85 protein-coding genes, 3 rRNA genes and 3 pseudogenes (2 of these 91 running past the window's edge) are annotated in these 115,343 nt (G+C 60.9%); 55 read left to right on the forward strand and 36 right to left on the reverse strand.

Annotated features, from left to right (window positions below; all coding sequences use genetic code 11):
* On the forward strand, positions 1–484 hold the end of the coding sequence (pheT, locus tag GUY37_RS07010; protein WP_166823831.1) for a phenylalanine--tRNA ligase subunit beta. It extends 2,102 nt beyond the left edge of the window; the window shows 484 of its 2,586 coding nt (coding positions 2,103–2,586); its start codon lies beyond the left edge, outside the window; it ends in the stop codon at positions 482–484.
* 145 nt (positions 485–629) lie between these two features.
* Positions 630–1,511: an SDR family NAD(P)-dependent oxidoreductase gene (locus tag GUY37_RS07015; RefSeq protein ID WP_166823834.1), complete on the forward strand. Its 882-nt coding sequence runs from the start codon at positions 630–632 to the stop codon at positions 1,509–1,511.
* Between the two features lie 57 nt (positions 1,512–1,568).
* Here the strand turns inward: GUY37_RS07015 and GUY37_RS07020 are convergent, their stop codons facing one another.
* Positions 1,569–2,381 carry a DUF6804 family protein gene (locus tag GUY37_RS07020; protein ID WP_166823837.1) on the reverse strand — a complete coding sequence of 271 codons (813 nt, stop codon included), beginning with the start codon at positions 2,379–2,381 and terminating at the stop codon, positions 1,569–1,571.
* A gap of 139 nt (positions 2,382–2,520) precedes the next feature.
* Here GUY37_RS07020 and GUY37_RS07025 point away from each other — a divergent pair, with 139 nt between their 5' ends.
* Complete coding sequence (locus GUY37_RS07025; protein ID WP_166823840.1) at positions 2,521–3,264, forward strand: DUF6308 family protein; 744 nt, start codon at positions 2,521–2,523, stop codon at positions 3,262–3,264.
* 341 nt (positions 3,265–3,605) lie between these two features.
* On the opposite strand, the gene GUY37_RS07030 is transcribed toward GUY37_RS07025, so the two are convergent.
* Positions 3,606–4,547, reverse strand: a complete 942-nt coding sequence (locus GUY37_RS07030) for a GlxA family transcriptional regulator (protein ID WP_062244175.1) — start codon at positions 4,545–4,547, stop codon at positions 3,606–3,608.
* 107 nt (positions 4,548–4,654) lie between these two features.
* Between GUY37_RS07030 and GUY37_RS07035 the strand changes: the two genes are divergently transcribed.
* Entirely contained in the window at positions 4,655–4,966 is a 312-nt protein-coding gene (locus tag GUY37_RS07035) for a putative quinol monooxygenase (RefSeq protein WP_062861908.1), read from the forward strand.
* Between the two features lie 630 nt (positions 4,967–5,596).
* Positions 5,597–6,923: pseudogene (locus tag GUY37_RS07040) on the forward strand (ISL3 family transposase).
* Between the two features lie 103 nt (positions 6,924–7,026).
* Here the strand turns inward: GUY37_RS07040 and GUY37_RS07045 are convergent.
* Positions 7,027–9,366, reverse strand: coding sequence for a DUF262 domain-containing protein (locus GUY37_RS07045; protein ID WP_166823843.1), 2,340 nt, complete (start codon positions 9,364–9,366; stop codon positions 7,027–7,029).
* Between the two features lie 238 nt (positions 9,367–9,604).
* Entirely contained in the window at positions 9,605–10,300 is a 696-nt protein-coding gene (locus GUY37_RS07050; RefSeq protein WP_166823846.1) for an aspartate/glutamate racemase family protein, read from the reverse strand.
* Positions 10,301–10,410: 110 nt separating this feature from the next.
* On the opposite strand from GUY37_RS07050, the gene GUY37_RS07055 reads away from it, so the two are divergent.
* The 5 genes and pseudogenes from GUY37_RS07055 (at position 10,411) to GUY37_RS07075 (ending at position 16,634) form a co-directional block, all read left to right on the forward strand.
* Positions 10,411–11,442 carry a LysR family transcriptional regulator gene (locus GUY37_RS07055; protein ID WP_166823849.1) on the forward strand — a complete coding sequence of 344 codons (1,032 nt, stop codon included), beginning with the start codon at positions 10,411–10,413 and terminating at the stop codon, positions 11,440–11,442.
* Positions 11,439–11,945 (forward strand): TRAP transporter small permease, encoded by a 507-nt coding sequence (locus GUY37_RS07060; RefSeq protein ID WP_166823852.1) that lies wholly within the window; start codon positions 11,439–11,441, stop codon positions 11,943–11,945. The genes GUY37_RS07055 and GUY37_RS07060 overlap by 4 nt, the downstream gene beginning before the upstream one ends.
* A complete protein-coding gene (locus GUY37_RS07065; protein WP_166823854.1) occupies positions 11,942–13,546 on the forward strand; it encodes a TRAP transporter large permease in 1,605 nt (534 codons plus the stop codon). Before GUY37_RS07060 ends, GUY37_RS07065 begins: the two co-directional genes overlap by 4 nt.
* 141 nt (positions 13,547–13,687) lie before the next feature.
* Positions 13,688–14,965 carry a TRAP transporter substrate-binding protein DctP gene (dctP, locus tag GUY37_RS07070; RefSeq protein ID WP_166823857.1) on the forward strand — a complete coding sequence of 426 codons (1,278 nt, stop codon included), beginning with the start codon at positions 13,688–13,690 and terminating at the stop codon, positions 14,963–14,965.
* A gap of 444 nt (positions 14,966–15,409) precedes the next feature.
* Positions 15,410–16,634 (forward strand): annotated as a pseudogene (locus tag GUY37_RS07075) (IS3 family transposase).
* 417 nt (positions 16,635–17,051) lie between these two features.
* Here GUY37_RS07075 and GUY37_RS07080 read toward each other — a convergent pair.
* Together GUY37_RS07080 and GUY37_RS07085 are read right to left on the reverse strand one after the other, a co-directional pair.
* Positions 17,052–17,918, reverse strand: a complete 867-nt coding sequence (locus tag GUY37_RS07080; protein WP_166823859.1) for an alpha/beta fold hydrolase — start codon at positions 17,916–17,918, stop codon at positions 17,052–17,054.
* A gap of 36 nt (positions 17,919–17,954) precedes the next feature.
* Positions 17,955–18,374 carry a hypothetical protein gene (locus GUY37_RS07085; RefSeq protein WP_166823862.1) on the reverse strand — a complete coding sequence of 140 codons (420 nt, stop codon included), beginning with the start codon at positions 18,372–18,374 and terminating at the stop codon, positions 17,955–17,957.
* A 152-nt stretch (positions 18,375–18,526) separates the two neighbouring features.
* Here GUY37_RS07085 and GUY37_RS07090 point away from each other — a divergent pair, with 152 nt between their 5' ends.
* Positions 18,527–19,495 carry a LysR family transcriptional regulator gene (locus GUY37_RS07090; protein WP_166823865.1) on the forward strand — a complete coding sequence of 323 codons (969 nt, stop codon included), beginning with the start codon at positions 18,527–18,529 and terminating at the stop codon, positions 19,493–19,495.
* Between the two features lie 278 nt (positions 19,496–19,773).
* On the opposite strand, the gene GUY37_RS07095 is transcribed toward GUY37_RS07090, so the two are convergent.
* Complete coding sequence (locus GUY37_RS07095; RefSeq protein WP_208094786.1) at positions 19,774–20,046, reverse strand: transposase; 273 nt, start codon at positions 20,044–20,046, stop codon at positions 19,774–19,776.
* A 364-nt stretch (positions 20,047–20,410) separates the two neighbouring features.
* On the opposite strand from GUY37_RS07095, the gene GUY37_RS07100 reads away from it, so the two are divergent.
* Positions 20,411–22,426 (forward strand): ABC1 kinase family protein, encoded by a 2,016-nt coding sequence (locus tag GUY37_RS07100; RefSeq protein ID WP_166823868.1) that lies wholly within the window; start codon positions 20,411–20,413, stop codon positions 22,424–22,426.
* 55 nt (positions 22,427–22,481) lie between these two features.
* Here GUY37_RS07100 and GUY37_RS19135 read toward each other — a convergent pair whose 3' ends face one another.
* The 8 genes from GUY37_RS19135 to xsc form a co-directional block, all read right to left on the reverse strand.
* The gene (locus GUY37_RS19135) at positions 22,482–23,378 is read right to left on the reverse strand and encodes an ABC transporter ATP-binding protein (RefSeq protein WP_228278411.1); all 897 of its coding nucleotides are present in this window, start codon (positions 23,376–23,378) and stop codon (positions 22,482–22,484) included.
* A 2-nt stretch (positions 23,379–23,380) separates the two neighbouring features.
* Positions 23,381–24,298, reverse strand: coding sequence for an ATP-binding cassette domain-containing protein (locus GUY37_RS19140; protein WP_228278412.1), 918 nt, complete (start codon positions 24,296–24,298; stop codon positions 23,381–23,383).
* Positions 24,295–25,203 (reverse strand): ABC transporter permease, encoded by a 909-nt coding sequence (locus tag GUY37_RS07110; protein WP_208094787.1) that lies wholly within the window; start codon positions 25,201–25,203, stop codon positions 24,295–24,297. Before GUY37_RS07110 ends, GUY37_RS19140 begins: the two co-directional genes overlap by 4 nt.
* Positions 25,200–26,240, reverse strand: coding sequence for an ABC transporter permease (locus GUY37_RS07115; RefSeq protein ID WP_208094788.1), 1,041 nt, complete (start codon positions 26,238–26,240; stop codon positions 25,200–25,202). Before GUY37_RS07115 ends, GUY37_RS07110 begins: the two co-directional genes overlap by 4 nt.
* A 2-nt stretch (positions 26,241–26,242) precedes the next feature.
* Complete coding sequence (locus tag GUY37_RS07120; RefSeq protein WP_166823871.1) at positions 26,243–27,892, reverse strand: ABC transporter substrate-binding protein; 1,650 nt, start codon at positions 27,890–27,892, stop codon at positions 26,243–26,245.
* 27 nt (positions 27,893–27,919) lie between these two features.
* A complete protein-coding gene (locus GUY37_RS07125) occupies positions 27,920–28,936 on the reverse strand; it encodes a CobW family GTP-binding protein (RefSeq protein ID WP_166823874.1) in 1,017 nt (338 codons plus the stop codon).
* 3 nt (positions 28,937–28,939) lie between these two features.
* Positions 28,940–30,589, reverse strand: a complete 1,650-nt coding sequence (locus tag GUY37_RS07130; RefSeq protein WP_166823877.1) for an amidohydrolase — start codon at positions 30,587–30,589, stop codon at positions 28,940–28,942.
* A 155-nt stretch (positions 30,590–30,744) separates the two neighbouring features.
* Positions 30,745–32,565, reverse strand: coding sequence for a sulfoacetaldehyde acetyltransferase (gene xsc, locus GUY37_RS07135; RefSeq protein ID WP_166823880.1), 1,821 nt, complete (start codon positions 32,563–32,565; stop codon positions 30,745–30,747).
* A gap of 207 nt (positions 32,566–32,772) precedes the next feature.
* Between xsc and GUY37_RS07140 the strand changes: the two genes are divergently transcribed.
* The 3 genes from GUY37_RS07140 (at position 32,773) to GUY37_RS07150 (ending at position 36,323) form a co-directional block, all read left to right on the forward strand.
* Positions 32,773–33,591 carry an IclR family transcriptional regulator gene (locus tag GUY37_RS07140; protein WP_166823883.1) on the forward strand — a complete coding sequence of 273 codons (819 nt, stop codon included), beginning with the start codon at positions 32,773–32,775 and terminating at the stop codon, positions 33,589–33,591.
* Positions 33,592–33,654: 63 nt separating this feature from the next.
* The gene (locus GUY37_RS07145; RefSeq protein WP_166823886.1) at positions 33,655–34,605 is read left to right on the forward strand and encodes an AAA family ATPase; all 951 of its coding nucleotides are present in this window, start codon (positions 33,655–33,657) and stop codon (positions 34,603–34,605) included.
* On the forward strand, positions 34,605–36,323 hold the full coding sequence (locus tag GUY37_RS07150) for a cobaltochelatase CobT-related protein (protein ID WP_166823889.1): 1,719 nt from the start codon (positions 34,605–34,607) through the stop codon (positions 36,321–36,323). The genes GUY37_RS07145 and GUY37_RS07150 overlap by 1 nt, the downstream gene beginning before the upstream one ends.
* A gap of 144 nt (positions 36,324–36,467) precedes the next feature.
* Here the strand turns inward: GUY37_RS07150 and GUY37_RS07155 are convergent, their stop codons facing one another.
* From GUY37_RS07155 to GUY37_RS07180, 6 genes are all read right to left on the reverse strand, one after another.
* Entirely contained in the window at positions 36,468–38,039 is a 1,572-nt protein-coding gene (locus GUY37_RS07155) for an APC family permease (protein ID WP_166823892.1), read from the reverse strand.
* 15 nt (positions 38,040–38,054) lie between these two features.
* A complete protein-coding gene (locus tag GUY37_RS07160) occupies positions 38,055–39,134 on the reverse strand; it encodes a phosphotransacetylase (RefSeq protein ID WP_228278413.1) in 1,080 nt (359 codons plus the stop codon).
* Positions 39,135–39,144: 10 nt separating this feature from the next.
* Positions 39,145–40,536 (reverse strand): aspartate aminotransferase family protein, encoded by a 1,392-nt coding sequence (locus GUY37_RS07165; RefSeq protein WP_228278414.1) that lies wholly within the window; start codon positions 40,534–40,536, stop codon positions 39,145–39,147.
* A 157-nt stretch (positions 40,537–40,693) separates the two neighbouring features.
* Positions 40,694–42,202, reverse strand: coding sequence for a MocR-like pyridoxine biosynthesis transcription factor PdxR (gene pdxR / locus GUY37_RS07170; protein WP_166823895.1), 1,509 nt, complete (start codon positions 42,200–42,202; stop codon positions 40,694–40,696).
* A 12-nt stretch (positions 42,203–42,214) separates the two neighbouring features.
* Positions 42,215–43,108, reverse strand: coding sequence for a universal stress protein (locus GUY37_RS07175; RefSeq protein WP_166823898.1), 894 nt, complete (start codon positions 43,106–43,108; stop codon positions 42,215–42,217).
* A gap of 184 nt (positions 43,109–43,292) precedes the next feature.
* Complete coding sequence (locus GUY37_RS07180) at positions 43,293–44,285, reverse strand: LysR family transcriptional regulator (protein WP_166823901.1); 993 nt, start codon at positions 44,283–44,285, stop codon at positions 43,293–43,295.
* 11 nt (positions 44,286–44,296) lie between these two features.
* Between GUY37_RS07180 and GUY37_RS07185 the strand changes: the two genes are divergently transcribed.
* The 6 genes from GUY37_RS07185 (at position 44,297) to GUY37_RS07205 (ending at position 49,632) form a co-directional block, all read left to right on the forward strand.
* Entirely contained in the window at positions 44,297–45,811 is a 1,515-nt protein-coding gene (locus tag GUY37_RS07185; RefSeq protein WP_166823904.1) for a sodium:solute symporter family protein, read from the forward strand.
* Complete coding sequence (locus tag GUY37_RS07190) at positions 45,808–45,972, forward strand: hypothetical protein (RefSeq protein WP_166823907.1); 165 nt, start codon at positions 45,808–45,810, stop codon at positions 45,970–45,972. Before GUY37_RS07185 ends, GUY37_RS07190 begins: the two co-directional genes overlap by 4 nt.
* A 7-nt stretch (positions 45,973–45,979) precedes the next feature.
* On the forward strand, positions 45,980–47,224 hold the full coding sequence (locus GUY37_RS07195) for an NAD(P)/FAD-dependent oxidoreductase (RefSeq protein WP_166823909.1): 1,245 nt from the start codon (positions 45,980–45,982) through the stop codon (positions 47,222–47,224).
* 548 nt (positions 47,225–47,772) lie between these two features.
* Entirely contained in the window at positions 47,773–47,988 is a 216-nt protein-coding gene (locus GUY37_RS19405) for a DUF6363 domain-containing protein (protein ID WP_323127529.1), read from the forward strand.
* A 159-nt stretch (positions 47,989–48,147) separates the two neighbouring features.
* Positions 48,148–48,669 carry a M20/M25/M40 family metallo-hydrolase gene (locus GUY37_RS07200; RefSeq protein WP_228278415.1) on the forward strand — a complete coding sequence of 174 codons (522 nt, stop codon included), beginning with the start codon at positions 48,148–48,150 and terminating at the stop codon, positions 48,667–48,669.
* A gap of 51 nt (positions 48,670–48,720) precedes the next feature.
* On the forward strand, positions 48,721–49,632 hold the full coding sequence (locus GUY37_RS07205) for a patatin-like phospholipase family protein (protein ID WP_166823912.1): 912 nt from the start codon (positions 48,721–48,723) through the stop codon (positions 49,630–49,632).
* A 475-nt stretch (positions 49,633–50,107) separates the two neighbouring features.
* On the opposite strand, the gene GUY37_RS07210 is transcribed toward GUY37_RS07205, so the two are convergent.
* A complete protein-coding gene (locus GUY37_RS07210) occupies positions 50,108–50,923 on the reverse strand; it encodes a MurR/RpiR family transcriptional regulator (RefSeq protein WP_228278463.1) in 816 nt (271 codons plus the stop codon).
* 257 nt (positions 50,924–51,180) lie between these two features.
* Between GUY37_RS07210 and GUY37_RS19150 the strand changes: the two genes are divergently transcribed.
* The 7 genes from GUY37_RS19150 (at position 51,181) to GUY37_RS07240 (ending at position 59,922) form a co-directional block, all read left to right on the forward strand.
* Positions 51,181–52,926: an ABC transporter substrate-binding protein gene (locus GUY37_RS19150; RefSeq protein WP_228278416.1), complete on the forward strand. Its 1,746-nt coding sequence runs from the start codon at positions 51,181–51,183 to the stop codon at positions 52,924–52,926.
* Positions 52,927–52,933: 7 nt separating this feature from the next.
* Entirely contained in the window at positions 52,934–53,878 is a 945-nt protein-coding gene (locus tag GUY37_RS07215; RefSeq protein WP_052239704.1) for an ABC transporter permease, read from the forward strand.
* Positions 53,878–54,873: an ABC transporter permease gene (locus GUY37_RS07220; protein WP_166823921.1), complete on the forward strand. Its 996-nt coding sequence runs from the start codon at positions 53,878–53,880 to the stop codon at positions 54,871–54,873. Before GUY37_RS07215 ends, GUY37_RS07220 begins: the two co-directional genes overlap by 1 nt.
* Positions 54,870–55,706 carry an ABC transporter ATP-binding protein gene (locus GUY37_RS07225; protein ID WP_166823924.1) on the forward strand — a complete coding sequence of 279 codons (837 nt, stop codon included), beginning with the start codon at positions 54,870–54,872 and terminating at the stop codon, positions 55,704–55,706. Before GUY37_RS07220 ends, GUY37_RS07225 begins: the two co-directional genes overlap by 4 nt.
* 2 nt (positions 55,707–55,708) lie before the next feature.
* Positions 55,709–56,518 (forward strand): ATP-binding cassette domain-containing protein, encoded by an 810-nt coding sequence (locus GUY37_RS07230; protein ID WP_166823927.1) that lies wholly within the window; start codon positions 55,709–55,711, stop codon positions 56,516–56,518.
* A 93-nt stretch (positions 56,519–56,611) separates the two neighbouring features.
* Positions 56,612–58,123 carry a S10 family peptidase gene (locus GUY37_RS07235; RefSeq protein WP_166823930.1) on the forward strand — a complete coding sequence of 504 codons (1,512 nt, stop codon included), beginning with the start codon at positions 56,612–56,614 and terminating at the stop codon, positions 58,121–58,123.
* 71 nt (positions 58,124–58,194) lie between these two features.
* Positions 58,195–59,922: a DUF885 domain-containing protein gene (locus GUY37_RS07240; RefSeq protein WP_208094790.1), complete on the forward strand. Its 1,728-nt coding sequence runs from the start codon at positions 58,195–58,197 to the stop codon at positions 59,920–59,922.
* A gap of 66 nt (positions 59,923–59,988) precedes the next feature.
* Here the strand turns inward: GUY37_RS07240 and GUY37_RS07245 are convergent, their stop codons facing one another.
* Positions 59,989–61,494 carry an amidohydrolase family protein gene (locus GUY37_RS07245; protein WP_166823933.1) on the reverse strand — a complete coding sequence of 502 codons (1,506 nt, stop codon included), beginning with the start codon at positions 61,492–61,494 and terminating at the stop codon, positions 59,989–59,991.
* A 280-nt stretch (positions 61,495–61,774) separates the two neighbouring features.
* On the opposite strand from GUY37_RS07245, the gene GUY37_RS07250 reads away from it, so the two are divergent.
* The 3 genes from GUY37_RS07250 to GUY37_RS07260 are packed head-to-tail and all read left to right on the forward strand — an operon-like array spanning position 61,775 to position 65,313.
* Positions 61,775–62,479, forward strand: a complete 705-nt coding sequence (locus tag GUY37_RS07250; protein WP_166823936.1) for a GntR family transcriptional regulator — start codon at positions 61,775–61,777, stop codon at positions 62,477–62,479.
* Positions 62,480–62,505: 26 nt separating this feature from the next.
* On the forward strand, positions 62,506–63,666 hold the full coding sequence (locus GUY37_RS07255; protein ID WP_166823939.1) for an NAD(P)/FAD-dependent oxidoreductase: 1,161 nt from the start codon (positions 62,506–62,508) through the stop codon (positions 63,664–63,666).
* A gap of 30 nt (positions 63,667–63,696) precedes the next feature.
* A complete protein-coding gene (locus GUY37_RS07260; RefSeq protein ID WP_166823942.1) occupies positions 63,697–65,313 on the forward strand; it encodes an AbgT family transporter in 1,617 nt (538 codons plus the stop codon).
* A 186-nt stretch (positions 65,314–65,499) separates the two neighbouring features.
* On the opposite strand, the gene GUY37_RS07265 is transcribed toward GUY37_RS07260, so the two are convergent.
* Complete coding sequence (locus GUY37_RS07265; protein WP_228278417.1) at positions 65,500–66,300, reverse strand: IclR family transcriptional regulator; 801 nt, start codon at positions 66,298–66,300, stop codon at positions 65,500–65,502.
* A 76-nt stretch (positions 66,301–66,376) separates the two neighbouring features.
* Between GUY37_RS07265 and GUY37_RS07270 the strand changes: the two genes are divergently transcribed.
* From GUY37_RS07270 to GUY37_RS07285, 4 genes are read left to right on the forward strand one after another with little or no spacing between them, the layout of a single operon-like run.
* The gene (locus GUY37_RS07270; RefSeq protein WP_166823948.1) at positions 66,377–67,558 is read left to right on the forward strand and encodes a 2-dehydro-3-deoxygalactonokinase; all 1,182 of its coding nucleotides are present in this window, start codon (positions 66,377–66,379) and stop codon (positions 67,556–67,558) included.
* Positions 67,551–68,165 (forward strand): 2-dehydro-3-deoxy-6-phosphogalactonate aldolase, encoded by a 615-nt coding sequence (locus GUY37_RS07275; RefSeq protein WP_166823951.1) that lies wholly within the window; start codon positions 67,551–67,553, stop codon positions 68,163–68,165. The genes GUY37_RS07270 and GUY37_RS07275 overlap by 8 nt, the downstream gene beginning before the upstream one ends.
* 35 nt (positions 68,166–68,200) lie before the next feature.
* Positions 68,201–69,349 carry a galactonate dehydratase gene (gene dgoD / locus GUY37_RS07280; protein ID WP_166823954.1) on the forward strand — a complete coding sequence of 383 codons (1,149 nt, stop codon included), beginning with the start codon at positions 68,201–68,203 and terminating at the stop codon, positions 69,347–69,349.
* A gap of 10 nt (positions 69,350–69,359) precedes the next feature.
* Positions 69,360–70,664: an MFS transporter gene (locus GUY37_RS07285; protein WP_166823957.1), complete on the forward strand. Its 1,305-nt coding sequence runs from the start codon at positions 69,360–69,362 to the stop codon at positions 70,662–70,664.
* 3 nt (positions 70,665–70,667) lie between these two features.
* Here GUY37_RS07285 and GUY37_RS07290 read toward each other — a convergent pair whose 3' ends face one another.
* A complete protein-coding gene (locus tag GUY37_RS07290; RefSeq protein ID WP_166823959.1) occupies positions 70,668–71,360 on the reverse strand; it encodes a DUF6994 family protein in 693 nt (230 codons plus the stop codon).
* A gap of 216 nt (positions 71,361–71,576) precedes the next feature.
* On the opposite strand from GUY37_RS07290, the gene GUY37_RS07295 reads away from it, so the two are divergent.
* Positions 71,577–72,077 carry a HepT-like ribonuclease domain-containing protein gene (locus GUY37_RS07295; protein ID WP_228278418.1) on the forward strand — a complete coding sequence of 167 codons (501 nt, stop codon included), beginning with the start codon at positions 71,577–71,579 and terminating at the stop codon, positions 72,075–72,077.
* Between the two features lie 98 nt (positions 72,078–72,175).
* On the opposite strand, the gene GUY37_RS07305 is transcribed toward GUY37_RS07295, so the two are convergent.
* The 3 genes from GUY37_RS07305 to GUY37_RS07315 are packed head-to-tail and all read right to left on the reverse strand — an operon-like array spanning position 72,176 to position 78,467.
* Positions 72,176–75,388, reverse strand: coding sequence for a helicase-related protein (locus tag GUY37_RS07305; RefSeq protein WP_166823962.1), 3,213 nt, complete (start codon positions 75,386–75,388; stop codon positions 72,176–72,178).
* Positions 75,385–77,223 carry a phospholipase D family protein gene (locus tag GUY37_RS07310; protein ID WP_166823965.1) on the reverse strand — a complete coding sequence of 613 codons (1,839 nt, stop codon included), beginning with the start codon at positions 77,221–77,223 and terminating at the stop codon, positions 75,385–75,387. Before GUY37_RS07310 ends, GUY37_RS07305 begins: the two co-directional genes overlap by 4 nt.
* Positions 77,223–78,467, reverse strand: coding sequence for a DUF6361 family protein (locus GUY37_RS07315; RefSeq protein ID WP_166823968.1), 1,245 nt, complete (start codon positions 78,465–78,467; stop codon positions 77,223–77,225). The genes GUY37_RS07310 and GUY37_RS07315 overlap by 1 nt, the downstream gene beginning before the upstream one ends.
* Positions 78,468–78,628: 161 nt before the next feature.
* Here GUY37_RS07315 and GUY37_RS07320 point away from each other — a divergent pair, with 161 nt between their 5' ends.
* From GUY37_RS07320 to GUY37_RS07330, 3 genes are all read left to right on the forward strand, one after another.
* The gene (locus GUY37_RS07320; protein ID WP_166823971.1) at positions 78,629–81,514 is read left to right on the forward strand and encodes a PD-(D/E)XK nuclease family protein; all 2,886 of its coding nucleotides are present in this window, start codon (positions 78,629–78,631) and stop codon (positions 81,512–81,514) included.
* Positions 81,511–84,915 carry a UvrD-helicase domain-containing protein gene (locus tag GUY37_RS07325; RefSeq protein ID WP_166823974.1) on the forward strand — a complete coding sequence of 1,135 codons (3,405 nt, stop codon included), beginning with the start codon at positions 81,511–81,513 and terminating at the stop codon, positions 84,913–84,915. The genes GUY37_RS07320 and GUY37_RS07325 overlap by 4 nt, the downstream gene beginning before the upstream one ends.
* Before the next feature lie 255 nt (positions 84,916–85,170).
* The gene (locus GUY37_RS07330; protein WP_166823977.1) at positions 85,171–87,501 is read left to right on the forward strand and encodes an AAA family ATPase; all 2,331 of its coding nucleotides are present in this window, start codon (positions 85,171–85,173) and stop codon (positions 87,499–87,501) included.
* 61 nt (positions 87,502–87,562) lie between these two features.
* Here the strand turns inward: GUY37_RS07330 and GUY37_RS19480 are convergent.
* The 5 genes and pseudogenes from GUY37_RS19480 to GUY37_RS07355 all read right to left on the reverse strand — a co-directional run bounded on the left by GUY37_RS19480 (position 87,563) and on the right by GUY37_RS07355 (position 94,124).
* A pseudogene (locus GUY37_RS19480) lies at positions 87,563–89,116 on the reverse strand (IS1634 family transposase).
* A 503-nt stretch (positions 89,117–89,619) separates the two neighbouring features.
* Complete coding sequence (locus tag GUY37_RS07340; protein WP_166823979.1) at positions 89,620–90,759, reverse strand: LuxR C-terminal-related transcriptional regulator; 1,140 nt, start codon at positions 90,757–90,759, stop codon at positions 89,620–89,622.
* Between the two features lie 187 nt (positions 90,760–90,946).
* Positions 90,947–92,665: a DUF2075 domain-containing protein gene (locus tag GUY37_RS07345; RefSeq protein ID WP_166823982.1), complete on the reverse strand. Its 1,719-nt coding sequence runs from the start codon at positions 92,663–92,665 to the stop codon at positions 90,947–90,949.
* Positions 92,652–92,969 (reverse strand): nucleotide pyrophosphohydrolase, encoded by a 318-nt coding sequence (locus GUY37_RS07350; RefSeq protein ID WP_166823985.1) that lies wholly within the window; start codon positions 92,967–92,969, stop codon positions 92,652–92,654. The genes GUY37_RS07345 and GUY37_RS07350 overlap by 14 nt, the downstream gene beginning before the upstream one ends.
* A 177-nt stretch (positions 92,970–93,146) precedes the next feature.
* On the reverse strand, positions 93,147–94,124 hold the full coding sequence (locus tag GUY37_RS07355; protein ID WP_166823987.1) for a quinone oxidoreductase family protein: 978 nt from the start codon (positions 94,122–94,124) through the stop codon (positions 93,147–93,149).
* Between the two features lie 44 nt (positions 94,125–94,168).
* Between GUY37_RS07355 and argC the strand changes: the two genes are divergently transcribed.
* The 8 genes from argC (at position 94,169) to GUY37_RS07395 (ending at position 102,194) form a co-directional block, all read left to right on the forward strand.
* On the forward strand, positions 94,169–95,278 hold the full coding sequence (argC, locus tag GUY37_RS07360; RefSeq protein WP_228278419.1) for an N-acetyl-gamma-glutamyl-phosphate reductase: 1,110 nt from the start codon (positions 94,169–94,171) through the stop codon (positions 95,276–95,278).
* Entirely contained in the window at positions 95,275–96,453 is a 1,179-nt protein-coding gene (argJ, locus tag GUY37_RS07365; protein WP_166823992.1) for a bifunctional glutamate N-acetyltransferase/amino-acid acetyltransferase ArgJ, read from the forward strand. Before argC ends, argJ begins: the two co-directional genes overlap by 4 nt.
* Entirely contained in the window at positions 96,450–97,478 is a 1,029-nt protein-coding gene (argB, locus tag GUY37_RS07370) for an acetylglutamate kinase (RefSeq protein ID WP_228278420.1), read from the forward strand. The genes argJ and argB overlap by 4 nt, the downstream gene beginning before the upstream one ends.
* Positions 97,475–98,728 (forward strand): acetylornithine transaminase, encoded by a 1,254-nt coding sequence (locus GUY37_RS07375; RefSeq protein ID WP_166823994.1) that lies wholly within the window; start codon positions 97,475–97,477, stop codon positions 98,726–98,728. Before argB ends, GUY37_RS07375 begins: the two co-directional genes overlap by 4 nt.
* 97 nt (positions 98,729–98,825) lie before the next feature.
* The gene (gene argF / locus GUY37_RS07380; RefSeq protein WP_166823997.1) at positions 98,826–99,746 is read left to right on the forward strand and encodes an ornithine carbamoyltransferase; all 921 of its coding nucleotides are present in this window, start codon (positions 98,826–98,828) and stop codon (positions 99,744–99,746) included.
* Positions 99,743–100,267 carry an arginine repressor gene (locus GUY37_RS07385; protein WP_228278421.1) on the forward strand — a complete coding sequence of 175 codons (525 nt, stop codon included), beginning with the start codon at positions 99,743–99,745 and terminating at the stop codon, positions 100,265–100,267. Before argF ends, GUY37_RS07385 begins: the two co-directional genes overlap by 4 nt.
* A 127-nt stretch (positions 100,268–100,394) precedes the next feature.
* On the forward strand, positions 100,395–101,816 hold the full coding sequence (gene argH, locus GUY37_RS07390) for an argininosuccinate lyase (protein ID WP_166824001.1): 1,422 nt from the start codon (positions 100,395–100,397) through the stop codon (positions 101,814–101,816).
* Between the two features lie 144 nt (positions 101,817–101,960).
* Positions 101,961–102,194 carry a hypothetical protein gene (locus GUY37_RS07395; protein WP_166824004.1) on the forward strand — a complete coding sequence of 78 codons (234 nt, stop codon included), beginning with the start codon at positions 101,961–101,963 and terminating at the stop codon, positions 102,192–102,194.
* Positions 102,195–102,208: 14 nt separating this feature from the next.
* On the opposite strand, the gene GUY37_RS07400 is transcribed toward GUY37_RS07395, so the two are convergent.
* Positions 102,209–102,844, reverse strand: a complete 636-nt coding sequence (locus GUY37_RS07400) for an RES domain-containing protein (protein WP_166824007.1) — start codon at positions 102,842–102,844, stop codon at positions 102,209–102,211.
* Between the two features lie 95 nt (positions 102,845–102,939).
* A complete protein-coding gene (locus tag GUY37_RS07405) occupies positions 102,940–103,548 on the reverse strand; it encodes a hypothetical protein (RefSeq protein ID WP_166824010.1) in 609 nt (202 codons plus the stop codon).
* 443 nt (positions 103,549–103,991) lie between these two features.
* Here GUY37_RS07405 and tyrS point away from each other — a divergent pair, with 443 nt between their 5' ends.
* Together tyrS and GUY37_RS07415 are read left to right on the forward strand one after the other, a co-directional pair.
* On the forward strand, positions 103,992–105,278 hold the full coding sequence (tyrS, locus tag GUY37_RS07410; RefSeq protein ID WP_166824013.1) for a tyrosine--tRNA ligase: 1,287 nt from the start codon (positions 103,992–103,994) through the stop codon (positions 105,276–105,278).
* A gap of 314 nt (positions 105,279–105,592) precedes the next feature.
* A complete protein-coding gene (locus tag GUY37_RS07415) occupies positions 105,593–105,994 on the forward strand; it encodes a YccF domain-containing protein (RefSeq protein ID WP_152349295.1) in 402 nt (133 codons plus the stop codon).
* Between the two features lie 9 nt (positions 105,995–106,003).
* Here the strand turns inward: GUY37_RS07415 and GUY37_RS07420 are convergent, their stop codons facing one another.
* Positions 106,004–106,846 carry a formate/nitrite transporter family protein gene (locus GUY37_RS07420; protein WP_166824016.1) on the reverse strand — a complete coding sequence of 281 codons (843 nt, stop codon included), beginning with the start codon at positions 106,844–106,846 and terminating at the stop codon, positions 106,004–106,006.
* A 643-nt stretch (positions 106,847–107,489) separates the two neighbouring features.
* On the opposite strand from GUY37_RS07420, the gene GUY37_RS07425 reads away from it, so the two are divergent.
* The 6 genes from GUY37_RS07425 to GUY37_RS07450 form a co-directional block, all read left to right on the forward strand.
* Positions 107,490–109,019: ribosomal RNA gene (locus tag GUY37_RS07425) — 16S ribosomal RNA — on the forward strand.
* Between the two features lie 420 nt (positions 109,020–109,439).
* Positions 109,440–112,552 (forward strand): 23S ribosomal RNA (locus tag GUY37_RS07430).
* Between the two features lie 184 nt (positions 112,553–112,736).
* Positions 112,737–112,855, forward strand: a 5S ribosomal RNA gene (gene rrf, locus GUY37_RS07435).
* Together the 16S, 23S and 5S rRNA genes form the textbook arrangement of a ribosomal RNA operon.
* An 84-nt stretch (positions 112,856–112,939) precedes the next feature.
* A complete protein-coding gene (locus tag GUY37_RS07440) occupies positions 112,940–113,329 on the forward strand; it encodes a hypothetical protein (protein WP_166824019.1) in 390 nt (129 codons plus the stop codon).
* Between the two features lie 151 nt (positions 113,330–113,480).
* The gene (locus tag GUY37_RS07445) at positions 113,481–114,107 is read left to right on the forward strand and encodes a hypothetical protein (protein ID WP_166824022.1); all 627 of its coding nucleotides are present in this window, start codon (positions 113,481–113,483) and stop codon (positions 114,105–114,107) included.
* A 230-nt stretch (positions 114,108–114,337) separates the two neighbouring features.
* On the forward strand, positions 114,338–115,343 hold the 5' portion of the coding sequence (locus tag GUY37_RS07450; RefSeq protein ID WP_166824025.1) for a BCCT family transporter. It continues 797 nt past the right edge of the window; only the first 1,006 of its 1,803 coding nucleotides appear in the window; the start codon lies at positions 114,338–114,340; its stop codon lies off the right edge, out of view.

Here is a 115,343-nt window from a genome sequence, read left to right on the forward strand (position 1 = left end):
CGACCAGATCGCTCCGTGGCATCCCGGTCGCGTGGCGAAGTTCGTTCTTGCCGATGGTCAGTTGCTCGGCCATGCCGGTGAGCTGCACCCGAAGGTGTGCGAGAACCTTGGCCTGCCGGCACGGACCGTCGGATTCGAGATCGATCTTGACGCATTACTGGCTCAAGAGGATCTGCGTGCCTGGGACGGTGCGCTGTCGACCTACCCGGTGTCGCGTCAGGATGTCGCCCTCATCGTCGATGCCGAACTGCCGACGCAGACTCTGGCGGCGACGTTGCGCGAAGGTGCAGGGGAGGAGCTCGAACTGCTCGAGACTTTCGACCTTTACACCGGGGACCAGCTGCCCGAGGGCAAGAAGTCGCTGGCGTTCCGCCTGACCTTCCGCGCCCCTGATCGCACGCTCAAGGCCGATGAGGCCTCGGCGATGCGGGAAGCGGCGACGAAGTTGGCCGCCGAGCGTCACGGCGCTGAAGTCCGCAGCTGAGAACAGTGCGTCACAGAGCCCGGTCGACCGTTACAGTGGTTCGACCGGGTTCTGTTGTATTCGCTCCGAGCATCGCGGCAGAGCGCACCCAGACAGTAAGCACCACCGACCACCTGTACCCCCATCGCTCACGAGGAGATCTGACATGACCGAGAAGCTGCCTTACGGAACGAACCTGCCTGCCGGCGATTCTGCAACAGAAGCGACTGCGGTCCCATCAGAGACGATCGCCCTCATCACCGGCGGTGCCCGCGGAATCGGAGGCCACCTCTCGGAGGCGTTCGCAAAGGCCGGCTACGACGTGATCGTGACGGCCACCTCGGCGGAAAAGGCAGAGTCTGCTGCTGATGAGATCGCTGAGGCGACCGGGGGAGCGGTGACCGGCGTCGGTCTGCGCACCGATGACATCAATGCAGTGAACCAGCTGCGGGACTCTGTCGCTGGGCTCGAGAAGTCGACGGGCAAGCGCCTGCAGGTGCTCATTAATAATGCCGGGCGCATCGAATCGACGGAGGGGCCGCTTTGGGATGCCGATCCGGAGAGCCTCAAGGACGTCGTCGACGCGAACGTGCTCGGCGTCGCGCTCATGATCAACGTCTTTGCACCCGTATTGATGGCGGGCGCCCAGGCGACGGGCCGTCCCAGCCGGATCATCGACCTCAACTCCGGGTCGGGAGCGAAAGGAACGCCGGCGTATGCAGTGTACTCGGCGTCGAAGGCAGCACTGTTCCGCATCGCCGACTCGGTCGTTCACTTCGGGCATGACAAGGGACTGCGTATCTTCGAGATGGCGCCGGGCGTCGTCGAGACAGCCATGACGAAGTCGATGCCCGTCCACGATTTCCGCCAGGGTGATGATTGGACCTCACCCGAGCAGGTCACCGATCTGGCTGTGGCTTTGGCCTCGGGGACATTGGATGCGTTCACTGGCCGGTACGTCCGAGCGGGTAAGGATTCGAAGGAGTCACTCCTCGCCGAGGCCGCCGACGGATTGTTGGATTCGACCCGCCGGATCGTGCTCGGCTAGTCCATCATCTCGCGTAGGGATGCCGATTTCTCAGCAACGATGCTTCCTTGCGTGCGTCTACTTAATGCTCAGTTCTCTTGGCTCAGTTCTCTTGATCGTGAAGCCAGCACACACGAGTAGGACGGCCACTACTACGTCGATCGGCTTCCAAATTGATGCAGGAAGGATAACCAGTACTGCGGGTAGGAATAAGACAAGTAACGCTATGCCGAACGTGGACCATGCGGCCACACCACTGCGGATTGAAGCGTAGATAATATAGACACCTGTTATTGTCAGCGCCCATCGCAGGAACTGGTAGTAACCGTAGGGCATATCAAGGGCGCCAATGAGAGCAATGGCTGCTGCAATGAGAAGGACTGGCAGCGTCGGGCGGGTGGTTATTGGTGAAGTCGCTGCTTCTACCTCAGCTAAATGTGGACTCGGTCCCTGGTAGTCAGCAGTCATGCCAGCGCCCCAACTTTGCAGACCGTGGGCTATTCTATTGAGCCGATTGGTCATCATTGACACCGCTTCATCGATGCCTTCCTCCGACGCCATCGACCTAAGTGCGTTTAAGAAGTTGAGCGCGTTCACGACAATCTTTCGGGCAATCTCGTCATCTGTGTGAACGGTGCTCGCCACTGGACCTGTACCTATCGTCTGATAGCCAGCGTCCGGATCTAAGACTTGTCCCCGAGCTATAAACTGTGCTTTGTCTGTCCAAACCAGGATCCGGCCAAAAACAGGAGATTGGCGCAATACGTGCCATTCGATGACGACGCGGCTATCCCCATCAGATTCGTGCACCTTTAAGTCACTGGGTTCGCAGTTGGCAATGCGAGCGATGAAAATCGCGACTCTTCGTCCACGTGCCAGACTCTCATTCATTCACCGAGTATATAGTAGGTTTGTAGTGTCGGAATGGCGAAATTGTCTACCAAGTTACCAATCGTGTTCCCAGCGTCCTATTGTTTGAAGAGCTGGCGCTTCGGATTCGATCGCGCCCCTGAGCAAGGTGAGTAAGTGAATGGTTGGCGTCGGAATTATATTTCCTACGGTCAGCGTAGATGCTATAGATTTTGCCAAGAGGCAGTGTCTGCTCGTTCTCAAGGACGATCGGACTCCGGAACGTGTCCGTCAATATTACGATGCCAAGACCAATTACGCTGGTGCTACGTTTGCTGGGCTTGAGCCAAATGCCTCGGACGAGATCACCGCAACCGACTTGCTAGCAGTAACAACGCTGTCAGTGGACATTCCGGTACTTGCAGTTCGACGTATTCTTGAAGATGAAGCCATCCAAAACGAACTTCGTGAAAAGCTGGAGTCTCTACCCAGTTGTACGCTTGAAAATACAGTTGAGCGGGACTTTCCGGCCATGGAAGAATTTTATGACCTGGTCAAGTCGTTGCTGGTCAAGGCAGACACCAAGAGTTCGAATGCATGGGTGACAGCTAGCAAGATCACTGCACGAAAGCGGCCGGCCTTGTTTCCCGTGCGAGACAACGTCGTGTGCAAATTGCTGGGAATCAATCGCCTTGGTGATCGTGCGAAAGACTGGGTCGTGTTCCGCGAGTTGATGCGGGATGAGGAAATACGTGCGGTTCTGAGTTCCACAGTGTCCAAGGCAGAGGCTGTGAAAGATGAGCGGACAGTTAAGTTCGACTTGGAACCGCTGAGGCAATTAGACGTAGCCCTCTGGACAGCCGAATCAAAATGGCTCTTCCCAGATGAGGGTGTAGGTCGGCCGGGCGCGTCGGTCCGCAGATAGACGTCGAGATCTCCCGACGACGGAGGTTCCTACGCCATCCATCCGAAAGACCTCGACGTGTCCGACGCTACCCCGCCGGCCGGCTTCGGCCGCCCTGAACTGACCGCCTTCGCGTCTTATCCCAATCGACTCTGATCGGGTCTGCTGATCCTCTCGACGAGAACGCAGCGACATCACAGCCAGCCAACCCCGACCGTTCGGGAAGCCGGGACACGTCACATGGCCTGTGCTGCGGGCGTGTCGAGTGGGTCGTCCAGGGTCGACGCAGGAGCGGCTACGCGACGTGCTGAGAGGTGGTTCCAGTCGAGCACTAGCACACCGGCTACAGGCATGGCGATAGGTCAGGAACGGCGTCGCTCCCTACGCAGGAGGGAGCGCAGAGTCTCGGCGTTCGCGTAGCCGACCCGTAGCGCGATCTCGGCGGAGGTGAGGTCCGTGGTTGCTGAGAGGTGTCGAGCTCGTTCGATGCGAAGCCGTTGGACGAAGCCGAGCGGAGTGAGGTTGAGCGCCGCACGGACTCGTCGTTCGAGTGTGCGCCGGCTGGTGCCGAGCGACTGCGCGACGAAGGCGACGTTGAACGGTTCGTCCAGGCGGGCGCGCACGAAGCGTTCGAACTCGACGACGATCGGGTCCTCGTGCCGGAGATGTTCGTAGGCGACGAAGGCCGCCTGCGACGGGCGCTCGTCGATGATGAGGAGCTTGGCGACGTGTTGGGCCAGGTCGGGGCTGATCGATCGCACGAGTGAGAGCGCGAGGTCGATGTGGGCGAACGCGGCGCCGGCGGTGACGAGGTTCCCGTCGACCACGACCATGGTGTCGAGATCGAGGGCGACGGTCGGATAGCGCTTCAGGAACTCCGGCCCCAGGAACCAGCTGGTCGTCGCCCGCCGATGATGCATCCGTCCGGTCTCGGCAACAGCGAACACGCCGGTGCATGCCGCGGCGATCCGGGTGGTCGCCTCGTCGAGGCGCCCGAGCGAGGCGATGACCGAACGAGCATCTCGGCTCTGGAGGGCGTCGTTGGTAGCGGCGGCCGTAAGGGTTCCAAGCGCAGGGACGACGACCACGTCGAACTCTGCGGACTCCGACAGTGGGTGGTCCACCGACAGGGTCATCGATGCCGTCGTGGTCACTCGCCGTTTCGGTCCGAGGATGGCGAGTTCGATCGGGTCGATCCGCGGGTCGACATCGCCGCGGGCTCCGTCGGCCACCCGCACGATGTCGATGATCGACGCGATAGCCGAACCGAAGCAGCCGTCAATCGCGATCAGTCCAATACGCATGACGTAAACAATAGCAATACTGCCGTATACGCCACTACCCACCGGCCCTCGCTCGTCATAAGCTGAACTCGTTATACGAAGAACCACGACTTCAAGGAGAGTCCCTCATGTCAACACCCGCATCACTTCCGTATGCCTTCGTCGCCAAGATCGTCGCGGCCGATGGACAGCACGACGCGGTCGCCGATCTGCTCGCCGGCGCTGTCGCACTCGCCAACGAAGAAGTAGGAACGATTGTCTGGTTCGCGGTCAGGACCGACGCCGACACCTTCTGGATCTTCGATGCATTCCCCGACGAGGCCGCTCGCGACGCCCACGCCAACGGCGCCATCGTCGCAGCCCTGATGGCCAACCAGCACCTCCTCAGCGCAGCACCCGAGATCCTGGCTGCAGACGTCCTCGCGTCCAAGCTCCCGTAGTCCGCCAACGCACGAGACGATCGCGCCCCGCCGAGCCCGTCGCCAGGTCGCGACGCAACGCCATGCTGCGTTGCCGAGCGGTGTGAGGCCTATCGGCACACGGACAGGATGGCGGCCGTGAGCGCTCAGCCGGCTAGGGGTCCGTCGCAGAGGAGAGCGACGTCGGTGGCGGGCAGAGCCGTGAGGCCAGCGCATCGCTCGACCACCAGAACAGAAAAGCCCCGGCCCTGCGTTTCCGCAGGTCAGGGGCTTTTCGCCGGAGCCGCCTGTCGGAATCGAACCGGCGACCTAATCACGTCGGCTTTGCGTCTATCGCTTGATGCGTCCCCTGGGCGAACGAGCCGCTGACCTGCGCAAACGCCGAGAATGGGGGACGCTGCCATCCGGTGGTGACCGACGAGGACCGACCAGTACCGATCGTTTCACCGGAGCTTGCGGCAGCGTCGAAGCCGAGCAAGCTCCATTCCTTTAGCTCACCGCGCCCTCCTCCTCGCCGGTCCCGTCGTCGAAGACGTTTCAGGGGTCTTCTCAGATGACGGTGTAGGTCGGCCGGGCACGTCGGTCCGCAGATAGACGTCGAGGTCTCCCGACGACGGAGGTTCCTACGCCATCCATCCGAAAGACCTCGACGTGTCCGACGCTACCCCGCCGGCCGGCTTCGGCCGCCCTGAACAGACCGCCTTCGCTCGACTCGACGGCCTCGGTCAGAGCGTGACCGGGCAACGACTTGAACCGGACCGTGCGGCCCTCGCGTGCCGCGTGGTGGAACCAGATCAGTGGTGCCGACGGTGCGGCAGCGAAGGCGCTGCTCGTGACACCGTGATCCGGCGGTTGGCCCACGAGCCGCTGGTCTGGCGACCGACCGTGCTGGCAGTTGTAGTGCGCCGCTACCGCTGTGCCGACTGCGGACATGTGTGGCGCCAAGACACCAGCGCCGCGGCGGAGCGACGCGCGAAGCTCTCGCGCACCGGGCTGCGGTGGGCGCTGGAAGGGAGCGTGGTCGCACACCTCACCGTCGCCCGTGTCGTCGAGGGACTCGGGGTCGCGTGGGACACCGCCACCAACGCGGTCCCGGCTGAAGGCAAGCGGCTGCTGATCAACGACCCCACGCGGTTTGAGGGCGTGAAGGTCATTGGCGTCGATGAGCACGTCTGGCGCCACACCAGGCGTGGCGACAAGTACGTCACCGTGATCATCAACCTCACCCCGGTCCGCGATGGCGCCGGCCCAGCAAGGCTGCTGGACATGGTCGAGGGCCGGTCGAAGGCGGCGTTCAAGACCTGGCTCGCCGACCGCGACGACGCCTTCCGTGACGCGGTCGAGGTGGTCGCGATGGACGGCTTCACCCGGTTCAAGACCGCCGCTGAAGAGGAGATCCCGGACGCGGTCACGGTGATGGATCCCTTCCACGTCGTACGCCTGGCCGGTGACGCCCTCGACAGGTGCCGGCGCCGGGTCCAACTCGCGATCCACGGGCACCGTGGGTTCAGGGACGACCCGCTCTACAAGTCGCGGCGCACGCTGCACACCGGCGCGGACCTGCTCACCGACAAGCAGAGCGACAGGCTACGCGCGCTGTTCGTTGATGACGCTCACGTCGAGGTCGAGGCGGCCTGGGGTGTCTACTAGCGCATGATCGCCGCCTATCGCCACGAGGACCGGCAACGTGGCCGCGAGCTCATGGAGAAGCTGATCACCGACCTCAGCGCCGGCGTCCCCAAGGTGCTCACCGAGCTCACCACCCTGGGCCGGACCCTGAAGTAGGCGAGCCGCTGGCGTGCTCGCCTACTTCGAACGACCCGGCACCAGCAACGGGCCGACCGAGGCCCTCAACGGACGGCTCGAACACCTGCGCGGCTCCGCGCTCGGGTTCCGCAACCTGACCAACTACATCGCCCGAAGCCTGCTCGAGACCGGCGGCTTCAGACCCCAACTCCTACACCCCCGATTGGGATGAGCCAGGAACCATCGAGTACAGCACGTTTCGACGACCACTAAATACCGCGCGCTACAACGCAGATATTGTGATTCCTAGACTTTGGGCGGGGCTAGTTGGAAACCTATCCCGAATAATCGGTCAATAGCGTTTGAGGATCCGACACCTCAAAGTCGTTCTCCCCGCTGCGGCGAACCCAGAGTCCATTGGCAGCTGTCAAGCGCAATTCAGTGGTGCCGCCTGAAGAATTATTGTTGGAAGGAAGTTGAGCAGTTAAAATTTCTGAGTCTTCAGGGTCAACTCCGAAGAGAACCCGGTCACCCTGTCGCATCCGCTTAGTTACCAATTCAGAGAGCGCTCCGCTAAGGCTTGGTGCAAGTCGGTTCACGGCCTCGTCGAGAAATTCCCGTACTGGGCCGGATGAATATTCCGAATTGATGGGATCGGAAGTAGAGTTTCCGTGGAAATGCCACCTCTGGACAGACTGTGCGAGTCCAGATTCATCAAACTTGATGCCATCTTCGAGCAAAGCAGCTTGACGACGGTCCACCGGCATGCCACCAAGTATCCTATGTTCATCGAGGCTCCCGTTGGCCTCCAATATCTTCCAGGCCAATGGAATGTTCTCCACAGACAACAAGAGAGTGAGGTCGGAAATCGTGGTGCTACAAGCCTCAGCCAAATCACCAATTGTGACCCACCGTGCGGACGGAATTTGCGATAAAGCTTCGTTGACTGGCAACCTATTTAAAGAAGTAGATTCTGATGTCTTCTGTTCAAGTGGAGGGATCCATAGTTTAGCAACTAGTTCGCTGATCTGAGTTCCACGTTTAACTATTTCATTCCGCGTCCAGTGTTTTTCGATTGCAATTGATTTATTTAATTCAATATTACTCTTCTCAATGAGGAGTTTTTTCTTATCTTTAAAGGGTCTATTGCTGAGATGTGAATTGTATCCAGACAGCGTTAAATTTGCGAGCGTATGCACATATGTCGCATGCACAGCTTCCGGGGAGCTGAATGTTCCCAGATCGGTAGAGAGTTCAGTTATCCATTCTTGGGTCAAGTTCTGCGGCATGACGTGCTCAATAGTGGTTTTTTTCAGGCTCGCGGGTTCGTTTCCTGCTAGCTCTTCTTCCAGCCAGGAAAGAAGAGTCTTTCTCTGTCTGGCGGTACCGGATCTGTAGAAATTCACCGAGGTAACAGCTTCTGATACTGTTTCGTCGTTCGCGTAGTCTTTGTTGTCCCTTGAAAGATAATCTCGGAGGGAATGCTCTACGTTTTTGAAATCTATGGAGCTGTAGGCTCGCATAAGAATGCGTGATAAGGCGTTGTGAGGTGCTCTTACTAGCAATCGTCGTACGAGGAATGATTCAAGAACGGAAAGCGCGGAGGATGCTTGCGAGCTAGTTACATTTCCTTGTTGGCGTTGGCTCAATATTCCTAGAACGAGCGGATCGATTGATTCAATTCCAAAGTCGACAAGTCGCTGCAGGGCGCGCTGCAGCGATGGGTCAGTTTCTTTTCTCGGGTGACGCATTATCTCGAGAAGCTTAGAGAGGTCATTGAAGTACTTAACCTCCTCTCGCAGTTCTTCTGCGCTAAATGAATCCATTCTTTGGGATTGTTTTTTGAAAGTGTCGTCTTTTTTGACTTCGGTATTAACCCAGGTGTGTTCTAGCCAGAAGAGGTGCGCAAGATCAGCACGTGAAAGACGATCTTGCATGGGGCGCCAGTACTGATCGTAAGTGGCTTCTGAAAGATTTTTAAGCCGGGAGAAGAAGAAATTGCGGAGTAGGTCGCCCTGCGTGAGTTTTAGGCCGGTATTATTAAGAGATTCGAAGATGCTGTAAACGTTGTCGCCAGCCTCGGCCACAATTGTTACGAATCTCAATCCATTTAGCGTGGCATCTTGTATTTGATCGAGATGTGATTTGTTTAGATTCCCTACAGCCTTAAGCAGTTCGGATCTGAAATACTTATATGCCTCTATAAGGTTGCTAGTTTCGGAGGTGCTTGGGTTTCCGTCAATTATTTCGACGAAAATCTCCCGGTCGGCCTGTGTCGGCCAAAGGCGAAATCTTTCAGGGTGGGTGGTCTTATGCCTGTGGACTAGAACGTTTTCTTCGATCTCTGCAGCGTCACTGGCATCAGGGAAGTTTTCTTTATATACATCCCTCATTGCTGCCAGTAGCATGGTGAGTGTTGTAAGACGCTGTTGTCCGTCAACTACTAAATAGGTGCGATCGCTTGGCATCTGGTGTCCACTATCAAGGACTAACGTGCCAAGGAAGTGTTCAGCTGTCGGGTCCGTCGATTTGGATTCTGCTAGGTCCTTGATATCTTCCCAGAGCTTTTCGAACTGGGCTCTCTTCCAGTCGTAGGTTCTCTGATAGAGAGGAATCTCGTATCTTGTGGCACTGCTTCCGAGAACTCCCTGCAGTATGTCTTTGAGAACTTGCACGCTCGACCTCTTCGTTGCTGGTGGAAAGCTTGAGTTGCTCATTGGAGCACTTGGAGGTAAGTCTAGCTCGTGAGAGATCGTTTGGAGTGTCTCATAGCTTTGCTGGCAAGCGGTTAAGAGGGAGGTTGTTGGTTGCGCGCGGGATGTATTCGGTTCGATAGGCGACGGCGGTGGACCGGTGCCGATCGTCCTGTTTGGCAATAACATCCGATCCCAGGCGCGCTCGACGTGGCTCTTGTTATTCGTCAGCAATCATCCACTCGACGATCGCAGCCACGTGAGCGTCTACGGAGTCGATGGCGGGCAGGGGAGCGGTCTCCGGTGGGACTAGCAGGCCGATCTCCGTGCACGACAGGGCCACAGCGTCAGCGCCACGAGCCTTGAGGTCGTTCATGATTTCGACGTAGCGGGCTCGGGAGGCATCGGTAAACTTCCCTTGGGTGAGTTCATCCCAGATGATCTGATCGACCTCGAGGCACGTTGCCTCATCCGGTACCACAGTCTTGATGCCCTGTGCTTCGAGCCGGCCGGTGTAGAAGTCTTCGAGCATCGTCCATCGGGTGCCCAAAACCGCCAGCGTCGAAAAGCCCTGGCGCTTCGCCATAGTCGCGATCGAATCGACCATGTGAATGAGAGGCGCATCGACTGAGGCCACGATCGCCGGGGCGCACTTATGCATGAGATTGGTGGCAATCGCGACAGCTTCGGCGCCGCCATCGACTAAACGCTGCGCCGTCGCCGTCAGGGATGCGTCATTACCTGCCCAATCGTTGGCCTCCTGCAGCTCCCGGATGTCCGCGAAGTCGCACGAGTCGAGGAGGATCTGCGCGGAATGATGACCGCCGAGCTGCTTGGCCACTGCATCGTTGACCTTCGTGTAGTACTCGATGCTCGAATGCCAGCTCATTCCACCCAGCAGACCGATCCTGCGCATACTCCCACTCCTCAAATCAGCACTTAAGTCACGACGATTACTTCCAGTGTGGTGCGCATCATCCACCTCCGGTAGACCCAGATCGCTCTGCTCTGACATAAGCTGGACTTATGGCTAAGGTCTTCGAACAGGCTCTCGACCTCGGCGAGCCCAAACGCCTCCTGATCTTCGGCGCCATCGCCGAGGCAGGCAGCATCGGTGCCGCAGCCCGCGAACTCGGCTGGTCCCAACCAGCACTGTCCCAACACATGAATGCGCTGGAAAAGGACCTCGACGTCACCCTCTTCGATCGCACCCCACGCGGCATCCGACTCACCACTGCCGGCCAACTCGCCCGCATCCGCGCCAACGAGGTGGCCACCTCGGTGACGGGACTGCGCAACGACCTTGCGAAAGCCTTCGGCCTCGGCGGACGCAATGTCCGCCTCGCCGGATTCCCCAGCTTCGTCATCGGTCCACTGGCCGCAGCACTCGGCAGACTCGAAGCAAACGCGGGCACACAGGCTGACTCACCGCTTCACCACTCCTACGAAGTCTCCGAGGCCGAACCGCCCGAAGCACTGCGGATGCTCGACGACGGTGCCATCGACATTGCCTTCCTCTTTCATCACGAAGACGAAGCCCCGCCCGAGCTGGCCGGACACATGACGGTTGACCTCGGCGCCGATCACCTCGACTTGCTCGTGCCCGAACGCTGGAACCGTGCCGGGCAGATCCAGCACCTCAACGATGTTGCCGAACTGCCGTGGATCATGGGATGCGTGCGGTGCCGATCTACTGCCGAACGCCTCTGCCGCACCGCTGGTTTCGAGCCCCGGACCCGGCACATCACCGATAACCCGGGCGCCATCCAGTCCCTCGTCTCCAATGGGCTCGGCGTCGCGCTGCTGCCTCGCAGCGCCCGCCGCTATTCCCAAATCCCCGGTATCGACCCCATCGCCCTCGCCGAGGCCGGCGCGCGTCGAGTCACTGCGATGATCCCCGACGGGCTGGCAGACGCCTCCGAAGTCGTCGACCTGATCGATGCGTTGCGAGCTTCCGACGTCACCGGCGGTGGGGCAGGCGCGGATGGCATCGTCCCAGCCGTAAACAGTGCAGGCGCCACCGGCACCTTGACCGACGACTACAGTGACTCCCGATGAGCACGTTCACCAAAGTCCTCGACAAATGGCTGACGGTCACCACGGCTACGGCGATCATCGTGATGATGCTCCACATCGTCACCCACGCCTTGGCCAGGTCGATCTTCCACGCCCCGCTCTACGGCACCAACGAGATCGTCGAATACTGGTACCTGCCCATTGTGGCCCTCCTAGGCATCCCCGCTGCTCAGCTGCAGAAGGAACACATCACCGTCACCATGGCCATCGAGAGGGCGAAACCTGCCACTGCCGCAGTGTTCACGGTCTTCGCCTGCCTCCTCGGCGCGCTCGTCTCGATCGCCTTCGCATGGTTCGGGCTGACGAAGGCGCTGGAGTACACGGCGATCGGTTCGACCGCTGACGTCTCCGCCGTCATCACCTGGCCCGTGTATTACCTCGTCCCGATTGTGTTCGTGCTCCTCGCGGTGCTCTATGTCCTTGACGCCGTCGCCATCCTTCGACGCAGCAACACACACGGCCACAAAGCAGGGGAGGAGCAGTGAACGCGAACACCGACTTCACCGGCGCACCCTTGCCGCCGGAAGATGCGAACACCGCGAATATCATCGGCACGACCACCCAGAAACCCACCACGGCTCTCTTCCCGAATGGCTCCCGCCGCGAACGCCCCGGCGCCCTGGCCTTGACCGTCGGGTTCGGACTTGTCGCCGTCTGCCTCATCGGCCTCTTCACCAGCCCAAGTGCCGCCATCGGGGGAGCCTGGTGCATCGGGATGATGCTCGTCCTCCTCTTCCTCTCTGTCCCAGTGGCCATTGCACTTTCCGTGCCGTCGATCATCGGCGTCTACGCCGTATCCGGCATCCCGGCGACGATGAACATCCTCTCCACCGCACCGTTCAGCGCCGTCTCGGACTGGTCGATGAGCGTGCTTCCCATGTTCATCTTCATGGGCATGCTGCTCACTCAATCCGGTCTCTCCGGCAAGGTCTACCGCGTCGCCGACCACTGGTTCAGCTGGCTGCCCGGAGGGATCGGCATCGGCACCACCTTCGCCGGTGCAGGACTGTCGGCTGTGACCGGCTCGACCATCGGTATGACCTACGCCCTCGGCCGAGCCGGCATCCCCGAAATGCTCAAAGCCGGCTACGACCGCCGCATGGCCGTCGGCACGATCATGGTCTCCGGCATGACCGGCAATCTCATCCCACCTTCGATCCTCATGGTCGTCTACGCCGGCATCGCCTCCGTCCCCGTCGGTCCCGCGCTCATGGCCGGAGCCGTCCCCGGAATCCTGCTCGCGGTGTGCTTCGGCGCCTTCATCTTCGCCATCGGCGTCGCCTCACCGAAACTCGTCGGCCGCGGCCAGAACGCCCAGAACACAACAGACACAGCAGATACACCAAGCTCCACCCGCCCCACGACCACCTGGCGCGACCGCCTCACCTCCCTGACCGGCGTCTGGGGCTTCGCGATCATCCTCGTCGTGCTCTTCGGCGGCATGTTCTCAGGCATCTTCACCCCCACCGAGGCAGGAGCCGCCGCCGCGCTCTGCTCACTCCTGCTGTGCGTGTGGGAGAAACGGGGCGAACAACCGTGGCGGAAGGTCGCGGATTCGGCCATGGATACGGTGGCGGCCACCTCGGCGATCTTCTTCATCATGATCGGCGCGACCATGCTCACCAGTCTGCTCGCCATCACCGGACTCGCCCCCATCCTCACCAGCTTCATCACGGACCTCGGACTGTCGCGGATCGGATTCCTGCTCGTCCTCATCGTCCTCTACATCGTCATGGGCATGTTCTTCGACACCCTGTCGATGATGCTGCTGACCATCCCGATCCTCCTGCCCACCCTCGAAACGATGGGGGTGAGCTCGCTGTGGTTCGGAGTCTTCGTCGTCCTCCTCGGCGAGTTCGCCATGGTCACCCCGCCGGTGGGAATCATCCCCTACATCGTCCACTCGATCGCGAAGAACCCCGAGGTCAACCTCGGTGTCACGGTCACGCTGCGCGATATCTTCACCTCCCTGTTGTGGTTCCTGCCCGTCGTCGTCATCTTCCTCATCCTCATGGTCACGGTGCCCGGAATGACCGAATGGCTGCCCGACCTCATCAGCCGCACCAGCGGGGGAATGTCCGGATAACCCTCGCCGAGGCGGCCCTGCCCAACCGTGCACTGCACCGTTTGGGTGGCTGCCGCAGGGTGTGAGCGGACTCATGGTTAGGGTGACCTCATTCAGGCATAAGATTGGAGGGAATTCTCAGCCTTCGCTCAAAGGAGTCCCATGAAGCGCATCCGCACGGCAACACGCCCCGCCAAGGCCATTGCGGCGGTCGCATCGCTGGCACTATTGGCCGGTTGCGCCGGATCTGTCGGCGGCGACGGGTCAGGTTCGGGGGACTCCGCGGGAGAGGGCTTCGCCCATGACGCCTCCCAGGACGAGATCGATGAGGCTCTGGCCGACCTTGACCCGGTGACGATCAAATTCCAGCCCTCGGCGATGTCGGAGAAGTCGATCCTCGCGCCGAACGGACTCGATGTGAAGGAGGCGATCGAGGAACGCTCGGGCGGCAAGATCACCGTCGACATCGTATGGGGCCAGGCGATCGCCAGCTACGCCGACGTCGATGACGCTCTGGCTGATGGGCGAGTCGACCTCGCGTTCACCCTGCCGTCGTACACCCCGGCCGAGTACCCGGCCTTCGACGCGATCGGCACGGCCATGTCGACGCTGCCGTCCTCGCCGGTGGCCAGTGATCTGGCGGCGAACGCTGCTGGGGTCCAGGCGGCGTGGGAGACGCCCGAGGTGCTTGAGGAGTTCGAGAAGAAGAACCTCGTTCCACTCATTCCGATGCTCGCCGCGGGTGGGTATTCGACGATGTGTTCGAAGCCGATGACCTCGCTCGATGACTGGAAGGGCAAGCAGGTGCGCGTCGGTTCGGCCGCGGCGGGCAAGCAGGTGACCGATCTGGGTGCGACTCCGGTGTCGCTGTCGTTCCCGGAGACCTATGAGGCGCTGCAGCGCGGAACCGTTGATTGCGATCTCGGTCAGTTGGCACCGAACGTGGAGGCTGGCACTTTTGAGGTGGCCCCGAATATCGGTGTGGCCTCGGACGCGGGAATTGCTCGGTCGGCCGGTGCGATCACCGCGGGCAAGAAGTATTCGGAGCTGCCGGTCGCCTACCAGCAGGTCATCTTCGATTCGATGTCGACGACGTTTAGCACGATGATGGAGGTCGTCATCGGAGCCAAGGCTCAGGCCGTTGAGCAGGCGAAGGACAACGACGGTTCAGTTAAGCCGTTTGATGATGACGTGCAGAAACAGCTGGCGAAGTACGCGAAGACCCTGTCGGACAAGACCGCTGAAAAGGCGGACGTCACCGATGCACCGAAGACACTGAACGATGCTGGAACTCAGTGGGCGAAGTCCGTGTCCGAACTCGGCTATGACGACAAGGGCGACTTCGCCTCACTCGACGAGTGGTATCCGGAGGACGCGAACTACGACAAGCTTGGCGACGAGCTGTTCCAGAAGGTCATGAGCGAACACCGGCCGGAGTGAGTGAGGGAGTGCTCAGAGGACGGTGATGTTTGACTCGCTTAGTCCGGCCATCGAGGGCTGAATGTCCTTGCTTTCGAGTGGGGGTTAAATCGGTGTGGTAAACAAATCACCAATAACACGGACAGGAGCGTCCCGCAGGTAGAAGTGGGCTCGGGCCGTTAAATTCGCTCTATCGAACGAGCGACGCAAACCAACTGGCAATTCGCCGGAAAATGCCTTGTTCCTTCGGGACACTGTATGACGATGCCGGATCGAGCAGTGGTGATGGCACGAGTTCTCGACTATCGAGGTTTGAAATTACGGAGTTCCCTTCATTGCCGTATTCGAAGCTACCGAGCTTTGGTTCGTTGGAGTAGGACACTCGAATGGAGTTGGGGACTGATGCAGGGGTTTGATGACATCTCATCTGGCTTGTTCTCAAGCAAGTCTGGAAGGATAGACACCATGCCACAGCCCTACCCGAAAGAGTTCCGCGATGACGTCATCCGCAGCGCACTGGGCCGGGACAAGGACACCACGATCGCCCAGACCGCCAAGGACTTCGGCATCCACGAAGGCACCATCGCGAAATGGCTCCGCCAAGCAGACATCGACGCCGGCAACAAGCCGGCAAGACCACGGACGAATCCGCCCAACTGCGAGAGCTGCGACGTCGCACTCGCCTGCTTGAACAGGAGAACGAGGCCCTGCGTCGTGCCGCCGGGTACTTGTCGCAGGCGAATCTGCCGTCAAAAGGCTCTAACCGCTCGTGAGAGAGCTCGCCGCCGACGGGACCCCCGTGGCGGTGCCAGAGGGGGTACCTCCCGCTCGAGAGTGGAGCGCGCGGGGAGCGGGTCTTGAAGCTCTCTAGCCAGCCCTACTACCGATGGCTGGCTTCCCCGGTCCCTGAAGCCGATATTGTCGAGGCCTATCGAGCCAACGCCCTGTTCGATGCCCATGCCGACGATCAGGATTTCGGGTACCGGTACCTGGCCGACGAGACCGAGGCGGCCGGTGAACCCATGGCAGTGCGCACCGCTTGGCGGTTGTGCTCGGACAACTCGTGGTTCGCGGTTTTCGGAAGGGCCCGAGTCAAGAACGGTAAGAGGCCGGGCCCGTCGGCTCATGACGATCTGCGCATCATCACTGATGCCGATGGGCGCACCCGCCACGAGTTCCGAACCGATGGCCCGAATCAGCTCTGCCTCAACGATATAACGGAGCACCACACCGATGAAGGCAGGCTGTGCTTGTGCGCGTTCAAGGACATCTACTCTTCGCGCATCGTCGGCTACTCGATCAGCTCAAGGATGAAGGCCCAGCTGTCAATGCCCTCGAGATGGCTGTGGTCCGTCGCGGCGGAGATGTGACCGGGAGTGTGATGCACTCCGATCGCGGCAGCCAATTCAGGTCGAAGAAATTCACTCGCGCCCTGGACTGCCGCGGCATCGTCGGGTCGATGGGCAGGGTCGGCGCGGCTGGTGACAATGCTGCGATGGAGTCCTTCTTCGCCCTGGTTCGGAAGAACGTCCTCGACCGTCGCTGGTGGGCGAGCCGGGAGCAGTTGAGAATCGCGGTCGTGACGTGGATCGAGCGGACGTATCATCGGCGTCGGCGGCAAGCCCGGTTGGGTCGTTTGACACCTGTTGAGTACGAAGCAATTATTGAGTCACCTGCAGTCGCAGCCTGACACCCCGCTTGTCACCCCTCCTTGCGTCGCGTTCTTGCCCGTCTCCGTAAAGCCAGCGACGCCTGCGCCGACGTTTACTCCTACTTCGATAGTCGTCTCAGCTCTAGATCCACGCCGTCTCCGCGACGTGCTATGGAAGGTGAAGAGGGCCTACTGAAGCGATCAACGGTCGCTCGGCCATCTGCGTGGGATCGCCCCAGGGCCTCCGCAACCGCGGTAACTACGGCCATCCGATTGTTGCTCCACGTTGGAGGGCTGGGAGCTCTTCTACAGCCGCATTTATGAAGAGCTGCTAGAGTTGTGGAACTCATGCTGGTACGGCGCGGGCCGCGGACATTTCTAGTCTGAGAGGTCCGCGGCCCGTTGTTAGTAAGTGAGCGCTACCAGCGCTACGTGGAACTGTCGCCCACTGGTTGGTTAGATCCTGGTAGCGGATTTCTTCTTGTCCTCGACGATTTCGAGGGCGCGCTTGAGATAGGTCCTGAACACGGCGTGGTTCTCGCTCATCGGGAAGTGGCCAATCTCTTTCATTTCGATGAACTCTGCGTTGCGGATCTCGCTGGCGGTCCTGGCGCCGTCCTCAGGCGTTGTGAGGTAGTCGTACTCGCCATTCATAATGACTACTGCGCAGTGGTCGGTATCGATCTCTTCGAGCTTCCCACGCAGGTCGTGATCCGCTGAGTAGAAGTGTAGATCGCCTTTGAAAGATTCGGAGCCTTGGGAGTAGTAGAACCAGGTTTTCCACCGGTCCGCGTCAGGGGACTGAGGTGCCATGAGGTCCCATGTGCCACTGGCGCAGACTTGAGCGGCGTTGGCATGTGGATGGTGCCACCAATCCAAGTAGAATCCGGGGGAGTAGTCTGCGCCTTCGACAGAGATCACTGCGTCGAAGCGTTCCGGATTTCGATAAGCGAGCTGTAGACCGATGTTACCTCCGAAGGACGACCCCATGAAAATCGGGTTTTCCAGTTCTAACTCGTCGCATAGAGCAATAATGAAATTGGCGTAGTGGTCGGCTGAGAGCTTGTATTCCTCCTTCCACCATTCAGAGTTCTCAGGTGGGTCCGATTTGCCGTGGCGGGGGAGATCATAAGCGATGACCCTGTAATTGGCGGTAACTTCTTCGTCTTCCAATAGTCCGCGCCATTGGTGGTTATGGGCACCTGCGGTGTGCTGGCAGACGAGCGGCTGTCCGGTGCCATTTTCGAGATAGAACACCTTGTATTCTAGTCCGTCGACATCGACGGTGACATAGTGGCCGGTAACCGGTGAAATTCTAGTCATGAGTTTTGCTCCTTGTTACAGGGAAAGTCGGTTAGGTCAGGAAGTGGGGCAGGGCACGCCTGTGGTGCGGAGTAGTTCAATTTGGCGAGTTACGCAGCGCAGGTTCTGCATCAGGATGAGGATTTCGCCTTCAAGTCGCATGTCTCGACGAAACGTTGCGGCCCATATACCGTGGAACATCGGATTGGGGGTCTCCTTGCTGAATTCCCGCCAGGTGGCCGCGCTTGCTTTAATCGAGAATTGGTACGCGACATCTAGCGGACCAGGATCGACGGCGATTTCGGCAACTTTGCCAGCGTTCATCCGTATGACGAACAGATGCTCCTCCATGTCTAAAAGGAAGGAACATGTGAAGTATTTCCCATGCGCGCCGATTTCGGGATCGTGATCGTTGGCTCGGGTGAACGCGGCAACCCATTCCTGGGCCGACGGCGTTGTACTAGTAGTAGAAGTCATCTCGTATTCCTTATCGCCTGATGTTGTGAGCGGGCATCTATTGCCCTTCTCAGTAGATCGCGATCTTCGTCGCAACGTCCAAGACTCCTTTCCGATGCGGCGATAGGCGGAAACTATTGACCGGTTAGATGGAGGAGATATAAGATTTAGCCATGCAGCCACCCTTCGAGTTGCGGGTTTTGCGCTACTTTGTCGCTGTTGCCGAGGAGTTGCACTTTGGACGCGCCGCCGCCCGGCTTCACATCGCACAGCCATCTTTGAGTGTTCAAATTCGGAATCTCGAACGCGCAGTTAACGCGCCTTTATTAAGCCGAAACAGTCGCACTGTGGCCCTGACTGCTGCTGGAGAGGTGCTTTTGAATCGTTCGCGGGAGCTTCTGGCTGCCGCTGACGAAGCAGCACTCCTCACTAAACAGGCAGCCAGGGAGCCCAACCGAAAGCTGGTCGTAGGCTTTCAGGCGAACGCAGCAGCGGAACTTACTCCCACCATCATGGAGTCTTACCGTCGCACCAATCCGCGTGTCGAGGTCGAAATGCGCTCATATTCCTTTGACGACCCGACGGCCGGGCTGTCGGACGGCAGTTCCGACGTCGCATTTGTCCGGCCGCCCCTCCCAGAGTTCGAGAACCTTCGGGTGGTTGCGTTGTTCACTGAGCCTAGGGTTCTGGCGGTGTCTGAAACCTCCGAGCTTGCCCGTCATTCCTCGGTCCATGTCGATGAGCTGCTGGATGAGCCCTTCGTCGCTCGGTGTGCCCCGGATGTGTGGCGGGACTTCTGGTTGGCTACTGACTTCCGCCACAACCACGCGCCTGTCATCGGCTCGGAGGTTAGCTCCGTTGATGAGTGTTTCGAAGCCATTCTTAGCCAGAAGGGCATCGCTTTCACTCAGGCCTCCACCGAGCGATTTTATGGCCGACCGGGTCTGACTTTCGTCCCCGTGACCGGGATCGCCCCCTCCACTCTTGGTGTGGCATGGCGACAGGATAACGAACATTGGATAACACGAGCTTTCGTTGAAGTAGCCAGGTATGCTGCACTGAACACACCTCTTCCGCAGGCCTCCCCGCTATCTGCCTCAGGCTTTGGACATTTCGGCACCACGACTGAGTCAGACGGGTAGAACGTAGGCTTCTCCGCTATATCGGAGCAACTCGGTCCAACGTGCTTCAAGGACCACCGTCGTGCAATCGGTGATTGAAAGTTCTTTCGAGTTACTGCTCTGATTGGCATTGCGGCCTTCTGTGGACAGGAATCGCTCGAAGACGATGTGTTCGGTAGCTTGCAGCATTGGGCGGGACTCGTGCGAGCAGAGGTGTCATGTTCATTATGGGGCTCCTTGGTGGCTTGTCTGGGCTGGCCCTTGCGAGCGGTAGACCTTCGGGGGTCGCCAGTCGACAGTCAGAATCTCCTGTCCAAGCAGGCGAGTGCGACGTCGCAGCTCCCGCAGTTGGGCGGATTCGTCCGTGGTCTTGCCGGCTTGTTGCCGGCGTCGATGTCTGCTTGGCGGAGCCATTTCGCGATGGTGCCTTCGTGGATGCCGAAGTCCTTGGCGGTCTGGGCGATCGTGGTGTCCTTGTCCCGGCCCAGTGCGCTGCGGATGACGTCATCGCGGAACTCTTTCGGGTAGGGCTGTGGCGCGGTGTCTATCCTTCCAGACTTGCTTGAGAACAAGCCAGATGAGATGTCATCAAACCCCTGCATCAGTCCCTCTGCTCAGCGATCGAGCTTCTGCTTGTGCTGACTGCGCCCCAGCTCCGTTGGCTGGAGACGTTCATCTTCCCCGAGTTGAACGACGACATTGGCTCTCGAGCCAATCCGGTCCTCCCGTTAGGGACGGCAGGTTCGAGTCTGTCAACTGAAGGGTGTGAAGCGAGGGACTGGCTTCGACACGCACCCCACCACCTTGATGCACTGCAAACTCTCAATCTCAGCCAGCTCTGCCGAAGTGGGCATCAATTAGGCTGGGGACGGCGAACCGCTGTCGCTGCACAGCAACACCGCCGTGCATCTGATCGAACGACGGAAGGGCTGACGGGTGACGATCCTCTACACCATCGGACTGGGCGTCCTCAGCGCGCTCATCGTCGGATTCCTCGTCCGGCGGATGATGCTCACCGGCACCGGAGCCGCCCGCAACACCATCGTCTCCCTCATCATGGGCCTCTCGATCTGGCCCATCACCCTCCAGGCCTACAAACTCCTCGGCATCTCCGAATCCGACCAGTACCCGAACCTGTCGATGAGCTTCCCCGCCATCATGGTCTTCCTGCTGCTCTTTGCCTGGTTCATCGTCATCCAGATGTTCGTTCTCCTCGCGATCGAACTCATCATGCCCTCGGGCACCCTGAGCTCACTCATCCGCAATGCGCCGAAGATCCCCACCTGGTATCGCCGCGTCAACCGCCTGGCCCAGATCCAGAAGATCCTCATCAAATTCGGCCTCTCCCGCTACCTTCGGCCCAGAATCCCCACCCTCCGTGTCTCCCTCCGAGAGATCGCCGCCACCACCCGTGACGCCCTGGCCGCCTCGGGAGTCACGTTCATCAAACTCGGCCAGTTCATCGCCACCCGCGGTGACATGATCCCTCACGAATTCGTCGAGGAGTTCTCCACCCTCCAGGCCGGGGTGAAGCCCGTTCCCTTCGCCGAGGTGAAGGACCAACTCGAGACCGAATGGGGCCGTCCCGTCGCCGAGGTGTTCGCCGAGTTCGATGAGAAGCCCTTCGCAGGTGCCTCCGTCGCTCAGGTCCATCGCGCCGTCACCTGGGAAGGTCGCGCGGTCGCGGTAAAGGTGCAGCGGCCGAAGATCCGCAAACAGGTCCGCGCGGACTGCGATATCGTCCTCACCTTGGCCGACCGCCTCGATCGCACCACTGACTGGGCGAAGAAGATCGGCATCGCGAAGCTCGCGCGCAGCTTCGTCGATTCCCTGCAGGGTGAGCTCGACTATCGCGGCGAGCTCGTCCACATCGAGGCGCTTCGCCTCGCCGATGAGTCCGGCCGGTCGACGACGAAGACCGAGTCTGTCGTCCATATCCCCCACGTGTACAAGGAGCTGTCCGGCGAGTTCGTCATTGTCATGGACCTTGTCGAGGGTTCCCCTCTGTCCCACGGCGCCGAGGTGGTCGACCACCTCTCCGAAATCGCGCGCAGAGAGATCGCCCAGGACCTCTTCCTCATGGTTGTCCGCCAGGTGCTCGGCAAGGGCATCTTCCACGCCGACCTCCACCCCGGAAACATCGTCGTCTCGAGCGCGGGCCGTGTTGGCCTCGTCGACTTCGGTGCCGTCGGCCGCATCGACAAACGCGACCGTCGAGCAATCGCACTGCTGCTCATGGCCTTCGACTCGCAGAACTCGCAGGCGGCGACCGCTGCAATCCTCGACCTGCTCGGCACGCCGAGCGAGGTGAACCTGCGAGAGCTGCAGCGTGAGATCGGACAGATCATGCTCAAATACGGAGACGGGGCACCGGGCTCGACCTCGGCGGCATTGTTCGGCGAGCTCATCGATTTCGTCGTCGATTTCGGTTTCCCGATGCCGGCCTCTGTGGCGACAGCGTTCCGTGCCATCAGCACCCTCGAAGGGTCGATCACCCGGCTGGTGCCTGAACTCAATCTGCTGGCGCTCGTGACCCAGAACGGCAAGACACTGCTGCGCGAGGTCGGGGGACTGGGAGTCGACCGACACGAGATGACGCTCTACGCGGCAGCGACCGCGCCCCAGATCGCCGAGCTGCCCGGGCAGATCTCGCGCATCGCCGGTCACCTGCAGGACGGTACGCTCGACGTCGGCACAAGTGGCCTCAACATCGCGACCATCAAGAATCTGCTGGTCTCCACCGTCGAGCAGTTCATTCAGGTGATCGTCTCGACGGCACTCATCCTCGGTGGTGTGATCCTCATGGCTGCCGACTTCGGGCCTGCTTTGGCGCCAGAACTCAAACTCTTCACGTACTTCGGCGCGTGGATGCTCCTCGCTGGCAGCGTCATAGCGGCGTTGGTCCTCGCACCGGCACTCAGGCAGCGCATGACGTGGGAAGGGCTGGGGTAGCCGCCACCGGCTGAGGACTCCCAACCAATCCTCGGCGTCGATGGCACTTAGGCACCTATTCGGTTGCCACGAAGTGGCCGCCTCCCAGATCCTGAAGTGTCACCTTTTCGGGTCCTTGATCCTCAGGCCAAACAGGGCTGGGGATCTCTCCGGCGATGAGAGCCCGTTCGCGCCGCTGACCGGGATCGGCGATCGGTGCGGCATCCATGAGTCGCTGAGTGTAGGAGTGCTGCGGGTTCTCGAACACCTGCCGGCGAGGTCCCATTTCGACGATCTGGCCCAGATACATGACGGCGACGCGGTGGGCGATGCGTTCGACGACGGCCAGGTCGTGGCTGACGAAGAGATAGGACAGTTCGAACTCCTGCTGCAACTCGATCATGAGGTTGAGGACTGTGGCACGGACGGAGACGTCCAACGCTGACACGGCTTCATCCGCCACGATGAGACTGGGGTTGAGCGTGAGCGCGCGAGCGATGCAGATGCGCTGCCGCTGTCCGCCGGAGAACTGGTGCGGGTACTTCCGCATGTCATCGGCACTGAGCCCGACGAGTTCGAACAGCTCGGCGACACGGTCATCGGCATGACTGTTCGACGCGGCCCGGTTCAGGCGCAGCGGATCGCCGACGATCTTGCCCACGGTCTTGCGCGGATTGAGACTGGCGAAGGGGTCTTGGAAGATCATCTGCAGATGGCGGCGGTGCGGCCGGAGCTCCTTCGTCCTCAGCTCGGTGATATCGGTGTCGAGCAGCTTGATCGTTCCACTGTCGGGCTTCTGCAGTCGCATGGCCAGGTTCGCCAATGTGGTCTTGCCGCAGCCGCTCTCACCGACGAGCGCGAAGGTCTCGGCGCTGTTGACGTGAAAGCTGACGTCTTCGACAGCATGGACCCGCATACCACCGGAGAGCGAGAAACCCTTGACCAGATTGTCGACATCGAGAATTCTCGTCATCGTCAGACCTCTTCCTTATCGAGGTGGAACAGTGCGGGGGAGTCAGTGCCGTTCATCGATCCCAATTTCGGAACAGCGCTGAGGAGCTTCTTCGTGTACGGATGCTGAGGACTGTGGAAGATGCTCTCAACGCTGCCGGTTTCGATGGCGTGGGACTTCCGCATGACCAAGATCCGGTCGGCGATCTCGGCCACCACGCCCATATCGTGGGTGATGAAGATGATCCCGGCATCGAGGTCGTTCTTCAGCTCACGCAGCAGAGCGAGAATCTGTGCTTGGATCGTCACATCCAATGCGGTGGTCGGTTCATCGGCGATGAGGACCTTCGGCTGACACGCCAGGGCCATGGCGATGACGACGCGCTGGCGCATGCCACCTGACATCTGATGGGGGTATTGGCGCGCACGCCGTTCAGGTTCCGGAATGCGCACCCGTTCCATGAGTTCGATGACACCCTTCTTCGCTTCCCTTCGCGACAGGCCTTTGTGGACTCGCAGCACTTCCGCGAGCTGGTTGCCCACCGAGTACACGGGATTGAGCGAGGTCAACGGCTCCTGGAAGATCATTGCGATGTCGTTGCCTCGGATGGTGCGCATCGTCGATTCGGAAGCGGTGCGCAGGTCGATGATGTCTCCGTCGGCTCGGCTGAAGCACATCTGACCGTCGGTGACCTTTCCCGATGAAGAGAGCTCGACGAGTCGCATGATGGCCAGAGAGGTCACTGACTTTCCTGAACCGGATTCGCCGACGATGGCCAGGACCTCACCGGCGCTGACGTCGAAGGAGATATCGTCGACGGCAGTGTTGTCCTGGAATCTCACCGAGAGGTTCTTCACCGACAGGATCGGAGGCACCTCGTGTCCGGAGACGTTCGGGGTCGGCGAGACTTCGTCAGGCGATGTGATCGCTGCAGTGTTCATCGTTCACGACCTTTGGGGTTGAGTGCGTCGTTGAGTCCGTCGCCGGAGAGGCTGACGCTGAGGACGGCGAGGAAGATGGCCAGACCCGGGAAGGCCACCGGCCACCAGGCGGTGAGCATCTGCTCACGGTTGTTGCCGAGGATGAGACCCCAGCTCATCGTGTTCGGGTCGCCGAGACCGAGGAAGCTCAGTCCCGCTTCGAAGAGCATCGCCTGACCGATGACCAAGGTCGACATGACGACGATCGGGGGCAGTGCATTGGGCAGGATCGTCTTCATGATGATCCAGAAGTCACCGGCTCCGGCAGCGCGGTCGTTCCTGACGTAGTCGAGTTCGCGGATGCGCAGGAACTCGGCGCGGGTGATGCGCATGGTCGCCGGCCAGCTGACGACGCCGATGGCGATCGTGATCGTCAGCAGACTCGGGGTGAACAGAGTCACGAGCACCATGGCCAGCAGCAGCGGAGGCAGCACTTGGAAGAACTCGGTGATGCGCACTGCTGCAGAGTCGGCCCATCCTCGGTGATAGCCGGCGAACCCGCCGAGGATGATTCCGATCGCCGTCGACAGGACGGCCGCTACCACGCCGACGAGCATGGTGGCTCGTCCGCCATAGAGCAGCTCGGCGAACAGATCGCGTCCGAGGGCATCGGTGCCGAGCAGCACATCGGACTCGCCCGGGGCCTCCATCGGAATGCCGACGATCTCGAAGGGGTTGTTCGGGTAGATCATCGGCCCGAAGGTGATGGCGAGCAGAATCACAGCAAGCAACGAGAGACCGATGAGGGCGACGCGGTTGCGTCGGAACAGGGTCCATGCCGTCGTCGGTCGCTTCCGTTTCGCAGCCTCCGGCGGCTGCTCCGGCTGTTCCTGACCGGTGCCCGGCAGTGACATGATGTCGGTCATTGTGGCCCTCCTGAGACGGCGATCCGCGGATCGATGATGCGGTAGGCCACATCGGTGACCAGATTGGCGATGATGACGAGGACGGAACTGGCCAGCAGGATTCCCAGGATCACGGGAGTGTCGCGGCGGAGGATCGACTCGAGCAGCAGTGAGCCGAGCCCCGGCCAGTTGAACACGACCTCGATGAGGACCACGCTCGACAGCAGGGCACCGACGTGGAGTCCGAGGAGCGTGACGACCGGAAGCACGGCATTTCGCAGCGCATGTTTGAAGATGACGACCTTGCCGCCCAGGCCTTTGGCCCAAGCAGTGCGGATGTAATCGGAGTCGAGGACTTCGAGCATGCTCGTGCGTGCGGTGCGACTGTAGAGGGCCACATAGATGAGCGCGAGAGCCGTGGCAGGCAGGACCAGGTGCATCGCCGTGTCCCACATCTGCGGAAGCACATGCGGGGAGACGATGATCGAGTTCATCCCCTGCACCGGGAAGATCGGCAGAGCGATCGACAGCGCCAGCAGCAGCAGCACAGAGGTCCAGAACACCGGTGCGGCGAAGCCGACGAGAGCGAGGACGGTGACGAAGTAGCTGAGGATTCCCTGCGGCTTGATCGCGGCGACGACGCCGAGCAGTGTGCCGATGATCAGGCCGACGGTCATTCCCGTCCCGGCGAGAAGCACGGTCGGATACAGACGTTCGCCGATGAGCGCTGTCACGTCCTGTCCGAAATAGAACGAGTAGCCGAGGTCGAAGTGGACGATCTTGACCAGATAGTGCCAGAGCTGGACGAGGATCGGGTCGTTGAGCCCATAGGCCTCTCGGATCGCTTCGAGCTGTTCGGGTGTGGTGCCGCCGGACTCGCCGGCGATGACGGTGGCCGGATCTCCGGGGGCCAGATGGATGAGGACGAAGTTGAAGATGACGACGGCGAGCAGGAGGAGCACTGCCTGCCCGATGCGTGAGGCGATCGACCGGGACCGAGCCAAGGCCATGCTTCTGCGCCCTTTGAGTCTGATCTTCGGAGGAACTGTCTGAGACATGGTCAACCTTCCATCGAAGTGTCGAGCAACGGCGACATGATGCCGAACGAGCCATTGGGAGCGTTGTGCACGGAGTCCGAATAGATGTTGCGATACTGTTGGTTCTCCAGAGGCAGGATCGGCAGTTCGTCGGTGAGGATCTTCTGGACCTTCGCATAATCGGACTTGCGCGTCTTCTCATCCGGCGCGGCGGCGGCCTTCTTGAAGAGTCGGTCGACGTCCTCATTGCAGTACTGGGACATGTTCGCCCAGAGCACGCCTTTCTTGATGTTGTCGCACAGGTAGGTGCGTTCGACTCCGACGGCCGGGTCGCCCCAATTCCAAACGTTGTCCAGAGTCATGTCGTAGTCGTAGTTCGCCACTCGGTTGCCCCAGGTCGGCTCATCGGCGGAGCTGCGGATCTTCACGGTGATGCCGACGTCTTTGAGGTTGGCTTTGATGGTCTCGGCGATGCTCGATGACATCTCGGCGCTGAGCGGATCGTAGTCGAGCTGGACGGTGAACCGATTGCCGTGCTCATCGAGTGGGTAGCCCGCCTCGTCGAGCAGATCTGCGGCCTTGTCGAGATCCCTGTCGTAGTGGGGGAGCGAATCGTCGAAATAGGGGCTGCCGTTGGCGATCGGGCTCGTGGCTGCTTCGATCTGGCCTCGATGGAGCTTGTTGACAAGGTAGTCGCGGTCGATCGCATAGGCGATTGCCTGGCGAACCCGCTTGTCCGAGACGTTATCGCTTTTGACGTTGAACCCCAACCAGGCGAGGGCGCCCAGTCCTTCGTAGCCCTCATCGGCAACCGTGACTCCGTCGACGGCCTCCATGCGCGAGAGGATGGAGGGCGTGTTCGAGAGCATCATGTCGATCTCGCCCTTCTCGGTCGCCAGCGCCAGAGTGTTCTCATCGGAGATGATCTCGATGAGCACCTGCTTCGGAGCCTTCGCATTGTCCATAAAGAAGTCATCGACCTTGTCGAGCACAATGCGTTTGCCTTCGAGATTGCTGGCCAGGCGGTAGGGGCCGGAGCCGACGACGTTCTGTGCGTTGTGCGGATCGTCGGCCACCGTGTCATCGCTGCCGTAGACATGCTTCGGCATGACCGGAAGGAACGGCGGACTCATCGCGGTCATCAGCGCCGGGTGCCTGCGCGACATATTGATCACCACGGTCTGATCATCGGGGGTGTCCACGCTGGTGACAGGGCCGAAGAGATTGGCTCCGAAGGGATGTTCCCTCTTCACGACCCCTAGCGAGAAGGCCACGTCCTCGGAAGTGACAGGCTGGCCGTCGTGGAATTTCGCGTCCTCTGCGAGGTGGAGGGTCATCGTCTTCCCATCGGCCGATTCCTTCCATGACTTCGCCAGATACGGCTCTGGTTCGAGGTCGTCGTTGAGCCGGACCGGACTGGCGAACAGCTGCGCACCGGGAGTCGCCGTCGCAAGCCCCGACTGGACCGCGGGATTGAGGACGCGAGGGACCGAACCAGTGCCGAAGATGAGCGTGTCATCGCTGCTGCCGACCAGCGCGGACGGTGCCGCGCATCCGCCGAGCACCAGCCCCAGCGCCGCCGCGATCGCGATGGCCAGGGTGAGTAGGCAGGCGGTCTTCCGCTTGAGTGGCCGCGGACGATCCGCGTCGTTCTTTCTGCGGGTGAACTTCATTGTTCCCTCTCTGATGTTCGGGGCCGGCTAGTCGCCGACCCACCCGTGAAGTGCCTGGGCCAGTGCGGTCACGGCCGAGGGAGGGCCGACATGATCGCCGGCCGCGATGATGACGAGGCGGCCCGGGGTGTCAGGGGCCGCGGATCCACGTGCGCTCAGGCCGTCGGCGACCGTGCCGCCGTCCGAGTCCGCGAACTCCGGTGTGATGTCGCTGGTCTCGCACCTCGTGCCGTCATATTGGACGAGGAACCGGTGGCCGGGCCTCCGCTCGTCGGGCAGGATCCCTTTGGCGCGGACGACGGTCTCCGGCAGGTCGAGGATGAGACCGCACAGCACCTCCGGGGCGATCGCCGAGGCGGCCGTGATCGACCACGAACTGTGAGTTCGTGCGGCGGAGCGGGACCCGTCCCCGTCGTCGATCGGTGGCAGGGCCCCGGCGACTGCGCAATCAGCACCGGGCGCCGTTGCCGATCGCTGCGACCGACCACCGGCCAAGACGTCGTCCCGGGCGATGATCTCGGCGGTGATGCCCGGATCCGCCTTCAACCAGTCGACGACCTCACTCTGCTGCTGGCCATCGACCAGATCCGTCTTCGTCAACAGAATTCGGTCGGCGCCGCGCAGCTGCGACAGCACCGTCTCTCCCACCCACTTCCGGTTGACGTCCCGGCGGATGGAGGTGGCATCGGCGCAGACGAGGGCTCCACCACGGACGAACCCGGGATGATCGCCCCAGCGGGCGACGACTTCGGGCTGGCCGACCCCGCTGACCTCGACGAAGATGCGGGTGACCGGGGGAGAGGCGGTCCGGATGCTTTCGATCGCGGCGGCCATCCCATCCGAGAGGTCGCAGCAGATGCACCCATTGGCGATCTCCCACGTCCGACCGTCATCGTTGGCGAGGATCTCCGCATCGATGTTGACCGTGCCGAAGTCGTTGACGATGACCGCGACGCGCTCACCGTCGGTCCGATCGAGGATCTCGTTGAGCAGCGCGGTCTTGCCCGCCCCGAGGTAGCCGCCGATCACAGTCAGCTCGATCATCGCTCAGCCAGCCGCCTGGAAGTGCCGACCGGCGACGACGGTCCCGTGGACGGTGATCTCGCGCAGTTCGGCCGGCTCGCAGTCGTAGGGATCCCGATCGAGGATCGCGAAGTCGGCGAACTTGCCCGCCTCCAACGACCCGACGAGGTGGTCGAGCTTGAGCATATAGGCCGCTCCCAGGGTGACGGCGTCGAGAGCCTGAACCACGCTGATCCTCTCGTGGACTCCGAGCACGCGGCCGCTCGGTGTGGCTCGTTCGGCCGCATAGGAGGCCGTGGCCAGCGCATCGAGAGGAGTGACGGGAGTGTCACAGTGCAGCGAGATCGGCACCCCGATGCGCAGGGCGGTCGCGGCGGCGTTCATGCGTTCGGCGCGATCGGGCCCGAGGATGAGGTCCCGGTGCTGGTCGCCCCAATACCAGATGTGGTTGGAGAAGATGTTCGCACACACGCCCAGAGCCTTCATCCTCCGGTACTGCGCCGGAGTGGTCAGCTGACTGTGCGTAACCGTGTGCCGGTGGTCCCAGCGCGGAACCTCGGCCAGCACCCGCTCGACGGTGTCGAGGAAGAGCTCCGTGGCTTCGTCGCCGTTGCAGTGGACATGGATGACCGAACCGGCCGAATGGTAGGCGCGGAAGGCCCGATAGAACTCCTCCGGTGATGACAGCCAGATGCCGTTGCCGTCCTCTGACAGATAACCGGGGGCCTGAAGTCGGGCGGTGAAGCCCTGGATGGACCCGTCGAGGAAGAGTTTGACCCCGCCGAGGTGCATCTTCTCGCTCCCGGTCTCCGCCAGATCCGCCAGAGTCCGCGACGCCGTGTCCGGATCGCCGCCGGCACCCATGCCTCCGCCGAGGTGGAACAGCGAGAGCCGGAGCGGGAAGTCCTCGTCGTCGATGATTCGGCGATGCTCGCTGAGAGCATCGGTCATGATGTAGGGATTGCCGAGATCCGCCGAGGTGGTCACCCCATGGTTGCGGGCGTCGGCGGCGAAACCGTGCAGAGCATCCGGATCGAACGGACCGCCGAGAAGGGAGGAGGCGCTGGAGATCAGCGCGATCGCCGGAGGCTCCCGCAGTTCGCCGTTGGGTTCGCCGTCAGGGCCGCGGACGACGCCTTCGACCGGGCAGTCGCGGTCGATGCCCTCGAAGCGCAGCATCGCCGAGTTCACGGTGGCCAGATGCCCGCTCTGGTGGCTGACGAAGATCGGTCGTGTCTGTGACACCGTGTCCAGATGCCGCTTGTCGAGGCGCTCGCCGGGGAAGAAGATCGGGTCGAGCCCCCAGGCGACCAGCAGCTCACCGTCGTCGAGTTCGGCATCGGCGGCGCGCAGTCGCTCGAGAACTTCGTCGATGTTCGTGCAGCCGGCCCAGACTCGGCCCTCGGGATCTTTGCGCGGGTAGGAGCCGACATAGGTGTTCGCCCACATCCCGCCGCTGCCGGCATGTGCGTGGGCTTCGACCATTCCGGGGAAGATCACGGCATCCGCGTAGCGGTCGTCGATGCGGGAGGGACCGTAGGCCTTGAGCTCGTCGAGGGAACCGACGGCTCGGATCCGCGCTCCGCGGACCATGACCGCCTCGGCGGTGGGTCGTGCGGGATCAAGGGTCCGTACGGTACGGGCTGGGTAGATGATCTGTTCGGGCGAGTTCATCGGTTGAGCGCCAGCTTTCTGCGGCAGTGTCGTCGTCGACGGGCCGCTGTTCGATTGTGTCGTGCGTGATGGGCGGCACCGGAAGCGCCGGGGATGGTGGTCGGGTCCGACCCGACCACCATCCCCGGCGACCGGCGCTCACCAGTATCGAGGACTCACACGTAGTCCTTGTACTTGTCCAGAGTTCGAACCGGCTTGCGCAGAGCATCGCGGCGGAAGGGGTCGCCGAGCTCCTTCGTGCACATGATCTCGATGACCGTGGTCTTGCCTTCATTCATCTGTGCGTCCACGGCCTTCTGCAGGGCCGGGCCCACCTGGGCGAGGTCGTCGACGACGATGCCGTCGGCTCCCATCGACTCGGCCATGGCCGCGAAGCTCTCACCGTTGTCGAGCTCACCGGCGATGAATCGGTGACCGTAGAACTCCACCTGATTCTTCTTCTCCGCACCCCACTGCCGGTTGCGGAAGACCACCGCGGTGACCGGGATGTCGTGGCGGACCGCGGTGAGCACCTCGACCATGCTCATCGCCCAGGCACCGTCACCGGCGTAAGCGATCGCTGGGCGTTCGGGGGCGGCGCGCTTGGCACCGATGATCGTCGGCAGGGCGTAGCCGCAGTTGCCGAAGCTCATCGGAGCGAAGAAGCTGCGGGGACGTTCGAAACGCAGGTAGCTGTGGGCGACCGAGTTGATGTTGCCGATGTCGGTGGAGACCATGACGTCGGCGGGCATCGCCTTCTCGAGCTCGCGCAGCACCTGACGCGGATGCAGCCAGTTGCCGTCCTCCTTCTCGGCCTCTTCGATGGCGTCGAGAGAGAACTCATCCTTCTCGTGAGTCCAAGAATCGAGTTCGGCCTCCCAGGCGTTCTTCTCCGCCTTGATGAGGCCGGCGCGCTGGTCCTTCGTGGCGTCGCAGGCGACCTCGCGGGCGTTGAGGCGGGCGAGGAGGTCCTCGGCGACGGCCTTGGCGTCACCGCAGATGCCGACGTCGATCTTCTTGACCAAACCGAGCATCTTCTGGTCGGCGTCGACCTGGATGATCTTCGCATTGGTGGGCCAGTAGTCGAATTCGTACTGGGGAAGTGTGCCGAACGGTCCCAGACGGGTGCCCAGCGCGAGGACGACATCGGCCTGGTTGATCAGCGTCATCCCGGCCTTCGAGCCCTGGTACCCCAGCGGTCCGGCCCACAGGGGGTGGCTGGCGGGGAAGGAGTCGTTGTGCTGGTAGCTGTTGACCACGGGCGATCCGAGGCGTTCAGCCAAGGCAATGCACTCGTCGACGCCGTCGGCCATGACAACTCCACCGCCGGAGACGATGACCGGATTCTTCGCCGAGGCGAGCAGTGCTGCTGCCTCTTCGAGGGACTCCGTACCACCGGGCCCACGGTCGATCTTCTGCGGCTGGGGGATCTGCGGATCGCATTCCCCGTAGAAGAAGTCACGGGGGATGTTGAGCTGGGTCGGACCCATCTCCGACTTCGCGCGGTCGAAACAGCGGGCGGTGAATTCGGACATGCGGGACGCGTTGGACACATGTCCCTGGTACTTCGTGAACTCCTGGAACATCGGCAGCTGATTCGCCTCTTGGAATCCACCGAGTCCGATCGAGTTCGTACCCGCCTCCGGAGTGACGATGACGACCGGCGAATGTGCCCAGAAGGCAGCGGCGATCGCTGTCACGCAGTTCGAGATGCCCGGCCCGTTCTGACCGGTGACCACCCCGTGCCGTCCCGATGCGCGGGCGTAGCCATCGGCCATGTGCGCGGCGCCCTGCTCGTGAACCACGGGAATGAAGTCGATTCCGGCGGGGGCGAAGATGTCCATTGCGTCCATGAACGCCGAGCCCATGATGCCGAAGATATCGGTGACACCGTTGGCCACCATCGTTTCGACGAAGGCCTCTGAAGAGGTGATCTTCTGAGTGGTGACCGCGTCGCTCAGCGCCGCACTCTCGGTTCGATCGGCCAGTTCCGTCATCGCAACGTCTCCTGTTCGTCCTAGGACCACTGCCTTGTGGTCTCGGTTTTGTGTTCATTTCACTTCGAAAAGCGGAACACCTCGAATCTATGAGTCGAGCTCCTCGGGTGTCAATAGAGTTCCGGAAAAGATTTCGTTTGGTACTATAATTCGAGACGGAATGATTTTCGGGACGAGGCCGACAGCGGGCCGGAGAGGCAGGAGACCATGGATGATCTGGCTGAGCCCGGGTTCGACGAAAGCGTGTCACTCGACGGGGAGACTCCGGCGCTGAGGCTGGTGTCGCTGTTGGAGTTCATCTCCACCCGCGACCAGATCTTCACGCTTCAGTCTCTCGTCGTGCAGACAGGGCTGCCCAAGCCCACCCTCCACCGGATGCTCCAGCAGCTCGAGGGTGCGGGACTGCTCACCCGGCACAGCGACGGCCGCCATTACGGCACCGGAGCGAGACTGCGGAGAATGGCTGAGGACGTTCTGCTCAATGACTCGAGACAGGGAGCGCGGCGGATGATCCTCTCCCAGCTGTCCGAGGAGGTCGGTGAGAGCTGCAACCTCACCGCGGTCTCCGGCGATGAGGTCATCTACCTCGACCGGGTCGAGACCTCACACCCGCTGCGCGTGCATCTCGAAGCCGGCAGCCGTGTGCCGATCCATGCCTCGGCCAGTGGGAAGATGATCGCCTCCCAGTACGGGGAGACGCCGCGTCGCAGACTGCTGACCAGTTCGCTCTTGAGGGAGTTCACGCCGCACACGCTCACCGATCCCGCAGAGCTCGAGTCCGAGCTCGATGCGGCTCGACGCTCTGGATATGCCCTTGACCGGCAGGAATACCTCGAAGGTCTCGTCTGCCTTGCCGTGCTCATTCCCACCGACATCGGTCGGTCCAACCAGGCCCTGGCAGTTCAGGCCCCCGTGATCCGAAAGTCGATCGACGATCTCGTCGAACTCCTGCCGGTGGTCCGAGAAGCTGCTCAGCGCATGGCTGTGCTCGATGAGATCGATCGCGCCGACGAGAACTCGGCCTGAACCGCGGCCGGCCGACCGGCTGCCACAGTCAGGCTGAACAACGACCAGGAAAGGACGGCGCTCATGGCCGACGTTTCAACACTGCAAGAACTGTTCGGCATCAATGCCGACATGCCCGTGCCGATGCTCGACGACGACAGCGATCTGATCCCGCGCATCGATGAGAACTACCGCTTCGACCCTGAGGTGACCCGAGCGATCCTCGCCGGATTCTCCCACGGATCCCGTGTGCTCGTGCAGGGACTGCACGGGACAGGGAAGTCCACGCACATCGAACAGATCGCCGCCCGCCTCAACTGGCCGCTCATGCGCGTCAACCTCGACGGGCAGATCTCGCGGTCCGACCTCGTAGGCAAGGATCAGGTCGTCATCGAGGACGGACAGCCCCGCACTGCCTTCGAAGAAGGTGTCATCCCCTATGCGCTGACGCGGCCGATGGCGCTGGTCTTCGACGAATACGACGCCGGCCGCCCAGAGGTCATGTTCATCATCCAGCGCCTGCTCGAACGCGATGGCCTGTTCACCCTCACCGAGCAGAACCGGGTCATTCGGCCGCATCCGCACTTCCGGCTCTTCGCTACGGCGAACACGGTCGGCCTCGGCAATGTCAACGGCCTCTATCACGGAGTCAATCGGCTCAACCAGGCTCAACTCGACCGGTGGAACATCATCGCCTCGCTGGACTATCTCGACCCGGCCGAAGAACTCCTCGTCGTCACCGGACAGGTGCCGGAGGCAGCGACGAAGCTCGGCGAAGAGACGGTGGCGACGATGATCGAGGTGGCGCAGCTGACGCGCAGCGGATTCGCCGCCGGCGACGTCTCCGCTCTCATGTCACCGCGCACAGTCATCTCCTGGGCGGAGAACTCGGTGATCTTCGGCGATGTCGAATTGGCGTTCCGGTTCTCCTTCCTCAACCGCTGCGACTCGACCGAGCATCCACTCGTCGCGGAATACTACCAACGCTGCTTCGGCGGTGAGCTCGACCTCGACCACGCGGCGACGGCAAGCTGATGACAGACCTCGGTCAACAGTCGGCGATACCGCGTTCGGCCCGAGAGGAGCACGACCTCGAACGGCGGTTGGCCTCGGTGTTCAGGGCGCTGAGCCAGGACGCTGGCGTCGACCTGTGGGCGCACCGACCGGCCGATGCGAACGGTCTCCTGCCGATGAACGCTCCCCATCTCTACCCTGACCCTGCCCGATCGGAGCTGCCCTCCCTGCGCGGAGCCACGGACGCCATGGCCATGCGTCGAAAGTGGAGCGATCCCGAACTCCACCGACAGATGCTCCCCGCGGCGCGCGAAGAGCGCCTCATCGTCGAGATCCTCGAACAGTTCCGGTGCGAATCCCTGGCTCGACAGGCAGGCGTCCGCAGCAACCTGTCTCAGCGACATGCGCACTGGCGCAGCGAGTTTCTGCGCAGCCGTCTGCACGAAACCCACCTCGGCATGCTTCTGTACACGCTCATCGTCGTCACCCGGTCGGTCGTGAATCGTGAGCCGATTGGTCGGGAGGACTCCGACCTGGTCGAAGAGTCCCGGTTCGAACTCTCACCCGATCTCGGGCCCTTCCTCCTTCCCCTGCGCGATAGCCGGCACGATCAGCGGGCCTTCGCCGATGTGGCCCGCGACCTCGCGCACACGCTCGCCGGCCGGATCGCCGCCGTCGAAGAGCGAGAACGCACGCGGTCCGGGTCGCGCGAGCGTCATGCCGCCCCGAGCCTGCCGTTGGTCTTCGACATCGCCGAGGACCTGTTCGCTCCCGTCCCGGAAGACTCCGGTGGTCAGCTCCACCTCGCCCGCGGCTACCGGGCGTGGACGACGCGGTTCGACCGTGAATCGACCATCGCCGAGGTGGTCCGGGCGGAGAGTCTGCGCAGCGGCCGGACCGCCATCGCCGCCGAAACGGCACGTCGGTCGGTGCCGTTGGCGCCGGTCGTCTCCCGCCTGCACGGTGTCGTGGAGGCAGCCAAGGAGGCTCATGAACTCGTCGATTCCGAGGACGGGATCCTCGACCCCTCCCGGCTGACACGGCTGATCACCTCTCCTGGCGACCCGCGCGTCTTCCGCGGACGTTCGCAACGGGCCGAGACCGATTGCGCCGTAACTTTCCTGCTCGATCTCTCGGGGTCGATGAAACCTCATGCGCTCGGACTCGGCACACTTCTCGACGTCCTCGTCACAGCCCTCGACCGGTTGGATGTGACCACGGAGATCCTCGGGTTCACCACAAACGCGTGGAACGGCGGACGCGTGAGAAGCGAGTGGAAGAAGGCCGGCTCGCCCGATCGGCCGGGGCGGCTCAACGAACTCCATCACCTCGTGATCAAGTCCGGAGCGTCCTCGTGGCGGCGGACACGCACCCACCTCGGCGGGCTTCTCAAGACCTCGCTATATCGAGAGGGCATCGACGCCGAAGCCCTGCGCTGGGCGGTCGACAGACTCCGCAGTCAGCAGGCGGCGAAATCGGCCGTGGTCGTCATCAGCGATGGGCTGCCCGCCGACTCGGCCACCGCCGTCGCCAACGATGACGACTACCTCGCCCGGGACCTCGAGACGACGGTGGCCGGTCTGCGACGGGCCGGCGACCTCGGCATCCTCGGCGTCGGCATCGGCACGGACCCCGGTCTCATGTACCCCACCAGCGTCGAACTCGATACCGAATATCTGGGGGACCGGGCCTCGGTGCGGGAGATCGTCGACGGACTCCGCACCGTCCTCAGTCGCTGAGCCCACCACGAGCCGGACGAGACGGCGGGTTTCCTGGTCTGCACACCCACCTCGGCGATCGAACCGACGACAGCGGTCGGCCCGCTGCCATGAATCACTGGCAGCGGGCCGACCGCTATGCTGTCCGGGCAGTCCGGAATCGTCTCAGCCGTCCGCGGACAGGCGTCCTTCGCGGCGTAGCTGAGCGCGTTCGCTGAACCGGGTGACGGCTGGGCGATCATCACCGAAAACGAGGCGATCGACCTGATGATCGGTGAGTTTCCTGTTGTGCCGGATCCGGGAGAGGAAGAACACGACTCCGATGACGATCCAGACGGCCAGGGCGATGAGCGACTGCGGTCCCAACGCACCGGGAGACCCCGGGATGAGCAGGAGCAGCATGAAGATGACCGCGATGACCGCGCCCACACCGGAGAGCACCTTCTTCGTCGTCGAGTACATTCCCGGCAGAGCCTTGGGATCCCGCGCCTCATGAGTGGGGCGGAAAATCCGGAATGCGCACAGACAAGTGTAGAGGTAGGCGATCGTCACACCGATCGAGGACATGTCGACGACCCACGTCAGCGCCGCGCGTCCGAACCAAGGGCTGATGAGGCAGACAATGAGGACCGCGATGATGCCGACGTAGGGGGTCTTGTGCTTCGAATGCAGGCGGGCGAAGATCGGCGGGATCATCTGTGCACGTCCCATGGCCATGAGCACACGGCTGGCCGAGACATAGAAGCCGTTGAGGCCGGTGCTCACTCCCATGGTGATGGCGATTGCGAGCAGCAGCAGGCCTGAGCCGCCGATGACGCCGGTGACCGCTTCGGCGGTGCCCCAGGCTGATCCCGAATTGGCCAGGGCCTGCCACGGTTCGGCCATCGACACGGACACGATCATCGCCATGTAGAGGGCCGCAGCAGTGACGATGGCCAGGACGATGAGGCGCAGCGCCTTGGACGGCGAGAAGTCGAACTCCTCGGCCGCCTGCGGAACATTGTCGAAGCCGATGAATGCCCAGGGAGCGATGGCGACGATCGCGATGATCGCCGCGACTGGGCTGACGCCGTCGGGCAGCGCGGGAGACATATTGCCGAAATGGGTCGTCGGACTGGCGATCACGGAGACGATGATCGCAGCGACCGCGATGATCATCAGCACGCAGGCCCAGTACTGGACACGACCCGACAGGGCCGTGCCGCGGATGTTGAGGACGGCGAAGACGACCAGTGCTGTCACCGAGATGATGATCTCCGGCAGATACACGTCCCAGCCGGCGACCGTGTAGAGATAGCCCTGCTCGATGGCCGAGGGCATGATCTTGCGGAACAGCAGGGCCAGAGCGGAGGCATTGAGTGCGACGATGCAGACGTAGCCGAGTGTGAGGAACCACCCGGCAAAGAAGGCATGCACGCGTCCGTAGCCGATGAGTGCATAGGCCAGCTCACCGCCGGAGACAGGGAAGGTGCGGATGAGGAAGCCGTAGCTGACGGCGATGACGAGCATGAGCCCGGCACCGATGGAGAATCCGGCGAGTGTGCCCAGTGGACCGCCCATGGCCAGCCAGTCGGTGGGGAGGATGAATGCTCCCCACCCGACCGCCGAGCCCAGGGCGATGGCGAAGACCCAACGGGGCTTGAGCGTCTTCGCCATCCTCTCCGGCTGCTGACCGTCCCCGGCCCCCGGTGGTGAGGAGGCGACGTTCTGGGGTGGGTTCTCTATTGATTTCGACATGGCACCTTACTTTCGTCACTTCGTTGTGAAGGTATGGGCAGTGGATGTGGTTCGCTGTTGGGTGTCTGCCGCAGGAGTGAGCGCATGCAGGCAGGTGATGAGACCGACGTTGACGATGTCGGAGACGCTCGCACCGCGAGACAAGTCATTGATCGGGGCGGCGAGGCCCTGGAGCAGCGGGCCGAAGGCGGCAGCTCCGCCGAGGCGCTCGGCGATCTTGTAGCCGATGTTTCCGGCTGCGAGATTGGGGAAGACGAGCACGTTCGCGTGGCCGGCGACTGCGGATTCGGGGCACTTCGACTTCGCCACGGATTCGACGATGGCTGCGTCGAACTGCAGTTCGCCGTCGACCTCGAGTTCGGGGCAGCGGCTGCGAATGTGCTCGATGGCCAGTCTGACTCGATCGATGTCGGAGTGTTGGGCCGAACCGGCCGTGGAGAACGAGAGCATCGCCACAGACGGATGCTGATCGGTGATGGCAGCGAAGGTTCTCGCCGTGGCGATGGCGATCGCCGAGAGCTGCTCGTCGTCGGGGACCGGGATGACCGCGCAGTCCCCGAAGCCCAGATACCGTCCGTCGCGCAGGCGCATGAGGAACGAGGAGCTGAGCAGAGACGAGTCCGGAGCGAGCCCGACTATCGACAGCCCTGCCCGAATGACATCGGCGGTGGGCCTGTCCGCGCCGGCGACCGCCGCATCGGCCAGTCCTTCCTTGACGGCCGCGGCGGCGAGGAAGACGGGATCGGTCAGCCACTGCTCGGCGAGTTCGGGACACTTCCTCGCTGCGCTGCTGCGGATTCTCTCCCCGGCCGGGCCCGCGGCGAGCCTTGCCGGGTCGTCGACGCTCCAGCCGTCGGCATCGGTGATGCCCAGGTGCCTCGCGCGGTTCCGGACCTCGTTCCCGTCGCCGATCAGTATGGGTTGGACGCCCACCTCGGCGAGGGCGCCGGCAGCGCGGAGGACACGCTCATCGTGAGACTCGGCGAGGATGATCCTCGGCCGAGACCCGCGATTGCGCAGCCCGAGCATCCGATCACGAAGCATCGGGTCGATCGTCACGGGCTCGAGATCGCGCGCTGCCGGCGTCTTCAACATGGTCCGTCCCTCAGACCGCGGCCGACAGGGCAGATACGCCGAGGTGCTTGTCGACGGCCCCCATGACGTGGTCGACCTTGTCGAGCAGATCGTCGAGGACGGTCTGGTCGGCGACCAGCGGCGGCGAGAGGACGAGCATCGTGGCCCCGCGGTTGTCCGGGCGAGTGATGAGCCCGACTTCCTTCATCGACGTCGGGATCACTTCGGTGAGCACCTGCTTCGAAGCTTCGGGAGTCAGCTCGGCCCCGGTGTCGCGGTCGGCCATCATCTCGATGGCGTAGAAGAACCCGGTGCCGCGGTATTCCCTGATGCACCGGTAGGAATCGGCGATCCGGTCCAGACCGTTCTGAAAATACGGCTCGAGGCTGCGGACGTTGCCCGGAATGTTCTCCGTCTCCAGTGCCATGAGATTCGCGCTGGCGACAGCAGTGGCGACCGGATGGCCGCCCCACGTGGCACCGTGGGTGAAGACCCCGGCACCGGGGGAGTCGAGCAGCGCCTCGGCCAGGGGCTTGCGGATGATGACCCCGCCGAGGGGGAGGTAGCCCGAGGTCGAGCCCTTGGCGAAGGTGATGAGGTCGGGGACGACATCGAACTTGATCGAGCCGAACCATTCGCCCAGACGCCCGAACCCGGTGATGACTTCGTCGGCGACGAGGAGGATCCCGTGTTCGTCGCAGATCTTCCGCAGCTCCTGCCAGTAGCCCTCGGGCGGGACGAGGGCGCCGCGTGAGTTCTGGACGGGCTCGGCGAAGAGGGCGGCGAAGGTGTCTCCACCCTCCCTGTCGATGAGTTCTCTGATGGCCTGGATCGAGGGCAGATCAGCCGCGGTGCCGCCGGCCGGAACCTTTTCACCGAGGGTGTTGGGCACGTGGAAGACGCCGGGCATGAGCTCGCCGAAGGGCTCCTTGTACGCAGGGATGCCTGTGACGGCGAGAGCTCCGAGGGTGGTGCCGTGGTAGGCCATGTCTCGGGCGATGATCTTCGTGCGTTCGGGCTGTCCCTGCGACCGGTGGTACTGGCGGGCGAACTTGACGGCGGATTCGACTGCTTCGGACCCCGAGTTCACGAAGAATACGGTGTCGAGGTCGCCGGGGGCATGCCCGGCGATGCGGGTCGCCGCATCCACTGCGGCAGGGTGGGCTGAACCCCAGTTGGTCCAATAGGACAGACGGCTCATCTGCTCGTAGGCGGCAGTGGGGATGTCGTGGCGGCCATGCCCGATGTTCACGCAGAACAGTCCGGCCAGCCCGTCGAGGTATTTGTCGCCCCGCTCATCGGTGAGGTAGCTCCCGTCGCCTTCGACGATGATCGGGAGATCAGCGTCGTTCCACACCTTGCCGGTGGTGAAATGGGGAAAAAGGTGCTGCTGGGCACGATTTGCATAATCCGAGATCGTCACGCGAACCCTCCATTCGAACTGTCTGGGTCGGTACGTCGAGGCGTCCCGACTCCGGCACTCCTTCGTTGGTGTGCTTGACATCACTCTCGCGATTATCTGGTTCCGAATGAAGTCCCAGTCCGTTGCGAGTTATTTGGTGCCAGTTGGCAAGGGAGGGTCAGTGGTCGGCGAGGGTTGCGTCGATCGCCTCGGCGAGAAGTCGCACACCCGGTTCAATGGATTCGATGTCGATGGCCGCGAAGCCGAGTCTGAAGTTGTTCCGGTGGGAGTCGGGGGAGAGGAAGAACGGATCGCCGCGTTCGATCACGACGCCTCGGCACAGGCATTCGTCGGCGAGGAGTCTCGCATCGAGATGTGCAGGGGCTTCGATCCACACGCTGACCCCTCCGGCGGGGATAGGCACGCTCCACGGCAGGTGCTTCTCGAGCGCAGCAGCGAGCGTCTCCCATTTCTTACGCAGCTGGGTGCGGCGACGCGAAATCGTACGGTGGTATTGGCCGGAATCGATGAGCAGCGCCATGGCGCGTTGGGTGTGTCCGGGGACGTGGCGGATGGAATAGCGTCTGTGCCTGCGCATGCGTCTGATGAGTTCGGGTTCCGCGACGATGTAACCGAGTCGCAGGCCCGGGGCGAGGAATTTGGAGAATGAGCCCAGATAGATCACGTGCTCGGAACCGGGCAGGGCTTTGAGTGCGGGAGTGGGTTTGCCGCGGTAGCGGAACTCAGAATCGTAGTCGTCTTCGATGATGAGCGAGTCCGAGTCGCGCATATGGGTCAGCAGCTGCGTGCGACGCGAGGAATCGAGAGTGACGTTCGTGGGACTGTGGTGGCTGGGAGTGACGTAGACGAGGTCGAGTCCGTTCGGTGGCGGGATCATTCCACGATCGTCGACCTTCAAGGGAAACAGTTGGCCGCCGACGCGGGCGAAGGCATGTTTGGCATCGACGTATCCGGGGTCTTCGACGCCGACGGTGGTGTCCGGCCCGACGAGCAGCTGTGCCAAGAGGTCGAGCCCCTGTTGGGATCCTGCTGTGATGAGCACATTGTCGGCATCGACATGGATGCCCCGGCTCGGCAGAACGCGCTGGCACAGCAGTTTGACCAGAAGCGGATCATCCTCGTCGATGGCATCGCGGACCGAGAACTGCAGATGTTCGGGTTCCATCGCGGTGCGCAGGGCCTTGGCCCAGGCGAGTCGGGGGAACTCGTCGGGGTCCACTTGTCCGGCGACGAATGGGTACGGGTAGGTCTGCCAGTTCTTGGTCTTCGTGATCTCCGGCAGGTGGATGTCGCGGACAGGCCTGATCTTCTGCTCCCAATCGATGGACCCGGCGGCAGGTTCGGATCCATCCTCCTCATGGCGGCGCTCGGCGAGCAGCCGGCTGTTGACGAAGTGACCGCTGCGCGGACGGGCTTCGATGAGTCCGGTGGCGACAAGTTCCTGGACGGCAGCGTTGACGGTGTTGCGCGAAAGCCCGAGTTCATGTGCCAGGTCTCGTGACGAGGGGAGCGCCACCTCCGGGCTGTAGGCACCGGCGAGGATCTGGTGTTCGAGCGCTCTGCGCAGCTGCCGGTAGAGCGGCTCCTTCGACCGATGTGAGATCTCGATGGGGGCTCGGAGCGGCGCTTGGTCGTGGCTGCGGGCGTTGTCGGAAGGTGATGTCATTGCTCGGTGGGTCTACAGTGCCAAGGTGTTCGTGGTCTTGCCGTACCCGACCGGGTAACGAGGAATCACGACCATGGGAACGGGAATGCTGCGCAGCATCTTGTTGGCGGTGGCGCCGAGGAACAGCGACTTCGGTTGTGCGAGCCGGCTCGAACCGATGATGACGATCTCGCTGTCGTCCCAGCTCAACCTCTCGACCGCGGAGTCGACGGATCGCCCGTGGGCGACATCGACCATGACTTCGACCGCATCGTCGACCTGCTGGGACGCGCTCAGCAGCAGCCCTCGGGCATGGTCGGACGGTGAACGTCCGTCCGGCGAATGCGGCGGTGTGTCCAAACCGATGAGCGAGACGAGTCGGAGCGGGACGTCGTGACGGACCGATGAACTGACGGACACGTCGAGGACTGCCTCGGCGCCGACCCTCGTCCCGATCGCACACGTGAGCCGTGTCAGTCTGCTCGGAGGGAGATAGCCCGACGGAGCGAGCGCGACGGGGACCGACGCCGAATGCAGCAGGGCGTTGGCCACGGATCCGACCGTGAACCTTCTGAGCGGGCCGCGGCTGGCTGCCCCGACGACGATGAGGTCGCACGGTCCGGCGGATGCGATGTCGAGCAGTCCCTCTGCCATCGAATCGGCGAAGTGGATGGTGGCTGTGGACGTGATCGTCTTGGGGATGAGGTCGATGACCTTCGACAGACCCTCCTGCGCTGTGTCCTTGCGCAGCTGCTGGAACTCTCGCTCCTGAGCGGTCTGCGCGTGTTCGGGCTGTGGCCCCCGGATCACGTGGACGAGTTCGATTGCGACACTGTGCGGAGCGACGACTGAGCGTGCCAGAGTGAGGGCCAAAGAGACGGCGTCTCTGTCGCGTCTGTCCAGAGTGATTCCGATGACGTAGCGCATTGAGTCTCCTTTGACCTGGTGCTCTGTATCCGTGTGGGCCGCGTCTTCCGCGTCCCGATTCGACTATAAGTGAGGCCCCTGGCCGCCGACAAAGCGCAGGTCAGAGACTTGAAGAGTTGCGAGAAGGCGACTCTCACAATCCTTGTGCTCATGATTGCTGCGGTTCACGGGAGTGAGCCGATCGCTATCGATCCTCACCGAGGTTGGAGCGCGGTCGCGAGGTTGTGTGCACAAGATCGCCGATCAATTGATCTCGGAACGCCTCGGTGAACTCCACTGACGTGTCACGGGCGACTTCGCTGAAAGCGCATGCCTCGGCTGACGATCTACGCGCAATCATTACGGTCGGAGACTCGATCTTGAGGTCCCGGCAATTCAGGAAGACTGTGTCTCCGGCGGCTCGGAGGGAGCTGAGGTCGGTGACGAATCCGACGCCGTAGCCCCCGGCTATGAGTGCGATCTGGGCTCCTAAGGAATCTGCCTCGACGATGTCGGTCGGATCGAATCCTCCCCGGTCGCGGCAGGCCGTGACCAACGCATCGAAGTACCGGGGACCTCTGCTCCGGCTGTACATGATCAATCGTTCTTCGGCCAGGTCTGCGAGGTTCACCTGTGGTTTAGTCGCCAGCGCGTTGTCCACTGGCGCAGCCAGGATGAGTCTTTCTTCGAGCAGTACTGTCATCTCGAGGTCAGAGTCGCTGCTCTCACTGAGGATTTCATGGCGCTGCCGGGTGACGGCGAGGTCGATCGTCTTCGCCTGGAGTTTGTCGTCGAGGGTGGGGGCATCGCCGACGGCCGCCCGCACGTCGATACCGGGAAATCTGCGACGAAACCGTGCGAGAGTGAAGGGGAGGAAGTTCTCGCACGCGGCTGGACTGACTCCTAGCGTCAGAGTGCCGCGGCCCTGTTCTCCGGCTGTGACTACTCTCCGCTTCAGCAGCTGAGCTTGATTGAGCATGGTCTCTGCTTCTGCTCGGAGGGCAGATCCAGCCGATGTCAGCGCGATGCCTCTAGCGGTGCGATTCATCAGGCGCTGACCGACCGCTTCCTCCAGCATCTTGAGCTGTAGGCTCAGGGCCGGTTGCGAGATGTGTAGACGGCGCGCAGCACGTGTGACATTTCCTTCCTCGGCGACAGCGGAGAAGTACTCAAGACGCTTGAGCGTCAGCTCAGACATAACTTCCTCCTATGGGGATCATGAGAAGTTGGTATTGGACTTATCGTAAAGCGGATCCGATGGTGGGTATCAAGTCGAATCTTCCAGTGTTGAAAGAAAGGCGACTAATGAACCTCTCTGCCATAGACCTGATCGTCGTCGGACTTTATTTTCTCGTCGTCCTCTTTATCGGGTTTCAGACGGCTCGACGCATCAAGAACGCAGATGACTTCTCCGTCGCGGGCCGTCGCCTGATCTGGCCGGTGGTCTTCTCGACCTTGGCTGCGACCTTCCTCGGCGGTGGAGCCACACTTGGACGCGCCGGTGAGTCCTATGAGGTCGGGTACGCATTTATGGTTGCCGCAATCGCTTTCCCAGTGCAGACAGTGATCACCGGCTGGTTCGTTGCACCGCGACTCAACAGCTATACGAAATCCGTCACGATCGGGGATGTGTTCGACCTGCATTCGGGAAAAGCTGCTCGGCTCATTGTCGGTGTTCTCGGACTCCTCGTCACTGTCGGCATCCTCGGCGCTCAGGGCCTGGCACTCGGGTCAATATTCCAGGTCGTCTTCGGTATTGATTCCACGTTGGGAATCGTCATTGGCATGGGAATCGTGCTCGTATACTCCACCGCCGGCGGAATGTGGGCCGATGTCCAGACCGATGTGTTCCAGTTCGTGCTCTTGGGACTGTTCCTCCCTGTGGCACTGCTCGTCGGTGTATTCCGCGCTGGCGGTCCGACTGATCTCATTGAAAGAATTCCTGACACCCACCTGGACTTCTTCGGGGCCTACGGGTTCTGGGAATTCGCAGCCATATTCGTTGCCTTTGCCCTGGGCGAAGCTCTCATCCCACCTTATGCACAGCGGGCACTGGCTGCGCAGAATCCACTCTCGGCCAGGAGGGGGTACGCACGTGCCGGAGCCTTTGGTCTGGTCTTCTACTTCGTCAGCGCCAGTCTCGGAATCGTCGCTCTTGTTTTCTACCCGAACATCAGACCCGATGATGCGATCCCGACGATCATCATCGACATGCTCCCGCTCGGCATCGCCGGACTGGTCGCTGCCTCGCTCGTGGCAGTCATTATGTCGACTGCCGATTCATTGCTCAACTCAGCGTCGGTGATCTTATCCAACGATCTAGTCAAAGGATTCATCGCACCGAACATCAGTGGAAGAAACCTTCTGTGGGTCGAACGCTCCAGCAATTTCTTCATCGGCTTCGGAGCGCTGTTCTTCGCTCTCAATGCAGAGACCATCGTCGATGCACTCATGCTCACCTACGGACTGTGGGGCCCGACCGTCGTCGCGCCGTTCGTCTTCGCCGTCATGTCGAAGCGGAGAGCACCTGTCGCGATCGTCGCATCAATGCTGACCGGAGCGACAGTCGCGATCGTGTGGACCTTCGTGCTGGGCGCACCGAACGACATCAACGCCATCATCGTGGCTCTGCCGGTCAACATAGCCGTCCTTGCTTGCAGCTACATGTTCATCGACAGGCCGAAGAACATTCAGACTGAAGTTGGAAAGGTGGTCACTTCATGATCGTCCTCGCAGCAGCATTCATCGTCATCCCCCTCGTCATCATCATCTGGGTGGCCTTTGTAGGAACTCTCGGTCTCCGATTCTGTTGGGACATGCTCTTCCAATATTCACAGATGGAGAACGCCGCAGCTGCCGAGACCGAGCGCACAGCCGATGAATGAACGACCCGTGGACTACGACCTCATCGTCATCGGGGCCGGTGCTATCGGCGTCACCATCGCCATGGACGCGGCCGAGCGCGGCCTATCAACAGCCGTCGTGGAAGCTCGTTCCGGACCAGGGACCGGGTGCTCCTATGCCAACGCCGGCCTTCTCGCTCCCAGCCACGCACATCCGCTGACAGGATTCGGCAATGTCAGAGCCGGACTGCAGAATATGCTCAATCCCTACGGCCCGTTCAAACTCGCCCCCAGCCCAGAGAATTTGAGATGGATCACTCGCTTCCTGCGGGCATCCCTACCGGGGGTGCATGGCAAAGCGGTCGATATCCAGCGTCGCCTCAGTGGGGCGAGCTCCGCGATCCACCGACGTGTCGCAGAATCGGGACTCGACACGGGGTTTCGACAAAACGGCCTGCTCGACGTCTACCGAGATTCTGCTGCTGCATACGCAACGACCGACGACCTCGACAATCACCCGCTACAACCGGCGTTCTCCTTCCTCAACGCAGCACAACTTGACGAAGAGATTCCGATGGCAACCGGTTTGGAAGCCGGAATACTCACCACAGAAGACGCTCACTGCGACGGATACAGATATGTCCATGCCGTAGCCGACCGCGCAGTTGTGCTCGGCGTCGAGTTCCACTTCAACACACCCGTACAATCACTGATCCGCCGCAATCATGTTACGCGGGGAGTAAGGGCCGCAGTCGGTGACCTGACTGCTGAACACACAATCGTAGCTGCAGCCGAGCCATCGAAGCGTCTGCTCAAGCCGACGGGCCTCCACTTACCTATGATTAGCGGAAAGGGATATGTCGTCGATGTGGCCAAACACCCGAACGACCCTGATCGCCCGATCGGCATAAAGGACGAGATGATCGTGGCAACCCCCTACCCTGATCGCCTCAGACTTGCCGGAGTTATGGAACTGACCGGGTCTGACGACTCTGTCGATCACCGACGCATCGGCGCTATGATCACAGCCGGTGAATGCGTATTCCCTGACCTATCGTCGCGGGCGGTCCTCGAAACATGGGCGGGTCTGCGCCCCTGCATCGCCGACGGTCTTCCCGCCATCGGCCGCACCCATGATCGGGGACTCTCGGTCGCGACCGGCCACGGCCAACAAGGACTGGTGCTGGCTCCTATCACTTCGGCGATCGTGCATGCTCAGATGCAAGGTCATTCGGGAACACCTTCGGGCGTCGATCCTCATTCGATCAGCCCCGAAAGGTTCCGGCGTCGCTGATGCAAAGACCCGTCGCTCGTTAGGATCACAACTATGGCAGATGCGGGCACGACGATAACTGGTTGAACGACACGGACCAAAGACACAGCGCTGATCTTCGAGGGAGGAGGGATGCGAGCTTCGCTCACCAGCGGCAGGGTCGGTACGCTGCTCAAGGCGGCCTGTCGTTCGGCCGGGTCGCACGCATCAGCGCTGGAGCATCGAGCACCGTGAAACATCTGTTCCGTGATATTTGGCGGGCCCGGCGGTCCTTCGTCGAGTTCGCCGCCGACTAGCAGTTCGGCGGACTCCGCCACTTCGCTCGCGGGCAGGGAATGTTCAATGCGGAGTACATCTACCAGTAAGCAGGTGCCGCCGGTGCACCTAAACGGCCGCGTCTACGTCGACGGTGTAATGGGCGGCGGAATTGCGCTGAGTCAGGCTCAGCGGAGGGTTTTGAGCAGTTTGCCATCGTCCTCGCCCAGGAGCGGTCGTACCGGAAGGTGCCGCAGCAGTTCCCCGCGATCTACCGCGACATCATCCGAAGGCACTAGGCGCTGAGTGAGGCGTTGCTGACGCGTTGGAAACGATACAACGAGACACGTGAGCGCATCTTCTCGCTCGAAGCCGAAGGCAAGGCACAGGTGTTCGCTCCCGACCGCATGCCGGTCGACAACAGTACTCGCGACATGTCACAACTGGCTGCCGCTCACCGGATTGGGCCATCGCTGGCGTGTCGTGGACTTCCGGCGCTTCGAGAATTCGTCGACGCCCGATTGATCTGAGCAACCGACATCTACGTCCCAATCCTTCCCAACGGGCGAAGGTGCGTGCGTCTTCAACACCGGGCAGCGGCTGGCCGAAGGCGTCGCGGACGGCAGCATAGGCGAAGACCCGTCCGGGGCCCGATCTTTGTCCTCGAATTTGGGCAGGCCCTGTACTCGATGATCACCGGCTCATTCAGCGTCTTCGACCCGATCGTCGCCGAGGTAACGCAGCTCAGTGCCGGTGAGGCCGTGAACGTCATCCCATCGACCGCATCGATCGGTGCTTCGGTGCGAACGCTGTCGGCCGAATCGACGAAGAGGTTCCCCGAACTCGCGACCCGACTGGCTGAATCCGTGGCAATCGCTCACGGATGTACCGCCGAGCTGGTATGGACCGAACAGTACCCCGTGACGGTCAATGATGCCGCCGAAGCGCAGTTCGCCCTCGAGACTCTCACCTCGGAGTTCGGTCCCGTTCGTGTTGTCGAGGCGCCGGATCCCGTCATGGGATCCGAGGACTTCTCCTATGTCCTCGAAGAGGTGTCGGGAGCCTTCGTCTTCTTCTTCGTCAGCCCGGCCAGTGTCGACCCGGAGACCGCGGCAACGAACCATTCCGCGGAGGTACTCTTCGACGATGCCTGCCTGCCCGATCAGGTAGCTGCTCTGGCCACTCTTGCATGGAAACGTTCACAGCGGTAATGGGACTGGAGGCGGCATTAGCGTCAATCAGCAGTCGTTAGGATGATCGATATGACGAATGGGGAGCAGCCGACGGAAACGACGCGTATCAGCGATACCGCACTCATCTTCGAAGGCGGTGGGATGCGGGCCTCACTCACCAGTGCCATGGCTGTCACCTTGCTCAACGAAGGCCTGTCATTCGACTGGGTTGCTGGCATTAGTGCGGGAGCTTCCACTGCAGTGAACTATCTGTCCGGAGATAGGTGGAGAGTGCGTCGATCGTTCGTCGAATTTGCCAAGGAAGAAGAATTCGGCGGGTGGCGCTACTTCGCTCGCGGCAAAGGGATGTTCCATGGCGAGTACATCTACCAGCGAGCAGGTGCACCCGACGAAGCACTGCCGTTCGATTGGGACACCTACGAATCGAGCACCGGCGACATGCGGATCATCGCGTTCGATGCCAAAACCGGCGACGAGGCGGTGTGGTCGAAGAAAGACACCCCGAACATCGACGATCTGATGATCCGTGTGCAGGCATCGTCGACGATGCCGATTGTCATGCCACCAGTGCACCTCGACGGGCACGTGTACGTCGACGGTGCGATGGGGGAGGACGGCGGAATCGCGTTGAGTCAGGCTCAACGCGAGGGCTTCGAGAAGTTCGTCATCGTCCTGACTCAGGAACGCACTTACAAGAAGGAGCCGCAGCGATTCCCCGCAGTCTTTCGCGGCATCTTCCGAAAGTATCCGGCCTTGGCTGATGCGCTTCTGACTCGATGGAAGCGCTACAACGAGACTCGTGAACGGATCTTCGCCCTCGAAGATGAGGGCAAGGCACACGTGTTCGTCCCCGACCGCATGCCGGTCGACAACAGCACCCGTGATCTCGCGCGTTTGGCAGCTGCCCATCGGATGGGGCTGTCACAGGCCCGTCGTGAACTTCCGGCGCTTCGAGAATTCGTCTACGCCCAATTCGTCTGAGCGAACGTGATCGGGAACTGCCCCCGAGTAGATTGTCTGTGCGCGCAGAAGCCCATTGCGGCGAGTGTGCGGGAGTCATATCGCTGCGAAGTGCAGGAGCGGCAGAGAATCATTCGTCACATCGCCACCGCCTACGGTCTGCTTCGGCTCGTCCGAAGATGTTCTCCACCCGTGTGGCTAATGAATGGCGAGAGAAACCGACAACTTTCACAGGATGCACCAGTAGCGCTCCCTGCAGCTCAACTCTTGAAATAGCACCAACCGATGAGTGCACCGTCGAGCCCGGTGCCTACTTTGATCCCCATGGTGGCCCCGCGATAGAAGAGACCTTCGATGAGGATGCGCGTCCTCATAGTTTCACCGGGCGCAGGCGATCGGAAAATATGCGAATGTCCAAGGTCGAGTGGCACCGATGCACAATTTGGCGACTCGAGGCAGCTGCCGCGTAGGTAACTGTTGATCGAGGTGGAGCCGCTTAGTCGCTGATCACCGCTTGTGTTCGCGACCACATGGACTGAAGTTCCTCGAGCATTTCTGCAGAGCGTTGGCTGTCGAGGTTTGCGATGGCGCCCACAATGCACTGAGCCACGCTGACTGCGCATGTTACGGATGCCATCGGACCGACGCCTTCTGAGGGCACGAGAATCAGCTGGTCTGCGAGTTCAGCCAAGTGCGAGTGCTGGTCGGCAACGACGATCAGGTGCACACCTCGTTCCTTCGCCAGTTCGCATAATGGGACGATGCTTGAGCTGGTTTTCCAAATGGAGAATGTCAGGAGACAGTCGCCTGGCTGCAGCAGGCGAATGCTATTGATCATACTGGTCGTCGAGCCGGAGCTGATTGAAACGTTGTAGCCAAGTCCCTGCGCGTTGTGAGCTAAAACCGTGCCTGGTGCCACATAAGCACCGGTGGCTAAGACCTTGGTAGACCGGGACGAGGTAATCATGTCCGCAACCGTGCTGATCGACTCTTCGGAAAGTGATTCCGAGAGGAGGCCGAGGAGTTCAAGGTCTTTACCGACCGATGACACTGCCTGCCCCGCGCTGATGCTGGTGTTTCTAACAAAATGCTTGTCGGCGTCCAAGGATGAGAGGAACCGGTTCCGAATCTCCGTTGACAGTTCCGACCAGCCTGTGAAGTCTATGGCCTGTGCGGCTCTGACGACGGTGGCGACGTTCACCCCGGCCACTTCGGCGAGGGCCGCCGCACTACAGTACGACGCCGTCTCAGGGTCGTTGGCGATGGCCTTGAGCACAGACCTCGTTCCCGGGGAGAGTCTGCGCTGGGACATGAGGTGTTCGAGCCATGTCGCAATGATTTTCACTATATGTCTCCTATTGCAATGAACGTTGCGATCTGATTGTATACGAGGTGTGGTGAAGATCACGTGTGCATAGTTCCGGGCCTGGTGGAAGCGCTTGTTGAGTCGACGGTTGGAGATAAGCCATGAAGGCGCAACGGTGCAATGGATACTGCAAAAGGGCAAGTGTGCGGCGCCCTACGCGCTCTGAGCCACACATCATGACAGAACAGTCGAAGGAGACTTTCATGAAGAAGCGAGCTTTATCGATGGTTGCGATTGCCGCTGCCGCCACGATGCTTGTAAGTGCCTGTGGGAATGGGGGTTCAGGAAGTGGAGGCGATGCTCAATCTGTCGTCGACGATGAGACAGGCTTCGCCTCGTACACCGGTGATCCTCAGAAAGGCGGCCTCGTCGAAGTTCTGGGTGGAGTAGACTTCTCCCACCTGGACCCGGCCATGGGCAGCGACGGCAATGTCCTCAACCTCTACAACCTCCTCTACCGCAACCTCACCCAGTACAAGTACAACCGGGAGTCCGGGGAGCTCGAGCTTGTCGGCGATCTCGCCGAGGACACCGGAACGCCGAACGAGGATTCGACCGAGTGGACGTTCAAACTCAAGGAAGGCGTGACCTTCGAGGACGGTTCGCCGATCACCGCGGAGGACGTGAAGTTCGGCTTCGAGCATGCCTTCGACCCGTCGCTGGCCATCGGTCTCGACTATCTGCAGAACTATGTCAAGGGCGCCAAAGACTACGAAGGTGTCTTCGAAGACCCGGACGGGCTCGACTCGATCAAGGTCGTCGATGACCGGACGATCACGATCGAGACGAATGAGCCGATGGCTGACTTCCCAAGTGTCGTCGCGACCGCACCGGGGGCCCCTTTCCCGAAGGGCAAGGTGACCAAGGTCGATCAGATCCAGAAGGATCCCATCTCGTCGGGACCGTATAAAGTCGACGAGTATAAGCGTGGCGAGTCGCTGACCCTGGTACGTAATGAGAACTGGAACGCCGAGACCGACGACATCCGGCCGGCCTATCCCGACGGATACAAATTCACAGTCAGCCTCGATCAGAATACGATCGATCAGCGGATGATGTCCGGGCAGGGTGAAGATGCCAATGCAGTCTCGTCTTCGACCAATCCGGTTGTGGCGGCCAATCTGGCGAAGATCACTCAGGATCCCAAGCTCTCAGAGCGCACAGTGCAGTCCATGCCCTCCTGCAACTACTTCATGGTTATGAACAACACCAAAGAGCCACTGGGCGATAAAAAGGTTCGGCAGGCCATCAACTGGGCCGTGGACAAGTCAAGCGTGGTCAATGCCAGCGGCGGTCCGCAGCTGGCCGATGTCGCACCGAACCTGCTGCTCCCTAGCGTGCCGAACTATGACGACACCGACCCTTACGCCACTGAAGGTAACACCGGCGATCCGGATAAGGCCAAGGCCATGCTTAAGGAAGCCGGCGCGGAGAACCTTAAGCTGACCATGGACGTGCGCGCTCTGCCGATGTGGGAGGCGCAGGCCGAGGCGGTGCAGCAGTCGCTGAAGAAGGTCGGAATCGAGGTCAAACTCAATGTCATCGACCAGGCAAAGTTCTACGAGGTCCTGGCCACTCCGAGCCAGCAGAATGAACTGGCGATCACCGGCTGGTGCTCCAACGGCTGGTTCTCCGGTGAACCGCTTCTGGGGCCCCTGTTCGACGGTGAGCGGATCACGGAGACCGGCAACCTCAACCAGTCCCAGATCGATGATCCGGCACTGAACAAGTCCCTCGCCGAGGCGGCCGTCATGCCCGATCTCGATGACAAGACCGCCGCGTACGCGAAGATCAACGAACAGGTCCTCGACCTCGCACCGGTCGTGCCCCTGGTCCGTCCGCGTCCGCTCCAGCTCGCCGGTTCCAACGTCGGCGGCGCCTTCGCCAACCCGTCCAAGACGGGATACATCGACTACTCGCAGCTGGGTCTTCTCAACCCGGAAGGATAGTTCACACGTGACTGCCTCGCTTTCCAATCAGGTCGAGGAGTTCGGTCGGCCCGACCCGGGGGAGAATTTCTCCCCCGGGTCGGGGACCCTGAAGAGGATCATGCGCAAGCCCTCGGTGATCCTGTCGTTGGGGTTCCTCGTCTTCATCGTCCTCCTGGCCGTCTTCGCCCCGATTATCACCCAACTCTCCGGCTACAGCCCCTATGAATTCGACGAAGGAGCTGTCGACCCGGCCCTCGGAGGTCTGCCGCGCGGTCCACTCGGCGGCATCAGCGCCGACCACTGGATGGGCGTCGAACCCCAGAACGGTCGTGACATCTTCGCCCGCATCGCCTACGGAGCGCGCGTCTCGATGCTCATAGGCATCGGCGCCACCGCCATCACCATGATCATCGGTGTCGTCATGGGCGTCATCGCCGGCTTTCTCGGCGGATTCGTCGATGCCGCGATCTCGCGGGTCATGGACTTCCTCATGGCCTTCCCGGCCCTCATCTTCATGATCGCCATCCTCTCTGCCCTGCCTCAGGGCAATCGTCCGCTCCTGCTCGTCCTCGTCCTCAGCCTCTTCTCCTGGCCGGCTACGGCTCGCGTGATCCGCGGCCAGACACTGTCGCTGAAGAACCGGGAATTCGTCGAGGCGGCCAAGACCTCCGGCGCCGGCTGGGTTCCCCTGGTCTTCCGCGAAGTGCTGCCGAATCTCTCGGGCACAATCGTGGTCATGGCGACCCTGGCGGTGCCGACGTTCATCGCCACCGAGGCAGGACTGTCCTTCCTTGGTGTGGGCATCACTCCGCCCGATCCTTCGTGGGGGCAGATGATCGCCTCGGCGGTGACCTGGTACTCCAGTGATCCGATGTTCTTCGCGATTCCCGGCATGTTCCTTTTTCTCACAGTGCTCTCATTCACCGTGCTCGGGGACAACCTTCAGAAGATCTGGGCAGGAGGACTCTGATGGCCCTATATCTTGTCAAACGACTGTCCGCGGCGCTCATCATCATGTTGCTCGTCGTCTTCTTCACCTTCGTCATCTTCTTCCAGCTCTCTCCGGACCCGGCCGCCAGCATCTGTGGGCAGACCTGCACTCCGGAGAGGATCGAGGCGATCAGGGATCAGCTGGGACTCAACGAACCGTTCTTCACCCAGTTTTTCACTTTCTTCGCCGCGATCTTCGTCGGCCGCGACTACGGTTCTGGCGCCTCAGCGGTTCACTGCAACGCCCCATGCATCGGTTACTCCTTCCAGACCAACCAGGACGTCCTGCAAGGAATCATCGACCGCCTTCCCGTTTCGGTGACGATCGCCGTCGGAGCCGCAGTCCTGTGGCTGCTCTCCGGGGTGGCCGCCGGTGTGATCAGTGCCGTGAAGGAAGGCACCTGGTGGGACAAAGGAGCGATGATGTTCGCCCTGGCCGGTATCTCCCTACCGAACTACTTCGTCGCCCTCGTCCTGCAGTACCTGCTCGTCGTCCAACTCCAATGGCTTCCGTTCCCGACAGTGGTGCCGTTCACCGACAGTCCTGTGCAGTGGTTCCAGGCCTACCTCATGCCGTGGATGGTGCTGGCGCTTATGTACGCGTCTATGTACGCCCGGCTGACCCGCACCAATGTCATCGACACCATGGGCGAGAACTTCATGCGTACGGCCCGGGCCAAGGGCCTGGGGCGCGGCGCCGTCCTCATCCGCCACGGACTGCGGCCTTCGCTGACACCGATCGTCACGCTCCTCGGCGTCGACTTCGCCACCCTGCTCGGCGGCGCTCTCATCACCGAGACGGTCTTCGGCCTCAACGGCGTCGGCCGATACGCCTACGACGCGATCGCCGTGAACGACCAGCCAGTGATCATGGGAGTGACCCTCGTGGCCGCCTTCGCAGTGATCATCGCCAATATCGTGGTCGACCTGCTCTACCGGGTGCTCGACCCCCGAGTGAGAGTGAGCAGCTCATGAGTGCACAATCCACTGAGACACCGGTCCTGTCCGTGCGCGACCTGCGCATCGAATTCCCCCTCGGCGTCGTCGTCGACGGCAGTTCGTTCGACATCGCCCAAGGCCAGACGAGGGGTTTGGTCGGCGAATCAGGGTCGGGCAAGTCGATGACCTCGCTGGCGATCATGGGTCTGCTGCCGAAGGAGGCGACGACGACGGGTTCGGTCCGCTTCCACGGCGATGAACTGCTCCACCGTTCGGATGCGTCGATGCGGCGGACCCGTGGTGACCAGATCGCGATGATCTTCCAGGATCCGCTTTCCTCGCTCAACCCGTACTACACGGTCGGTTTTCAGATCGCCGAGGCCTACCGTGCCCACAAGGGAGGCACGAAGGCAGCGGCGCTGACGAAGGCCGCCGAGGCGATGGATCGGGTTCGCATCCCCGATGCGGCCGACCGCGTTGGACACTACCCCCATCAGTTCTCCGGGGGGATGCGCCAGCGCGTGATGATCGCGATGGCGCTCGTCTGCGAACCCGACCTCATTATCGCCGACGAACCGACCACGGCCCTCGACGTCACTGTCCAGGCCCAGATTCTCGATCTGCTCGCGGAAGTGCAGGAGGTTACGCAGGCTGCAATGCTCTTCATCACCCACGACCTGGCCGTCGTCAGTCAGATCTCCAATCATGTCACGGTGATGCGCTACGGCCGGACCGTCGAACAGGGCACGGCGGAGCAGATCTTTTCGAACCCGCGCAACGACTACACCCGAGCACTGCTGGCCGCGACCCCGCGTCTCGACGATGTCGTCGACCTGCCGGAGCCCATCCTCACGAACGGAGGCGAGTGAGCATGAACGATACCGTCAGGCCGCTGCTGGCGGCGACCGGTCTGAGCAAAGAGTTCCGCACCGGCCGCAAGGAGGTCTTCACCGCGGTTGAAGGCGTGTCCTTCGACGTCCATCGGCGTCAGACGCTGGGCATCGTCGGTGAATCCGGGTCCGGCAAATCGACCACGGCCCGCATGATCGCCCGTCTCATCGACCCCACCTCCGGCTCGATCGAGTTCCAGGGTGAGGAGATCACTCAGCGTTCGGGGGCGGCCCTGCGGGATTTCCGCAGCGGGGTGCAGGTGGTCTTCCAGGACCCGTACTCCTCACTCAACCCGCGGCATACCGTCGAAGAGGTCGTCTCGGCCCCCTTGCGTTACCAGAAGCGTAAGGCCGCCGGCGGTTACCGGCGCATGGTCAAGTCGGCGATGGAGCGAGTCGGGCTCAACCCCGATCATTCGGGTCGATATCCGCGCCAGTTCTCCGGCGGGCAGGCCCAGCGCATCGGCATCGCGCGTGCGCTCATCGTCGAGCCGAAGCTCGTCATCTGCGACGAGGCTGTTTCGGCCCTCGACGTGTCGGTCCAGGCGCAGGTGCTCGAACTGCTCGTCGATCTGCAGCGTGAACGCGACATCTCCTATGTCTTCATCGCCCACGATCTGGCGGTCGTGCGACAGATCGCCCACAAGGTCGCCGTAATGCAGAAGGGCCGGATCGTCGAGCAAGGTCCGCGCGATGAGATCTTCGATGATCCGCAGCACGAATACACGAAGACCCTGCTCTCGGCGGTCCCGAGCATCGATCCCCGCTGGGACGCCGGACGGCGCACCTGACAGGCACAGTCGCCTCGGCGATGGATCTCTGTTCCTCCACCGCTCATCCATTCTCCACCAACTCCTCACACAGGGAAGGACTTCAACCCCATCATGTCTGACGCACAGGATCAGCCACAGCCGACGAACACACCGCGCCCGGTCGATGACTTCGTCACCACCGTTCACAATCTCGAACTGCCCACCGGGGTGCTCAGGTACCAGGCCCAGACGGGCCGGATGGTCGTCGGCTCCGAAATCGTCGAGGACGGGGTCTTCGCCGGGCTCAAGCCGAAGGCGCAGATCTTCCTCACCTCCTACACCGTCGTCGCCGGGGGCACCGCGGACAGCCAGGACGCCGGACGGCCGGTCGTCTTCGTCTTCAACGGCGGCCCCGGATCGTCCTCGGCGTGGATGCACATCGGTCTCTTCGGCCCCCGTCGGGTCGTGGCCAACGATGTCAACGATCGCACCCCGCCGCCCTACGGCCTCGTCGACAACATTGAAACCACGCTGGCTCATGCCGATCTCGTCTTCATCGATCCGGTGACCACGGGATACTCGCGCACCGCGGAGGGGGAGAAGCCCGAGGACTTCCACGGATTCACCGGGGACCGGGACGTCGTCGGTGAAGCGATCCGGCTGTGGCTGACGCGGAACAATCGGTGGATCTCGCCGAAGTTCCTCGCCGGGGAGTCCTACGGAACCACGCGGGCCGCGGCCCTGGCCGGGCATCTGGCCAAACGGCATGGCATCGCGTTCAACGGCATCCTCCTCATCTCGGCCGTCCTCGACTTCGCCACGATCGACTTTACGGAGGGCAATGAGGCTCCTTACATCCACTATCTGCCGACGTTCGCGTCCATCGCGCACTACCACGGCAAACACCCCGGACGTGAGCTCGAGGACGTCGTCGCCGAGGCCGCGGACTTCGCCTATGGGGACTTCAGCCGGGCGCTCGAGCGTGGACACCGGCTCGCCGACTCCGAGCGCGCTCGGGTCGGTGCACGACTGGCCGAGCTCATCGGCCTCGATGAGCAGTTCGTGGCGCTGGCCGATCTGCGCATCGATGAGTTCACCTTCTTCACCGAGCTGCTGCGCGACCAGCGGCTGCGGATCGGTCGTTTGGACTCCCGGTTCACCGCGCACCCGGGCAAGGTCGCCTCCGAGGTGCTTGGCGACGATCCGTCGTATCCGGCGATCCAATACCCATACACCGTGGGGATCAATCATCTGCTGCGAGCCGAGCTCGGCTACGAAACGGATCTCACCTACGAGGTGCTCACTGCCCGGGTTCAGCCCTGGTCGTACAAGGAGTTCGAGAACTCCACAGTCAACACCGCCGAGGACCTCGCCTTCGCGATGCGGATGAACCCGCATCTCAAGGTCTACGTAGGCTTCGGGTATCACGATTCGGCGACACCGTTCGCCGCCTCGGAGCACGTTCTGGCGCACCTGCGGATCTCCGATGAGTCCCATGACCAGATTGTCCGCCGCTACTATCCGGCCGGGCATATGATGTACGTCGACCAGCAGGTCCGGGTCGATCAGCTGCGCGACATCGACGACTTCATCGCGTGGGCATCCGGAGCCGGGGACAAGCCTGCGTCGAACAATCCCCTCTGAGTCAGCTGTGCGGCCCGACGGTTGGCCGCACAGCCTAGAACCGGCCACCAACGAGAACGAGGAGTAGTCACGTGCCCGAACACCATGATCGTCTCAACGATTGTGCCGAGGTCTCAGCGACGAGCCGACTGCTTGCCGAGATCATCGACGCCGAATGGACGTGGAGGGAGGCCGAATTCGGGACGCTGTCGCACCGAGCGTCCGTCGTCGACTTCCTGCCCGATGTTTCGGAGAAGGCGCAGCTGCGTCGCCGGCAGATGTGGGAGAAGACCCTCGGCGAACTCGACGCGCTCAGAACCGCTGACCTCAGTGCTGACGAGAAAGTCGACTTCGACGTCTACCACCAGCAGCTGACCACTCTCGTCGAGGCGCAGCGCAACCGCATGTGGGAGCGTCCGGCGACGGCGGATTCCGCGTTCTGGCGTTCGATGGCCTTCGACGCCTATCGCCTGGTGCTCGAGGATGCAGAGTCGGCAAGAGCGTATCTGCGCATGCTCGCCGACATCCCTCGGTACTTCGACCAACAGATCGAGAATATGCGGGCCGGGGTGGCGCGCGGTTTCGGTCCGGCACGCGTGTGTATGAGTGGGCGGGAGGAACCGGTGCGGGTCATCGCCGAAGCCGAGGACGTCACCGAGCTCTCGTTCTTCGGACCGTTTCGGCGGATCCCGCCAGTCGTACCCGGGCAGGTTCGCACCGAGCTCCACGAGGCGGCCGCGCATGTCCTTTCGACCGAAGTCGTTTCCGCCTACCGGAAGCTGCTCGATTTCCTGACCACGGAGTATCTGCCGAACCTGCCGGAGTCGATCGCCGCGGTGGACCAGCCGGGCGGCCTCGAGTTCTATCGGTCGCAGATCAGGGAGTATTCGACGACGGAGCTCAGCCCGCAGCAGATCTTCGACATCGGACAAGTCGAAGTGAAGAAGATCCGGGAGGAGATGGACGACGTCGCTGCCGAGCTCGGCTATCCCGGTGACCTGCCGGGCCTGTTCGAGTTCATGCGCACGAGCCCGCGTTTCTATGCAACGACGAAGCGTCAGCTGCTCGCCGAGGCCGCGTACACGTGCAAGGCCTTCGACCGGGTCGTCCACCAATACTTCGGACGGCTGCCACAGCAGCGATTCGCGATCATGGAGACACCGGCGGAGATCGCGAAATTCGATACGTTCGGCCGCGGCGCTCCCGACCGGTACCTGCTCAATACGTACAACCTGCCGGCCCGACCGCTGTATTCGCTGCCGTCACTGACCCTGCACGAATCCGCGCCGGGCCATTCGTTCCAGATCTCGCTGGCCGAGGAGCTCGAGCTGAAGGACTTCCGGCGACTCTATATCTCAGCCTTCGGTGAGGGCTGGGGCCTCTACACCGAGCGGCTCGGTGATGAGATGGGGATGTATGAGACACCGTTCGAACGCATGGGAATGCTGTCGTTCCAGATGTGGCGAGCCGTGCGCCTCGTCGTTGACCCGGGCATGCATGCGCTTGGATGGAGCCGGGAGCAGGCGCAGGACTTCCTGCGGGAGAACACAGCGATCGCCGAACATGAGATCGTCACGGAGATCGATCGGTACATCTCTTGGCCGGGTCAGGCCACGGCCTACTACCTCGGGCAGCTGACGATTCAGCAGCTGCGTCAGGAAGCCGAGGAGACGCTGGGCGAAGACTTCTCGATCAGGGACTTCCACGACACGGTCCTCGGGATGGGCAGCGTTCCGCTCACCGTGCTGCAGGCGCATGTGCGTGCTTACATCCGGGCGGCAGCAGCTAAGCGACAGACTCAGGCGGCTGCCGGTCACTGAGGACCTCGCCTCTGAAGACGTCGATCCCGGCCGGACATGAGTCCGGCCGGGGCCGAGCTATGGCGGTCAGTTCTGGGCGGACTTCTCCTCGGCGACCATGGCCTTCACGTCGTTGCGCAGTTCGCGGGCGTCGTAGACGATGCCGGAGCGCAGGGTGAAGTCGACACCGCCCACGCGGTTAAGGCCGGATTCCTCGGCGCGTAGGTGACCGTGGCCGTAGAGGATCTTGAAGTTACTCAGCGGGTTGTCCTTGACGATGAGCAGGTCGGCGATCTTGCCGGGTTCGACGGAACCGAGTTCGTCGTCGATGCCGAGAAGCACGGCGCTGTTCAGTGTGGCGGCGCGGACGACTTCGAGGGGGTGGAAGCCTGCTTCGAGGAGGAGTTCGAGTTCTTCGATGAGTCCGAAGCCGAAGACCTTGTAGATGAAGCCCGAATCCGAGCCGGCCGTGACCAGGCCGCCGAGGTTCTTGTAGTCGTTGACGAAGGACATCCATTTGACGTAGGCGTGGCGCCAGGCGATCTCGTCTTCGCTCGTCCAGTCGCCCATATAAGAGCCGTGTTTGTCGGCCGAAGGTTGGAAGAACTCCCACAGGGTGGGGGAGGTGAATTCGGAGTGCCATTCGGAGGTGCGCACGCGGGCTGCATCGCGGGAACCGATGTAGATGTTGAAGGTCGGGCTCAGTGCGGTGCCGAGTTCGAGCAGTTCGTCGAGCGTCTCCTGCCAGGCGTCGCTGCCACGTTCGGCGGTCTGCAGCCACAGGTGTGCACCTTGGCTGAATCGCTGGGGTTCGCTGTTGTGGTTGTAGTAGGTGGGCACGTGCTGGAGGGTGCGGTCGCGGAACATCGCCTCGGGGATGCCATACCAGTGTTCGATACTGTTCAGTCCCCACCTCGCCGAGGTCAGCGCGTTGACCTGCGCGGCCCGGCGTTGGTCGTGATGGCAGGCGGTCCGCAGGCCACGTGCCCGTGCTGCTTCGACGGCGGCTCCGAACACGGTGGGGGAGGTGCCGAAGAACTTCACGCCGTTCGCACCGCGGTCGGCGACTTCATTGACCCATGCGGTCGCTTCGTCGGCGGTGACCGGTGTAGGCCCGTCGAGGGTGCCGGCCCGCAGGGCTGGGTAGATGTGCAGGCGCGGGGCCGCGATCTCGTTGGCTGCGGCGCGACGGGCTTCGTCCATGGTCCAGTCGAGCCCGTTGAAGGCTCCGAGTTCGCGGATGGTGGTCACGCCGTGGCCGAGCCAGAGCTTGTAGACGTAGTCGGCGTTCGGGGCCTGGTCGGGCTTGCCGATGTGGGCATGGGAGTCGATGAGGCCGGGCATGACGTAGGAGCCGTCGAGGTCCATGACTTCGGTGCCGTCGGTCGAGGGACGTTCGGTAAGACTGCTTGCTCCGTTCGGTTCCCAGATTCCGGTGATCCGCTCTCCGTTTACCACGATGTCTGCGGGACCGTACGGTGCGGCTCCAGTGCCGTCGACGATCATGACGTCTCGGAGGATGAGTGTGTCGAATGGTCCGGTGCCTGATGCTCTGTCGGTGGCAGGGGTTTGAGCTGGGGATCCAATCGTCATCGGTGGTCTCCTAAGGATCTCGGAATTGATCGGCGCACTCGCCTTTGAGATGTTCGATTCAATTCACACTATCCGAGTATTCGCTGGTCAGCACAATGAGCTCGCCAGACAGAACTCGTTCTCTTTTCGAACTCGGAGCGGCCAAATCGGTGGTCAGCCGTGGGGCTACGCCAAAGCTCTCGTCGTTGCAAAGACGGTGCTGCCAGACATTGGGTAACGATGTTCCGTCTCCTTTGAATCTCAACTTGTTAGGACAAGTGCATAGATGTATTGTCAACCCATGGACGATTTGTTTCGGAGCATTCAGCGAGACCTCCAACGGCAGATCCGCTCAGGAGAACTTCCTGAAGGAGCGAAACTCCCCAGCGAGAATGAACTCTGCACGCGGTACTCGGTGAGTCGGCCGACGGCGCAACGAGCTCTCAACGAGCTTGCCGCCGATGGGGTCGTCGTACGCCAGAAGGGACGCGGGACATTCGTCGCGACCTCGCGGAAGCAGATCAATCTGCTGTCGTTCACCAACCCGGCCGTGGCCCGTCACGGAGGGCCCGGACGGCACGAGGTGCTCTCGGCCCAGGTGACCGTCGCTTCCGACGCGCTGCTGCCGCTTCCCGGAGTTGAGGCCGACACCGCAGTCACCGAAATCGTCCGTTTGAAGTTCGATGCTCTCGAGCGTCCGCATGCGTTGGAGACACACGTCATCCTGTTCTCCGCCGCCCCGACGATCCTTCGCCAGAAGCTCGAAGACCTCGTCATCCTCGACCACCTGCAGTCTCGTGAAGTCGATGTGGATACTATTCGCGTCTATCTGGAGCCGACACTAGTCAGTGACCGTGAAGCCCAACTGCTCACGTGCGAGTCGGGAACACCGGCTCTGAGGCGTCGCCGTGAGCTGCGTGCACCAGACGACCAAGTGCTGGAGACGACAGCAACCTTGGTCCGACCGGGGACCTCCGAATTCTTCATCGAACTGCCCGCCAACTGACAACGAACGAATATAGAGGACCTCATATGCACATCATCGTCATCGGCTCGGGGATGCTCGGGCTCAGCACCGCCGACAATCTGGTCAAGTCAGGTGCCGACGTCACGCTCGTCGATGCTCGAGACCTGGGTGCCGGCACCTCCGGCACGAGCTTCGCCTGGACGAACGCCAATGGAAAACTCGACTCCGCTTATCACGAACTCAACATCGCCGGAATGAAAGAGCACTCCCGACTCGCCGACACTCTGCCGGGGCCGCGCACGTACCATCGATCGAGCGGACTGCAGATGGCCGATGCGCGCCAGGCACCGAAACTGGAGGAAAAGATCGCTCGCCTCAGCGAGCTCGGATATCCATCAGAGCTGCTCTCAGCCGATCGCGTAAGCGAGATCGCCGGAGACATTTCAGTTCCTGAGAACATCGAACTGATCGCGCATTTTCCATCAGAAGGATATGTGCTCACCGAACAGCTGCTGCACAACCTTCGTGCACACGCTGTCGAACATGGCGCGAAGCTGGTCAGAGGAACAGTCACCGAGGTGGACGAAGGTGGCGCTCAAGTCGAGGTCCACCTCGGCGACGGGCGTGTGCTCTCAGCAGATCGAGTCGTGCTCGCCACAGGACGCTGGACGCAGGCGCTGGCTCAAGCCTCAGGATTCGAGACTCCGATGAACGATGAGATTGGTCGGGGATCTGCGGTGACGGGTCTCCTCGGCTATGTGAGGACGAACTCGACGCGGGTGAAGGCAGTCGTGCACACGCCCGAGCTGAATCTGCGACCGGGGGAGGACGGAACGATCGTCGTCCAGGCTCTCGACCTCAACCCGCAAGTCGACCCTGCCGCCCCACCAACTAACGAAGGACCATTTGCCAAGGAAATGGCAGAGAGATTCACTGCGGTGACCAACGATTCAACGCCCAGCCTGATCGACCTTCGCGTGAGCTATCGGTCCCTGCCTGCCGACGGTTTCACGATCGCCGGATATGCGGCGGGGCTATCTCGTACCTACTGCCTCGTCACTCACAGCGGGATCACACTTGGCCCGCTGCTCGGCCGTCTGGCTGCCGAGGAGCTCGTCGCCGACAGCCAACAGGACTTGCTTGAGAATTTCCGCCCGACCCGGTTCGAATATGCCACGGCGACCGTCGGCCACCTGGGCCCGCCACTGCAGCTCGGCGATCAATAACACCACTTTCATGTCGATCAAAGGAGACCGATGACTTCACGAATCACCGCCGAACCCATTGCGCCGGAGCGACTCCCACTGCTGTATCGAGCGATCGGCTTCATCGAGCGGATCGGAAATCTGCTTCCGCACCCGTTCTGGCTGTTCTGGATCATGGCTCTGCTGCTCGGCATCGTCAGCTGGGTGCTCTCGGCGGCCGGTGTCTCAGTGACGCTGCCCGAGTCCAATGAGGTCGTCGAGGTCAAAAACCTGCTGTCGACCGATGGTCTCAAGTACGCCATCGAATCGGCGCTGGACAATTTCACATCCTTCCCGCCCCTAGCGGTCGTGCTCGTGGTCCTACTCGGTGTGAGCGTCGCTGAGAAGAGTGGCGTGCTCGAAGCCCTCATCCGGCTGACGATCATCAGATTGCCCAAACGGTGGGTGACTTTCGCGATCGCCTTCAGCGGAATGATCGCCCACATCATGGGCGATGCGGCCTACTTGGTGATGATCCCGTTGGGAGCGATGGCCTTCAAGGCTGCGGGACGGAGCCCAGTTCTCGGCGTGATGGTGGCTTACGCATCTGTATCCGCCGGTTTCAATGCGAGTCCACTTGTCACTCCCTCCGATGCGATCCGCTCTTCGCTGGCGTCGGCTGCGGCCCAGACAGTCGACTCGAGCGCTTCGATCACACCGGTAGCAACCTATTTCTTCTCGGCCACCTCGTCGCTGCTTCTCGCCGTGATCATCACCCTGGTCGTGGAACTCGTGCTCGCACGCCGAGAGGACTTCAAGGCCCCGGCAGAAGAAGCCGCGAACGACGGTGGAAATGCCGACGGCGAAGCCACCGCCAGTGAAGCCACCGGACACGGTCGACCCGTGGAGGAGCGCACCGAGTCGATTTCTCTCGACAACAGCCAGACTCGCGGCCTGTTGCGGGCAACGGCAGCCGGAGTGGTCTTCATCGGCGCAGTGGTCGTCATCCTGCTGCTGCCGGACTCACCATTCATCGAATCCGGCCAGCCGCTGGTCGAATCGATGGTCCTCGATAACATCGCGATCTTCATCTCTCTCTTCTTCACTCTGACGGGGATCGTCTACGGATACAGCACCAGAGCATTCACCACTCTCAGAGCTGTTCCTGACGCGATGATCGCGGGTGTGATCAATCTTGCGCCCGTCATTGTCCTCTTCTTCGCCGTGGCCCAATTTCTTGCATACTTCAGCTGGACAGGAATCGGTTCGGTACTTACAGTCAACGGCGCAGATCTGCTCCAGAGGCTCGAGGCCCCACACCTGGTCGTGCTCATTGTCATCATCGTCGGAGTGGCGTTTATCAATATGATCGTGACGAGTGGTTCGGCGATGTGGGCGATTTTTGCACCCATCCTCGTACCGATGATGATGTACTACGGTGTTCGCCCTGAGGCCGCTATGGTGTCGTTCATGATCGGAGACTCAGTGACGAATGCCGTGACACCGATGAGCGCCTATTTCGTCCTCGCGCTCGGATTCGTTCAGCGATATCGTAAGGACGCGGGGATCGGCACACTCATGGCCTTCACGGTTCCGCTGTCGCTCGCGATCCTCATTGGCTGGGGCCTCTTCTTCTGCGTGTGGTATTTGCTGGGCATTCCGCTTGGCCCCGGGGTTGTTCTTCACTGATTTTGGAATCTGTGCTGGCTGAACGCGCTTATGGGGTCAGAGCGCCCCGTGAGTATCTGCGGGCTCGGCGGTTCAAGATGGTGATTCCAAAGAAGAGCACCCCGGAGGTACCGCGGGCATCGTGGCGGTCATCGACCAGCGTTCAGCGTCGTTATCGACCGACCAACAAGAATTGCGGGGCCCGCATTAGTTGCGACCGCCTAGCCGGTCGCGATCGGTGCCATACCCCAACTTCACCGAGATCTCTTTCGCCGCAGCCTTCATCACCGGCACCAACGCCTGCATCCGATCCTTCGGCATGAAGGGACGCGTCGCCGACAGTGAAATTCCGGCGACGATGTCTCCGCTGCCGTCCCGAACCGGCGCAGCCACACACCGGATCCCCGGCTCATTCTCCTCGAGATCGAGTGAGGCTCCGTTGCGGGTGTAGCCCTGCATCCGCTTGACGAATGCATCCACCGCAGCGGAGTCCGCGCCAGAGTTCTCTGCAACGAACAAACGCTCCCACCGGTCATCCTGCCCAAGCAGCAGCGCCTTGCCGACACCGGTGCGAGTCATCGGCATCCTGTGACCGATCCGTGAACGCATCTCGGCTCCACGGGTACCCGGAATCTTATGGAGATAGAGCACCGACTCACCATCCTCGACCGAGAGATGGATCGTGTCCTGAGTCCGTTCAGCCAACGCCTCTAGGCTCTCCCTGGCTACGACCGGCAGCGGATCCTGATTGAGCGCGGTGAAACCATACTCGATCAGCGTCGGCCCGAGCCGAAACTCTCCCGGCGACCCATGCCGCAGATACCCCATCTGCACCAACAGTTGGATCATCCTGTGTGCACTTGACCGACCGATACCCGTCGAATCAACGATCGACTTCAGCGTCGTCGAGCCATGAGCCACGGCGCTGACGATCCGCAGCCCTCTGGCCAGGGTCTGAGTGCCCTGCGGAATGGCTTCGCCGATAACAGTTCCAGAATCCTCGATCATCATCCCAGTATGTCACCCATCCCACATATAGGGACACCGGTGGCGCATGGTGGAACACGTGCCCATAGTGGCTTCTATGGCTAAACTGGCACCACCCGAGGCCCCACAGATGATCGGCCTCGACTGGGGAACGAGCTCGCTGAGAGCTTTCCTCATCGGCAGCGACGGACAGGTCCTCGCAGAACGCAATGGTTCCGACGGCATCATGGCCGTCAGCTCCGACACCACAGACCTCCGAGGCGACTTTTCCCGAGTCGCTGAAAACGCGGCCGGTGATTGGCTCGCCAGCTACGGCCCCCTGCCGATGCTCGCCTGCGGAATGATCGGCTCAACACAGGGTGTCGCCGAGGCGGGCTACCTCGAATTGCCCACCGACCTCAGCGACATGGGCGGGGAACTGACGACGGTCAACCTGACGACGGGTGACCTCCACATCGTTCCCGGCCTGCAGAAAACCCCGACCGAGGCGACCGCTCCCGACGTCATCCGCGGGGAAGAGACCCAACTGCTCGGCCTCCTCGGCAAAGACTCAACACAGGGTGTCGCCGAGGCGGGCTACCTCGAATTGCCCACCGACCTCAGCGACATGGGCGGGGAACTGACGACGGTCAACCTGACGACGGGTGACCTCCACATCGTTCCCGGCCTGCAGAAAACCCCGACCGAGGCGACCGCTCCCGACGTCATCCGCGGGGAAGAGACCCAACTGCTCGGCCTCCTCGGCAAAGAAGAGGACGAACCCAGCACGGTGATCCTCCCTGGTACCCATACCAAATGGGTGAGCTGCCACCGACAACGAGTCACCGACTTCAACACCTCGATGAGCGGAGAGCTCTTCGGCCTGCTCAGCACGTCATCAATCCTCAGCCGCCTCGCTGAGCCCACCGCGGGCTTCCACTCCGAGGCCTTCGATTGGGGACTGAACGTCGGAGGCGACAACCCCGCCGCAGTGACGTCCTCAATCTTCTCGGCCCGAACCTGGGCCCTGGACGGACGCCTGCGCGCCGAAGAAATCAACGACTACCTCTCGGGAATACTTATCGGCGCCGAGGTAGCCCACCAGCTCACCGTGGTCGCCGAGTCGAGCGCCCCCGTCATCGTCTGCGGAACCACAGACCTGACGAAACGCTACACCCGCGCACTGCACCGAGCGGGTCGAGAGACGATCAACGCGAATCCGCGCGCTGCTGCCACCGGTCTCTTCCGTATTGCTGAACAATCCGGCCTCGTACCGACCAAGGAGCACACTCATGCCTGAAACTGTCCCCACCGGCCTCATCGCCATCCTCCGCGGTGTCCGCCTCGACGAAGTCCTCGACATCGCCGAAGGCATCGTCGCCGCCGGGTTCTCCGCCATCGAGGTTCCGCTCAACTCACCCGACCCGCTCGACTCGATCGCCGCGCTGGTCGAACGGTTCGGCAATGACCTGGAGATCGGTGCCGGCACCGTGCTCACCGCCAACCAGGTCCGCGAGTGCGATCAGGCCGGTGCCCGCATCATCGTCGCCCCCGACACAGATACCGAAGTCATCCAGACCGCGCTCGGGATGGGACTCACCCCATACCCGGGAGCCGCGACGCCGACCGAGGCGTTCGCCGCCATCAAGGCAGGCGCCACCAAGGTCAAACTCTTCCCCTCCTCGGCGGTGGGGATCAGCGGGATGAAGGCCTGGAGCGAGGTGTTGCCTACCGGCACCGAACTCTTTCCCGTCGGGGGAGTAGGAGTCGACAACGCCGCCGAATGGCGGGGCGCCGGAGCCGCGGGCCTGGGCCTGGGGTCCTCGCTCTATCGCCGAGGCGACCGCCCCGATGACGTACGCGTGCGGGCCGAGGCGATTGCCTCGGCGTGGGCTCAATCCTTCTGACCTCAACGACGATCACCGAACGAAAGGCAAGAACAATGAAGATCACGTCGATGACGACGTTTACCGTGCCGCCGAGGTGGCTCTTCCTCAAGATCGAAACCGACGAGGGGATCGTCGGTTGGGGTGAGCCGATCATCGAGGGCAAGGCCGCCACCGTGGCCGCCGCCGTTGATGAGCTCTCCGACCTGCTCATCGGCAAGGATCCGGCGAACATCGAGGACCTGTGGACGATCATGTACCGCGGTGGCTTCTACCGTGGCGGGCCGATTCTCATGAGCGCGATCTCCGGCATCGATCAGGCGCTGTGGGACATCAAGGGCAAGGCGCTTGGCCAACCTGTGCATCAGCTCCTCGGCGGGAAGGTCCGGGATCGGATCCGCACCTACTCGTGGATCGGCGGAGACCGTCCAGGCGACACCGCCGCAGCCGCACTCGAGACGAAGAACCGCGGATTCACCGCCGTGAAGATGAACGCCACCGAGGAGCTGCAGTTCATCGACTCGTACACCAAGGTCGACCAGGTCATCGAGAACGTCCAGGCGATCCGGGAAGCCACCGGTGAGGACTTCGGCATCGGTGTCGACTTCCACGGTCGAGTGCACAAGCCGATGGCGAAGGTCCTCATCAAGGAACTCGAACCCTACCGGCTGCTCTTCATCGAAGAACCTGTGCTGTCCGAGCACTTTGGTTCGCTGCGCGACGTCATGGCGAACACACCGACACCGATCGCGCTGGGGGAGCGGCTGTTCTCTCGGTGGGACTTCCGCGAAGTGATTGCCTCGGGCGCCGTGGACATTATCCAGCCCGACGTTTCCCATGCTGGTGGCATCACCGAGACGCGGAAGATTGCGATGATGGCCGAAGCCTACGATGTGGCACTCGCACTGCACTGCCCGCTGGGGCCGATCGCACTCGCCTCCTGCCTGCAGGTCGATGCCGGCAGCTACAACGCCTTCATCCAGGAACAGAGCCTGGGGATCCATTACAACACGAGCAACGACTTGCTCGACTACGTCACCGACCCGTCGGTGTTCACCTACGACGACGGCATGATCGACATCCCGTCAGGCCCCGGACTCGGCATCGAGGTCAACGAAGAGTACGTCATCGAACGCTCCGCTGAAGGACACCGGTGGCGCAACCCGATCTGGCGCCACAGCGACGGCTCCTTCGCGGAATGGTGAGGAGAGACCGATGACGAAGCTCGATAATCTGAAGGTCACTAAACCGACTCGAATCCGCTACATCATCGCGGTTCTCCTCTTCATCACCGTCGTCATCAACTACATGGACCGGGCAAACCTGTCCATTGCGATGCCGGCACTGTCTCAGGAATTCGATCTCACCACGGGGCAGCAGGGTCTGCTGCTCTCGGCGTTCGGATGGACCTACGCTGCGATGCAGCTGCCTGGCGGATGGCTCGTCGACCGAGTCCGACCGCGAGTCCTCTACGCCTCCTGCCTCGTGCTGTGGTCGCTGGCCACCCTGTTTATGGGAATGTCCGGCGGATTCGTCGCGCTCATCATTCTGCGGCTCATGGTCGGCGGCTTTGAAGCACCCGCGTACCCGATCAACAACAAGGTCGCGACCGCATGGTTCCCGGAGCGTGAGCGCGGTCGAGTCATCGCCTTCTACACCTCCGGGCAGTTCATTGGTCTCGCACTGCTCACCCCGGTGCTCTCATGGCTGCAGACAGTGCTCACCTGGCACTGGGTGTTTATCCTCACCGGTGTCGTCGGCATCATCTGGGCCGCGATCTGGTGGTTCGTCTACCGCGAACCGCGCGACAAGGCCGGCGTCAACCAGGACGAAATCGACCTCATCGCCTCAGGCGGGGGACTTGTCGACGTCGAAAGCGGCGTGAAGAAGGAGGCGAAGCCGAAGCTCAAGTGGTCCGACGTCAAGGTCGTGCTGACGAGGCGGAAGCTGTGGGGCATCTACCTCGGCCAATTCTGTCTGACGTCGACGCTGTGGTTCTTCCTTACCTGGTTCCCGACCTACCTCGTCGACTACCGCGGAATGGACTACATCGAGTCCGGATTCATGGCGTCACTGCCGTTCATTGCAGCTCTCGTCGGTGTGCTGCTGTCAGGCACGGTCTCGGACCTTATGGTCAAGCGCGGCTTGTCACTCGGAATGGCCCGGAAGCTGCCGATCATCATCGGCCTGGCGATGACGGTGTTCATGCTCGGCGCGAACTACACGGACTCCTCGGTGTGGGTCATCGTGTTCATGTCGATCGCGTTCTTCGGCAATGGGTTCGCTTCGATCACCTGGTCGCTGGTGTCTGCGCTTGCACCTGAGCGACTGTTGGGTCTGACAGGAGGCATGTTCAACTTCATCGGCAACCTCTCGTCGATTGCAACACCGATCGTCATCGGCTTCCTCGTCACCGACATCGACTTCGCCCCGGCGTTCGTCTACATGGCCGCCGTCACCATTGTCGGTGTGCTGTCTTACGTGTTCCTCGTCGGGAAGGTTGAACGCGTCGAGGAGTAGGTATTACTCCAGACTCCGGACGATCCGACGGTTGCGGGCTTCAATAAACTCATTGTTCGCCTGCAGATAGTCGATGAGATCGCCCGGAGTCTTCGGCACAGCCGGGGTGGAGAAATCATCAAATCGATGTAGAAACCTGATCTGCGAAGTCTGGCTGTCCCAGAGGTCATCGAGGAGGAAGAACTCGACGTACTCCGGGAAGCTCGAGAACAGTTCGAAGAAGTCGGCGTATCTCTGCAGCGCGGTTGCCAAAGGGCTCGCTTCACCGAGATAGTGACGGCGGATGCATTCGAGAGTGAGGTCGAAGCGGTCCGCGATGCGCGGGTGGAACCCCCTTGCACCATTGATTGTGGAAGCGCCATCAATGCGATTGCCGGGAAAGATGATCGCGCTGCCGATCGTATAGCCGAGATCAGGCGGCAACGATGCAGACGGAATCTCTTTCACAACCTTGGCGGCGCGGCCCTTCAGCCGTGTCGTGATCGCATCACTGGACAGAGCGAATCGCCCGAGACTTGACTCGTGGAGAAGATAGGCGTTCTCACCTTGAGTCAGTGTGAAGGTATGACCTGTTGGCAGTTGCTTGCTCCAGAGCCTCCGGTGATATTCGCGCAGTGTGGGGCTCAGCAGATCAGCGTCTTTTCCCGGAGGAGTGTCGGTGCGGAAATCGAATCCGACGTCAATCGTACTTTCCATATCTGAGCGACCAGCCTCCAAATCGGTTACCGGGGCAGTGAGAACGGCGCAAGGGTGTCAAGTCTATCGGGAACTTGGCCTAATCGTCTGATTCGTTCCAGGTCAGAGCGCGTACTTTTCGCCTGAGCACATCCTGGGGAGAGAAGTCGACCTCATTCCCCGCAACGGGCTCAAGGCTTCGGTGTCAGAAACGGCGCTGCTCGATGAGGTTCCGCTGTGACCCGTGACCCGAAGTGGCGGCTGCTCGACATGCTTTCCGCGTGTGAGGCCATCACAAGCTATCTGCAACGTGTTGGTTCGGACGAAGACATGATGTTTGACGCGATCAGAGTCCGACTGATCGAAGTCGGCGAAGCAGCGAAAGACGTGCCTCAGTCTGTGTTCGCCGGCGAGCCTTCGATTCCGTGGGCTGAAATCATCCGAATGCGCGATTCGCTAGAGCATCGATACTTCGACACATCAAGGACGATCGTCTGGGTGACAGCCCGAGACGACATCCCCGAACTGGAAGCGGCCGTTCGCAGGATCGTCGCTGGCCTTGGCGGCCCTGAAGTCGGTGCCGGACAGCTAGAGCATCCGGTGAGTGAAATGGCTGGATTTGGCGTCGGTCGCTCACGCGGTGGGCTGACGACGAAGATGCACCGTGCCGTCGACCGGAATGGCCGCCCTCTGGCAGCTGTCGTAATCAGAGCGATCTGGACAGGGCAATCGCGATGAACGAGACATGCCATAGACGAATCATATGGTCAGGCTCAAACGTGACGAGCTTGATCGACTGAATGCAACAATCTGAAGATCCGGAGAATTGAGAGCCATCATGTTGAGCGATTCGAGTTCGGCGGCGACAGATCGATTCGCAAATTGGACGTATGAGGACCTAAGAATCGGATGAGCTCCTCCTGCCGGGGTTGTCCTAAGACGAACCGGTATGCTCCGACGGTCCGCACGAGGGAACGGTACTGACGGCTTTCCCGGCTCAGAGGCATCGCTGGCACATACCGCTCGATCTTCGCTTCACCGTCCTTCACCCAATATGGGTCGAGGAGCGAATCGCCCTCGGGACGCGCCGCTTCGGCCGCGCTGAACATCCGATCCCACGGGTCCTGGACGGTTTCTCCAAGCGCATACTCTGAGTATTCATCGGCAACGTTCTTCCGAACAGCATGGCCTTTGTACCTGTGGACTCGTCCCTCTCGTTGTTCAAGATCCACGGGGTTGGAGGGGAGATTCCAATGGACGACAGCGTGACTGTACGTATGGAAGTCGAGACCTTCCTGCCCCACAGAGGTGCTTGCAAGGACAAACGGCCAGAACGGAGAGTTGAAGCTTTCTCTTACTGTGGCTTCACGTTCCGATGCGCCTTCGTTTGATTGAACGCGGCCGAAGCGTGCCGCGATATGCGAATTTACTTGGCGCGTTTCAACGGTTGCTTGTCCATGTTGGTGACGGATGTCGTGGATGCTGTTCGGCGCGGTCCGAGTAGATGCGGCGCGGTGAATCTTGTCTGACAGTCTGTACGCTCGCTCGGCGGTGGAGAGCCCATTCAGCTCTGGGCTGAGCGTGTGACTGTATTCGTCCAGAACAGCTTGAAGGTTACCATCGAAGCAGTATCGAAGAACTTGCCTCCAATATGAATCGACGTCATCGCTCGAGTCATTTGTCGCTCCCCGAACGATGGCCATCAAGGTCGGTCGGTTGAAGAGGTTGCGCATGCCAAGTGCTGCGTGTAGAGCGTGTTGCCTTACCTCTGGGTCGTACAGCGCATCGGCGTCCTCCGATATGCGCGCTATTGCACGCAGCGCGCAGATTCCGGGAGCTGCGGCAGCGACCACTGTGAGCACAGTAGCGAGATCCTCTGGTGGCGGACCCAGCTCCTCCAACAGCGGGTTGAGAGCCCATTGTGCATGATCGGACAGTCGGCTTCCCCCGTCGCCCTCCGACCACCCTTCATAAGGGATCTGAGAATCCCACCCCTCACGGGATGCAACGGCGTGATCAAGAAGAAAGGGCGCGACACCATACCAGCGACGGCGAAGTCCCTCTGCTCCTTTTTGAGGGTGGATGCCAGCATCGTTCAGCATCGCTTTTATCCGGGCTTCCACGTTCTGTCCGTAGTTTTCAAGATCTAATGGCAGTCCCTGCCCGATGTCTTGCGCCACTGTGAGTGGGTCGCCTACTCGGGCAAGCGTGGGAGAAGGGTAGACCACACTGAGGTTTGGCAGGTTTCGAGGAAGATCTCGCTCCGCATCCCACCCGAACCTCAAAGGCGGGGATGTTGTTCGGTCATCATATGCTCGTCGCTTCTGCGACTCAGACGATGATGAAGCAACAGCGAGCCTCTCCACCTCGTAGCTCACAAGCGATGCGATCGTCTTCGGAACGACATTCCACGCGGAGAAGATCAGTTTCTTGGTGAAACGCTGTGCTTCGTTGGTTGAATACGCCCCGCCTGGTTCGAAATACGGAAGTGAAGGGCTGATCCAAGCCAGCTTCCATGCGCCGCTGGATGTGAGATCCCCAATCAGCGCACGCAGTTTCGGATTGGCAGGGTCGACTCGCTTGTATTCGCGAATCGATGTCCACGACAGCAGAGATGTCTTATGACTGCGAAGGGTCTCGAGCAGTTCTCCGTTCTGAGCTTCGAGCTCGCTGAGGAACTTACTCTGTGTTTGGTACCCAGTCGGGTCCATCATGTTGTGCGTATAGGGGCCTGATCTCCAATACTCAAAAGCTCCGCCCGTTCCTATGACACGAGAGATGTCATCGAGGGCCCGCCATCCCTTGACATCGGGAGGAGTCAGAACGAGATCGCCGAACACCTTTTCTTCCAGCATCCCGTCCGCGTCGGCAGTGGCTGCAAGGCGTTCTGTTCTGGACATGACTGAACGCAGAGCCCGTTCCGCATCACTTCGAGCACGTTCTGCTCGTTCGATTCCATCGTCACTGTCAATCAGGATCCCTTTCCTCATCACGCTCAAGGATCGAGCGATCGCCTGAGCCTTCTCCCGTCCGGCTAAGAAGGAAACGGTGTCAATGAAGTCCGTGTAGTGATCGTCGCCCTCGGCTTCATCGGGCAACGTGTACATCTTGTACGGGGTTGCCGACAGGACCAGAGTCTTCGCTCCTTCGCCGTTGATCACTCGGTGTGCCAGCCTCTTGGCTTGGGGCACGACAGAGGAATCGTCGTCAGCGAACAGGTTCTTGAAGCGTTGGAACTCGTCCAAAATGACTAGGTCAGGTTGAAGCTGTTCAAGAGCCGCATTCGCCATCGCAACTCGCATGCGAGCGATGATCGGGTATCGGGAACGACGCAGCTCTTTCGTTCGATGCGGAGTATGCGCCCACCTCGATTGATGATCGAACAGCTCCTCGAGGAAAGGCTGCCCTTCAGCCCCTTGCTCATCTTCGAGGTGCGAACGAAACGAGCCGATGATGTCGGCTGACACCGGTTCCTGACTCTGTGCCGACGAGAGCTCCTCGTCGAAGGTCTCGACCGCTGCTCTTCCCGCAAGATAAGTGGACCATGATCTGCGTGAGAACTCCCTTTCAGGAAAGGCACCGGCGAGCATTTGGTGCAGGAGAACCCGCTCAGCCACCGTTCCGGCGCCAGTTCCGAAGTTCAGAGAAGTTCCCGGTGTGAACGCGATGACCTGTACTCTGTGTTCGCCGGCGCTGCCCATCGTTCGCGGCAACAGGGTGAGCCGGTCCGCATTCGCCTGCACTTCGCCCTCGGTGAGTTCGGCCAGGCGGGCAAGGTTCTGGCGTGCGATCTGCTGATTTGAGCAGATGTAGACGATCGTGATCGGTTTGTCAGCTCGTTCCGAAGCTTCCCAGAGATGATCGATAGTAAGCGCGGCGACGCCTTTCGCGACCATCGTCTTGCCAAGGCCGACCTCGTCTGCGACAAGGAATCTGTTCACTGCATCGTCGTCGCTCCACAGGCGCGCATATACGTGTTCAACTGTTGCGCGTTGGAACGGTTTCAGCCCCGCGAGAATCGATTCGACGTCAGGACGCTCTTCATTCATGAAAATCCCTCCGGGGAGACCGACTCGAGCACGACGTCCCACATGGCGAGAAAGTCAGACGGAATCCGTTCCTCTGCCTCCGGCATGCTTCGAAGTTCATCAATCTGCTGCGCGATCTTTGCGAGCTCGCGGGGATGCCGAGTCGCTTGCATGAGCGGTTCGAACAGCACGACAGGTGGAAGCCCGCTATCGGGCGGTGAGTCGCCCTCTAAAATCATCGATGTGGAAGAATCCGAATCTCCCCGCACTTCCGACTCCAAGCTGTGTGTCGTGGGATCGAGTCCCAACAGCAGCGCGAGATAGCGCAATACGCTGGCCGGGTTCGAGAGGATTGCTGCCAATGCAGCCTTCCTCCGGTCGACAGGATCGCCTGTCAGCTCACAGGTAATCACACACCGGCGGGTGACAGTGCCCGAACCGTATGCGGCAGTCGTCTCGACGGCAAGGAACGCCGTGATGCTGACCGGAGCGACGGTCCACGGCCGGTCCGTTCGCAGGTCTCGCGCGTCCGTATCGACGGTGTAGAGCCACACCTGAGTAGTTTCGGAGAGGTCATCGTCCGGTGGCTCCAATATCAGTTCAGCAGCCACCGATTCCGCGTCGACGATCGTCAGATTAAGTACAGGCTTGCTTCGGGCAAGCTGACGGTGGAATCTCTCAATCCGGTAGCGAACGTCGCGCTCAGCGTCAGATTCGGGCTCCTCCCGATCAGGTGTGTATGGCTCAATGATGGAGGACAGCCCCACTGTTCCGTCTCCAGCGCTCAATACCGCGTCGACTCCTGTGGACTTCGTGGGGCCGTGCAGAAGAACATCGAACTCCACGTTCCGCGTCCAAGCGGATTGAGTGAAGTTCGCGCTCCCGGTCACTGTCAGCGATTCGGCATCCTGTAAGTCAATGATTGCAGTCTTCGCATGAAGCCCGGTCTCATGACCCCACGCCGCAGTCGGATGGGCTCTATCTGTGTCGGGTTCCGCCTCGTCGTCGGGGCGATCGGCTGCCGGATTCAAGACGTACGTGTCCCAGGATTCCAAAGCTTTGCGTCCGAGTGCGTTCATGGAATCGGCTCGCGAGACCAACATCGCGTCGGGAGCACCAGCTCGAGTGACTTCAAGCTGCGTTGCGGCAAGGAACGGACTGATGACAAGGGTTCGTGTCGCAGATTGCGGGAATGACCACGAAGACTTCCCGAGGCCCATCGGAACCAGCTCTGCTCGGGTATACGGTGACGGCGCAGCCAGCCGAACAGCGGATAGCGATTCCGCAAGGTCTTCAACCTCATTCCTACGCTTGCAAGAAATGGGTCTGGTGCTCAGTTCGGGAAGAGCTCCGATGAAGTCTGCAACAGGGGTCGCGTCGATTGCGCCATCCGCATCCTCTTCAAGCACCAAAACTGTGTCCCATGAGGAGTCTTGCGTGAGGTTTCGACTTGTCACAACGACCCGATGCTGGAATTCGTTGTCTTCGTTCACGTAACGGACTGCCCACACTTTGGGGTGGAAGCTGCCCTCTGGGTTTGGAGGTTCCACTTCCAGGACGCTGTCTTCGAGAAAGGTGAAGATCCTGCTGTGGGATTTCGGGATGTGTATTCCGCCAGCCTGGACGAACACTGTAGTTCGGTCAACGTAGCGCTGCACTGCATCCAGAGTCGCGATCGGATTGCTCGTTGCCGCGGTCCCAATGTCATCGACACTTGCCATGGCGAAAGACATCGGTGCAACGAGTATCGACTCCAGGGTCAAGGAATAGGTCGTCGCAACTGCGTAGTCGATCTCAAATCCAGGTGGTGGACGCAATGCGTCGGTCAGGAGCACCTGGTTGTCAGGGGTGAGCATCAGTCGGCGGTCCTTGCGTCATAGAGATCTTGCAGGTGCTGGGCTACGTAATTCCATCGGAAATTGTTGCGACCAGTGCCAGCCGCTCCCGACCATGCGTCAAGCGCTCGACGGTTGCCAGGCGCGAGACGGGCACGCGGCCCCTTCTTCTCGCGCTCCCGGGAGACGATTCTCTGAATGACGTCAGCTGATCCGATGAGTTGGTCAGCAGTCCCCGCAGCGTTGACCGACGCGATCCATTCGCGCACGAACGCGATGGTGGATCGGGACAGTGCCCGACCAGTGGCAGTTACCATCAGCCAAATCAGATTCTGCTCCTCAAGAGTGGGAGCGCCTTCCCGCCTCGTCTCGTCGAACCATTCCCGGATTTGGTTGACGTAGTGTTCTTCGTATGAGGTTTCATCGTCTATGTAGCGCTCGGTCCGCCGGGCAAGGACGAGGTTATAAACGAGGCTGGCCCCTTGAACGACGATTGCGTACCTATTCGCGCGAGAAACAAGGCCCTGCAGGGCCTCTGGAAGGTCAGCCACGATCTCAGGAGACGCGAAAGAATCGGGCGCCGTCTCGAAGTCAGTCCATGATGTCGGCTGGTTCTCGACCAGATGCGCTAGAAGAGAGTCTGGGGCATTATGAATGATCGCTTCTCTCAGGAACTTCTCGTCCTGCGGTCGCAAAGTGAAGTCAGCAGCGTTCAGCAGGTCGGGTGGTGCTGTGGGGAGCCTTTCGTGTAATCCGGTCGGGGTGAGTTCCATTGCCGCTTCGGGATCATCTGCGCGAGGAAGCACGCGTTTCTCCTCTCGCCGAAGTATGCAACGGTCGAAATACTCCCGCGTGGTGAAACCGCGGTCGATTACTCCCCAGGTCGAAAGCATTCCCCAGTAGACAGCCGAGGCCCTGCGTTTGAGGTCCGCGCCGGCCACTCGCCCGATCACCCCGGCTGATTCCCCTCCGTTGAGCAGCGACTGAGTCAGCTGGAACTCGCTGCGTGCGAACGCCCCGGACATCTCCGGCACTGTCGCATTGCGATCACTCGCCAGCTGCATCAACCACGGCACGAAGAGTGCGTACCGAATGCGAGTGTGCAACGTCGACGTTCCAGGGAAGAGCGTGTCTGAGAACGCATCACGGATCCCGCCGAGGCCGAGGTCATCAATTGTCGTCGAATCACGAAACTGGTCTACAACTTCCATCATGCGACGGCTTTGCTCTGCATCCGTCGCCATCCAGCCGAACACTGAAGTCATAGACTCATCCTCCGTTGTGACAAGACTCATGCGCGAATTGCCGTTCCGCAATTGGCCTTTTCCTCATCCACAAAATCACATCTGACGCTAAGCGTCGAAATTTTTGGCGAAACCCCGGTGTGCTACTACTGTCGTCATCAGCTGGGCAAGGAGGAGCAAAGATGCGCATCAGATTCGGGTGGACCCTCGACCGAGCCCCATGGCAGTCCCAGGCGAACACTCGCAGCGATGGCACCACGGATACGAACTCCACCGGCACAACCGTGGTCACCGGCCCGCTCGGCTTGCTCGGCATCCTCCAGACGCGACTGGGCACAACACGACCCACCACCGACCGTCCCATTCGCATTGCCCAATACCGGTCGCTGCTCGCACAAGCTGACCACCCCTGGTATCGCCGGTCCTTCGCCAACGACCCCTGGAACACCGCCCACCACCTGCTCGAGCTGCGCGACGACGCGATCGAAGCCGGCTGGAAACCGGCCACCGACGGCCAGGACTACTCCGCACACCCTCGACTCGACGCCTTGGCTACAGTCGAAAGTCTCGTCGTGATCGGTCCGCCACATGACACCGCCGCAACTCTGGCACCCGGACGTGCAGACGACGTGCGCGAATCTCTCGAGTTGCTCCGGCTATACGGAGCTAGTTGGCCGCTCGGAATCGATTCGATCGAACTGCGTGACAAGCGGGACACTCTCCCGCAGGTGTGGCAGGACATCCTCGGTGCGGTAGAAGCTGCAGGTGTGAAAGTCACGGAGGCCTCAGCCCCAACGGAAACGCCGCAACTCACCATCGTGCGCGGCCCCGATAACTGGTCCACCGCCGAGGCGGCCGCCAGGTACCTCGCAAATGTGAACGACCGACAGCGCATCTGCATCATCGCCGGCGATGCCACCGCCGTCCTCGATCAACAGTTGGCACGACGCCAGGCACCGACGCTCGGAATCGCCGACTCCAACGCGGCAAATCCGTCCGCCCAGATACTCCCTGTCTTCCTCGGCGCTGTCTTACCTCCGACCGATATCCGTCGAGTCGCCGAGTTCCTGCACCTCTCTTTCGGCACAATTGACGCAACTTCGTCCGCCACATCGCTCGTTCCGCAGGGAGTGTCGTCGGTCCTCCTGCAAGCCCTCACCCGAGAACCGGGTATCTCCAACGATCCTGAGTCCGCGTGGATGCGCGCTCTCGACCAATTGAAATCCCGAACAGCCGAGAATTCCGACACCGCCACCCGAGCCTGGGAGACCGCGCAAGCACTTGACGGTTTCCTGCGCACCAGGCCGCCAGCGATCGACTCAGAAGAGCTCGACCTCGCCTCCCTCAACCCCGCATTGGACTGGTTGGCTACACGCCTGCGCAGACTGAACGGCAACCGCACCGCTGACACAGCACAGGACGACACCACCGCATTGATCGCCGAGGCGGCCACCCACCTCGCGTCCTTCCGCGCCGCCATCTCCCGGCTCGGTACGAACACCATCCGAGTCCGCGAGCTCTTCGACATCGCAGAATCCAGTGCACCGACTGCAACCCGAGTCGACGCCCACGCCCAAGCCGCCGACTGGACGGTCGTCACCAGCCCCGCAGAAGTCCCGGAAGGCACCGACACCGTCATCTGGTGGTGTTCACAGCGCTCAGCCACCTCGGCGAACGAGACCTGGGACCCAGCCGAAATCGACGCATTGGCGCAATCTGGAGTCCGGATCTCCATCTCGACAGAGAAGGAACGACTGAGACAAGCCGCCGAACTCGACGGCCTCCGCGCCGCTGCAAACCTCATCTGCTTCTGCCCCGTAACCAGCCGAGGCGAACCGGTGACTCTCCACCCCGTACTTTCACGACTGGCAGAAGACATCTCAGCTGCAGACCGCGAGCACTTTCCAAACGCATCCGTCGACACAGTTCTCACTGACCCGACGGTCGCTCGGTCCGTCGCGGATCTCATCACAGACAAGACATGGCAACTGGATGACGTGGCCATTCCGACGTCGACGGGCAGCCTCGAACAGTTCACTGCCCCGAACAGAGTCTCGCGCGTCCTCGATGGCGACTTCCGCCACCTCCTGCCCGAGACCCTGTCCTTCAGCCAGATCGACCAGTTGCTCTCCGACCCGTTGGGCTGGACGCTCGAACGCGGCCTCGGCCTGAGTCGCGGGTTCACTTTCGACATCCCCACGGACAACCGCATGATCGGCAATTTGGCTCACGCTGTGGTCGAATACCTTGTGCAGGCCAGGAACGACAGCGACAACTCGGCGATCACACCCGCCGGAGTCGGGAAGACCTTCGACCGCTTGGTCCCACGGTTCGCTTCCGAGCTGCTCCTGCCGGGGCAGCTGGCACGTAAAAACACGATCAGGTCCACCGCAACCGCATCGTTGGTTCATCTGTTCACCACGCTCAGAAACCGCGGCATCACGATCGTCGGCGCCGAAACCGGCTTCGACCACGACTGGGTACTGACCGTCGCCGGCGAAGCAATGACCGTTCAGCTGAGAGGACAGCGCGATCTTGAAGGCGCTTTCTGCGACGGCCGACCGGCAATCATCGACCTCAAATGGGCGAACTATGAAAAGCGCTATCGAACGATGATCGATGACGGTGAAGCCGTCCAGCTGAGCGTCTACTCACACACCAGCGGCTCGCCGACTGGTGCCAACCCACTCACCGCGTACTTCATGCTCAAACAAGGACGATTCATCTCGACCGACTCCGGCCTCGACGCGAACTTTAATGCCGGAACAGCCGACAGCTTCGATGATGACGGCAACGGACTCGGTGGCGATCCCGCAGGACTATGGCCGATGATCCAAGCCTCGATCGAGCACACACTGTCCGCCATCGCCACCGGCCGCTTCGATTCCCTCAACGCAGACGTCCATGCGGAATTCGGCGTCAACCCCCACACCAAGAGCACACAGGTGGACAAAGCGCTCAAGACCATCAAAGCGGATGAGCTGGATGAGGACCGTCTCTTTGTGGCCAAGAACCAGTCGTACAGCAACTTCAACCTCATCTACGGCATCACGGGGGACCACTCATGAGCGTGCACGTCATCACCGCCTCGGCGGGCTCGGGAAAGACCTATCGATTGACGGAAGTGCTCTCCGAACGACTGTCCCAGACAACGGCCGACGGCCAACCCGTTCTTCGCGCCAGCGAAGTCATCGCCACCACCTTCACCGTCCGCGCCGCGGCCGACCTTGTCGAGAAGACGCAGAAGCGACTCCTCGATGACGGGAACATCACCGCCGCCGAGGAGATCAGCACCGCACTCATCGGCACCATCAACTCGATGTCCGGTCGCCTCGTCACTGAATACGCCATCGACGCGGGGTTCTCACCAGAGCTGCGTGTTCTCGATGAACAGGAACAGGCGATCGTCTTCACCACGGCTGTTGACGCGGTTGTTGCCGAAGCTGAAGCCACTCACCGCGATCTGCTCGTCCGCACCGGTCATAACGGCAGTCCCGGTGATTCGAACTCGTTCGGCCACGGACCCGTTGTCTGGTCGGACCTGGTCAGATCCGTCGCCGAGGCGGCCCGGGCGAACCACCTCGGCGAGGCCGAACTGCGAGCATCGGCACGCGCTTCGGCTGAGCTCTTCCTCTCAGCTCTTCCTGCCGCTGGGGGAGACGGACGGCAGAAATGGCGTGACAGGTTGGCCGGCGACATCGAGCAGCTGCGCGACGCACTGCGAGTCTTCCAAGACGGCGAGGAACCTCCGTCTGAGGGACCGAAGGTGACGAAGACCAACGAAGGCAACGTCGAAGGCAGCATCGTCACCCTTGACCGCTTCCTCCGTGGACTCGAGAACGGCGCCGAGGAGGCTGTTCCGTTCCCGCGGGTCCCGTGGTCGACATGGGCGAAGGTGGCAGAGCGGAAGTACACGGCCGTGCCAGGTGGGAAGGCGCCCGGAGCAGTGCCCAAACAGGTTCTCGATGAGTCGAGCGCTCGCCTCGTGTCTGAAGAGCTCCTCGCCAACAGTGCCTTCCACTCTGACATCGAGGCACTGATCACCCTCGTCATTGACACAGCGATCGCGTCACTGTCGGCGTATGAAAAACATAAGAACACTCTCGGGGTCATGGATTTCGTCGACCAGGAGGTTCGCGCCCTTGACCTGCTGCGCACGAACGAACGAGTCAGGGCATCGATCGCTTCTCGTTACCGCCTGCTCGCCGTCGATGAGTTCCAAGACTCGTCTCCCATCCAACTGGCGATCTTTATGGAACTCGCCGACCTCGTTGATGAAGTCATCTGGGTGGGCGATCGCAAACAGGCCATCTACGGGTTCCGCGGAGCCGACCCAGAACTGATGAACGATGTCTTTTCGGCACTCATCGATGGAAAGACAGAACTGGGCAAGGCCACTTCGGAGAACCTCGGCGCGTCCTGGCGCTCGACCGAACCGGCTCTCGAACTGTCGAATACTCTCTTCAGCTCGGTCTTCGCCGACCAGAAGGAAGATGAAGTTGTGCTGAGCATCCCGCCACAGCGTGAACACCTGCGCCATATCGGCAGCCGCGAACTCTGGGTACCGACCACGACAGCCGGCGGAACTCGATCCGCGGATACACGGATGGGTAAAGCCATTGCCGCGGGAGTTGAAGATTTCTTGCAGCGCTCGCCTCAGTTGCCCGACGGTGACGTCAAACAGGGCGATATCGCTGTCCTCGTTCGCACGAACTCTCAGGTCTCCCGGGTCGTCTCTGAACTTCGCGAACGCGGCATCCGCGCAGTGGGGTCGACCAGTGATCTGCTTTCAACCAGGGAAGGACAGTTCGTTGCCGCCGGTTTGGCCGCGGTCGTCGACCGGGACGACGCGGTGGCGCTCGCCGAACTCGTCACTCTCATGCCCGACCACGGCAGCCACGACACATGGTTCGAAGATGCGGCACGGATCGTCGACAAGAAAGAACGGCGTGTCCAGCCTCGGTCGTGGTGGGATGATCCGGCGCTGGCTGCCCTGTCGGAAGTGGCGCTCAATGCCGCTCATCACTCACCGGTTGACCTGCTGCTGAGCATCATCGATGTCCTCGACCTGTCACAGCGGATCAAAGCGTGGACGACACCGGAGAACCGTCTGGCAACGCTTGATTCCCTGTGCCAGATCGCCGGTGAATATGCGGACGCTGCGGAACAGACGCGTTCGCCGGTCACTCCAGCAGGGCTGCTCGATCACCTCACCGAGGCGGCCGGATCTTATGAGCAGACGACGGCCCATGACGCCGTGCTCGTGACGACGATGCACCAGTCAAAAGGTCTGCAATGGCCGGTCGTCATCGTCGGAGTACCCGTAGACAAAGACTATGGGCACAGAGAGATCACCGTGGAGAAGGCGCCCGTCTTCGACGCGCGGCATCCCTTGGCGAATCGTGCTCTGCGGTATCTGCCTCGCGTACTCAAAGGCTACGACCCGCTGAAGGACCGATTGCGGCACCTCGACGCGGTCAGTCGCGCGAATCAGGCAGAAAAAGATGAGACCGCGCGCCTGCTCTACGTTGCGCTCACTCGTGCTGAAACGTACAGCATTGTGGCGTTCGGAGATCCCGCAGGGAAGGACAACGTCCTCACCAAGTCTGTTTCTGAAGACCTCCTTGAGTGGGACCTGCCGACTATCACCGACCAGACTGTCGGAGCGACCGAGGAGAATGGCATCCTGCGCATCGCGAACCGGCGCGAGAAGAGTAGCGGAAGCACGGTGCATGAGCTGCTGATTCGTATCAGTGCTGTTCCGACTGATGTCGAAGGAGACCCGGTGTCTGATTCTGATGGCCCGCCGCGTTCGTTCTTCGCCCGCACAGACATTCCCGTCCGAAACTCCGCACCCACAGGTACTGGATTGCCAGCACGGCTCACCGCGAGCAATGTGCCCTCAGACGGAGTTGAGGCGGACGTTGAGATTCTTGCCGAGTTGGGGGAGCCGCTGGTGGAGAAGGGAGGTAAGGACTGGGACCGGGTCGGCGACGCAGTCCACGCCTACTTGGGGCTACCGCTTACTACATTGACCGATGAGTTGAAACGCACAGCGGCGCAACGAATCCTCTCGAGGTGGGATGAATACGGTGTGCTGAACGCCGATGTGCTCATCGAAGTCGGCGAACGATGGACCGCTTGGGTGAAGGCGACGTACCCCGGCGCCGAGGTGGTCACGGAGTCCCCTATTGCGTGGCGCAATAATGATGCACAGGTCATGCAAGGATGGATCGACTCGCGAATTCTGCTGCAGAGCGGGGAATTTATCCTCGTCGACCACAAATCGTATCCCGGAGCCGATCCGATAGAGCATATCCGACAGAAGTACCTCGGCCAGCTGACAGTGTATGCGCAAGCATTGAATGCGACGGTCGATCGAGTATCCGAGAAGACTCTCATTCATCTGCCCCTACTCGGTGTCATTGCCGAAGTCCGGGTGCCCATCGCGCAGATTATCAAGAGGTGAAGAGTGGTTTTACGTAGATCACGACGAGCAAAATGTCACGCTGGTTCATGTTGTTGACCTCCAACAAGGTCCCGGGACCGATGTCGGGAATGCTGAAACTATGACAACTCCCTATTCCTCACGGACTACTACACCCGGGACTCGTTGTTCGTATTGATCGATGAACAGGGGGACTCACATTGCAGACTCATCGTAGACTACTGTTGAAAACCTGCGAGGATTCAGAATCACCACCACCACGGAAGGCGATTTGACGTGATAGAAAAGTTCCAGAGGGTAAGCGGGATCGGGCTGTTTTGCGATGCGCAAGAGGGCGCAAATCTACCTTTGCAACGCCTAACCCTTATCTATGGAGAGAACGCGCGCGGAAAGTCCACACTATCGGCGATTCTTGGTTCGGCCCGCGCTAATGCCCCCTCAGTTTTAACTGACCGCGCGACTATCGACTCGACTGTAAACCCGTATGTTTCGATATCTCGATCAGACGGAAGTAGCCTAACGTTTGAGCAAGGCGCTTGGAAAGGTGATGCGAGCGATTTCGAAGTCTTTGACTCCGAGTTCATAGAAAATAATGTGCATTCTGGTCATGAGGTAAATTCAGATCATCGCAAGAACTTGCTGTCATTCGCGCTAGGCGAGAAGGCGGTAATGGCGGAAGCCCAAGAGCGATCAGCTACTCAAGCCGCTAAGGACCTGAAGTCGGAACTTGATCTTGCGGTTCAGAAGCTCCTGACCAAGTCGGATGGAATGAGTGAGGACGAATTTACGTCGCTGGTATCGGTCGCGAATGTGGACGCTGAAATCGTCGCTGCAGATGCTTCGGTCAAAGCCGCCGAATCACGGAGGGCAATTCTCAATCAGCCTCTGCCGGATGTGCCCACGGTACCCAATTTCTCACTGGACAGCGTGTTCGAGGTGTTGCGCAATACTCTCGAATCAGCCCACGCGACCGCTGAGCGGATAGTAGTAGCGCATCTTCGCTCGCGACCAGATAGCCAGTTCGAAGAATGGTTGGCAGACGGACAGAAGTACGTTGGTGGAGAAGATTGCCCTTACTGCGGGCAGGCTATAACGGATCGCTCACTCGTAGACAGCTACAAGATTCATTTTAATGAAGCATATAAGAATCTTAGGCAGAGTGTAATTGATAAGTTGAAGATGGTTGAAAATGCAACTGCTTCAGAAGCTGTTGAAACATTTGCTCAGACGATTGACTCTGCAATAATAGCGACCAAAAACTGGCGGGAAAGCGGTGTAGTAGTAAACATGCCTGGTGTGAGTGACCGGGCTACCATGACCGGAAATCTGGATAATGTTCGGACTAAACTATTGGCTCTACTTGAAAAAAAGCGGTCGGATCTGGACTGGAGTGAATATAAACTCGAAGATGAAAAAGAAATTCGGAGGAGCTGGGAAAGTTACTGGAGGGAGGTGAAGAAAGAAGAGCTGGTTGTCAAGAAGACGCGCGAGTCGATCGAAGCGTTTAAGCTCGGTCTAGAAAAAGCTGACGTCAACTCTGAAAAGAGCAAACTTCGCAACTTGCAGCTGTCCAAGATTCGCTATAGCGATGATGTCGTAGACGAAATCGCAACGATCGCAGACCTGCGGAAAGACCACGCTAGCGCTGAGGCCGCGCGGAAGCGGGCACGCATTGAACTGAAGAATCGAATGGATGAGACCCTCTCGGAGTTTAGTGACGAAATAAACAAGTATCTCGCGATGCAATACGCTTCGTTCAGAGTGGACCAGCTTGCTTCAAATTATAAAGGGGGCTCTCCGCGCACAGATTATGGGATTTTACTTAGAGAACGGGCGGTCAATCTGTCCGGAGCGCAGAAGTCTTTCCGCACGGCTTTGAGTGAGAGCGACAAGCGTGCTATGGCATTTTCGTTCTTCCTGGCCTCCACGCTCTCTGACCCCGAATTGCACCAAAAGATTATTGTGGTCGATGATCCCATGAGCAGCTTTGATCGTAACCGCCGTTCCGCGACTGTTAAAATTTTGCGAGACCTTGCACCTAAATGCGCTCAATTGATTGTGATTGCGCATGACCCGCAATTTCTATTAGAAATAGATAACGGTTGGGGTGATTTCAAGGTACTCGATTCGAGCGGTCAGAAAGTGTGGATCAGGCGTTCGCATCTTAAGCTCGTGGCGAAGGTGCTCAACCCCGCTCTTGAACCATACACCGATTTCGAGGAGTGTGACCTTCCGCGGGAGTGCGAGTCAAAGTATGCCAAGAACTACAGGATAGTTTCGGACTTCGTTGCTGACCCTTCCGGCGATGGCCACGCCGCAGCTGGAGCGATACGACCTCTTCTCGAAGGTTTCCTTCATCGTCGGTATCCCAACCTTTTGCCAGAGAATTGTATGTTTGGGAAGGCCGTTACAGCGATCGAAAATGCAGATGCCACTTCTCCGCTGGCTGGTGCTCGTCATCTTGTTCCGGAGATGCGACGTATTGCGTTCTTTGGCGGTGATCCTCATCACGACACTCGCCCAGATTTCCCGTGGGGAGGGCTAAGCACTATTGAGATTCACGGCTTCGCCCGCGATGTGTTGTCAATAGTGCACGGAGATCGATAGAGGTCGAGGGCGTCCTCTCCTGAGTTGCACAACTTTAGTTACCCACCGCTGACAGCCGAATTTACGACTTTTCCAGCGCCTTGAGCATGTTCTCGACGGCCCTAGGTACCTCCGGTGTGAACGTGATGTCCTGCCCACCGACCCGCCCGGTGAACTCCCGCAACGGCCGCAAACTCGTAATGATCTTCTTCAACGACGCTCCAGTCGCGGCCTGCATGAACCTCGATACGGCCAACGCGGTGAACACTAGTGTCAGGTGCGCCTCAATCGCATCCCGTTTCCGGTGGAAGATCGGCCTGGCTCTCAAGTCGGTCTTCGACATCCGGAAAGACTGCTCGACATGCCAGAGATCGTGATAGCTGCCGATGACCTCGGTCGCTGGCATAGTCCCGACGGGAATGTTCGTCACGTAGCCCTTGAACCCCGTCAGCTTCATCGCCCGTTCATACGCCTTCTCATCGAAGGCTTTCTCCTCATCGGTGACTTTCACGAACCGGGCCTTCTTCGCCGGCTTCTCCCCATCGATGATTGCCAGTGCACGGTTGCGCTGCAGGTTCAGCGTCTGCTCATCACGCATCGCCCGTTTGCGCCGGTACTGCCACACCACTCGCCACGCATCCGGATGTTCCGTAGCCGACCACACGGGTTCGCGTCGCTTCTTCACCCGGTCAGGATCGAGTCGCTTCACCCCTTTCGGAGTAATCGTGTCGATGATCTGTCCATCGTCGGTGTATTCGCCGTTCCACCGAAAATGCGTCGCCAGATCATGTGGGGCTTTCGTCTGCCTCGCCCCGACGATGAACCGCAGCCCAGCATCGTCGAGTTCCTTGAGGTTCTTCGCCGACAACATGCCCGCATCAGCGGCGACGACCATGTCTGTCACACCGTGGCGGTCTTGGAAGGCTTTGATCACGGGAATGATCGTGTGGGTCTCGGCTTTCGCGCCTTCGAAGCACCCGATCTCGAGTGGGAACCCCGTCCTGTCGACGAGCAACCCGACGACGATCTGCGGGTCGACACGACGTTCTTTCGAGTACCCGACCTGGCGTAGATCGTCTTCTTTCTCAGCCTCGAAATAGAGGGTCGTGACGTCCTATAGTAGCAGCGAGATCCCTGTGGTGGCGACACTGTGGGCGAAGCATCTCTCAGCGATCTGGGCCCTGTAGTCGCGGTCGTTTGCTCGGACCAGACAGTTGAGGAACGTGTTGCGGTGAACAACCTCGACACCGAGTTCGTCGAGGACTCTACCACTGTCAGACTTCGACCTCGGCTCAACTAGGCGGGCAGCGACGAGCTGGAAGAATGCTTCATCATCGATGACGTCGAACCCGAGTCTTTCGTACACGGTGCGGATCGTGTCGATGAGGAGGCCGGATCTGCTGGCCTTCACGACTGCGGATGCCACTCGCGGTTTGTCGGCGGTGTCGAAGTCGAGTGTGGCCTGTCCGGGATCACGCAGCTTGGCTTTGCCGGCCTCGACGAGAGCGGCGAGGTCTTCAGGCGTGTGAGCGGATCCGAGGTGTTCGACGATGCGGTACTTCCCGCCAGTCTTATCGGCGATCTGCACGGCCGTGGCACCCGACGCGGTGGGTACCTTGCGCACGAATGGGCTCATTCCACCATGATTCGACCCAAATTAGTTACACAGATCCGAGACAAGCAACCTCCTGACCAGCACGAATATGCTCGGCGGCCCCGAAAACCTCACCTACTTGTGCAAGTCAGGAGCGATTTGGACTTACTGAGTCGCCGAATAGCCTTGTTGTGACTTATGAAGATGACCAGTCGGGGAGCACTCCACATCAAGGGATTCGGCATTCGGTAGTAACTGTGTAATGAGGGTACGCACCGGTTTAGTCCACAACTGGTGCCGAATGCCGATTCCCTAGGTCCGACCCACCGATGAAACAGACATGGCCACGTTAATTGAGAGCTTTGAGGTCACGATTGATCTTGCGGAACCGCTTTGCTCCACCAAGCGCGGGGTGGCTCTCGGGGATCGGGTACAAACTCTGGTCGTCCACAGATGCTCCCGAATGGTGGAATGCCCGTCACTAAGAGTCCGTTCCATGTATCGAGCAATAAACCACTCTTCTAAGGCGGATGAATGAAAACAAATCAAATTTGTAGATTAAACCTTTCAACTATTACCGAGTCGTTGCGAGCACGACGCAATTCGTCTTCGCTGTAAGAGTCCAAATTACTGTTCTTGCGAATGCATATAATTGCGTCTTTTCGCCGAAAGTTTCGAGACATATCCCTATAGAACTTTCCGTCTGTTAGATATTTTTCGACAGATTTTATGCTCGTATTCATTTCCTTTGCTATTGCGGCTCGAGAGATCCCTTCAGATTGACGATCGGCTGCAAGCAGACACTTTTCCGCTCGCGCGAGAAGGCTTTTAACGTTTGTGGCATTAATTCCGGTGGGCTTGGTTTCTGCTGCGGATCTGCCTGCACCTTTCAATATTTTTCTGACAGTTGAGCTACTTATAGCCAATCTTTCTGCGATTTTTTTATTCGGCAGTCCCGATTCGTTCATTCGGATGATCTGCTTGTCTCGTTTCTTCTTTTCCAGTTGCTCTATTCGCCTTCTCTCTTCTCGAAGACTTTGCAACGCAAGGTTGACGCCCAGATCAATGTTTTCTCCGTCGAAAGATCTGCTAAACCAAAAATTGGGTGCGGAATGTCTATTTTTCCAGACTTGTGGGCCAGTCTCAGAAGTCAAATGATAACCATCGCGGGCTATAGTATCTCGAAGATCGTCTGGCAAAGAGTCCCAAAGTGGCTGGAACGCTTCTTTCAGGTCTTTAAGAGGGGCTAGTTTGTTGATTCCGCGGTGGGTGGGGATGCAGGCCCAGGCCGAGTATTCCGGGTAATCTAGATATTTCGAGCTTTCGGCGTTATGATTTATGTGGACTGATATTCTGAGCGAGTGTCCTTGCAGTTTCAGGAATCCGATTTGAGAATAGAGTGTATGAGCCATGTTGCGAGGAACGTACCCTATCAGCGAATTGTTAGCCTGAATTCCAATTGCTGTATTGTCGTGTGCGTTGTTTAGCTGGGGTACCAGCGTGGCGAAAGTTGAAGACTTTGCTCGCTTCAGGGCCTGTTGGTAATAACTTGTACCTCTTATCCCCATCCAGAAGTAGTCAACTTTTGCTATATCTATTTTATGGTTGCTGCGTGAGGGGCTGCCAGGGTAGTTGTCACGAGCTAGCCAGATCGCCTTGTCACTGTTAGATGGTTTTGTCGTCACAGGTGAATCATATAGTGAATCGTGTGCACTAGGTATCTGATATGGCCGGCATCAGGGTCCGCCTACGTGGCTCGAGTCAAAGATTTCGCATCTTTGGGTTGTGTTCGAGTTCAAAGCGCTCTGGATGGACGTCTCTCCAGGAATGCTGAAGCCTGGTCATTTGAGTTGTTCGGTGGCTCTTTGGCGCTTAGAGGAAATCGCTTAAGTATCGATGCAGCGCCTCGTCCTGGACGAGTATGTATGTGCCCAAAATTCCGCGGGTTAGCAACACGCTGTAGATGTTCTTCACGTACTCGACTAGATCCTCATCAGAGTAGGTGATTCCGAGCTTCGGGTTGTTCTCACGGCCTTTCTTGTCGTGATAGTTAGAGCGGTCGAAGATGAGCTTGCTTGTGGCGGGAACGTACCGAAGGTCGTTTCCGATGATGACTCCGACGTAGTTGAGGTCGTATCCCTGCACAGTATGGATCGAACCGACCTCTTCGACTGATTTCGGCGAGTTGATCCAGTCGGTCGTGGTCGTGTTCCAGCGCATTCGCTGACCATCGAGCTCGATGTCGTAAGCGGTCTTATCGTTCTTGCTCTTCCACGGCCATGCATAGCCAGCTACCAGGCGCGAAAGCCCGTGCTCTTCTTCGCGTTTCTGAAGCTCCTGCCGCATCTCGCCTAGATCTGTGAACATCCGAAGATCGTAGTCGCCGAAGTCTTCGCGTGACTCCGGCGGGTTGTCGCTGAGCACCTGGCGAATATAGCCGACGTAATCTTTATCAGCTGAGATCCGCATCTGGGTTTGAAGAGGATAGAGCCGGCCCGCTGTTCTGGCGCGTGATGCGAGTTCCCTAGTTTTGGTTGCAGGCAGATCCGCTGGTCGAACGGTTTGACCGACATCGAGCATGAGGATCGAGTGGTGGCTCTGCTTTTGAATCCAATCCAGCTGCGTCTTCTGCGGATCGTCCCAACCGAAAAGCTTTTCGTTGATCTCAATGAACTTCTTGTTGAGGGGCCCTGATGCCTGATTTGCCCTCTGATTGAGACGGTGAGCTTCATCGACAACAAGAAGGTCGAACTGCTCAGTGCTTTCGCCGACCTGGAACGGCGTCAGTACCATGCCCTTGCTCAGTCCGGGAGTCAGTTTGAAGACTTTAGCGATTGAGTCGCGCAGTGATTGCTGAGGGACGACTATCGCGAACTTGAGAGATTTGAGCAGCTCGGCGTGTTCAGGTGTGAAGTAGTCACTGAAGATGGAATTGATGTCGAGCGGTTCTTCCGAGTCGTGCCGCCTGATGTCTTCCAATAGTTTGAGTAGGTAGATCGCAACTACTGTCTTGCCTGTTCCAGGAACGCCCTCGACAACGACGGTGTTATCAACGCCGGTTTCGAGATCGGCAAAATAGCCCTCGAGAATGTCATCGACGGCGATGGCCTGGTCGTGGTTGAGAGCTTTGAACGGAGAGAGCTTGAAGAGATCGCTGTTGATGATCTGCGGGATGGTGCGTTTGAAGAGGTTTTCTTGGGTCCGCAGCTCGTCGAAGATCTGATGGAACGTCTTGTTGTAAGTCTCGCGGTCGTAATAGTCGGCATCGGTGATGCCTGCATTGAGGTTGAGGACCTCGCGGCTAGCGTCTCCATGGAACATGCGGATGAGAAAAGATTCCAAATCGAGGCATGCAGACTTATTGAACGTGTTGTCGAGTACGACTCTCACAGACTTAAGATCTCGTTTTGAATCAGAATCGAGGTGCTGCTTCATTCGCCCCGCTACGTTGAGGGACTCGCCGACATAGACTTCCCTGTCATTGTTCATCACATAGACAACGGGCCAGTTTCGATGCCGCGGGTCGACAGCTCCCCACGCTGTAACTTGATCTGACTTGAACGGGAATCGTTCGATTTTAAAGCTGGTCATATTTCACGCTCCGCCCACGCGCCTTGTCCACGGGGTACTTCTCGCGGGTCTTCTCAAGCTTGTCCAAGACGATGGTGTCGGGATCTAGACCCAGCTTATCCGCGAGCAAGATGCAATAGGTCAGCACATCTGCAAGCTCGTCTTTCGCGGAATCGAGGTCAGCACCTCCCCACTGGAAACACTCGAGTAGTTCTGCTGCTTCGATGGTGACGCTCTTCGCGAGATTCTCGGGTGTGTGGAACTGCTGCCAATCGCGTTCTGCCATGAACTGACGGACTGTGTCGCGAATAGAATCTTCGTACATGACTTCAAGGTATCAGCGGCGCAACGAAATAGGTCGGAACGATGTAGAACGCAACGACTCAAGCACGGAACTATTAGGGTGGTGAGGATGAGCCGCCAGACTTCAGCTTCATGACACTTTGGGCCCGGCGGTCCTGAACTTTGGCAGGAACTCCGGGCCCAAACTGTTGCGGCTAGATCAGGCAGTCGTCAGCACGACCTTGCCCGTGGTCTGACGTCCCTCAAGCGCCCGATGCGCATCCGCGGCATCGGCCAGTGGGAACGTCGCGCCGATGCGGAAGTTGAGCCAGCCGTGCTCGATGCCGTTGAACAGCATGGCCGAACGCTTCGCCAGTTCCTCCGAGCTGCGGACGAACCATGCCAGCGACGGACGGGAAAGGAAGATGCCGCCCGACGAGTTGAGACGCTGAATGTCGAACGGCGGGACCTGGCCCGACGCCCCACCGAAGAGCACCATCGACCCCAGCGGCTTGATCGACGCCAACGACGCATCGAACGTATCCTTACCGACACCGTCATACGCGACATCGACACCCTCGCCATCGGTGAGTTCCTTCACCTTCGCCGTGATGTCGACGCCCTCACCGTAGAGGAACACATCGTCGGCTCCGGCCTTCCGTGCCAGCTCCGCCTTCTCGTCCGTGCTCACCGTCGAGATGACATTGCCACCCAAGTGCTTGATGATCTGCGTCAGCAACAATCCGACTCCACCAGCACCGGCGTGAACGAGCGCCGTCTGGCCCGGCTTGATCTCATGCGAGCTCGTCGCCAGGTACTGCGCCGTCAGGCCCTGCAGCGGCATCGCCGCAGCCACCTCGGCGCTCACGCCCTCAGGCACTCGCAGCAGGTTGTCCGTATTGACAACGACTTGCGTCGCATACGAACCCGGGCCCTCATGCCAGGCCACACGGTCACCGACCTGCCAGCTTTCGATACCCTCGCCCACCTCGGCGATCCGACCCGTGCCCTCGACGCCGACGACATGCGGGTACTCCATCGGGTAGACGCCCGAACGACGGTACGTGTCGATGAAATTCACGCCCGCAGCCTCGACGTTGACGAGCACCTCACCGGGGCCCGGCTTCGGGGTCTCGATCTCACCGAACTCAAGGACCTCGGGTCCACCTGCCTGCATTGCACGAACTGCCTGGGTCATGACGCCTCCTGCATATAAATTAATTGCCTGGTATGGTTATACATATGAACGATCTTACGGTTGCCGTCTCCGGTGCCACCGGATACGCCGGGGGAGAGGTCCTCCGGCTGCTGAGCACTCACCCCCACTTGAACGTCACCACGGTGTGCGGACATTCCACCGCGGGCGAGAAGCTCGGCCGACATCAACCCCATCTTCCACGATTCTCTGACCTCGTGGTCCAGGAGTCCACCGCCGAGGTGCTCGCCGGCCACGACGTCGTCATCCTCGCGCTCCCGCACGGTCAGTCCGGACAGATCGCCGCCGAACTCGAACAGACGAGCCCCGACACCCTCATCGTCGACCTCGCCGCCGACCACCGCCTCATCAGCGCTGCCGCCTGGGAGAAGTTCTACGGATCCGCACACCAGGGCACTTGGGCCTACGGCCTGCCTGAACTGCTGACCGCCGACGGCACCAAACAGCGAGAGGTGCTCAAGTCAACGAAGCGCATCGCAGTGCCCGGGTGCAACGTCACCGCTGTGAGCCTCGGGCTGGCACCGCTCCTCCAAGCAGGTCTCGCCGCACCCGCCGGACTCAACGCGGTCCTCGCGAACGGAGTCTCCGGGGCAGGCAAGGCACTGAAGCCGCACCTCACCGCCGCCGAGATCCTCGGCAACGCCTCGCCGTACGGCACGGGAGGCACCCACCGGCACGTGCCCGAGATCGAGCAGAACCTCAATGGAGTCCTCGGCGCCGACGCCGCTGACGGCCCCACCCGGATCTCTTTCGCCCCAACACTCGTGCCGATGGCTCGCGGGATTCTCGCGACCATCACCGCCGACGCCGGTGAAGCCGCACCGCGCACTGCCGAAGGCCTTCTGGACGCCGTGGCGCTCAAGGACCAGCTGGCCGCCGCGTTCGCCCAGGCCTACGCCGACGAGCCCTTCGTTCGCGTCCTGCCCGAAGGCCTCTGGCCGCAAACCGCGGCGACCACCGGGTCGAACGTCGCGCAGATCCAGTTCACCGTCGACGAACGAGCCCAAAAGATCCTCGTCGTCGTGGCACTCGACAATCTTGTGCGCGGCACGGCCGGACAAGCCCTCCAATCCATCCACCTGGCCCTCGGTCTCGACGAGACCACCGCCCTTCCCCTCGAAGGAGTCGCCCCATGAGCGTCACCGCCCCACTCGGCTTCACCGCCGCCGGACTCACCGCCGGACTCAAACCCTCCGGCACCAAAGACCTCTCCCTGGTCATCAACAACGGACCCGACACCGCCGTCGCCGCCGTCTACACGTCCAACCGCTGCAAGGCCAACCCCGTCCTGTGGTCCCAGAAGGCCTCGGCCAATGGGCAGGCCCGCGCCGTCGTCCTCAACTCCGGGGGAGCGAACTGCTACACCGGCGACTTCGGATACGAGACCACGACACTCACCGCGCAGACCACCGCGGAAGTTCTCACCGACGCCGGCACCGACACGGTGCCTGAGGACGTGCTCGTCTGCTCGACCGGACTCATCGGCGTCGGCGGACAGGACTTCCGCGACGCAATTGTGAACAACCTCGCCCCGCTCGTCGCCGCGGCCGATACGAGCGTCGAAGCCGGACAGTCCGCTGCCGAGGCGATCATGACCACCGACACCGTCGCGAAGACCGCCAGCCGCACCGGCTCCAGCGGATACACCATTGGCGGCATGGCCAAGGGCGCGGGCATGCTCGCACCCGGACTGGCCACGATGCTCGTCGTCATCACCACCGACGCCAAACTCGACCAGATCACGCTTGACCAGGCTCTGCGTGCCTCGACGAACCGGTCCTTCGACCGCCTCGACACCGACGGCTGCATGTCGACGAACGACACTGTCATCCTCATGTCCTCCGGTGCCCACGACGCCGCCGTCGACACCGACGAGTTCACCACCTTGCTGCGCGAACTCTGCCTCGACCTCATGCACCAACTCCACGTCGACGCCGAAGGCGCCCACCACGACATCGCCATCACCACCAAGGGTGCTGCCAGCGAAGCAGATGCCGTCGAAGTCTCTCGTTCCGTGGCACGGTCGGCCCTGTTCAAGGCCGCGATCTTCGGGGAGGACCCGAACTGGGGCCGCGTCGTCGCTCAGGTGGGAACCACCTCGGCGGATTTCGATCCCACCCAGATCGACGTGATCATCAACGGCGTCCAGGTGTGCACGGCCTCCGGTCCCGACGAAGACCCCGCGAACGTGACGTTCGACCGCACAGTTGATGTGTCAATCGACCTCCACGCCGGAGACGACACCGCCACCGTGTGGACCTCGGACCTCACCCACGACTACGTCGAAGAGAACAGCGCCTACTCCTCATGAACAGCCCCGTCGACATGTCCACGAAATCCACGGCCGCCCGGCTCGCCGCCGCCCAGGTCAAAGCCGAAGCGCTGACCGAGGCGCTGCCCTGGATCAAGACCTTCGCCGGCGCCACGATCGTCATCAAATACGGCGGCAACGCCATGGTCTCCCCGGAGCTGCAGCAGTCCTTCGCCGATGACATCGCGTTCCTCCGCTTCGCCGGCATCCGCCCCGTCGTCGTCCACGGCGGCGGCCCCCAGATCTCGGCCATGCTGAAACGTCTGGGCATCGAATCCGAGTTCAAGGCCGGGCAGCGCGTGACCACCGAGGAAGCCGCCGAAGTCATCCGCATGGTGCTGTCCGGCCAGGTCAACCGCGATATCGTGTCCCGGATCAACCAGAACGGTGACGCCGCGATCGGTCTGTCCGGTGAAGACGCGGACCTCCTCCTCGCGCACAAAACCACCGCCGAGGTGGACGGCGAAGTCATCGACCTCGGCCGAGTGGGCGAGATCGCCCAGGTCAACACCACCGTGCTCACCGAACTCCTCGACGCCGGACGGGTGCCCGTCATCTGCTCCATCGCCTCCGAGATCGGGGGAGAGGCTGGGAAGCCGCTCAACATCAATGCGGACCTGGCCGCCTCGGCGGTGGCGAAGGCTCTCAAGGCGCACAAACTCATCATGCTCACCGATGTGCCCGGCCTCTACGCGAACTGGCCGGACACGTCCTCGCTCATCTCCCGCATCGACCCGGACAAGCTGCGCGAACTCCTGCCGTCGCTCGATTCGGGGATGATCCCGAAGATGACCGCGGCACTCGAAGCGATCGAGCACGGGGTCAAGCAGGCTCACATCATCGACGGCCGGATGGCGCACTCCCTGCTGCTCGAGGTCTTCACCTCCGAGGGCATCGGCACCATGGTCGAAGACACCATCGTCGAACCCGCACCGCTGGGCGACGGGCACCAGGCAGATCCCGCCGAGGCCGCCACGACGGATGGTTTGAACGCTAGCAACGACAGCAACGGAGGACGTTCATGAGTGATCAGACGGGTACGCAGGCTTCGGCCGGGCAGGCTTCCGATCAGGCCCAGACGTGGCGCGACGATTTCTCCCGTGTCCTGTCCCCGGTGTTCGGGTCCCCGCAGCTCGACATCGTCCGCGGTGAGGGCTCGTACGTGTGGGATGCGGCGGGCAAGCAGTACCTCGACCTGCTCGCCGGCATCGCCGTCAACGCCCTCGGCCACTGTCACCCCGCCTGGGTCAACGCCATCACCGAGCAGGCGTCGACGCTCGGCCACATCTCGAACTTCTTCACCTCCCCGGCTCAGATCGGCCTGGCCGAGAAGCTCCACGAAATCCTCGACCTGCCGGCTGGTTCGGCCGTGTTCTTCTCGAACTCGGGAACCGAAGCCAACGAGGCGGCCTTCAAGATGGCTCGCCGCGCGGCCGGTGGGGGACGTCCCTTCATCATCGCCGTCGAGGGCGCCTTCCACGGCCGCACTATGGGCGCGCTTGCACTGACCGCGAAGGAAGCGTACCGCGCCCCCTTCGCCCCGGGCGTTCCCGGAGTCGTCCACGTTCCCTACGGAGACGTCGAAGCGCTCGAAGCGGCGATCAATGAGAACACCGCTGCCGTGTTCATCGAACCCGTGCAGGGTGAGGTCGGCGTGCGGACGCATCCCGCCGGCTACCTCACGGCGGTGCGGGAATTGACGACGAGGGTCGGGGCGCTCATGATCCTGGACGAGGTGCAGTCGGGCATCGGCCGCACCGGCTCGTGGTTCGCTCACCAGGATCCCGAGATCGGTGAGGGCATCACCCCGGACATCATCACCTCGGCGAAGGGGCTCGGCGGCGGCATGCCGATTGGCGCGACCATCACCGTCGGCGATGCGAACACGAAGCTGCTCGAAGCCGGCCAGCACGGCACGACCTTCGGCGGCAACCCGATCGCCTGCGCAGCCGGACTCGCGGTGCTCGAGACCATCGAGAAGGACAACCTCCTCGACCACGTGTCAGAGGTGAGCGACTGGCTCAAGGGGCAGCTGGCAAAGGTCGACGGCATCGGAGAGATCACCGGAAAGGGACTGCTGCTCGGGCTTGAGTTGACACCCGGCGAGGACGGCCAGGTCCCGGACTCGAAGGCCGTGGCTGCTCGAGCGCTCGAGGCCGGGTTCATCATCAACCCCGTCGCCCCCGGACGCCTCCGCCTCGCCCCGCCGCTGACCATCACCACCGACGAGCTCACTCCGTTCATCGACGCCCTGCCCGGCCTCATCACCGGCTGAGCCGCAAACTCAGCGCTGACGACAAGCCAGGGTTCGCACGGAACGGCGGGCCACCTCGGCGCCGGCATCACCCACTCAGACTTTTGAAGGACACGTTATGACACGCCACTTCCTCAAGGACACGGACCTCAGTCCGGCCGAACAGGCCGAGGTCCTCGACCTCGCCGTCGAACTCAAGGCCGCCCCCTACTCGCGGACCCCGCTTGCCGGCCCGCAGACCGCTGCCGTCATCTTCGACAAGACCTCGACGCGCACCCGGGTCTCGTTCGCTGCCGGCATCGCCGCGCTCGGCGGACAGCCGCTCATCATCAACCCCGGTGAGGCGCAGCTCGGGCACAAGGAATCGATCGCCGACACCGCGCAGGTGATGTCCCGGATGGTCTCGGCGATCATCTGGCGCACCTACGCCCAGGCCGGGCTCGAAGAGATGGCCGAGTTCTCCTCTGTGCCCGTCATCAACTCTCTGTCCGATGATTTCCACCCGTGCCAGATCCTGGCCGACCTGCTCACCATCCGCGAACACCGCGGCGACGTGAAGGGCCAGACCATGACGTACTTCGGCGACGGGGCGAACAACATGGCCAACTCCTACGCGTTGGGTGGAGTCAACGCCGGAATGCACGTGCGCATCGTCGCCCCAGCGGACTACCAGCCCGACGCAGCGATCGTCGCCGAAGCCGAAGCCCTCGCGGCCCAGACCGGGGGATCGCTCACCGTCACCGACGACCCCGTTGCCGCCGCGACCGGCGCCGACGTCCTCGTCACCGACACCTGGGTGTCCATGGGTCAGGACTCTGCCGGACGCGATGACGAGGCCTCTCCGTTCACGAAGTTCCAGGTCAACCAGGAACTCATGAGCTTGAGCAACGACGCGATCTTCCTCCACTGCCTGCCCGCCTACCGCGGCAAAGAGGTCACGGACGAGGTCATCGACGGCCCCGCCTCGGTGGTCTTCGATGAAGCCGAGAACCGCCTGCACGTGCAGAAGGCGCTCATGACCTTCCTCCTGGAGCGATGATGGCCGAGCCGAACAACAGCGCCCCGCTGACGAAGACTGCCCGCCAGCAGAAGATCATCGATCTCATCACCCGGCAGTCCGTGCGGTCCCAGATCGAACTCGCCGAGGCGCTCGCGACGCAGGGCATCACCGTCACCCAGGCGACCCTGTCGCGCGACCTCGCCGAGGTGGGGGCCGTGAAGATCCGGTCCACCGCGGGATCCGTCTACGCCGTTCCCGGTGAGGGCGGGGATCGGTCCCTGCAGCAGTCGACGGGGGAGAGCCTCGATGCGAAGCTGCCGCGGATCCTCGAGGAGCTGCTCGTCTCCGCGGTGTCTCAGGACAACACGGTCGTGCTGCGCACCCCGCCCGGGGCCGCCCAATATCTGGCCTCGGCGATCGACCGGTCCTCGATGGTCGGCATCTTCGGCACCCTGGCCGGCGACGACACCGTACTCGTCATCGCCGATGCCGCCGTCGGGGGAGCGGCCCTGGCCGAGACCTTCCTCGAATACGCGGCAGGCGGGCTGGCCGAGGGCTGAACCGCTTTCGAGCTCCCCGGAACTGAGCGGCCGCCTCGGCGGGGGAAGCTGGAACAATGACAACTGAGTTTCTTCATGAGCATGAACGGGCCGACGCGGATGCGATTCGGTCAGGAAAGGACGATTTGTGAGCGAACGACTGAGCCTGTGGGGCGGACGGTTCTCGGACGGTCCGGCCGATGCCCTGGCCGCACTGAGCAAGTCCACCGACTTCGACTGGCGCCTGGCGAAGTACGACATCGCCGGGTCGAAGGCCCACGCGAAGGTCCTCCACCACGCGGGACTGCTCACCGACGAGGAACTGACCGGGATGACCGAGTCGCTCGACGAGCTGCTCCGCCGCGTCGAAGCCGGCGGATACGTCGCCGCCGAATCCGACGAGGATGTGCACTCGTCGCTGGAGCGCGGCCTCATCGAGATCGCCGGACCCGAACTCGGCGGGAAGCTGCGGGCCGGCCGGTCGCGCAACGACCAGATCGCAACGATGGGTCGGATGTACCTGCGTGACCACGCTCGTGAGGTCGCCGGGCTCGTGCTCGACACCGTCGAGGTGCTCATCGCCCAGGCCGAGGAACACCCCGAGGCGCCGATGCCCGGACGCACTCACCTCCAGCATGCACAGCCGGTGCTGCTGGCCCACCACCTTCTCGCTCACGCGTGGCCGCTGCTGCGCGATGTCGCTCGTTTCGCCGACTTCGATGCGCGCGCCGGAGTATCCGCTTATGGGTCGGGCGCTTTGGCCGGGTCGTCGTTGGGTCTCGATCCGCAGGCCGTGGCAGCCGACCTCGGGTTCAACGACTCGGTGGAGAACTCCATCGACGGCACTGCGTCGCGCGACGTCTTCGCCGAGTACCTGTTCATCACGACGATGATCGGCATCGATCTCTCGCGTCTGTCCGAGGAGGTCATCGCGTGGGCGACGAAGGAGTTCTCGTTCGTCACCCTCCACGATGCGTACTCGACGGGGTCGTCGATCATGCCGCAGAAGAAGAACCCCGACGTCGCCGAACTCACCCGCGGAAAGTCCGGTCGCCTCATCGGTGACCTCACCGGTCTGCTGTCGACGCTCAAGGCGCTGCCGTTGGCATACAACCGGGACCTGCAGGAGGACAAGGAACCGGTCTTCGACGCCACGGACACCCTCGAGCTGCTGCTGCCGGCGTTCACCGGGATGGTGGCGACGCTGAAGTTCGACACCGAGCGGATGGCGTACCTGGCTCCGCGCGGATTCGCGCTGGCCACGGACATCGCCGAATGGCTCGTCCGTGAAGGCGTGCCGTTCCGAGTTGCTCACGAGCTCTCGGGGGCGTGCGTGCAGTTGGCCGAGTCGCGGGACGTCGAACTGTGGGACCTGACCGATGAGGATTTCGCGGGGATCTCCGAGCATCTGACCCCGGCGGTGCGCGAGGTGCTCACGACTCTCGGTTCGATCGACTCCCGCAACGCCAAGGGCGGCACGGCTCGCTCGGCCGTGGAGGTGCAGATTGCCAACGCGAAGGCCGAGGTTGCTCGCCTGCGAGAGTTCTCGGGATCGGCGCGGAGCGTGTGAGGGCTTGTGCGCTGGAACTTCGCCTTTGAGGGAAGATTCCTTGTGCTAATTTGCGAACCGGTGTCCCGTCGGCAGCTGTGTTTCTTTTCAGTTGGCCGCGCGGCACCGATTCTGCACATCGAGAGTTTTTCGGGGAGGCCCGACATGCGAAAGTTTCTACTCACCAGCGGTGTCACCCTGATCGTCGTCGGTGCGGCGATGTACGCCGTGGGGCTCTACGACAACAGTGAACCGACTGGAGGCGGCGCCAACATCGGGGCCGGCATCCTGGCGGTCCTCGGTGAGGCCCTCGGAATCATCGGCCTCTGTGCTGTCATCGCTTCAGGCATCACCACGTTGGTTGTCTGGCTGAGGAAGCGACCCTCCGCGCGCCGATGAGTCGGGATACGACCTCAGCTGAGAGGCGAGACCACCGTGACGCCGAGATCCTCGAGCAGTTCGTCCAAGACGATGCGTCCGGCTCCATCGCCGATCGCTCCGACCGCTGTCAGGGACGGAGCGAGAGACAGAGCATCGCGGCCTTCGGCCAATCGATCGGCGAACAGGATGAGGGCTTCGGTATCGGGATGGTGGCTGATCTCAGTCTGGCGAGAGTGCCAAATGATGCCCGCAAGATTCTGCGCGGACGCATGAATGGCCTTGGCCACGATGCGCGTGCACGGATAATGCTCCTGCGCTGAGGACGCGATGGAGGACCGTGGGATATTCAGCTTCGTCAACGCCGGGTTGCGCAGGTCGGCCACTTTCAATCTCTCGGTCGTCTCCAGGCCGACGTGAAGCTGTCCGTAGAATCGGGCTTCGGAGACCTCTCGCACAATCCATTCGCCGACATCGCGAAGCACAGTCTCCAGTAGAGCGGCGTGGGGAGTCTTCGCCAAATAGTCGGTCGGTACTCGGGTGTCAGGTCCCGCCTCGTTGAAGGGCGAGAACCTGGCGTCGCCGTACCCGGGGTTGGCCTCGGTATGACCGAACCGTGAGCTGTAGACCCGATGCCATGTGCTGCCTTCGCTGATTGTGCACGCCGGCAACTGCCCAGTGTGTGCGAGTTCGGTCAGGGCATCGGTGGCGACGGGGCAGTGGCCCGGAGCTGGACACTCGAGATCTTCGGGTCCGAAGACACGCCTCATGCGCCGACGGCAAAAGCGAGATCGGCGACCTGACGCTCGACGGCGCGAATGACTCGTTTCCGGTCCGTGACGATTGCGTCGGTGGGGATCTCCCCGCTGAGCAGGCCGGTGGGACTGGTCAGCCACGACCACAATGACCACGGTTCCATACCTGCAGCCAGCAGCGGTTTGACGAGTTGCTCGCTGACGAGCTCGTCGAGCTGCCCGTCCGCAGTGAGCTGGACGGTGGGAATGAGCGTCTTCCCCTTGACCTCAACGGTGAACAGCAGATTTTCTCTCCGCAGCCGATTGACCCACGAGCGTGCACCGCCTTCTCTGGTTCCGCGGAGCTCCGCGAGAGTTTTGTAGGTAGCCGCGCCTTCGCCTTCGATGAGTCGGACCCGTGCGTCGGCGGTGCGAACGGCCTGCTTCTGCGTGGCCTCAGAAATCAGAGGGAGGCCGTTGACATAGGCGCGGTCCACTGTGGCGCGGAGCTCTGCTCGTGCTTGGATCCGGAGTTGGACGTGCTTGGCATGAGCTTTGATCACGTCCTGAGCCTCAGCTTGGGTCAGCCCGTGAAGATCGAGCTTGGTAGTCTGCTCCGATTCATGCGCTTGAGCGGTCATAGCTACCTCCTCGAATACACTGATTCTAACAGTTGCAACATGCCACAATCCAGCGTTGCGTGAATCCTCAGTCCAGAGCATCTGCCTGCGGCCGCCGACAGACATAGCCAGGCTCGAACCACTAGGCGGACAATAGACTCATGTTTCCTGAGAACCAGTCCGAGCCCTTCGAGTTGCGTCGCCGTTCTGCCGAAGACGAAGAAGATGTGCGTGCGGCGGCTAGTGCGCGCAACGAATCTGGACGAGTGAGCCACGAGGAATTAGAGCGTGAGCTCGGCCTGAATAGATCACGTAGGGAAGAAGATTGAGCGCGCACGGTGCGGACGAGGTTATCCGTCGCAGTTGCTCAGATGACAGTCAACGGAAGAGCCACCTCAGCGACCCCGTAGAATTGACCCCGTCGGCTCCGCGCCGGCACAGACCACAGATTCGAAAGGACCGAAGTGACCGACATCTTCAGTGAACTCAAGGCCCGCGGGCTCGTCGCAGTTTCCACCGACGAGACCGCCCTGCAGAAAGCCCTGGCCGAGGAGTCGCTGACCTATTATGTCGGTTTCGATCCGACGGCCCCGAGCCTGCACATGGGCAACCTCGTCCAGCTGCTCACCGCCGCCCGCCTCCAGCAGGCCGGCCACAACCCGCTCGCCCTCGTCGGCGGCGCCACTGGCCTCATCGGCGATCCGCGCATGTCGGGGGAGCGGACGCTCAATCCGCGTGAGGTCGTCGAAGAATGGGTGAACAAGATCCGCGCCCAGGTCGAGAAGTTCCTCGACTTCGACGGACCCCACGCCGCAAAGATCGTCAACAACCTCGACTGGACCTCGGGGCTGTCGGCCATCGACTTCCTCCGCGACATCGGCAAGCACTTCCCGGTCAACCGGATGCTCGCGAAGGAATCAGTCTCCGCGCGCCTCAACAGCGAAGCCGGCATCTCCTTCACCGAGTTCTCGTACCAGATCCTCCAGGGCAACGACTACCTCGAGCTCAACCGCCGCTACGGCTGCTCCCTGCAGACCGGCGGATCCGACCAGTGGGGCAACCTCACCTCGGGCGTCGACCTCATCCGCCGCGTCGAGCAGAAATCCGTCCATGCCCTGGCCACCCCGCTGATCACGAAGGCCGACGGAACGAAGTTCGGCAAGACCGAATCCGGCACCGTGTGGCTCGACTCGTCCCTGACCAGCCCGTACGCGTTCAGCCAGTTCTGGCTCAACGCCGACGACCGCGACGTGGTCAAGTACCTCAAGGTGTTCTCGCTGCGCCCGCTCGACGAGATCGAAGCCATCGAAGCCGAGTTCACTGCCGCGCCGCACACTCGTGTTGCGCAGAGGGCCCTCGCCGAGGATGTCACCACCCTCGTCCACGGGCGCCAGGCCTACGACCAAGCCATCGCCGCAGCTTCCGCTCTCTTCGGTGGGGGAGAGCTCGCCGGTCTCGACGCATCGACCTTGGGCGCCGCCACCGCCGAGCTGCCCCGCGGTGACGTGTCAGCGACCCAGCTGTCCGAGGGCCTGCCCGTCGCCGACGCGTTCGTCGCCGCTGGCATCGTCAAGTCCAAGGGCGAGGCCCGCCGCGCCATCAAGGACGGCGGGGCGTATGTCAACAACGTCAAGGTCGCCGACCAGGAACAGGCCCTGACCTCCGCCGAGGTGCTCCCCACCGAAGCCGGGGGAGTGATCCTTCTGCGCCGGGGAAAGAAGACCCTCGGAGCTGTTGACATCGTCGGCTGAGCAGCCTCCGTCACTGATAATGCCGTGTCCTCCACATTGGGAGGGCACGGCGTTGTCGCATTCACGACGGTTGGACCCGTTCGACAACGGGAAACCTTGTCATCGACGAATACAAGAGGTCGCATTGTCGAGGCGGCCTCGGCGGCAGCATTGCGGTCAAGGGAATGCGGTTATTCAGCGTGCGCTCTGGCAGCCTGGGGTCAACCGGACCGGCGATGTGGGGCCATCACCCTGGAAAAGCATGCGGTCATCGAGCAGACTGGCAGATGACGGACATTCGAAAGAATACCGACTGACGAACGCACGAGGAGATCATGCGCACTCTGCTCAACATCATCTGGTTCATCTTCTCCGGCCTCTGGCTGGCGCTCGGATACTGGGCCGCCGGCATCATCGCCTGCATCTTCATCGTCACCATCCCCTGGGGCATCGCCTCCTTCCGGATCGGCAACTACGCGCTGTGGCCCTTCGGCCGCGAAGTCATCGAAACCCGACCAGCCGGGGTGGCGACGACCCTGGGCAACATCATCTGGCTCATCGTCGCCGGCATCTGGCTGGCCATCGGCCATGTCATCACTTCGATCCCGCTGTTCATCTCGATCATCGGCATCCCGCTCGGCTGGGCGAACATCAAACTCATCCCCGTATCCCTCATGCCGCTGGGCAAGCAGATCGTCGACAGCGATCGACTCATGCCCGGCTACCGCGGAGCCTGAGCCTGCGGCTCAAGAGCTCTGCTCCTCGAGTTCCTCGAGAGAGATGCGGCCTTTGCGCACTGCCCAGAGCACGCGGCGGGTGCGCACGATTCGCGGCAGGGTGATGATCAGCAGTCCACCGAGCATGTTGAACGGGATCACGATCCCGAACCACTGCAGGAAGTCGAGGATCGAAATGTCCGCCCCGGCCATCATGGCGGCGAGGATGACGATCGCATTGATGGCTCCATGCAACATGCTGGCTCCGATCACCAGCAGACCGGTGATCATGCAGACGATCGCCTTGACCGTGTCGTTCGATGTTCCCTGCTGCATCCGTGTCGCCAATGTGATCGTCGCGCCGGCAAGAAGCGAGAGGGCGAGCATGACAGCGAGGGACGACTGGTTGATATAGCTCAGCGCCATATCGACGAGCGTTTGGTGGTAGTCCGGAAGCGCAAGGACGATCAGCCAAGCAAACACCGCGCCGCCGAGCAGGTTGGTCACGAGAGTCACCGACCAGAGCCGAAAGACCTGAGTCCAATTCGCCTGGCCTGCGATGACGGCATTGATCGGCAGCAGGAACTCTTCGGTGAACAACTCCGAATGCGCCAACTTCAAAGCCAGTAGGCCGATGCCGAACGCCATCCCTGCGAGGATCTCCGACCCGGTCGCCTGCTTGACGAGCACCATGGCCAAGATCCCGAGACCGACATCGATGCCACCGAAGAGTCCGGTGACGATGAGCTCGGGCCATTTCCGGTTGAGCCGCTTGGCACCCTCCGTGACTGTATTTGCCGCCTCGTCGATGAGAGCGTCCTCGAGATCGAGGTCGTTGCGGCCAAGTCGTTCTCGCTGCTCTTTCTGAGTCATTGGGCCAGTGTAGGGGCGAGGCACCGGGAATCGCTGGGAGTCGCCTGCATGATGAGGGCAAGAGGCGGCTGCGTCTGGTGGGTGCGGGTGCTGGACGTTGCCTCTGCGAAACTCACCGGTGCCTCTGCAGAAACGCGTGCAGAGCTGCGCTTCCGTGCTCGGTGACGGGTGTCACAGCGGAATTTCCGCTTTCGAGTTGCACGGTGCGGATGGGGTGGTCTAGAGTTATATCTCGTTGCCCCGCCGGAAACAACGTCTTCGAGACAGAGTTTCCACCGGGTCTGACCAGGACAAACACGGTTTGATCCGAGAGTTCAGAACACCGGGTGGGCAACCAGAAATGAAACTGATACCCCCAGTGAACACGCTGCTTTTGTGTGGTGTGGTGATGGGTGTGTGTTTGTGGTTTGAGAATCCAATAGCGTGTTTGTTTGAACAAGTTGTGATGCCAGAACATTTAATATTTTTCTGGTGAGACAATCACCTGATCGAACATCTGGTTCACCCTGGTGGGTGGTTCTTCGCCGAACCTCCCGCATCACATGGGTGGATGGTGTGTTTGGTTGGGATATTTTTTGGTCAACCTTCTCACCCCGTGAGGGGTTGACTGTCTTGCTGGGATTGATTCGTAACATAAAGTTTTTTTATGGAGAGTTTGATCCTGGCTCAGGACGAACGCTGGCTGCGTGCTTAACACATGCAAGTCGAACGCTGAAGCCGGGTGCTTGCACCTGGTGGATGAGTGGCGAACGGGTGAGTAACACGTGAGTAACCTGCCCCTGATTTCGGGATAAGCCTGGGAAACTGGGTCTAATACCGGATACGACCGGAGAAGGCATCTTCTCTGGTGGAAAGTTTTTCGATCGGGGATGGGCTCGCGGCCTATCAGCTTGTTGGTGGGGTAAGGGCCCACCAAGGCGACGACGGGTAGCCGGCCTGAGAGGGCGACCGGCCACACTGGGACTGAGACACGGCCCAGACTCCTACGGGAGGCAGCAGTGGGGAATATTGCACAATGGGGGAAACCCTGATGCAGCGACGCAGCGTGCGGGATGACGGCCTTCGGGTTGTAAACCGCTTTCAGCAGGGAAGAAGCGAAAGTGACGGTACCTGCAGAAGAAGTACCGGCTAACTACGTGCCAGCAGCCGCGGTAATACGTAGGGTACGAGCGTTGTCCGGAATTATTGGGCGTAAAGAGCTCGTAGGTGGTTGGTCACGTCTGCTGTGGAAACGCAACGCTTAACGTTGCGCGTGCAGTGGGTACGGGCTGACTAGAGTGCAGTAGGGGAGTCTGGAATTCCTGGTGTAGCGGTGAAATGCGCAGATATCAGGAGGAACACCGGTGGCGAAGGCGGGACTCTGGGCTGTAACTGACACTGAGGAGCGAAAGCATGGGGAGCGAACAGGATTAGATACCCTGGTAGTCCATGCCGTAAACGTTGGGCACTAGGTGTGGGGGACATTCCACGTTCTCCGCGCCGTAGCTAACGCATTAAGTGCCCCGCCTGGGGAGTACGGTCGCAAGGCTAAAACTCAAAGGAATTGACGGGGGCCCGCACAAGCGGCGGAGCATGCGGATTAATTCGATGCAACGCGAAGAACCTTACCAAGGCTTGACATACATCAGACCGTTCTGGAAACAGTTCTTCTCTTTGGAGCTGGTGTACAGGTGGTGCATGGTTGTCGTCAGCTCGTGTCGTGAGATGTTGGGTTAAGTCCCGCAACGAGCGCAACCCTCGTTCTATGTTGCCAGCACGTGATGGTGGGAACTCATAGGAGACTGCCGGGGTCAACTCGGAGGAAGGTGGGGATGACGTCAAATCATCATGCCCTTTATGTCTTGGGCTTCACGCATGCTACAATGGCTGGTACAGAGAGAGGCGAACCCGTGAGGGTGAGCGAATCCCTTAAAGCCAGTCTCAGTTCGGATCGTAGTCTGCAATTCGACTACGTGAAGTCGGAGTCGCTAGTAATCGCAGATCAGCAACGCTGCGGTGAATACGTTCCCGGGCCTTGTACACACCGCCCGTCAAGTCACGAAAGTCGGTAACACCCGAAGCCGGTGTCCTAACCCCCTTTGTGGGGAGGGGGCCGTCTAAGGTGGGACTGGTGATTGGGACTAAGTCGTAACAAGGTAGCCGTACCGGAAGGTGCGGCTGGATCACCTCCTTTCTAAGGAGCACACATTAAGATCCTCATGGCATGACCCGCATGTGGTCATCATGAGAGCTCAAGGGTGGAACATCACAACTCTCGCTCGCCCACACAGCCTGGCTGGGGTCAATGCCCCGGGTGCGGTTGGTGATGGGGTGGGCTAGGACAAACACGTTATTGGGTCCTGGAATCACAAACCCCACACGTAGGTGTGGGTGTGGTTTCAACCAACAGGACCAACCCGCACCACAAGCAGCCAGTTGACTGGCGTGTTTGTGGGTGGTGTTTGGTAGTGGTTTGAGAATCGTATAGTGGACGCGAGCATCAAATGACACAATTTTTTGTGTTGTTTATGTAATGTGATTTTTCTTGTCATCATCGAGTAAAGGTGAATGAAACAATTTTTCGCGCACATTTGCTGGCCCCTTCGTGGGGGTGGGGTGAGTGTGTAAGAGCGCATGGTGGATGCCTTGGCATCAGGAGCCGATGAAGGACGTGGAAATCTGCGATAAGCCTCGGGGAGCCGATAAACAGGCGTTGATCCGAGGGTGTCCGAATGGGGAAACCCCGCCACTCGTGAGGGTGGTGACCCGTGTCTGAATATATAGGGCATGTGGGGGGAACGCGGGGAAGTGAAACATCTCAGTACCCGCAGGAAGAGAAAATAACAATGATTCCGGCAGTAGTGGCGAGCGAAACCGGATGAGCCTAAACCCTGTCAGTGTCAAGCGTGCTGGTTTTGCTGGCAGGGTGTTGTGGGGTGTGCATGGTCTGGTCAGCATGGCCGGTCTGTGAGCGTGTTGGTGTAGTCGAACCTGGTGGGAAACAGGACCGGAGTGGGTGAGAGTCCCGTAGGCGAAACGCCGCAGCTTGCAGTGTGTGCGTTGCCCGAGTAGCACGGAACTCGTGGAATTTCGTGTGAATCTGCCAGGACCACCTGGTAAGGCTAAATACTTCCTGATGACCGATAGCGGATAGTACCGTGAGGGAATGGTGAAAAGTACCCCGGGAGGGGAGTGAAAGAGTACCTGAAACCATGTGCTTACAATCCGTCAGAGCAGCATCTTGATGGCTGTGATGGCGTGCCTTTTGAAGAATGAGCCTGCGAGTTAGCGGTGCGTGGCGAGGTTAACCCGTGTGGGGTAGCCGTAGCGAAAGCGAGTCCGAACAGGGCGATTGAGTCGCGTGTCCTAGACCCGAAGCGGAGTGATCTAGCCATGGGCAGGGTGAAGCGTGTGTAAGAGCGCGTGGAGGCCCGCACCCACTTCAGTTGAAAATGGAGGGGATGACCTGTGGTTAGGGGTGAAAGGCCAATCAAACTCTGTGATAGCTGGTTCTCCCGAAATGCATTTAGGTGCAGCGTTGCGTGGTTCTTGCTGGAGGTAGAGCTACTGGATGGCTGATGGGCCCTACCGGGTTACTGACGTCAACTAAACTCCGAATGCCAGTCAAGGTTCAGCGTGGCAGTGAGACAGTGGGGGATAAGCTTCATTGTCGAGAGGGAAACAGCCCAGACCATCAACTAAGGCCCCTAAGCGTGTGCTCAGTGGGAAAGGATGTTCAGTTGCGAAGACAACCAGGAGGTTGGCTTAGAAGCAGCCATCCTTGAAAGAGTGCGTAATAGCTCACTGGTCAAGTGATTGAGCGCCGATAATGTAGCGGGGCTAAGTACACCGCCGAAGTTGTGGCAGCACCACATACGCCGTAATGGTGTGGTGTTGGGTAGGGGAGCGTCGAGTTGCTGGTGAAGCTGCCGTGTGAACGAGTGGTGGAGGCGATTCGAGTGAGAATGCAGGCATGAGTAGCGAAAGACGGGTGAGAAACCCGTCCACCGGATGACCAAGGGTTCCAGGGCTAGGCTAATCCGCCCTGGGTAAGTCGGGACCTAAGGCGAGGCCGACAGGCGTAGTCGATGGACAACCAGTTGATATTCTGGTACCGACACACAACCGACAGTACCAAAACACACGAAACTAACCCCCAAACTCCTCCTATGAGTCTTCGGACTTGTTGTTGGGGATGCTGGGGGGACCTGAGTGTGGAGTCGGTAAGCGTGAGGTGTGACGCAGAAAGGTAGCCAGGCCGTGCGATGGTAGTCACGGTCTAAGGTGGTAGCACGTGGGGGTAGGTAAATCCGTCCCCACACATAGTGTGAGAGCTGATGGGCGCCCCACATTGGTGGGGTGATCTGGTGATCCTCTGCTGCCGAGAAAAGCATCGACGTGAGGGTGTGTGTTGCCCGTACCCTATAACCGACACAGGTGGTCGAGTAGAGAATACTAAGGTGATCGAGAGAATCGTGGTTAAGGAACTCGGCAAAATGCCCCCGTAACTTCGGGAGAAGGGGGACCATCCCGGTGAACCCACTATGCGTGGGGATGTGCTGGTGGTGGTCGCAGAGGCCAGAGAGAAGCGACTGTTTATTAAAAACACAGGTCCGTGCGAAGATGTAAGTCGATGTATACGGACTGACGCCTGCCCGGTGCTGGAAGGTTAAGAGGACCTGTTAACCCCTTTTTGGGGTGAAGCGGAGAATTTAAGCCCCAGTAAACGGCGGTGGTAACTATAACCATCCTAAGGTAGCGAAATTCCTTGTCGGGTAAGTTCCGACCTGCACGAATGGCGTAACGACTTCTCTGCTGTCTCAACCACGAACTCGGCGAAATTGCATTACGAGTAAAGATGCTCGTTACGCGCAGCAGGACGGAAAGACCCCGAGACCTTCACTATAGTTTGGTATTGGGATTCGGTGTGGTTTGTGTAGGATAGGTGGAAGACTGGGAAACCCTGACGCTAGTTGGGTGGAGTCGATCGGTGAAATACCACTCTGACCATAGTGGATTCCTGAACTTCGGACCCTGATCGGGTTCAGGGACAGTGCCTGATGGGTAGTTTAACTGGGGCGGTTGCCTCCTAAAGAGTAACGGAGGCGCCCAAAGGTTCCCTCAGCCTGGTTGGCAATCAGGTGTCGAGTGTAAGTGCACAAGGGAGCTTGACTGTGAGACGGACGTGTCGAGCAGGAGCGAAAGCTGGGACTAGTGACCCGGCCATGGCTTGTGGAAGCGTGGTCGCTCAACGGATAAAAGGTACCTCGGGGATAACAGGCTGATCTTGCCCAAGAGTCCATATCGACGGCATGGTTTGGCACCTCGATGTCGGCTCGTCGCATCCTGGGGCTGGAGTCGGTCCCAAGGGTTGGGCTGTTCGCCCATTAAAGCGGTACGCGAGCTGGGTTTAGAACGTCGTGAGACAGTTCGGTCCCTATCCGCTGCGTGCGTAGGAAATTTGTGGAGGTCTGTCCTTAGTACGAGAGGACCGGGACGGACGAACCTCTGGTGTGCCAGTTGTTCCGCCAGGAGCATGGCTGGTTGGCTACGTTCGGGATGGATAACCGCTGAAAGCATCTAAGCGGGAAGCCTGCTCCGAGATGAGATTTCCGACCAACATTTGTTGGGGGAGGTGTCCTATAGATGATGGGGTTGATAGGCCGGGTATGGAAGCACAGCAATGTGTGGAGTTGACTGGTACTAATACACCGATCACTCATCAACCATCCAAATTGGGGTTGGTGTGTGCGAAAACAGTTTTGTTTGTTTTTCTAGGATGATGTGAAGAGTTCACACCCATAGGGTGTGCATGTTGCATGAGTTTTTGGTGTTCGCGTTCGCTGTGCGGTTCTTGGACCACTACTGCCTGAGGCCCCTGGTGGGGGTTGTGGTGGTGGTTTGTTGGTTTTGCGGTGGTGATAGTGGTGGGGAAACGCCCGGTTAACCGTTCCGATCCCGGTAGCTAAGCCCATTCGCGCTGATGGTACTGCAACTTGGTGGTTGTGGGAGAGTAAGTGACCGCCGCAATATTCTTTGAGGAAAGGGGTTCCATTCCGACTGGTGAAAACCGGTTGGCGTGGGACCCCTTTCTGCTATTCACGAACGGACACGATGACGACGATTGAGACGCTGCAGAGCGAACTCGCGCAGCACGGCCGGGTGGAACTGCACTTCGGACGCACGAAACAGTTTCTCCGGTCTGCCGGGTCAGCACTGCGGCTGCGCCGCGCCGATTCGCACGGACCGCAGGTCATCGTCAGCGACGACGGCATCTGGGCCGATACTCCAGACTTTCCTGACGCAGTCGTGCCGTGGGCCCGTATCCTCGAAGTTCACCTCACCAAGGTCAACGTGAGCTCGTACATCGATGTCAGCATCCGCTCCGCCGACAGTCGCGGACGCCGACGGACGCTGCGGATGCCTCATATGCTCACGGTCGATCCAGAGGTTCTTGCCAAGTGGATCGTCATGGAACTGATGGTGCGCGGCGACCCCATCTGAAGCACGGGTACGGTCGTCTATCAGCATGCTCGCGGTTCTTGCGAAGTCCAAATGCTTGTCGAACAGTGAGTGGCATGTCACGATGAAACTGTCCGCTGCGTCGGATGCATATGAATAGCGACATCCGAATAGACAGCAAAGGAGAGACCGCATGAACGCATCAACCATCATCTGGATCGTCGTCGCCATCGTCGTCGTCCTGATCATCGTGGGAATCATCATTGCCGTCAGCCGTAAAGCTGCCGCAAAGAAGCGGGAACGTCAGCGAGAAGAAGCAGCACAGCTTCGTCAGCAGGCAGCTGAATCCGAACATGAGGTCCGCGCCCGTGAGGCCGATGTCGAGAGGCAGCGAGCCGATGCCAAACTGGCCCAAGCCGAAGCGGACGCACGAGCCGCAGACGCAGAGCGTCAGGCAGCCGAAGCCGAGAAGATCGACTTCGACGCCGTTAAGCGTGAAGAGGCTGTGAAAGCCGAACGCCTCGAACACGAACGCAAACTGCAGCGTGCCGACGAACTGGACCCTGAGTCGCCACAGCACACAGGGGACTCCCGTCGTGCAGTCGATGCCCGAAACGCTGGTACGCCGAAGCCGGGCACTCCGCACGATCCGGCTGACCCGTCGGCTGAAGCTGGAAACCGGCCTCGTGGTGATCAACCTGAGGCTGACCGCTTAGATCCACGCGTCGACCAGCGCAGCCCGCAGGACCCGGCTGCTCAGAACGACCGACGGGCAGATCCTCTCGGCGGCAGCGGAGACGGCGACGCTCCCAGACACTGACAGCCCCTTCTCCTGAGGCTGACGAAACGGTGCCCGAACCTCGAACGGTACGGGCACCGTCTGTCGTGATCGGACTTCCGGCCAATGCAGGCGAAGGACGAGCATCGGCCGGCTCGCCTCGGTGAGGGGTGCGCTCGTACGCAACGACACGAATTCGTGACAACCGATTCTGTTGAAACCAAGTTCTGCTTCTGTAGTGTGGACGGCAACATCCCGACGGAAGGTACGCCATGCTCGACAAGATGCACGATGCATTGAGACTCCGCACCAACCCGGCCATCTTCTTCTCCTCAGCGGCCGTGATCATCATCTTCGTCCTCGGGACGATCTTCTTCACCGATCAGCTCGACGCCGGCGTCTCGGTCGCCTCGGACTGGCTGCTGACGAACCTCGGATGGTTCTACATCCTCGGTGTCACCGTCTTCGTCGCCTTCCTCATCTACATCGCCGCGTCCCGCTACGGACGAGCGAAACTCGGCCCCGACGACGAACCTCCGGAGCACTCCAACGGCGCCTGGTTCGCCATGCTCTTCGCCGCCGGCATCGGCTCGATCCTCATGTTCTGGGGCGTCGCCGAACCCGTCAGCCATTTCGGCGACCCACCCCGCGGATCCCTCGGGATCGAACCGGGCACGCCTGCCGCCGCGGTCGACGCCATGAACTTCACGTACTACCACTTCACCCTGCACACCTGGGCGATCTTCACCCTGCCTGCACTGTGCTTCGCGTACTTCATCCACAAAAGGAATCTGCCGCCGCGCGTGAGCTCGATCTTCCAGCCCATCCTCGGTGAGCGCATCCACGGCCCCATCGGCAAGACCATCGACGTCGTCGCCATCATCGGCACCGTCTTCGGCATCGCTGTCTCGATCGGTCTGGGCACACTCCAGATCAACGGCGGCCTCGCCCAGGTCATCGGCATCCCCGAGAACGCCTTGTGGCAGCTGATCATCATCGGAGTCGTCTGCGGGCTGGCCACGATCTCTGTCTCGCTCGGCCTCGACAAGGGCATCAAGGTCCTGTCGAACCTCAACATCGTCATGGCCGTGCTGCTGCTCGTCTTCATCGTCGCCTTCGGCCCGACCCTGTTCATGGCCAAGGGCGTCTTCGAATCCTTCGGCTCCTATGTCCAGCAGCTGCCCGAGCTCGCACTGTGGAACGACACCTTTGCCAACACCGGCTGGCAGAACACCTGGACGGTCTTCTACTGGGCCTGGACGATCACCTGGTCGCCGT

Source organism: Brevibacterium limosum, assembly GCF_011617705.1.
In the GTDB taxonomy this organism is placed as follows: Bacteria; Actinomycetota; Actinomycetes; order Actinomycetales; family Brevibacteriaceae; genus Brevibacterium; species Brevibacterium limosum.

Bases quoted from the DNA above. Each gene is read 5' to 3' on its own strand.
- dgoD (WP_166823954.1), top strand. From the start codon at position 68,201: ATGAAGATCACGTCGATGACGACGTTTACCGTGCCGCCGAGGTGGCTC.
- GUY37_RS07395 (WP_166824004.1), top strand. From the start codon at position 101,961: ATGCGAAAGTTTCTACTCACCAGCGGTGTCACCCTGATCGTCGTCGGT.
- GUY37_RS07250 (WP_166823936.1), top strand. From the start codon at position 61,775: ATGGACGATTTGTTTCGGAGCATTCAGCGAGACCTCCAACGGCAGATC.
- GUY37_RS07085 (WP_166823862.1), bottom strand. From the start codon at position 18,374: ATGACTTCTACTACTAGTACAACGCCGTCGGCCCAGGAATGGGTTGCC.
- GUY37_RS07230 (WP_166823927.1), top strand. From the start codon at position 55,709: ATGAACGATACCGTCAGGCCGCTGCTGGCGGCGACCGGTCTGAGCAAA.
- GUY37_RS07125 (WP_166823874.1), bottom strand. From the start codon at position 28,936: ATGATCGAGCTGACTGTGATCGGCGGCTACCTCGGGGCGGGCAAGACC.
- GUY37_RS07030 (WP_062244175.1), bottom strand. From the start codon at position 4,547: ATGCGTATTGGACTGATCGCGATTGACGGCTGCTTCGGTTCGGCTATC.
- argC (WP_228278419.1), top strand. From the start codon at position 94,169: ATGAACGATCTTACGGTTGCCGTCTCCGGTGCCACCGGATACGCCGGG.
- dctP (WP_166823857.1), top strand. From the start codon at position 13,688: ATGAAGCGCATCCGCACGGCAACACGCCCCGCCAAGGCCATTGCGGCG.
- GUY37_RS07090 (WP_166823865.1), top strand. From the start codon at position 18,527: ATGCAGCCACCCTTCGAGTTGCGGGTTTTGCGCTACTTTGTCGCTGTT.
- GUY37_RS07060 (WP_166823852.1), top strand. From the start codon at position 11,439: ATGAGCACGTTCACCAAAGTCCTCGACAAATGGCTGACGGTCACCACG.
- GUY37_RS07185 (WP_166823904.1), top strand. From the start codon at position 44,297: ATGGGGATCATGAGAAGTTGGTATTGGACTTATCGTAAAGCGGATCCG.
- argF (WP_166823997.1), top strand. From the start codon at position 98,826: ATGACACGCCACTTCCTCAAGGACACGGACCTCAGTCCGGCCGAACAG.
- GUY37_RS07145 (WP_166823886.1), top strand. From the start codon at position 33,655: ATGGCCGACGTTTCAACACTGCAAGAACTGTTCGGCATCAATGCCGAC.
- GUY37_RS07245 (WP_166823933.1), bottom strand. From the start codon at position 61,494: ATGACGATTGGATCCCCAGCTCAAACCCCTGCCACCGACAGAGCATCA.
- GUY37_RS07440 (WP_166824019.1), top strand. From the start codon at position 112,940: ATGACGACGATTGAGACGCTGCAGAGCGAACTCGCGCAGCACGGCCGG.
- GUY37_RS07350 (WP_166823985.1), bottom strand. From the start codon at position 92,969: ATGTACGAAGATTCTATTCGCGACACAGTCCGTCAGTTCATGGCAGAA.
- GUY37_RS07305 (WP_166823962.1), bottom strand. From the start codon at position 75,388: ATGAATGAAGAGCGTCCTGACGTCGAATCGATTCTCGCGGGGCTGAAA.
- GUY37_RS07405 (WP_166824010.1), bottom strand. From the start codon at position 103,548: ATGACCGCTCAAGCGCATGAATCGGAGCAGACTACCAAGCTCGATCTT.
- GUY37_RS07260 (WP_166823942.1), top strand. From the start codon at position 63,697: ATGACTTCACGAATCACCGCCGAACCCATTGCGCCGGAGCGACTCCCA.
- GUY37_RS07320 (WP_166823971.1), top strand. From the start codon at position 78,629: ATGCGCATCAGATTCGGGTGGACCCTCGACCGAGCCCCATGGCAGTCC.
- GUY37_RS19140 (WP_228278412.1), bottom strand. From the start codon at position 24,298: ATGAACACTGCAGCGATCACATCGCCTGACGAAGTCTCGCCGACCCCG.
- GUY37_RS07160 (WP_228278413.1), bottom strand. From the start codon at position 39,134: ATGTTGAAGACGCCGGCAGCGCGCGATCTCGAGCCCGTGACGATCGAC.
- GUY37_RS07270 (WP_166823948.1), top strand. From the start codon at position 66,377: ATGGCTAAACTGGCACCACCCGAGGCCCCACAGATGATCGGCCTCGAC.
- GUY37_RS07290 (WP_166823959.1), bottom strand. From the start codon at position 71,360: ATGGAAAGTACGATTGACGTCGGATTCGATTTCCGCACCGACACTCCT.
- GUY37_RS07025 (WP_166823840.1), top strand. From the start codon at position 2,521: ATGGTTGGCGTCGGAATTATATTTCCTACGGTCAGCGTAGATGCTATA.
- xsc (WP_166823880.1), bottom strand. From the start codon at position 32,565: ATGACGGAACTGGCCGATCGAACCGAGAGTGCGGCGCTGAGCGACGCG.
- argJ (WP_166823992.1), top strand. From the start codon at position 95,275: ATGAGCGTCACCGCCCCACTCGGCTTCACCGCCGCCGGACTCACCGCC.
- GUY37_RS07020 (WP_166823837.1), bottom strand. From the start codon at position 2,381: ATGAATGAGAGTCTGGCACGTGGACGAAGAGTCGCGATTTTCATCGCT.
- GUY37_RS07355 (WP_166823987.1), bottom strand. From the start codon at position 94,124: ATGACCCAGGCAGTTCGTGCAATGCAGGCAGGTGGACCCGAGGTCCTT.
- GUY37_RS07385 (WP_228278421.1), top strand. From the start codon at position 99,743: ATGATGGCCGAGCCGAACAACAGCGCCCCGCTGACGAAGACTGCCCGC.
- GUY37_RS07015 (WP_166823834.1), top strand. From the start codon at position 630: ATGACCGAGAAGCTGCCTTACGGAACGAACCTGCCTGCCGGCGATTCT.
- GUY37_RS07175 (WP_166823898.1), bottom strand. From the start codon at position 43,108: ATGCGCTACGTCATCGGAATCACTCTGGACAGACGCGACAGAGACGCC.
- GUY37_RS07325 (WP_166823974.1), top strand. From the start codon at position 81,511: ATGAGCGTGCACGTCATCACCGCCTCGGCGGGCTCGGGAAAGACCTAT.
- GUY37_RS07275 (WP_166823951.1), top strand. From the start codon at position 67,551: ATGCCTGAAACTGTCCCCACCGGCCTCATCGCCATCCTCCGCGGTGTC.
- GUY37_RS07130 (WP_166823877.1), bottom strand. From the start codon at position 30,589: ATGAACTCGCCCGAACAGATCATCTACCCAGCCCGTACCGTACGGACC.
- GUY37_RS07415 (WP_152349295.1), top strand. From the start codon at position 105,593: ATGCGCACTCTGCTCAACATCATCTGGTTCATCTTCTCCGGCCTCTGG.
- GUY37_RS07220 (WP_166823921.1), top strand. From the start codon at position 53,878: ATGGCCCTATATCTTGTCAAACGACTGTCCGCGGCGCTCATCATCATG.
- GUY37_RS07285 (WP_166823957.1), top strand. From the start codon at position 69,360: ATGACGAAGCTCGATAATCTGAAGGTCACTAAACCGACTCGAATCCGC.
- GUY37_RS07140 (WP_166823883.1), top strand. From the start codon at position 32,773: ATGGATGATCTGGCTGAGCCCGGGTTCGACGAAAGCGTGTCACTCGAC.
- GUY37_RS07375 (WP_166823994.1), top strand. From the start codon at position 97,475: ATGAGTGATCAGACGGGTACGCAGGCTTCGGCCGGGCAGGCTTCCGAT.
- GUY37_RS07225 (WP_166823924.1), top strand. From the start codon at position 54,870: ATGAGTGCACAATCCACTGAGACACCGGTCCTGTCCGTGCGCGACCTG.
- GUY37_RS07120 (WP_166823871.1), bottom strand. From the start codon at position 27,892: ATGAAGTTCACCCGCAGAAAGAACGACGCGGATCGTCCGCGGCCACTC.
- GUY37_RS07310 (WP_166823965.1), bottom strand. From the start codon at position 77,223: ATGCTCACCCCTGACAACCAGGTGCTCCTGACCGACGCATTGCGTCCA.
- GUY37_RS07115 (WP_208094788.1), bottom strand. From the start codon at position 26,240: ATGTCTCAGACAGTTCCTCCGAAGATCAGACTCAAAGGGCGCAGAAGC.
- GUY37_RS07055 (WP_166823849.1), top strand. From the start codon at position 10,411: ATGGCTAAGGTCTTCGAACAGGCTCTCGACCTCGGCGAGCCCAAACGC.
- pdxR (WP_166823895.1), bottom strand. From the start codon at position 42,202: ATGACATCACCTTCCGACAACGCCCGCAGCCACGACCAAGCGCCGCTC.
- GUY37_RS07150 (WP_166823889.1), top strand. From the start codon at position 34,605: ATGACAGACCTCGGTCAACAGTCGGCGATACCGCGTTCGGCCCGAGAG.
- GUY37_RS19135 (WP_228278411.1), bottom strand. From the start codon at position 23,378: ATGACGAGAATTCTCGATGTCGACAATCTGGTCAAGGGTTTCTCGCTC.
- GUY37_RS07205 (WP_166823912.1), top strand. From the start codon at position 48,721: ATGACGAATGGGGAGCAGCCGACGGAAACGACGCGTATCAGCGATACC.
- GUY37_RS07265 (WP_228278417.1), bottom strand. From the start codon at position 66,300: ATGATCGAGGATTCTGGAACTGTTATCGGCGAAGCCATTCCGCAGGGC.
- GUY37_RS07210 (WP_228278463.1), bottom strand. From the start codon at position 50,923: ATGTCCCAGCGCAGACTCTCCCCGGGAACGAGGTCTGTGCTCAAGGCC.
- GUY37_RS07035 (WP_062861908.1), top strand. From the start codon at position 4,655: ATGTCAACACCCGCATCACTTCCGTATGCCTTCGTCGCCAAGATCGTC.
- GUY37_RS07155 (WP_166823892.1), bottom strand. From the start codon at position 38,039: ATGTCGAAATCAATAGAGAACCCACCCCAGAACGTCGCCTCCTCACCA.
- GUY37_RS07445 (WP_166824022.1), top strand. From the start codon at position 113,481: ATGAACGCATCAACCATCATCTGGATCGTCGTCGCCATCGTCGTCGTC.
- GUY37_RS07420 (WP_166824016.1), bottom strand. From the start codon at position 106,846: ATGACTCAGAAAGAGCAGCGAGAACGACTTGGCCGCAACGACCTCGAT.
- GUY37_RS07050 (WP_166823846.1), bottom strand. From the start codon at position 10,300: ATGCGCAGGATCGGTCTGCTGGGTGGAATGAGCTGGCATTCGAGCATC.
- GUY37_RS07345 (WP_166823982.1), bottom strand. From the start codon at position 92,665: ATGACCAGCTTTAAAATCGAACGATTCCCGTTCAAGTCAGATCAAGTT.
- GUY37_RS07200 (WP_228278415.1), top strand. From the start codon at position 48,148: ATGATCACCGGCTCATTCAGCGTCTTCGACCCGATCGTCGCCGAGGTA.
- GUY37_RS07255 (WP_166823939.1), top strand. From the start codon at position 62,506: ATGCACATCATCGTCATCGGCTCGGGGATGCTCGGGCTCAGCACCGCC.
- GUY37_RS07110 (WP_208094787.1), bottom strand. From the start codon at position 25,203: ATGACCGACATCATGTCACTGCCGGGCACCGGTCAGGAACAGCCGGAG.
- GUY37_RS07235 (WP_166823930.1), top strand. From the start codon at position 56,612: ATGTCTGACGCACAGGATCAGCCACAGCCGACGAACACACCGCGCCCG.
- GUY37_RS19150 (WP_228278416.1), top strand. From the start codon at position 51,181: ATGAAGAAGCGAGCTTTATCGATGGTTGCGATTGCCGCTGCCGCCACG.
- GUY37_RS07315 (WP_166823968.1), bottom strand. From the start codon at position 78,467: ATGACTTCAGTGTTCGGCTGGATGGCGACGGATGCAGAGCAAAGCCGT.
- argB (WP_228278420.1), top strand. From the start codon at position 96,450: ATGAACAGCCCCGTCGACATGTCCACGAAATCCACGGCCGCCCGGCTC.
- GUY37_RS07080 (WP_166823859.1), bottom strand. From the start codon at position 17,918: ATGACTAGAATTTCACCGGTTACCGGCCACTATGTCACCGTCGATGTC.
- GUY37_RS07190 (WP_166823907.1), top strand. From the start codon at position 45,808: ATGATCGTCCTCGCAGCAGCATTCATCGTCATCCCCCTCGTCATCATC.
- GUY37_RS07180 (WP_166823901.1), bottom strand. From the start codon at position 44,285: ATGTCTGAGCTGACGCTCAAGCGTCTTGAGTACTTCTCCGCTGTCGCC.